This window comes from Bradyrhizobium sp. 33ap4 (assembly GCF_032654765.1).
GTDB lineage: Bacteria > Pseudomonadota > Alphaproteobacteria > Rhizobiales > Xanthobacteraceae > Bradyrhizobium > Bradyrhizobium australafricanum.
Window position 1 is genome coordinate 40,513 of sequence record NZ_JAUMTJ010000019.1, and the last position, 105,149, is coordinate 145,661.

Consider the following 105,149-nt stretch of genomic DNA (forward strand, 5'->3'; position numbering starts at 1 on the left):
CCGTCAGGTTGGTCTCGTCCAGCGTCAGCTGACCTGCAACCGCTGCCGTCGGCGTTCCCAGCGTCGGACCGTCGTCGTGGATCGCAAACACCCCGCTGCCGAGGTCGATGCCCTTGGTGACGTGATCGCCGTCGGCGTCGGTCACCGTCTGGTTCAGCAGCAGCGTGTTCGCCGCCGTCGTCAGGCTCGCCAGCTCGTCATTGTTGCCGGTGTTGCTGTGCCAGATGTTCTTGTCCTGGGTGAACGTCACGTCGCCGTTCGCCGCCACGCTGATCGTGAAGTACAGCGTGCCGCCGCTGCCGTCCGCCGCCGCGCCGACCTTGCCGGCGATCGAGCCGTCCGCAAGCTGGTACAGCAGGATCTGGCTGCCCTGCCCGATGCCGTCGCCGTCGCCCGCCGTGACGTCGGCCGGATCCAGCGCATACAGCCCCGAGCCGGTGCCGTTGGCCGACAGCGCCAGCGCATAGTCGACATGCCCCGGACCGTCGGTGCCGTAATGCGGCGTGCCGCCGTCGAAGTTGCCGGCAAAGTTGGCGCTGGTGCTGATCGGCGCTCCCGTCAGGTTGGTCTCGTCCAGCGTCAGCTGACCTGCAACCGCTGCCGTCGGCGTTCCCAGCGTCGGACCGTCGTCGTGGAACGACAGCGCCTGGCCGATGTTGATGCTGGCCGAGCCCGAAGTCGTGTCACCGTCGCGATCCGTGATGGTGTCGGTCCGCGTCAGCGTGATCAGGTCGGTTGCCGACAGCGTCACCACGTCGTCCGGATTGGCCGCGTTGGGATGCTGCAGCGCGTGCACCTGATCCAACGTCACAACGCCGGCCGCGCTCACGCTCACCGTGAAGTCGATCACGCCCGCCGGATCCGCAGCCCCGCCGGCGCCAACCCGACCCTCGACCACGTTGCCGTTGACATACAGATAGACATGCTGGCCGGTCGCAACGTCGATCAGCCCGGAGTCCACGCCCGCCGACTTGATGCCGAGCGTGTAGGCCGACGCCGTCGTGCCCGCACCGTCCGCGCCATAGCTGCTGGTCACCGTGAAGTTGTCGGCAAAGTTCGCCGACGCGTTGATCGCCAGGTTGGTCTCGTCAACCACCAGCGCATCCGCCGGCGCCGTTGCCGTCATCGTGATCGCCGGACCATCGTCAAGGATCGTCAGATGCGAGCCGACATCGACGCTCGCGCTTGCCGACTGATTGTTGTTGTCAGTCACGGTGGCGGTCAGCGTGATCAGACCCGATGCCAGCGTGATCCCTTCATTGAAGTTGCCCGGTGTTGCCTCATGAACCGCGCGCAGATCGGTCAGCGTCACATGACCCGCGGTGTCAACGGAGACCGTGAGGACCAGATCGCCACTGATCGCCGTGCGCCCTTCCACGACGCCGGCCGCGTTGACCGTCAGCAGAACGTGCTGACCGGTCGCCGAATCGATCAGACCGGAATCTTCGTTCGGGGTCGTGACCGACAGCGCATAGGTCAGCGACTGCTGGCCGCCCGGTACCGTGACGTTGAACGACACCTGCACAGACGCGACCGTTGCCCCTGCGGGTCCGAGCCCCGAACCGGCGACACCATGGTTGGTGGCCGCGGTCAGGAAGCTCTCGTCGACAATCAGCGCCGACAGGGGGTTGCCGGAAATGGTCGGAGGCGGAGCAATGCCCAGCACGAAGCCGGTCGGCGGCACAGGGGTCACGAGGTTCGGCAACTCTTCCTGCGGCGCCAACACGTTGGTCGGCACAGGAGCTAACGGATCAATCGCGAACGGACTGAAATTCGCGCCGCTCGCCTGCGCGTTGCCGTTCGAGTTGCCGCCATTGTCGGCCGCCGGCAACACGGAGGCGTCCGTGCTGATCGGAAAAAGGGTCGCGAACTCCTGGACCGAGACCTCGCGCCCCGGCGCCATCTCGATCGTGACATTCTTCAGTCCATCCGCACGGGAGTCGAAGAACGGCTCAACCGTGACGGTCGACTGGTTGTCGAACAGGATGATCAGCTTTTCGCCGACGTGAACCAGCGTGATCTTTTCATTGGCGATCGACGAAAAGTCGACCTTCACCTTCTGGTCGTATCCAAGATTGACGACCACCGCCTGATCGGTCAGCGGCTTGGTCAGCTTGTAAATTCGTACGGGAGCCGAATTGGTGGAATTGCCGGTGCCGGTTGCCTGAGCGACCTGAAACGAACCCTGCATTATCAACTCCGCAAAATGCGATTAGAGGAAAAGTTGTAGAAAAATTTAGTTTTAGGCTATTGTTAACCCTCCCCGCGGTCAAGAAATGTATTTGGTTAATCAATGCTTTCCGTGGAAGTGTGGTAAAGATCGGACAGGTCGAAGCTGAAAGAACAACGGCTTAGCCGGATTAACTTGGCCAAAGGCAGTATTTCCCCGGCCCCGTTCGTCCTTCCCGGCGATTTGGAGCAGCAGTCGATGCGGGTGATTCTTCAGGCGTGTGCCGCTGTCCTGATTTGGGGATGTTTCGGCGCGGCGGCCGCGCAAGCCCCCGCACAACCTGTCCCCCAGGAGACCACGATCGAGCGCCAGGTTCGCGCCCTGGCCAACCGGGACACCCAGATTGGCCTCTATCTCAACGTGTTACCTGATTGCACGTCGGGCCCGCTGCCGACCATCCGCCTGGTCGCCGCGCCGGCTGCCGGAAAGGTTGTGGTGAAGTCGGCGAAGGCGAAGGCCACCAATTACAAGGCCTGTTTGGCGCTCGAGGTGCCGGCCTATGTCGCCTTCTACAAGGCGCCGCCGGAATTTCTCGGCGATGACGCGCTGACCATCGAGGTCAAGTACCAGGGCGGTCGAACCGAAATTCAGAAGATCACCGTCAAGGTGAGTGCACCAGGCGGGCAGCAGAAGATCTGATGGGTGTTGCCGGCGATCTGAGGCCCGCGCGCCGACCAATCGCCTTACAGCGGCTCGCCCTCGGCTTCGTCCAGCTGCAACGACACCTCGCTCGGTGCGGAGGCCGGCTGCCTGAGCGAAGCTCTATCCTCGTGGCAATCGCTGATTCGGCGGGCAACCACCCGGTCGGTCCGCGGCGCCTGACCAACATTGGTCTTGTTGACCTCGGTATAGGCCTCGTCGCTGAGAACCGTGATGACGGTGCTGACCGGCCCGAGATAGTCGCAGCGGTTGGAGAAGACGTATTTGTTGTTGATCTTCTCAGGCCGCGAAGAGTGGCAATTTCCAACGGACGGAGATGAGAAGGTCGCCTTCATCGCCTGGGTTGGATCGACACAGCGCGTCATTTCGCGCTCGAGCAGCGTTTGCCGGACGTTCGAGGACGTGGCGATTTCCAGCGTCCGCACGAAGCGCCACATTCCCTTTCGGAAGGTCGGCCCGCTGAATCCCTCCTCCGCCATGGCGCTCGGGGAGGCGAGCACGAACACGGAAAGCGCGGTCACGACGCCAAGCGCGGATGCGAAGATCTTCGACGGGGCGAAGCCCTCACGCGATGTCATTTATTGAATCCCTAACCGGCCGAATGACGCGGATCGCGTGACTTCGCTTGAAGCACGTCCAACCTCACATCATTCAGGAGCATTTCGTGTTAAGACCCCGTAAATGCTTGGCCTTTCCTCGACGCTCTCACGAGCTCTTGCGCCAAACACGGTGAATGCCCGGTTGCTTCAGGCCGAGGCAGCTTCGGCGCGAAAGGAAGCGCAGCGCTGCGTCGTCGGGGACAAATGGACGCCTCGTCCGCCGCCACTGCCGTTTGATTGCCAGCTAGTGCTGCAAAGCCGCCGCAGCGGACTTGTCAGTCTTGGCCTCGGACTTGGCCTCAATCTTGGCCGCGCTACCGTCGTCGCAGTCGCCGATCCTTGTCGCGACGACCGTGTCGGTCCGGGGATGCTCTCCGGTGCTGATCTCGTTCAGCTCGGTATAGGCCTCGTCGCTGCGCACGGTGATGACGGTGCTGACCGTCCCCATGTAATCGCAGCGGTGTCCGAAGGTGTATTGATTACCGACCTTCTCCGGCTTGTCCGAGACGCAGCTTCCGATCGATCCCGAGGCAAAGGTCGCCTTCATGGCGTGGGTCGGGTCGACGCAGCGCGTCGTCTCCGCGTTGACCATCCGATACTTGAAGTTCTTGTTGGCCGTCCTGACCACATCGAGCGTTCGCACGAAGCGCCACAGACCTTTGCGGAAGCTCGGGCCAGAAAAGGCTTGATCGCCCTGAGCCGGCTGCGCCGCCGCTGCCCGGCCGTTCGCCGGTTGAGGAGCCTGAGTCTGTGCATGAGCTGCCAGCGCAGGCAATGAGACAATCATCAGGGTCAGTAGCGAACGTGCAATGCCACCACGGAAGTCCATTCCCACCCCCGATGTCCGTCCGAATGCGTTCGTGATGCGATCCGGTCAGCGCATTGAAGCAATCTCCGGAACACGACTCAATACATCACACCACTTGCAGGGCGAATTGTGGCCAGTAAAGGCGCATTAACGCTACCGGGCAGCTTGCAGCCGAATTCAGACTTACTGCAGCAAACTTGCAACACCTGACACGCCATTCGCGATGGCGCCGGCCGATCTCCCCCGCACCGCATTGGGCAGAGAGGTTTGACCTCAGAGGTTTTTTTTGCTCATTTAGCGCGAGATATTTTCTTCAATTACTTAGCCTATCGCTGGACGAGGGGGCACTGATGCGTATTCGGTTTGGCTACACGGTCGCAGGCATTTTGGCGTTGGGTGCAACGTCGTTCGGCAGCTCCGGGCCGGCGGCGGCAGCGGACCTTGGCCTGGTCACAAAAGCACCGGTCGGCACCTGCACCGAGATCGTCTTCACCTGCGAGAACGGCCATCAATATCCGCTGTGCCCGCGCGCTGTGTCGGTCGAGGGCGAAGTGGTCACGGCCTCCCTGCTCACCGGCCGTGGCGGCATCCATGTGCGGCACGTTCCGATGGGCGTCGGCTATCGCTATGCGGGCCGCGGCGTCTGGCTGGACGGCTTCCGGGAAAACGCGCTGCTCAACTTCGGCAAGCGCCACCAGGTGGCGTGCACCATCGCGCATTCATGAGTGCGCGCTCTGCGTCGCTGCAACGGGCGCGACGCAGAGCACCTCAAGCAGCCGAACTCTCCTCACCCCTTGGTGCGGAGCACGGCGCGCGACGAGCGCGAGAACATATATGCCTTCGGATTGACGTAGACCGGGCAGTAGTCCTGCCACTGGTACAGCTGCCAATTCCATTTCCAGCAGCCCGATACGATCTGGGGCTCTTGCACGTAGTCCAGCCGGTACGGCGGATCGCCAAACGGATAGTAGTCGCCGCATCGCGCCGCCGTCGAAGACAGAACGACGATTGAAGCGGCCGCGGCAATGATCACGGAAAATGACTTGTTCATAACGCCCCTCGATCGAATGACGTGACCGCGCGAGAGTGCCAAATCCGCCGGTCGTTATCAAGGTGGCGGCCGCCTGCCCCGAGACGCCAACCGGCCGCCTACACCGCGCGATTCTGCGTCGGCGCGCGGCCGCCGCCATCGGCGACCAGCACCGCGCCGGTCACGAAGGACGCCTCGTCGGAGGCCAGGAACAGGCAGCACGCGGCGATCTCGGCGGGCTTGGCCATCCGTCCCAGGGCAATGCGTCGTTCGACGCCGCGAATCTCGGCATCGACAGTGGTGCCGTTCTGGTCCGCAAGCAGCTGCATTTCATGGGCGCTCATCGGCGTGCGCACCCAGCCCGGCGCCACCGCATTGGCGCGGATGCCGTCGGCGCCGTGCGCGTAGGCCAGCGAGCGCGTATAGGCGACGACGGCCGCCTTGCTGGCGGCGTAGCTTGCGCTGTCCGGGCTGGCATTGAACGCGGCAACCGAGGCGACGTTCACGATCGCGCCGCCGCGCTGCCGGAGCAGCGGCAGCGATGCCCGGCAGACCCGCATGGTCCCCGTGAGGTTGACATCGAGCGTCCTGACCCAGACCTCGTCGGAGACGCTGGCGGGCTGATCCGGCACGATCAGACCTGCGGCGTTGACCACGATGTCGAGCCACGCCCCGCAGGCGGCGACGGCGTTGGCGATGTCGTCCGGACGCGTGACGTCGCCATGGACCGCCTGCCCTCCGCACTCCGCCGCGGCGGTCTGGAGCTCTGCCTCACCGAGCCCGAACAGCACGACGCGCGCGCCGCTCAACGCCAGCAGGGCCGCAGTCGCCCGGCCGATTCCCGTGGCTGCGCCGGTCACCATCGCCGTCTTTCCGTCGAGCCGCGGCATCAGGGGATGATCCGGAAGAGTGGAAACCGGTTTTCCGAGAAGATCATGCTCATCTAGACTCCCCATTGCCGTTCGACGGCGAATCCGGTCTCCGGCAGCGTCGAGCCGCCGTCGACGACGATGGTCTGCCCGGTGACGTATTTGGCCTCGGTAGAGGCGAGATAGAGCATCGCGCAGGCGATGTCGTCGGCGCGGCCCATGTGCCCCATCGGAATGAAGCGCTCGAGCTTCGCCTTGTTCTCCGGCGCGCTCATGGTGCCGCGGCCGGGCTTTTCGATGAAGCCGGCCTCGACGCCGTTGACCGTGATGCCGTCGCGCGCGAGCTCGAAGGCGGCGCCGCGGATGAATGCGTTGGCGCCGGCTTTCGCCGCCGAGTAATGCGCGCCGCCGCCCATCGCGACGCGCGCGGAGACCGAGGACGTCACGAGGATGCGCCCGAACCTGACGGCACGCATGTGCGGAATTGCGGCCTGCGCGAGCCAGATGCTGGCGTTGAGGTTAAGCGCCAGCGTGTCCTCAAGTTTGGCTTCGTCAAGCTCTTCAAGCGATGACCACGGACAGCCGCCGGCATTGTGCACGACGATATCGAGCCGGCCATATTGAGCAGCGACGCGATCGACCGTCGCGCGCAAGCTACTGCGGTCCAGCCGGTCGAACGGGACGCAATAGGCCGCCCGTCCATCGGCCGTCAATTCGCGCGCCAACGCCTCGGCCACATCAAGCGTCCGGTTGGCGATCACCACGGTCGCGCCGGCCTCCGCGAGCCGTCTCACGATGGCGGCGCCGATCCCCCTGCCCCCGCCGGTGACGATGGCGATGCGGCCGTCAAGATTGAACGGAGGCACCTGCATCAGATCGCTCCTGCGCCGCGCAGCAAGTCGATGAACCGCGCCAACACCGCCGTGTGTGTGTCGACGTCGCGCGCGGACGTCGCCGGACACATCAGCAGCATGGTGTGGAACGGGGTCACCAGAATGCCCTCGTTGATGTAGAACGCATGCAGCAGGGTCTCGAGATCGGGTTGCCGGCCAGCAATGACGTCGGCGCCGCTGCGTGGCGGCTGCGGCATGAACATGATCTCGGCGCGCGCGCCGATCTGCGTGACGTGCCAGGGCAGACCGGCCGCCGCGATCAGCCGGCGCGCTTCCTGCGCAAGCCAGGTCGCGGTTCCGATCATCCGCTCGTAATTCGCAGAGGTCAGCACCTTCTCCAGCACCGCGCGCATGGTCGCGACCGTCAGCGCGTTGCCGGCAAGCGTGCCGCCGAATCCAAGATGCGCCGACTGCCGCTCGCGCGGATTGACGTGGGGAACGAGTTTCCAGAGCCGCTCGGCGATCTCCTGGCTGAGACCGAATACGCCGGCAGGGATGCCGCCCGCGATCGCCTTGCCCGCGACGAAGATGTCGGGCTCGAGTCCATGGCTCTTCGTGTAGCCACCCGGCCCGCAGGACAGCGTGTGGGTCTCGTCGATAATGAGGACGGTGCCGGCGCGGCGCGTCAGCTCCCGCAACGCTTGGTGAAAACCGGGATCGACCGGGATCATGCCGAAATTTGTCATCAGCGGCTCGGTCAGCACGCAGGCGACGTCGCCATGGGCAAGTGCCGCCTCAAGGCCCGCGACATCGTTGAACTCGACGACCCTGCTCACCGCATCATGATCGATGCCGTTGGGATGGATCATGTTGCGCAGGCCGACCCGGCCGTCGCGGATCTCGATATGCGCCTCCTCGACGCCGCCATGATAGCAGCCGGAGAACACCAGCACCTTGCGCCGGCCGGTGATCATACGCGAGATGCGGATCGCGGCACGGTTGGCGTCGGTCGCCGACGTCGTCAGCGTCCAGTATTTCGGGCCGAAGCGCCGCGACAGCTCAGCGCCGACCCAGATACTGTCTTCCGTCGGCAGCATCATGGTCGCGCCACGCTTGAGCTGAGCGAGCGCCGCCTCGGTCACCGCCTCGGGCGCGTGCCCACACATGCCGCCGGTGTCGCCAAGGCAGAAATCGATGTAGTCGCGGCCGTCGATGTCCCGGATATGCGCGCCCTGCGCCTCCTCGGCATAAACCGGGAAGCCGCCGGCCCAGCGCCGCATCCAGTGCGACGGGCCGCCATAAAGATAATGCTGCCTTCCCTCCTGCCAGGCCGCGGCCGAGCGCGGGTGCAGCGCGCGAAAGCGCTCCTGCTCGGCATCGAGCAATCGGTTCAGAACGCCCGTGCGTTCGGCAGTTGCAGCTGTCATAGCGCGATCCAGGCGGTCTTGAGGTCGGTATAGGCGTCGAGGGCGTGCAGCGACTTGTCGCGTCCGAAGCCGGATTGCTTGAAGCCGCCGAGCGGCACCGTGATGTCGGCGCCGCCATAGGCGTTGACGTGCACGACGCCGGCCTTGATGGCGCGCACCATACGATGCGCCGTCGACAGACTTGCGGTCCACACCGCCGACGCAAGTCCATAGGGGGTCGCATTGGCGAGCGCTGTGGCATCTTCCTCGCCCTCGAACCGCGTCACTGCCAGCACCGGGCCGAACACCTCATCGCGCCAGACCTGCATCGACGGCGTCACGTCGGTGAGGATCGCGGGCGCCATGAAATTGCCGCCGCTCTCGACGCGGATCTGCTCGCCGCCGATCAGCCGCGTCGCGCCCTGCGCTTCCGCGCGGGCAACGGCATCCAGGTTCTTGCGCAACTGCGCCTTGCTCGCGATGGCGCCGATATCCGAGGTCAGTTCGAGGGGATCACCGACCGTTAGTTTTGTGGTGGCGTCGCGCAGCTCGGCCATGAAGCGATCATAGATCGAGGACTGCACCAAGAGCCGCGATCCGGCCACGCAGACCTGGCCGGAGTTTCGGAAGATCCCGCTCGCGGAGACCTTGGCCGCATGCTTGATGTCGGGCACATCGGCGAACACGACGTTGGGCGACTTGCCGCCAAGCTCGAGATGAACGCGCTTCAAGTTCGATCGCGCCGAGCATTCCAGGAGACGCCGGCCCACCGCACCCGAGCCGGTGAAGGCAAGCACATCGACATCCATGTGCAGCGCGAGCGCTTCGCCGGCCGTTGCGCCGCGGCCGGTGACGACGTTGAGCACGCCGTCCGGCAACCCCGCCTCGGTCGCGAGCTCGGCAAGCCGCAGCAGCGTCAGCGACGCCAGCTCCGGCGGCTTGACCACGACCGAATTTCCGGCGGCGAGCGCCGGGCCGATCTTCCACGCTCCGATCATCAGCGGGAAATTCCACGGCACGATCACGCCGACGACACCAAGCGGCTCGCGATGCACGAGCCCGAGCACATCGCCTGAGGTCGGCGCGATCTCGCCATAGACCTTGTCGATCGCCTCGGCGTAGTACCGGATGGTGCCGGCGGCCGAGAGCGGCTCGGCCTTGTAGGCCATGCTGATCTCGGTGCCGTTGTCGCGCACGCCGAGCACCGCAATCTCGAGCGCGTGCCGCTCGATGAGATCGGCGAACCGCAGCAACACCTTCTTGCGCTGCGCCGGCGCCGCGCGCGACCAGCTGCCCTGCTCGAAGGCCTGCCGCGCATGTCTGACCGCGGCGTCGACATCGGCCACGTCGCCGTCAGCTATGCTGGTCAATACCTTGCCGTCGATCGGCGACACGACATCAAGCCGCGCCTCGCTGATCGCCGGCGCCGGCCGGCCGCCGATGAAGAGCTGCTGAGCCGGAATGACGGCCACGCGTAGTCGATCGATCTGGGCTTGCTGCATGCGAGACAATTATGATGATGACAAAGGCGGCTTCCGAGCGAGACCGCTGGCACCGCGCAATCCTCGCCAAATCAAGGCTTTGGCAGCAATCAACCGATAGGTGGATGTCACGGCAAGGCGCGCCCCCATAGCGTGATCGCACGATGGCCGAGCGCTCCGCCTGCGTTATCCAAACCGGTTGTCACCATCCCTTACGCCTGCCGGCGAGCCGAAGGTCATGCCTGAGATGACGCAGCCCCGCATTCTCCTGATCGGAACGGGAGACACCAAGGCCGACGAACTGCTGTTCATGAGCGAGTGCATCGCCCGCGCCGGTGGCCGAACCATCATGATGGACATCAGCGTGCTCGGCGATCCGCCGTACCAGGCGGCACATGACAAGCACGCGGTGGCGGCCGCCGCACAGACCACGATCGAGGCGATCGCATCGAGCGGCGACGAGAATTCCGCGATCTCACTGATGGCGGTCGGCGCCGCCAATCTGGCGCGCGCGCTCGCGGAGCGCGATACCATCGACGGCGTGATCGCGATCGGTGGCACGATGGGCACCGACCTTGCGCTCGACGTCGCGCAGGCGCTGCCGCTCGGCCTGCCGAAGCTGATCGTCTCGACCGTCGCCTTCTCACATCTGATCCCGCCCGAGCGCGTCGCCGCCGATCTGATGATGATCCTGTGGGCCGGCGGTCTCTACGGCCTCAACGGCACCTGCACCGCCGTGCTGTCGCAAGCCTGCGGCGCGATCGTCGGCGCCGCCAGAAGCGCAATCAGGCCGCGCAAGGACCGGCCGGTCGTTGCGATCACCTCGCTCGGCAAGAGCTGCCTGCGCTACATGGTCGAGCTCAAGCCACAGCTCGAACGGCGCGGCTACGAGGTGGTCGTCTTCCACACCACCGGCATGGGCGGCCGCGCGATGGAATCGATCGCCGCGCAAGGTGGCTTTGTCGCGGTGCTGGACCTCAGCCTGCAGGAGGTCGCCAACCAGCTCACGGGCTCGGTGGTCAATTCCGGCGCTGACAGGCTGGAGAATGCGGGCAGAGCCGGCATTCCACAGATCGTCGCGCCCGGGGCGATCGACATGGTCGACTTCCCGGCATGGCTTGGGGTTCCGAACGAGCTGTCGGATCGTCCATTCCACGCGCATAATCGGCTGCTTGCGTCGGCAACGTCGGGATCCACCGATCGCCAACGGATCGCCCGCGCGATTGCCGGGAAACTGTCCCAGGCCAACGCTCCCGTTGCCTTCGTGCTGCCCGCCGGCGGCATCCAGCAATGGGATCGCGAAGGCGAAGCGTTGCACGATCCCGACGCCCTCGCCGCCTTCGTCGACGCCATGCGATCGGCGATCCAGGCGCCGGTCGAGCTGCACGAGATCAAGGATCACATCAACAGCGCCGCATTCAACGAAACGGTGCTCGGCATCTTCGACCGATGGGTCGCTGCCGGCATTGTCCCTCGCGGCCGCACCACGGCTGCCGCATGAGGAGGCCGCTTGCCCAGGCGCTGGTGCTCGACTTCGGCGGGGTAATCTCGAAGACATTGTTCGAGACCCACGACCTGACCGAGCGCACGCTCGGACTCGCCCCCTGCACACTGAAATGGCTCGGACCGTTCGCGCCCGACAGCGATCCGCTCTGGACGAGCATGCAGCTCGGCGAGATTTCGGAACGCGACTACTGGCTGACCCGCAGCCGCGAGGTCGGGCGCTTGGTCGGCGAGGACTGGCGCGACATGGAGACCTTTGTGAAACGCGCGCGCGGCGCCGATCCCGACACCGTGATCCGCCCCGAGGCAGCGCGCGCAATCACCCTCGCCGCCGATGCCGGGTACCGGCTCGCCATCCTCTCGAACGAGCTCGACCTGTTCTACGGCGCCGATTTCCGCAGCCGCCTCTCCATCCTCAAGCGCTTCGACACCATCGTCGATGCCACGCATACCGGAATCCTGAAACCCGACCCTCGCGCCTATCAAAGCGTGCTGGACGAACTGGCGCTGGAGGCAGACAATTGCGTCTTCGTCGACGACCAGCGCCGCAACATCGCAGGCGCCGCCGCATGCAACATGCGCACGGTGCTGTTCGATGTGCGCAATCCTGCCACGTCCTACAGCGAGGCGCTGCGGCATTTCGGGCTGCAATTCGACTAAAGCGTTTTCGAGCGAAGCGGGTACCGGTTCGCGTGAAGAAAACGCGTCAAGACCAGAATCTGGAGCTCGGTCCCGATTCCATCGGAACGAAAAAGGCTCCAACCGGACAGGGAACGATCATGCGCGACAGAAACTTCCTGGTTGAGAACAACGCCAAGCCGATCTGGCACCCGATGGCTCATCCCGCCGAGATGCGGGCGCAGCCGCCGCGGATCGTGATGAAGGGCGAAGGCGTCGAAGTCACCGATATCGACGGCAAGACCGTGATCGATGCGGTCGGTGGATTGTGGAATGTCAATCTCGGCTACAGCTGCGATCCGATCAAGCAGGCGATCGCGGACCAGCTCAGCGCGCTGCCGTATTATTCGGGCTTCCGCGGCACCTCATCCGGCCCCTCGATCGAGCTCGCCTACGAGCTCACCGAATGGTTCAAGCCGGAAGGCATGGTGCGCGCTTTCTTCACCTCGGGCGGATCGGACTCAGTCGAGACCGCGCTGCGGCTCGCGCGGCAATACTGGAAGATCAAGGGCCAGGCTGATCGCACCAAGTTCCTGGCGTTGAAGAAGGGCTATCACGGCACCCATTTCGGCGGTGCCTCCGTCAACGGCAACGCCAATTTCCGCCGCAACTACGAGCCGATGCTGCCCGGCGTGTTCCATATCCCCGCGCCGTCGACCTATCGCAATCCCTTCAACGAGACCGATCCCGCAAAACTCGCGCAGCTGTGCGGGGCGACGATGGAAGAGGAGATCGCGTTCCAGGGCGCCGACACCATCGCGGCCCTCATCATGGAGCCGGTGCTCGGGGCCGGCGGCGTGATCGTGCCGCCGGACAGCTTCATGAAGCTGGCCCGTGAGATCTGCAACCGTCACGGCATCCTGATGATCGCGGACGAGGTCGTCACCGGTTTCGGGCGCACCGGCGCATGGTCGGGTTCGCGGCTCTGGGGCGTGAAACCCGACATGATGACGATGGCCAAGGCGATCACCTCGGGCTATTTCCCACTCGGCGCGACGCTGATCGGCGAGCAGGTTGCGGAAGCTTTCGAGGCCGACACGACCACGTTCGGCTCGATCGGCCACGGCTACACCTATTCCGGCCATCCGGTCGGCTGCGCCGCGGGCCTTGCGGCGCTCGCCGAGACCCGCCGCCTCAAGCTGGACGAGAATGCCGCCGCACGCGGCGAGGACCTTGCGCGGGCACTTGCCGCGCTCAAGGCGAAGCACGCGCTGGTCGGCGACGTCAGAGGCAAGGGTTTGATGGCCGCACTCGAGCTGGTCGCCGATCGCGACAGCAAGAAGGCCGCCGACAAGAAGACGATGGCGAAGGTCGCCGATGCGGCCTACGAGGCCGGGGTGATGCTGCGCGTCTCCGGCAACAACCTGATCCTGTCCCCGCCCCTGATCCTGACGTCGGCCGACGTGCGGCGGATCGCCGAAGGAATCGACGCCGGCCTCTCAGCGGCCGGTTGACAGCACGCTGACGCAAGCCATGGCGCGCTCAAACAGCGCGCCATCCGCCTTGTCGCCGCGGTCGAGGCAATCGGCCAGCGACGCGGCCGACATACTCTGGTCGGTGCAGAAGATGCGCATGAAATCGGCCGCCAGCGCGACCTTGCGCGGCTCGGATTGGCGCTCCCAATCGTTGCTGCTCAGATAGAGCAAGGACGCATCGTCAACGCTGCTTTCAGCCGCCACGCCACGCGCGACCGGTCCGGTCGCCAATAGCGCCAGCAGCGCGCCGGCCACCGCTCCGATGCGATGCGCGCGGCCGCTCATTTCGTCTCCCTGGCATTCACCATCGGCGGCACGTCGAGCGCGGGATTGCGATCGAAGAAGTTGAACGGACGCAGCCGGAAGCCATGCCACAGGCCGGGCATAACCGGCCAATCCTCGGCGCGCGGCACGTGGCGGAAGCCGACCGTGTACCACAGCACGAGGTCGCGGTCCTCGATCGACCGCTTCGCCGCCGTCCATTTCGGCAGGCCGTCGACCTCGGGGTTTCCGTTCGGATACATGCCCGCGGCGTAGCGCTCGTCCTTGGCGTAGGCCGAGGTCCATAGCGTGTAGGCGCTGAAACCCGCGCGCAGCTGGATCGGATCGTCCTTGGCGAGCAGCGAGACGTCGGAGTGACCGGGCATCAGCTGATAGCTCGTGCGATAGCCGCGGCTGTTGGTCTTGCCTGTGCTCTCGATCCTGAACTGTGCCGCGTTCAGCGGCATGGTGATCGGCCCTTCGGTCGCAACCGGCCTGGTGTCGACCTGCCAGAGGCTCTTGCGCTGACCCTGCTCCAGCCTGCGGACATTGAAGCGATCCTCGACCAGCCGGTTCGAGGTGCCGTCGACGTCCATGTCGATCCGGAACGTCATGTAGTGATCGTGATTGACCGCGAGCAGCCGTTCGTCGACCAGCGTCCCAAAGGCGGTATCTTGCGCCGCCGTCGGGTCGCTCAGTGTCTTGCTCGCGACGCCCTTGGTCGCATCGATGCCGTAGGCACCGAGCCGCACATCGATATTGCCGGCACGGTCGAACACGTAGTCCACCAGATAGTCGTAATTGCCGACCACCGGCGCCATCCGCACCACCAGCTCGTTGTTCGGCCGCACGTCGGCGGTGTTGTTGATCAGCTCGCTGTGGCGCCAGATCGGATCGCCGGTCGGGCGCTCGAAGATGCAGACCGCGCCCTTGGAAACGACCGGCGCACCCTTGGTATCCGAGATCGTCAGGTCGAGATAATGCGCGCCTTCGGGACAATCCGCGCCGCGCTGCAATTCGCTGGAGAGCACGCCAAAGCCATACTCACCGATGTCCATATAGGCGCGGAACGACCAGGTCGGCGCCGGATCCATATAGGGCACGAACATCTCGCTCGCCGAAATCTGGTAGGCGATGTCGCGAAGCGTGCCGTGGTCGTCGTAGCGGATCAGCGACAGCACGGCGCCGACGCGCGGCTCGAGACGGACATGGAACAACCAGTTGTCCCAGTGGACCTGGCCGCCCTCCACCTTCACGTTGCTGCCTTCAGGCGCGGTGATTTCGATCGGCTTCGGTGGCTTGCGATATGTTCCGGAGTCGGCATAGGCGTGCGAGGGCGTCTGCGGCGGTGGCGGCACCACGCCGAGATCGGTCACCGACAGCACCGTTTTGCTCTTGAGATCGACCTGAGCGAACAGGTTCTCGATCGGCTTGCCCCAGAGATTGTTGGCGGCGCCCGTGGTGTCGACACAGGGAACGTTGAGCAGGCGGCGGCCTTTCAGGACCGGGTCGCTCACCGGACCGACCGTCAGCGGCAGACACATGACGTTGCGGAAATCGGTGATGCCGCGCTTGGCCATCGCGGCGATCCAGCGCGGGTCCTGCTTCGGCAGGTCGCCGGCGGAGATCAGCTCATCGATGGTCAGCGCAGCCTCGTGATCCCTGACTCCCTGCCAGCCGAGCAGGCTGCGCGCGGCGAGATCGACATGGGCCTCGTAGAGATGCGCGCCGCTCAGCAGCGTCGCGCTGGCCCGCCGCGTGAAGGGCTGTCCGGGCTTCCACGCCCGTACCTCGTCCTTGGGATCCTCCTCGACCGACATCGAGACGACCCGCGCCGAATCGTCGAGCTTGCCGGCGCCGCGCAGGATATCGGAGACCGAGCGGATTTCGTCGGTGGTGAGCCCGTCCATCGGGTGCGTTGCGGCCGCCTGCGGCCACATCCGCCGCTCGGCCTGCGCCGGCAGCGGCGCCGCCAATGTCGCGACCATCAGACTGGCCACTGCCCACACGCCATGCCTGAAAATCAGAGCCATTCCGCCCTCCACTCAAAGCCAGAACTGTCAGAATACAAGCAACGGTGGCGACGTGAAGGCCCGCTTCTTCATCCGGTAACCTGTTCCGACGCCGCCGGCAGGATCGCGGCGGCGGCCGGGCATGGCGCGGCGCGGTGTACATCGAGCAGCCGCACGCCGATGCGATCGCGCAAGGCCGGCCAGAGGCCGCGCGGCGCCACGATCATCACCACGACGGCGATGATGCCGAGCCCCACCAGATACCAGCCGCCGGATAGGCCGAGCGGTCCGGTCATCAGCTCGCGCAGGCCGAAGAAGATGATGACGCCGAGGATCGGGCCTTCCAGCGTTCCAATACCGCCGATGATCACGATAAACATCATGTAGACGGACCAGTTGACGTCGAAGGCCGCCAGCGGCGCGATGAACAGATTGCCCATGAAGCTGAGCGCGCCGGCAAGCCCACATCCCGCCGCCGAGAGCACGAAGGCGACGAAACGATTGTGCCGGACGTCAACGCCGACGCTCATCGCGGCAAGATCATTGTCGCGCACGCTCATCAGCCCGAGCCCGAAGCTCGACGTCATCATTCTGTACAGCGCCGCGATGGTCACGAGCGTCAGGCCGCCGGCGAGCCAGAACATCGTCGGCTCGAACCAGTCGAAATCGATCAGCTTGCTGGTCGCGAGCGGCACGCCCGACGTGCCGCCGACGGCCTGCGACTTCATCGTAAACGCGCCGATGATCTCGGCGAACACCCAGATCGCAATCGAGAAATAGGCGTCGCGAAGCCGAAACAGCGGAACGGCGATGATCGCTGCAACGGCGCCCGCCACCAGCGGCGCGACCGGCAGCACCCAGATCGGCGTAACCTCGAGCCAGCCCGAGGTCAGGAACAGCGCATAAGCGCCGAAGGCGATGAAGACCTGGTGGCCAAGCGAGACCAGCCCGGCATAACCCGCCAGCAGGTTCCACATCTGCGCCATCGTCAGCAAGAGCAGGCACTCGGTCGCGAGCCGCAGGAATCCCTCGTTCAGCACGAAGGGCGCGCCGGCAATCACCGCGACGAGCACGATGGCAGAGGCCGCAAGAATGGTACGTGTCGGCATCGGCATCACACCCTGCTCGACACGAGACCCGACGGGCGGATCAGCAGCATGATGAAGAACAGGAGGTGCGCATAGAGCAGCCCGGCATTCGGATCGATTTTCAGCCCGATCAATTGCGCCATGCCGAGCGCGATGCCGCCGAGCAGCGCGCCCCAGAACGAGCCGAGCCCGCCGAGCACCACGACCTCGAACGCGATCAGAAGCCGCTCGGCGCCCGAGAACGGCGTGAAGCTCGAACGCACCGCCAGCAGCACGCCGCCGATCGCGCCGAGCGCGAGCGACAGGCCCATGACATAGTTATAGACCCGGTCCGGCTTGACGCCGGACAGCCGGACGATATCGCGGCGGTCGGCGGTGGCGCGCACGATCCGGCCGAACTCGGTATGACGCAACACGAGCTGCAGCGCCATGAACAGCAGCGCGGCCAGCACCAGTGTCAGCAGCGGCATGATGCCGATATTGAGGCCCGCGATCTCGAGGCTGGCGCGCGAGAGCTCGCCGACCTGGAGGCTGCGCACGTCGGCGCCGAACACCTCGACCATCACGTTGCGCAGAATGACAGAAACGCCGAAGGTCAGCAGCAGCGGCGATAGCGGATCGGGCGAGGTCACCACCCGGTTGACGATGGCGGCCTGGTAGAGCCATCCGACCGCAAAGGACAGCGCGATCACTGGGATCAGCATCAAGAGGGGCGAGACCTGCGGAAACAGGTTGGCCAGCAGCACGGCGCAGAACGCGCTCAGCACCATGAACTCGCCATGGGCGATATTGACGACGCGCATCACGCCGAACACCAGCGCGAGCCCGATGCCGAGCAGCCCATAGAGCCCGCCGAGCAGAGCCCCGTTGATCAATGTCTCAACCCAGATCATGTCGTGCCAATCCTGGCTAGTTACCGAAATAGGCGTGCGTTAGCTGCTCCGGCTGCAACCCTTGCGCCGGGCCGGTCAGCGACACCCGCCCCTTCAACAGGCAATAGATCCGCTCCGAGGTCGCGAGCGCACGCTTGACGTCCTGCTCGACCAGCACGACCGCGGTGCCCTCGCGGCGGATGTCGGCAAAGGAGCGGTAGATCTGCTCGACCACGACCGGCGCGAGCCCGAGCGAGATCTCGTCGCACAGCAGGAGCCGCGGGTTCGACATCAGCGCGCGGCCGATCGCCGCCATTTGCTGCTGGCCGCCGGAGAGCTGGCCGGGAAACATCCGCCGCCGCTCCTCGAGAATCGGGAACAGGTCGAACACCCGCCGCAGGGTCCAGCTGCCTTTGCGCCGGTTGACGCTGCCCATCAAGAGGTTCTCCTCGATCGTCAGCGAGTCGAACAGCAGGCGGCCCTCGGGCACCATGATGAGGCCGAGCCGCGACACCTCTTCCGCCGGCATCTGCGAGATATCGATGCCGTCGAACTGCACGGCCCCGCGCCGCTCCTCGTTGAGACCGACCAGCGCCTTCAGGAACGTCGACTTGCCGGCGCCGTTGGCGCCGACCAGCGCCACCGCCTCGCCGTCCGCGACGGTGAAGTTCATGTCGAACACGGCTTGCAGATCGCCGTAGAAGATTTGCAGGCCGTTCACATCAAGCAACGCCATCGGCCTTCAATCCCATGTAGATCTCGCGCACCACGGCGCTGTCCATGACCTCGGCCGGCGGTCCCTCCAGCACCTTGCGGCCGAAGTCGAGCACCAGGATGCGATCCGACACCGCGCGCAGCGCGTGCGGAATGTGCTCGATCCAGATCGTGGCATGGTCGGCCTTCACCGACTGGATGATGGCAACGAGGCGCTCGACCTCGGGCTCCGTGAGACCGGCCGCGATCTCGTCGAGCAGGATCAGTTTCGGCTTCGAGGCCAGCGCCTTGGCGAATTCCAGCCGCTTGCGGTCGATCAGCGGCAATGCGCCGGCGAGCTTGTCCGCCTTGGCGTCGAGCCCGGTGCGCTGCAGCACCTCCATGGTCCAGCTCGATGCCGCCTCGCCGGTGAGGCCGGCGCCGTAGGATGCCGCGACCAGCGCGTTCTCATAGACCGACAGATGCGGGAACGGCTGCGGAATCTGGAACGCTCGCCCGAGCCCCATCCGCGCCCGGCGGTGCGGCGGCAGGCCTGATATCTCCCTGTCGTCGAGCATGATCGAGCCGCCGTCGGCCGTGAGCAGGCCGACGATCAGGTTGAGCAGCGAACTCTTGCCGGCGCCGTTCGGGCCGATCACGCCGAGGCACTCGCCGCGCGCCAGCGCGAAGCTGACATTGTCGGCGACCACGATCTCGCCGAAGCGCTTGGACAGCCCGCTGACGCGCAGAAGCGGTGCCATCTCAGGCCAGCTTGGAGAGCAGCTGGAGATCGGCCTGCTTCGGGATGAACGGTGCCGTTCCGTTGTGCACGATCAGGAGCTCGTATTTCGACTTGCCGCCCTTGGCCTTGCGCCATTGCCCGCCCGACAGCGAGGTCACCGCGACGTTCTTGATCGGGCTGTCCTTGAACTTGACCCGGCCGACCACGGTCTCCATGTCGAGGCCGGCGATCGCATCTCGCAATGAGTTCTTGTCCTTGGGATCGCTGTTCTGCAACGCCGCGAGCCCGACCTCCCACAGCGCATGGGCGTAGCCGATCGGCTGGGTCCACTGCTTGCCTGTCGTCTTCTCCCACTCCGCGGCGAGCTCGCCAGCGCTCTGCCCGGTCAGCGAGGACTTGAACGGATAGGCCGGCGTCCACCACACCTCGGTCGACATGCCGTCGCCGCGATCGCCGAGCGCATTCACCGCAGCCGGGAACAGGAAGGCCGCCGCCACCGTGCAGATCTGCGGCTTGAAACCGGCCTGCGCCGCCTGATTCCACAGCGTCACCCAGTGATTGCTGAAGGTGAAGCCGGAGACGATGTCGACGCCGTTGTTCTTGAACAGCGCGATCTGGTTGGTGAAGTCGTCGGTCGCGATCTGGAATTTGCCGGCCGAGAACTCCTGATAGCCCGCTCCCGAGATGCCCGCCGGCAGGCCGAGCTTCGGATCGGAGAACGCCTGGCCCGGCGGGTTGTCGATGTAGAGCGTGCCGACCTTCTTGTTGGTGTCGACCGACTGCCACATGCCCAAGAAATTTTTCGCAACGTCGTCGGCGCCCCAGAAGAAATGGTAGCTGTAGGGAAAACCCTTGTCCGGCGTCGACTTGCGCGGGAACATCCAGCCCTGCCACGGCACCATGGTCGAGATGGTGGGAATGCCGCGGGCGTCGGCGAGCTCCTGCACCGGCGGCTGGGCGTCGCCGTCCTCGATCAGGATCAGGTCGCACTTCTCACGCAGCACCAGCTCGCTCGCGATCACCGACGAGCGGTTCGGATCGGATTGATTGTCCTTGAACACCAGCTCGACCTGATAGGTCTTGCCGCCGATCTTCAGACCATCCTTCAGCCGCGCCTTGATGCGCTCATGGATCCAGGGATCGGGCTCGGCGAACTGCGCGCGGACGCCGGAGAGGCAGCCGACCCAGCCGATCTTGATGGTGTTGCCGGCAGCCCGCGCGACATTGACCAGCGGCACGTTCATCGCCGATGCCAGACCGGTGGCACCGGCCGCTTTCAAGAGCGTGCGCCGATTGAGCCGGCCGGATGCCGTATTGTTCTTTGTCTCAGTCATGTCCCTCTCCCTCCACAACCAATGAAAATGCCTGACCGCGGCTCACGCAGCAGATCGCTGGATCGCCGCACGGCTCACCGCGGCGAATTTGCACAAGGTGTTTTCGATGATCTGGCGCGGGATGCCGCGCACGATGAAGACGAGCCGCGAGCGCCGGTCCGCCGACGGCCAGCCGGCAAGCGCGATCGGCGGATGGAACACGTGCTGCACGCCGTGCACCACCATGGGCGCGTCGGGCTGCCCGGCGACATGCACGATCGCCTTGAAGCGCAGCAGGTCCTCGCCTCTAAGCGCCGCGACATAATCGAGCCAGCGCGCGAACGCCTCCCGCTGGATCGGCTCGTCGATGATCAGGCTGTAGGACGATACGCCGGTGTCGTGCGCGTGGTGACTGTGGTGGCTGCACGCCTCGCCGTCGCAATGGTGATCCCCGTGATGGTGCGGCGTGTTCGCCGCCTGCGCTGCCAGATCGAACCAGCGCACCACATCAGCGGAGCGCGCCGCCGGATCGAACAGCCCGGCATCGAGGACTTTTGCCGGATCGACGATCCCGTTCCGCACGTGTGAGCGCGTTGCGACCGGATTGATCGCCGCAAGCTGCGCATCGAGCCGCGCCAGTGCATCATCGGCGGCAAGGTCGGTCTTGGTCACGAGCAGCCGGTCGGCGACGGCGATCTGCCTGACGGCTTCGCTGTGCGCCGCAAGAGTGTGCGTACCATTAACCGCATCGACGGTCGCGACCACGCCGTCGATCCGGTAGCGGCCGACGATATCGGACGCCGTCATCAGCGTGTGCAGCACGGGCACGGGATCGGCGAGCCCGGTGGTCTCGACCAGCACCCGGTGGAATGGCGGGATCGTGCCGTCAGCGCGGCGCGATGCGAGGTCGGCCAGCGTCTCGATCAGGTCCTCGCGCACCGAGCAGCAGATGCAGCCATTGTCGAGCAGCGCCAGGCGGTCCTCGCTGCTCTCGACCAAAAGGTGATCCAACGCCACCTCGCCGAACTCGTTGATGATGGCGACGACGCCATTGAGCTCTGGCTGGCGCAGCAAATGGTTCAGCACCGTGGTCTTGCCGCTGCCGAGGAAACCGGTCAGCACCGTGACCGGGATCTGATCCGCCGTGCCCATCACGAGCCCCGCTCGTAAACCTTGCGGCCCTCGAAGAAGGTCAGCTCGACCCGCGTATCGGCCAGTTGATCCGGCGGGATGTCGAAGATCATCTGGTCGAGCACGATGAGGTCGGCGGATTTGCCGACCTCGATCGAGCCGATCGACTGGCCGAGGCCGGCCGCGCGCGCGGCGTCGATTGTGTAGATGTCGATCACGGTTTTGAGGTCGAGCGCCTGCTCCGCCCACAGCGACTTGCCCGGAAAATCTCCGGTCGGATTCTGCCGCGTCACCATGCCCTCGATGCCCTGCCAGGGGTCGGGGATCGGGATCACCGGCCAGTCCGAGCCGCCGGCCATCAGTGCGCCGGCTTCCTTCAAATCCTTGTTCGGCCAGAAGCGCTGCGCGCGCTCCTCGCCCATCGCGGCCTTGTGCGCCTCGAGGAAGATGGTCGGATACCAGATGATCGGCGACAGGTCGGCGGCGACGCCGAGCTCGGCGAAGCGCTTGACATCGTCGGGCGCGATATAGCTCGCATGCGCGATCTGATGGATCAGATGGGTCGGGCCGTTGAAGCTGCGCACGACATCGATGGCGTCGAGCGCCTGCGTCACCGCGGCGTCGCCCGCGCAATGGATCTTCGCGGCAAGGCCGAGCTTCTCGCAGCGCCCGAGCCAACGGATCAGGTCCGGCACGGTCAGCATGGTGGAGCCGCGGAAGCAGCAGCCGCGCACCGGGTCGGCCACATACGGCTCGTGAAAGGCCGCGGTCTTGGCGCCCGGCACGCCGTCGAGGAACACCTTGACATAATCGGGCTTCACATGCGCACCGCGGTAATCCTCGCGCAGCGCGAACAGCTCCTCGCCAGCCTTGCCGAACATGAAGCCCGGCTCGACCACCGGCATCGCGCACACCGCCCAGGCGGTCAGCTCGCCGCGGTCGTCGAGCCCCTTCAGCGCCGCCATGATCGGCTGCATGCTGGCAGCGTCGATGAAGGCGGTGACGCCATAGGCGTTCAGCACCGAGATCGAGCGCGCCACCGCCGCGCGGTCCATCTCGGCCGTGTAGTGGCCGGAGGCCGCGAGCGCCCGCTCGACCAGGCCGGAGGCGGCCTCGATCATGATACCGGTCAGCGTTCCGGTCTTGAGGTCGCGGCCGATTTCGCCGTCGGTCGGATCAGCCGTGTCGGCCGCAACGCCGGCCAGCCGCAGCGCCGCCGAGCTCGCCCAGCGATTATGATAGGTGTCGTCGCGCAATACGACGGGATGCCCGAGGCAGGCAGCGTCCAGCAGCGCGCAGGACTCCGCGGTGTTCATCTCGTTCAGGAGATTATTGCCGAACTGCCCGCCGACGATCCAGGCGCCCGGCGCAGCCGCTGACGCGGCCTTGTGCAGGGTTTCGGCGATCCTTGGAATGCTGTCGGCGTTGGAGAAGCGCAGCTCGTAAAGATCGGCCTGTCCACCCATCATGATGTGATTGTGGATGTCGACGATCCCCGGCATCGCCATGCGTCCGCCGAGATCGACGGTCGCCGTTTCCTCGCCGATGAGCGCCGCGACGTCGCGTTCCTCGCCCACCGCGATGAACCGGCCGGCCTTGACGGCTGCGCAGCTTGCCCAGGGCTGCCCGCGGTTCGACGTGTAGATCCGGCCGTTGCGGAAGACCGTGTCGGCGAATGTCCTGTTCATACAGATCAAACTTCTCGATTGGGAAAGCCTGGAGCGATCAGCCTCTCACCGTGCGGTGCACAAGGCTGAACCGCGCACGACGCCGGCATGATGGCCAAACGTTCGGCATGTCGGCATTTGGAACAATCCACCGTCCGGTGGATGCTCCGCCGCTTCCCCGCGAGCGCAGGGCTATTGCGTATTGCCTGCCTCCGCAGGGGCGCACTGCCAAAACATCGAAAACAACCCCATGCACAGTAGCCGGCGGCGTGCCGGCACTCGACATGGCGACTTGACATGTCGGGCAAATCAGCGTTACTATTCTATTATTCCGAAACCGCGCGACGCGCCTCAGAACCCTAGCGCCAGTCCGTCCTTGCGGTGGTCCGAAGCGCCGAACAGGACGCCGCGGGCGTGGTCGATGCGGATCGCCTGACAGCCGCCGATCGGCTCCTCCGAGAACCGCGCATCGTGGCCGCGGGCGCGAAGGTCGTCGCGTATCCCGGGAGAAACGGTCGTCTCCAGCGACAGCGCGCCGTCGAAGGCAAAGGAGCGCGGCGCCTCGGCCGCGGCCTGGATGTTCATCTTCATGTCGAAGATGTTCGACAGCAGATTGGCGTGGCCCGCGGCCTGGTAATGCCCGCCCATCACGCCGAACGACATCACGGTCTTGCCGTCCTTGCGCAGCAGGCCCGGAATGATCGTATGCATCGGCCGCTTGCGCGGCCCGAGCGAATTGAGATGTCCCGGTTTGGCGCGAAAACTCCAGCCGCGGTTGTGCAGCAGGATGCCCGATTTCGGGGCGTAGATGCCGCTGCCGAACGGATAGAACAGCGAGTTGATCAGCGATACGGCGTTGAGATCGCGGTCGACCACCGTGACATAGACGGTGTCGCGATGCTCGATATCGTCCCAGGCCACGGGCGCGGATGAGCGGCCCATGTCGATCTTGCCACGGATTCTCCCGATATAGTCGTCGGCAAGGAATGCGGCCGGATCGACCTTGCTGGTGGCGGGATCGCAAAAGAAGGCGTCGCGCGCGCGGTAGGCCGCCTTGGTGGCTTCAGCCAGCAGATGGATGCGATCGGCCTCTCCGAGCTTGCCGACATCGAAGCCTGCAAGCGTCCGCAGGATCATCAGTGCGGCCAGGCCCTGCCCGTTCGGCGGGCACTCGACCACGTCGTGGTCGTGGTAGCGCGCCGAGATCGGGTGCACATAGTCGGAGGCTTGGGCGGCGAAATCGTCGGTGCTGTGGGCGCCGCCCAGGGCACGCAAGATAGCCACCATCTCGTCGGCAGCCTCGCCCGTGTAGAACGCGTTGCGTCCGTGCTGCGCGATCCGGCGAAGGGTGCGGCCGAGCGCGGGTTGCGTACGGATGTCGCCGACCTCAGGCGCCTTGCCGCCGGGCAGGAACTGCGCCGCCGCATTGCCGTCGATCTCGATCCGGGCCCGGAAGCGGCGCCAGTCCTCCGCGACGCGGGGCGTCACGCAAAAGCCCCGCTCGGCAGCCGCGATCGCCGGTCGGAAGATCTCCTCCAGGGACCTGCTGCCATGATCGGCGACCAGCCGGCACCACGCATCGATCGCGCCGGGCACGGTGACGGCCTCGGGCGCGGTCGGCGGAATGTCGCGCGCGCCGCTCGCGGCAAATTTCTCGGCATCGGTTGCGGCCGGCGTGCGGCCCGAGCCGTTCAGCGCGATCGGCTCGCCGGCGTCAGGCGAATACAGCGCGAAGCAGTCGCCGCCGATCCCGGTCATCTGCGGCTCGACGACGCCCTGCACCGCGACCGCCGCCACCGCGGCATCGACGGCATTGCCGCCGGCCTTCAGCATCTCGACCGCGGCCAGCGTCGCCTGCGGGTGCGAGGTCGCGGCCATGCCACGCTCCGCAACCGCCACCGAACGGCCGATGGCCATGAAATCGCGCATGTCGTTTCCTTCAATGTTGTGAGCGGCCGCCGCTCGCCACATTGTCGAAAACGACACCGGTCCTCGCGGAGGACTCTCGTTTGGCCACCGGGCAGGCAGCAATCCACCCAACGGTGGATCGGTGAATACGGACGAGGGTTGTCACGCCTCTCGGACGCGGCGGATTGATCCGGCGGCAACCGGGCAAAACCTGTCAAACCTGCGCGTGAGGAATTCTTTCGGCCTATCTGAATAGTTGCGTGCTCGGCGGCAATTCTGTGGTGGGTAACTGGTTGCCAAGCCCGGAGCGCGATGGCACGCTGCCACGATCAATTTAGCTCATGTCGATTGCCAATGCCGATGTCATCTCTCAGAGAGCTTCATGGCGCCAGGCGAAGTCGGTTCGGTTGGGGGGCTGGTTGGTTACGCATTGCCTCGTCTCTGGTCTCACTGTCATGCTGCGCCGTCGTTCACGACGTGCGTGCGGCGTCGCCCAATGAGGAGTCGAGCCGACCCGTGACGGCATCCGAACCGTCGGCTCAATCCGATGCCGACGGAGGTGTCTTGCCGGATGCGGACCGAGCGTCGCCCGAGGCTCCGTCGACGACGCCAGGCGAGAAGCAACCTGAGCAGGTATCCACGGCCAACGTTGCCGGCTCGTTCAAGGTCGCCCCGGACAATATTGATACAGTTCTGGTCCTGGACGAATGCTTTGTTGCCGAGGCGTGCATCGACCGGTTCCTTGGCGCGCTCTACACGCGAGCGCCGAAGACCGACTGGATCGTCGTGTACGAAAAAAAGGACGTGATCATCAAACGGAAGCGCAAGCTGATCACGGTCACGCGCAGCATCCCGAGGCGGGTCGAAAATGACTTCGGATGGAAGGACCCCAGGGCGGCAGAAAGAGCCCGCATGCCTCTGATGGATTACGTGATCGGAGGGATGGATCGAGCCTTCAAGCAAAAGCTGTTCTATATGCTCCACGCAGCGGAGCAGGCCGGACTGGCACCCGGGATCACAAGCGGATTTCGCGACGACTACCGCCAATCGATTGCAAGCGGGCTGAAGGCCGCAAATGACAAGTCCTATCACGGCGGCAGCTCGCGTGGAGGCTATGGTCACGGGCTCGCCGCAGACGTCGTCAGCATGAATGGCGGGAGCAAGGAGGAGCGTGCAACCGAGACCAAGCGATTATGGAAATGGATCGACGAGCACGAAAAGCAGTTCGGAGTCGGACGTCCATACTTGAATGGAGACCCAGCGCATCTCGCACCGGTCGATGGTCGGGAGTATGCTGCTCATCGTACGGTATCAAGGCACACAAAGCTGGCCGGCAAGCGACATACCCGAATCGCAGCATCTTCCAGACATGGCGTGACGACGCGCGCAAAGTCAAAGGCAGCGTCGAGGGCCGCGACGACGAAACTCAGCTCGCGCCTCTGATTGGCCTACCCCTCCTGCGCTTCGTGCGCTCCGGCGCGCCCCAGCTCAGGGGGTGAGCTGGGGCTGACGGCGGCTTCGGAGGCCGTAGCGGCCAGCCTCCGTCCATGACGTTACGCCTCTCCCCGGACTCTCATCTACCAGGAACCGCGATTGCTGCGCCGCGCTACTACTTCTGCGCTGTGGAGCTTGCTTGCCGCTGAATCTGTTACTCGGGGCTAGTCCAGAATGGCAATTGCCGCGTGCGCTTGTCGATCTATCATGTCCCCAGTCGTGCGGATTGGCCGACATTTTGCCCACACCCGACCATGCACCTCGCGCGATCAGGGATCGCCGCTTCGGCCCACGGAGCGACGGTCCCGCCCAATTCCGGAAACGACAGATCAGTTCGACGGGCAACTCAGCAAATCCTGTCAATCCTTCACGCGAAGAATATTTCGCTTTGTCAGAAGCGCCACTCGATCACCCGCATGCGCATGCGCGGGTGATGACACCGAAGAAGGGTGCGCAGTAGCGGTGCGTTGTCTCGCGCGAGAAGCATCCTCATCGTCGTCCTGGCGAAGGCCGGGACCCATAACCACTGAAGATGATTGTTGTGCGACGCTGGGGCCACGGCTTTCCTCACCAACCCAGTCCTGTGGTTATGGGTCCCGGCCTTCGCCGGGACGACACGTGGAGGGAGCTGTGTGCTGGCATATTCTTCGGTGTCATCGCCCGGCTCGACCTGGCGATTCAGTGTGCCGCGGCCTCTCGATTCAAGCACAGGCATCTCTGGAATACTGGATCCCCGCATGCGCGCATTCGCGGGTGATGACACCGCGCCGCTTGACATCTTGAATTGCGATTCATCCTCATCGACGTCCCTGCGAAAGCAGGGACCCATAACCACCGATGTTTATCGTTTCACGACGCTGGAGTAACGAATCCCGTTCACAATCCGCCGCAGCGTATGAGTCCCTGCTTTCGCAGAGACGACGTGCTGGAAGAGCCGCGGGCTCTAATCGACAGCCCGCGCCTCAATGCGGCCGCGACATCATCGCCACGACGGCGGAGCGGGTCTCGACGCCGAGCTTTTCGAAGATATGGATCAGATGCGTCTTCACCGTCGCGAGGCCGATGTTCAGGCACTCGCCGATCTCGCGGTTGGTTCGGCCGCAGCACAACAGCTCGACGACTTCCATCTCGCGCGAGGTCAGGCCAAAGCGCGCCGGCTCGTCGGCATTCGACGACAGGCGACTGGTCAGGTTGAACTCGAGATAGTCGTGGATCTTCTCCGCAATGTGCATGCTGCCGTCGGGGATCGCGCAGCCCGGCGCCCACAGCACGCTCATTCCGGCGACGATGCGGTCGTTGCGGCGGAAGAAGAACTCGATCATGTCGGCGACGCCGCATTGGCCGGCGAAGGCGCGGTAGGTCGCCGCCTCCTGGATCGCGCATTGGTCGAGCGCCGTGCTCAGCCGCGCAATCGGCCGGTTGCTCGCCGAGCGCGGATGCAACGGATCGAGCCGGTTCATGCCGGCAAGATACTGGTCGTGGAAACTCGGCGGCACGTTGCTAGAGAGCACGAAGCGGTTGAGGGTCAAATTGCCGTCGACCTCGTAGAACGCGGTCGCCGACCCCTCGAGAATGCCGCGCGCGAACTGAATGGCCTGCGTGGTTGCCGGATCCGGTCGGCCCAGAAGCGCGATCATGACCTACCTCCCGATGTTTCCCGATGGCGAACGTCTGCGCGTCGCGTAACCGTCACGCTGAGGCACGCGCGAGCCATAGTCAAGCAAATTGCGGGCCAAACGCACGAAGCGCACATCCGGGGAAACGGTTACGCCGAAGTAACCCAACGGCCCCCTCCACCATCCGGTTGATTGCGAGCGACGCGAGCCATGCGGAACTTTCGCGCATCATCCGATGTCATTGCTGGATCAAGAATGAATTCGCGTCGCATCATGGCCGCCTTCCCGTCGGCGGCCGACGAACAGGTCACGCTCGCCAACTGGCGCCAACATCCCTTCAACGAGTGGGCATTCCGCAATGTCCGCGAATTGCTGCCCACCGCGAACATCGCGCGCGCCGCAGCGCCGGCGCCACTGTCCTTTGCGCCGCGCTATCTCGACGACCTCAGCTTCGCCAACCCGCGCGGCGAGCCGATCGGCGTCGGCGAGGCGCTGCGCGCCAGCCACACCGACGGCATCGTGGTGTCGCATCGCGGACAGATCGCGTTCGAATGGTATGCCCATGGCCTGACGCCCGATACCCCGCACCTGATCTTCTCCGTCAGCAAGTCGGTCGCCGGAACGCTCGGCGGCATCCTCGCCGATCAGGGCAAGCTCGACCCCGACGCGCCGGTGACGCGCTACATCCCGGAGATGGAGGGCTGGGTCTATGGCGGCGACTGCAGGGTGCGGCATCTGCTCGACATGAGCGTCGGCATCCGCTTCGACGAGGATTACATGGCGCGCGACGGCGACGTCATGAACTACCGGCGCTCGACCGGCTGGGAGCTGCCCGATCCGGCGATTCCGCCGAGCAATCTGCGCGACTATCTGCGCACGCTGCGACCGAACGGCGCACCGCATGGAGAGACCTTCCACTACGTATCGACCAACACCGATGTGCTCGGCTGGGTTTATGAGCGCGCCTGCGGCATGTCCTACGCAAAGATCCTCTCCCACTATCTGTGGCAGCCGATGGGCGCCGAGCACGACGCCTACATCACGGTCGATTCACGCGGTGCCGGCCGCGTCGCCGGCGGCATCTGCGCGACACTGCGGGATCTCACCCGGTTCGGCGAGATGATGCGCAATCACGGCATCAGCAACGGACGACAGGTCGTCCCCGGCTGGTGGATCGACGACATCAGGCAGAACGGCAATGCCGAGGCCTGGTCGCGCGGCGACCTGACGAAAGTGTTTCCAAACGGCAATTACCGCAACAAGTGGTACACGCTCGATCGACGTGAAACACCGTTTGCCGCGGTCGGCATTCATGGCCAGTGGATCTACATCGATCCGGCCAATGAGACCGTGATCGCACGCGTCTCCTCGCAGCCGCTGCCGATGGATCTCAATCTCGATCACATGTGGATGCGCGGCTATCGCGCAATCGCGGCCAGGCTTGCCGGCAAGAGCTGACCGATTGCGACAGGGGGACACCATGGGACCACCGATCAACCGCCGCCGTCTGTTGCAGATCAGTGCGGGAGCAAGCCTCGGCATTGCGATGCCGCGCATCGCGCGGGCCAGTTCGAAGACGATCACGGCCGTCATGCACGCGCCGCTGCGCGCCACCGACCCGATCATGACGACGGCGTGGACCGCGCGCAACCACGGCTACATGATCTACGACACGCTGTTCTCGACCAATTCGAAATTCGAGATCAAGCCGCAGATGGTCGAGGCCTGGGAGGTCTCCGCCGACGGCCTGACCTACACTTTCCGCCTGCGGCCCGGCCTCAAATTCCATGACGGCAGCGCGGTGACGTCGGCCGACGTCATCCCTTCGCTGCAGCGCTGGGCCAAGCGCGACACGATGGGCCAGAAACTGTTCGAATTCGTTGCCGAACTGAAGGCGGTCGACGAGCGCAGCTTCCGCATGGTGCTGAGGGAGCCATGCGGCTTCGTGCTGGCGGCGCTCGGCAAGCCAACCGCCAACGTGCCCTTCATCGTGCCGGCGCGGATCGCCGCGACGCCCGCCGACCAGGCCATATCAGATCATCTCGGCTCCGGACCGTTCCGCTTCGTGACGGCGGAATTCCAGCCCGGCGTCAAGGCCGCCTATGAGAAAAACCCGGACTACGTTTCCCGCGACGAGCCGTCCGACGGCACCGGCGGCGGCAAGGTCGTCAAGATCGGCCGCTACAAATGGATCAGCGTGCCGGATTTCCAGATCGCGACCAACGCGCTTGTCAACGACGAGATCGACTATTTCGAGGTGCCGCCGCACGACCATCATCCGATGCTTGCTCGCGCCTCCAATGTCGAGCTGACCGATTACAACACGCTCGGCTTCTCCGGCATGTGCCGGATGAACTGGCTGGTGCCGCCGTTCGACCGGCCGGAGATCCGCCAGGCCGTGCTGCACGCGGTGAACCAGAAGGACTGGCTCGACACCCAGGTCGGCAATCCCGATTACTACAAGATCACGCCGGCAATCTTCGTCGCCGGCACGCCGTTCGAAAGCGCGGTCGGATGGTCGACCAAGGCGGACACCGCGAAAGCCAGGGAGTTGCTCAAGCAGGGCGGCTACAAGGGCGAGCAGATCACGATCCTGCACGCGACCGACGCGCCGATCATCACCGCGCTCGGCACGGTCACCGCCGAGGCGCTGCGTTCGATCGGCATGAACGTCAACCTGCTGGCGATGGATTGGGGTTCGGTGGTGGCGCGGCGCGCCAAGCAGTCGATGCCGGCCGAGGGCGGCTGGTCGCTCTACCATTCGACCTGGGCCAGCGCCGACCTTGTCAATCCGATCGGCAACGCCTGCGTTAACGGCAAGGGCAAGAACGGCGGCTTCTTCGGCTGGGTCGAGGACGCCGAGCTCGAGCGGCTGCGCGACAGCTTTGCCCGCACCGCGGCGCCGCCGGACCAGAAGGCGCTGGCCGACAAGATCCAGGCACGCGCCTACGAGGTGGTCACCCACGTCCCGACCGGGCAGTACAATCAACCGGCCGCGACGCGCAAGGCGCTGAAGGACATCGTCCGGGCGCCGGTGCCGCTGTTCTGGAATGTCGACAAGACAGGCTAGCGGTGCCTATTCGATCGGCGGCCGCCGCGCATGCCAGTCCGTCACCGACTGGAACGCGGCGCCGGCGCGGACCAGCACGTCTTCGGACAGATGTGGGCCGACCAATTGCATGCTGAGCGGCATCTGGTCCGAGGCCATGCCCATCGGCAAGGTAATAGTCGGGCTGCCCGAGAAATCGAACACCGCCGTGAAGCGCAGAATGCTCAGGAGGATATTGGGGTCGGCACCGTATTCGCTCATCTTGGTGAGCGTCGGAATCGGTACCGGCATCGTCGGGATCAGCAGCAGGTCGATATCTTCGAACATGGCGGCGAGGCTGCCGCTGAACTTCAACCGTTCATGATGGATCGCGGCAATATCGACGCCGCTCGTCGCCCGGCCCTGCTCGATCAGCTGCGCGAGATCGGGTCCGTATTCCGACTTGCGCGACGGGTAGGTGTCCAGATGCGCCTCAGCCGTCTCGACCGAGCACATCGCAATCCACTGGCTGACGAGCTTCTGGTAAGGCGGGAAATGCACCTCGCGGATGTCGGCGCCGAGATCGGCGAGCGTGCGCTCGGCTTGCACCAGCGCAGCGACGACCTGCCGGTCGATGCCCTCCTGGGCGTACCTGCGGTCAACACCGATCCTGAGGCCCCTGATGCTGTCGCCCGCTCCAGCCAGATAGTTCGGCACCGGAGCCCGCAAGGCGGTCGGGTCGTTGATATCAGCGCCCGCGATGACGCCGAGCATCGCCGCGGCATCCGCAGCGCTGCGGCACATCGGCCCGACGTGATCGAGCGAGTCGGCCAGCGGGAAGACGCCGTGCCGGCTGACCCGCCCCCAGGTCGGCTTGATCCCGGTCAACCCGCAGGTCGCCGACGGAAAGCGGATCGAGCCGCCGGTGTCGCTGCCGATCGAGCCGTAGCAGAGCCCCGCTGAGGTCGCGACGCCCGATCCGGTCGAGGAGGAGCCGACCCAGTAGTTCACATTCCACGGGTTGAGCGGCGCCTGGATTGCAGGATGGTGGCTGGTATAGGCCCCCTCCGTCATCTTCAGCTTGCCGAGCGTCACCGCGCCGGCGACTTCGAGCCGGTCCACGATCGTGGCATTGAAGGACGGTACGAATTTAGCGTGAATCGTGGTGCCGCCCGCGGTCGGTGCAAACGAGGTGTAGCAGAGGTCCTTCAGCCCGATCGGAACGCCATGCAGCGGGCCACGCCAGACACCCTTGGCGATCTCCGCGTCGTACTGCTTGGCCTGGGCCATCGCTCGCTCCGCTAGGACCAGCGCATAGCCGTGAAACTGTCCATCCAGCTTCGCAATCCGGCCCAGCATTGCCTCGGTGATCTCCGACGGCTTCGCCTCCTTGCGGCGAATGAGCTCGGAGATTTCGGTGATGGATTTGTAGTGCAATGAATCCGCTGACATCTGATGCCCTGCTGTTATCGGAATATGCCTGTCCGGACCGCCGCCGCGGGCGGCGATCTCGCGGCTCTGCTGACGGCGCGCCCCGCCTAGAACTGGACGCCGCGCGTCAACGCGCCGTCCACCACGAGGTTGGTCCCGGTGATGAAGCTCGCCGCCTTGCTGGCCAGGAACACAGCGGCGTTCGCCATCTCCTGCGGCGTGCCCATGCGGCCGGTCGGGTTGAGCGCCAGTGCGGTCTTGTACAGTTCGGGATTGCCGTCCTTGATCATGTTCCAGACACCACCCTCGAAGTAGGTGTTGCCCGGTGATACCGAATTGGCCCGGATGCCCTTGGCCGCGAGCTGGTAGGCAAGGCCCTGCGTGTAGTGGATGATCGCCGCCTTGAACGTACCGTAGGGACCGCTGGCAAAATCGACCTCGCGTCCCGACACGCTCGAGATGGTGACGATCGCGGCGGCGCCGCTCTTCTCCAGATACGGCATCGCCGCGTTGACGAGGCGCACCGTCCCCATCATGTCGGTGGAGAATTCCTTCTCCCAGCTCTCCTCGTCCTGCCCGATCGACAGCGCGCTGACATTCGCGACCACGACATCGATGCCGCCGAGCTTGGACGCCATGTCGGCGACCCAGGCCTTCAGGGCCGGCCCGTTAGAGACGTCGACGGCACTACCGAACGCCGAAACGCCCTTGGCCTTGAGCGCTGTGACCGCAGCGTCGACGTCGCCCTGGTTGCGCGCACAGATGCCGACGTTGGCGCCCTCGGCGGCGAACGTGCCGGCGATCGCCCTGCCGATGCCCTTGGTGCTGCCGGTAACGAGAACCTTTGCTCCCTTGAGTCCGAGATCCATGTCCATTCCCTCCATTATTATCAATTATGCAACGCACTGATCTTCACCGCATCGCGCGGTCGATCACAGTAACAGCTGCGCGCGAACGTTGTCCGCGTTGACCTCCTCACCGGCCAGCGATCGCGTGATCTTGCCCTTCTCCATGATGTAGCAGCGCTGCGCGATCTCCAGGATGGTGTCGAGGTTCTGCTCCACGAACACGATCGTGGTCCCGAGCTCCGCTCGGAACGATTTCAGCGCCTCGCAAATATGCTGCACGATCGACGGCTGGATGCCCTCCGACGGCTCGTCGAGGATCATCAGCGCCGGATTGCCGATCAGCGCGCGGCCGATCGCAAGCTGCTGCTGCTCGCCGCCCGACATGGTGCCCGCGATCTGGCGCCGGCGCTCCCTCAGGCGTGGAAAATACTCGTAGACGAGCTCGGGCAGCTTCTTGCCTTCGGGCCCGCCGATCAACTCGCCGACCTGCAAATTCTCCTCGACGCTCATTTGCGGAAACACGTCGCGACCCTGCGGGATGTAGCCGAAGCCGGCGCGCGCCCGCGCATCGGCCTCGAGCTGCGTGACATCCTGATCCATGAAGCTGATGGTGCCGCGCCAGGTCTGCAGCAGACCGATCAGGCACCGCATCAGGGTCGACTTGCCGACGCCGTTGCGGCCGATCACGCCGACGATCTCGCCGCGCGAGACCGACATGCTGACGCCTTGCAGGATCGGCGTCGCGCCGTAGCCCGCCCAAAGCCCCGACACCTCCAGGATGCGATCAGTGGGCATGAGTCTTACCCAGATAGATTTCCGCGACCTTCTCGTCTTCCAAAATCGCCTCCAAGCTGCCGCGCGCGAAGATCTTGCCAAGATGCAGAACGGTAACGCGCTGGGCGACCTGACGCACGAACGCCATGTCGTGCTCGACGACCAGGACGGTCATGCCCTCGGCATTGAACGACTTGATCAGCTCGCCGGTCTTGAAAGTCTCTTCCGGCGACATGCCGGCGGTCGGCTCGTCCAGCAGCAGCAGCTGCGGCTGCAGCGCCAGCGCCATCCCGATCTCCAGCCATTGCTGCTGGCCGTGCGAAAGCGCACCGGCGAGCTTGCCGCTATCGTCAGCCAGATTGAGCAATGCGAGCAGCCGCTCCTCTTCAGCACGGCATTCCGCGCCCGAAATGCGTTCCTGCAGCGCGATCTGGATGTTCTGCCGCACCGGCAGCTCCTTGAACACGCTCGGCGCCTGCATCTTGATGCTCATGCCGCGCTGCACCCGCGCGTAGGGCCGCTCGGCGGTGATATCGATCGAGTCGAAGAAGATGCTGCCCGTGGTCGGCGGATAGAGCCCGACGATCAATTTGAACAGCGTGCTCTTCCCGGCCCCGTTGGGCCCGATCAGGCAGTGCACCTCGCCGGCATTGACCGTCAGGTCGACGTCGGAGACGGCGGTCAAACCACCGAAACGCTTGGAGACACCTTTCACATCGACCAGCGCCATGATTCAGGTCTCATCCGATTGCAGGCGGGCGGTGTCGGCCAGCGCCGGGGCTTCGTCGCGGCGCCGACGCCTGGTCCACCAATCGACGACGAGCTTGCCGATGCCGAGCACGAAGCCCTGCGGCGCCAGCATCACGGTGGCGAGCAGCAGCACGCCCATCAGCACCAGCGCCGCTTGCTGGCTGTAGACCGTGATGGTCTGAAAGCCGAACAGCAGCAGGAACGATCCGACCAAGGTCGCGGTCAGATCGTTGCGTCCGGAGAACGCCACCCACACGATCGGCATCGCCGCCGCCGGCAGGCCGATGCTGGATGGCGTGATGAACTGCCCCCACGACGTGTACAGTGCGCCGCTCAACCCTGCGAGGCCGCTGCCGATCACGAAGGTCAAAAGCTGATACTTGCGGACGTCATAGCCGAGCATCTCGGCGCGCTGCGGATTTTCCCGCGTCGCCACGATCACGTTGCCGACGCTCGAGTTCACCAGCATGCGCAGCGCGATGTAGACGATGACGATCAGCGCGATCATGACGTAATAGAGCGCCGAGCCCTCGATGTCGAAGTCGCCGACCGTGAGCGGGTCCATTCCCTTCATGCCGTTGAAGCCGTTCAGCCGAGCCGGACCGATATGCCATTCGGGTCCCGCGGTCTGCCCGAGGAAGAAGGCAAGCACCAGTGTTGCCGACAGCGTCACGATGCCGAAAAAAATCCCGCTGATGCCGCCCCAGATCATGAAGTAACCGAGGATCCCGGCCGCGATCATCGCGATGACCACGGAGAGAACCAGCGCGGCGATCGTGGTCGTTCCCCCGCCCATATTGATGGCGAGCACGCCATAGCCGTAGCCGGCGATGCCGAAGAAGAAGGTCTGGCCGAACGACAGCATGCCGCCGTATCCCCACATCAGGCAGAGGCCGAGCGCCATGAAGATCCAGATCAGGAAGTAGGCGAAATTGCCGACATCATAGGAATCGGCGAACAGCGGATAGATCAGCGCCCCGGCCAGCACGGCGAGGAAGCAGGACCAGAAGATCTTCCCGCGTCCGAGCGTCTGCGGGCCCTCGAGCAGCTTCAACATCAGAAATTCCCGTCTAGCGCCCACGACGAACCAGCACGCTGGATAGTCCCTCGGGCAGCACACGTATGATCAGGATGACAGCGAACAGCATGCCGATCTGGCCGATGATCTGCCCGTAGCTGGCATTCAATGCCATTCGGATCATCGCCAGGAACACCGCGGCCGGCGCGGTTCCAAGCAGGACATTGGCGCCGCCGATCACCACGGTGACGAAGCTCTCGACCACAAAGGTCGCGCCCATGGTCGGGATCAGCGTCATGGTCGGCGCGTAGAGCGCGCCGCAGAGCCCCGCGAGCGCGGTGCCGATGCCGAAGCTGATGGAATAGATCCGCCCGGTGCGCGCGCCGAGCGCCTTGGCCATCGCCGCATTCTGCATCGTGGCGCGCGCGATCACGCCAAAGCGCGTCTTCATGAAGATGATGTAGAGGCCCGCCAGCACCGCTACCGCACAGGCAAACAGCACCAGCCGGTAGGTCGAAAACGTGTAGCCCCCGATCGCGAAGCTTCCTTCCGGCGTGCCAATACCCCGCACCGCGGAGCCAACGATCAGCAGCATCGACTGCGTCACGATCAGACTGAGGCCCCAGGTCGCGAGCAGCGAGTCGAGCGGTCGCTTGTAGAAGCGCCGCACGACGAGGTACTCGACGATCATGCCGATGATCCCCGCCGTCAGGGCGGCCAGGATCTGCGCGATCGGAAGCGGCACGCCGAGATTCACGAGCCCTACGGTGACGTAGGCACCGCACATGATGAACTCGCCATGCGCCATGTTGATGACGCCCATCATGCCAAACACGATGGCCAGGCCCGCCGCCGACAGGATGAGGAACGCGAAGACATCGGCGAACTGATAGAATACCGAGAAGAGTTCAGCCGACATTCCGGTCTCCCTGATCGCGGCGCCGCATCATTGCGGCGCCGGCTCGCCTCAAAGCCGCGGTGCAAACACGAGCAAGATTCGTGCCTGCGCGCATCACGACTTGCTGGGAAGATGACTCGGCGTGTACTGATCCTTGTCGTTCTTCTTGGTGAGGTCGCAGCCGATCTCGCCAAGCCAGTATGGCTGGATCGTGCCGTAGTCCTTCTCTACCGTCACCTCATGCTTGGGCCCGACCGAGATCAGGCGCATGCGGTGCGACGTATGCTGGCTCTTCGGGTCGATGCAGACCTTGCCCTCGGGAGCCTCGATGCAGGCATCCCCCGTTGCGATCACCTTGCGCATGTCCTCGAGCTTGGTCGACTTGGCCTTCTCGACCAGCGCCTTGTACATGTAGAGCGCGTTATAGGCGTTGTAGCCCATGTCGTTGATGTAAAGCTCGTCGGGGAATTTTGCGTGCCAGCGCTTCTTGAAGTCGTTGGCTTCGGGGGTATCGATCTCCTCGAACCAGTTCGCGGTCGCATGCATGTTGTTGAGCGCCGGCGGCTTGAACCGCTTGTGCTCGAAGCCGAGCATGATCTTGATCGACGAACCCATCGGCAGGTTGAGGTTGGCCGCGGCTGCCTGTTCGAAGAACGAGTCCTGCGCCGCGCCGACATTGATCGTCAGCAGCCAGTCCGGCTTGGCCTTCTGGATGTTCTGGATCGTCTGCGCGAACTGCGACACGCCGAGCGGGATGAATTCCTCGCCCACGACCTCGCCGCCGAGGTCCTTCATGATCTTGCGGTTCCACTCCGCGGAGATCTGGCCGAAATTGTAGTCGGCTGCGATGACGTAGACCTTCTTGCCGAACTTCTGGACCATCCAGGGGATCAGGGTCGAGAACTGCTGCTCCGGCACCGCGCCCATGCTGATCATGCTGGCGTCGCAGACACCGCCTTCATACTGGTTCGTATAGAAGTACGGCGTGGTGGTGCGATCGACGATCGGACGCAGCGCCTCGCGCGATGCCGAGGTGATGCCGCCGATCAGCACGTCGACCTTGTCGCGATTGAGCAGCCGTCGGCCGAACTCCTGATAGCGGGCATTGTCACCCTGGGGATCGAGATGGATCAACTCGATCTGCCGGCCGAGAATGCCGCCGCTCTTGTTGATCTCCTCGACCGCGAGCTGCGAGCCGTGCAGCTTCGGCATGCCCATGAAGGCAAGATCGCCGGAGACGTCCTCCAGCAAGCCGACCTTCAGCGGCGGCTCCGCCGCCTGGGCGACACCTATTGCCGCGGTCCCGAGCATTGCACCAAGCAAAGCCATTCCGACTATACGCCCCGAATACATCGCGATGTCCTCTGTCGTTGAAGGATGTTTGAAGTCACGCCTTGAGGTAATTCTTCAGGATCGACGCCCCCATCGTGTATTTGGGATCGACCATGTTGCCGAGCCGCATGCGGCCGGCCTGGCTGAGCAGCATGTAGGCGTCGATCTCGTCGAAGCCGTAATCGGCGCTCATCCAGCGCACGAGCTCGCGATAGGCGATGCGCGCCGCGTCCTCGAGCGGGCGCGCGCTGCCGATCGTCATGATGAAGTCGCGCGTCTCGAGCCGCGGCCAGGCGAAGCTCCAGTTCTTGATCAGATCGATCTGCAGCGTCACCGTCGCGCGCTGCTCCAGCGCGACGCCCGAGAGTTCGCCGTCGCCCTGCGTGGCGTGGCAGTCGCCGACATAGAGCAGCCCGCCTTCGGCATGCACCGGCAGATAGATAATCGCGCCCGGTGCAACGTCGGGCAGGTCCATGTTGCCGCCGTGATAATCGGGCTGCAGCGAGGAAATCGCCTCGATCTCGGGCGATACGCCGATCGTGCCGATGAACGGCTCATAGGGCAGCGTGATCTTGTCGTTCCAGCGCACGCCGTTGCGGTCGACATGCAGCTTCCTGACGCGTTCCGGCAGCGGCGGATTGAGCAGCGCCGTGGATGCGGTCCCGACCAGGCCGCCGAACTCCGGAATGATGCAGGTCGTTCCGGCCGGCTGCGCGCCGCGGGTCTCGACGTCGCGGATATAGACGGCGAGGCAATCGCCCTTCTTGGCGCCCTTGACCGCGATCGGCCCGCATTGCGGGTTCAGATAGGGGAAGTTCAGCTTCGCCGTAGGGCTGTCGCTTTCGCTGGTGAGCACGCCGCCGAAAGCGTCTTCGGTTTCGACAACGACGACCCCGCCCGGATCGATCGACAGGGTCGGCTTGGCATAGGGTCCATAGACGTAATGAAAGCCGCCCTGCTGCTCGATCGTCAGGCTATGGGTCGTACCGGTCGCGCCCTTGGCAAGGGCGCGCTTGGCCATGATGGAACTCTTCAACCAATCTTCGGTCATGCGGTCGGCTCCTCAATTCAGATCGCGGGATGGCGCTTGTGCCAGTCGGTGACGCGCTGGAAGGCATCGCCCGCGCGAACGAGGCTTGCTTCGTCGAAGTGGCCGCCGACGAACTGGAAGGCGATCGGCCCGCCGTTCGGCGCGAAGCCGCCGGGAAGCGTCACGGTCGGGCTGCCGGTCATGTCGAACGGACAGGTGAAGCGCAGCAGCCCGGTAATCAGCGACGGATCCTCACCCAGCGCCGCCATCTTGGCCAATGTCGGCGCAGCGAACGCCTGGGCCGGAACGGCGATCAGATCGACCGTCTCGAACAACAGCCGCACCGCGCCGCGGAACGCTTCGCGCCGCAGCACGATCTTCTGGTAATTCATGCCGGATTGCGCCCGGCCGAGATCGAGCAGGCCGGCGAGCGCCGGACCATATTCGTCCTTGCGTGCGGGATAGGTCTCTTCGTGCGCGACCGCCACTTCGATGCCGCACAAGGGGAACCAGTCCTCGATGACGGCCTTGGGATCAGGAAACGTGATGTCCTTGATCTTCGCGCCCAGATCGGCAGCAACGCGCAGCCCTTCGCTGAGCACCCTGCCGGCAGCCTCGTCGGTGCCTTCGATGGTCCAGCGCCGATCAACCCCGATCGTCACGCCGCGCAAATCGCCGGACAGGCCGGCGAGATAGTTCGGCACAGGCAGCGGCACGGAGGTGGTGTCCTTGGGATCCTGGCCGGCAATCACGGCGAGGATCGCGCCGCAATCGGCCGCGCTGCGCGCCATCGGCCCGATGTGATCGAGCGTTGCCGCGAGTTCGAACGCGCCATGACGGCTCACGCGTCCCCAGGTCGGCTTCAGCCCGGTGATGCCGTTGGCGGCCGATGGAAAACGGATCGAGCCGCCCGTATCGGTGCCAAGCGAGCCGAAGCAAAGCCCCGCGGCGGTGGCGACGCCGGAACCGCTCGACGATGCGCCCGACCACAAATCCGCATTCCACGGATTCTTCGGCGGATCGATCTTCGGGTGATGGTCGGCATAGGCGCCCTCGGTCTGCTGCAGCTTGCCGAGGATGACAGCGCCGGCATCCTTCAATCTCGCGACGACCGTGGCATCCTCGCTCGGCCGGAAGTCCCGGTGAATGGTCATGCCATGCGCGGCCGGAGCGCCCTTGGCCCAGCACAAATCCTTGACGGCGATCGGCACGCCGTGGAGCGGTCCCTTGATCTTGCCGGATGCGATGTCCTTCTCGGCTGCGGCCGCTTCGGCCAGCGCCGCCTCGCCCATCACATAGGCGTAGCTCTTGAGCTTGCCGTCGAGCTGCTCGATCCGCCCGAGCATCGCCTTCGTCACCTCGACCGGCGAGAGCTTTTTGACCTGGATTTGCTGCCCGATCTCAATGAGCCCGAGATAGTGAAGATCCGTCGTCGGCATCGTTTCTCATCCCCGCACTTGACATGACGCAAGCGCAGGCACTGCCCATCACCGCGCATGCGCCTCCGGCTTGGCGGCACGGACGTGTCGCCCATTTGTTTAGCGGCAAAAGCAAAAAACCACCCGCCCCTCCGAAACGAAGGTGACGAATGGCCCAAATGCCGCGGCTATGAACTATCGCATGGGTCCGGAGTCGAACGGAGCACTCTGCGCGGCGATCGGGACGTCATCGGCCAGATCGACGCACGCAAGGTTCGACAGGAAGCCCTGTAGGAGAAAATTCTAAGGAGGTGTGCAGCGCGTTGTCAACGAGGCTGGCTGCACAAATTTCGCGAGGTGCATGCGCAGCAAATCGGCATGACCTCTTGCACCGACCTCTGCGAAGATGATTTCCTTGATGCGTTGCGCGGCCGAAAGTACTCAATGACCAAGCCCTCCATTCCAGTCGGCATCATCTGCTCGCAGCACGGGCCCTATCAGGCCATGGGACGCGAGATCCTGAAGAGCGCCATGATGGCGGTCGACGAAATCAACAATCAGGACGAATTCGACTTCGCGATATCGGCGCATGTCCGCGATCCCCGCGGAATCATTTCGGAGTACCACACGGTCTGCGACGACCTCATTCGCAACGTCGGCGTCGAGCATATCATCGGCTGCTACACCTCGGCCTCGCGCAAGCAGGTGCTGCCGATCGTCGAGCGTACCGACCGCCTGCTCTGGTATCCGGCGCGCTACGAGGGGTTCGAATGCTCCGACAATGTCATCTATGTAGGCGCCTCACCCAATCACAACGTACTGCCGCTGGTGCGTTACGTGCTCGATAATCTGTCGCGCGAGATCTTCTGTGTCGGCTCCAACTACGTCTGGACCTGGGAAACCAATCGCGTCACCCGCGAGCTGGTGACGGCGGCCAAAGGACGCATTCTCGCCGAACGCCTGCTCGAACTTGGTGAAAGCGCGGTCACGCACATCGTGGACGAGATCGTGCGGCGCCGGCCGCCGGTCGTCTTCAACACCTTGGTCGGCAGTTCGAGTTACGACTTCATCCGCGCCTTTCATGCGGCGACCGCCGCGGCTGGCCTCGAGATCCCGATGCTGAGCTGCAGCCTGTGCGAGCCCGAGCTCAAGATCGCGGGTCCTGCATCGGCCGGATGCATCACATCGTCGGCCTATTTCGAGAGCATTCGCCTGCCCGAGAACCGGGCCTTCGTGGCGCGCTGGAAGGCGCGCCACGGCGAGCACAGCAGCCCGTCCGTCGACGGGCAATCCGCCTATGTCGCGGTCTATCTGCTGGCCCGGGCGCTGCAGCGCGCGGGCACATCCGATATCGGCGAGGTGCGGCGCGCCGCGGCCGGCCATCGCTACAATTCGCCGCAAGGTCCGGTCTGGATCGACGGCAGCAACAACCACTGCGTCCTGACGCCGCGGCTGGCCGTCTCGAACGCCGAAGGACAGTTTGACATCTTCTGGGAAGCTGAAGCGCCGGTTAGACCGGATCCCTATCTGACGCAGCTCGACATCGCCGCCAGCCCGGCAAGGGATGGAACGTTGCCGAATGCGCCGCATTTGCGGGTTGTGAAATGAGCAAACCGTCTTCATTTTCGCTGCGGGGCCGCAAGGCGCTCGTCGCCATCAAGGATGAGCGCGATGCCTCGATCGTCAGGCGGCAGTTCGAGCGCCTCGGGATCGAGATCGTCATATGGGAGCCCGGTGCCAGTATCGACTGCCGTCCCGACGTGACGCTGATCGATGACGAGTTCCTGCCGCTCACCTCGCCGGCACAGCGGACGTCGCTTGGACGAAGCCCGGTCATCGCCCTGCTCGGCACCGAGACGCCAAGCCGTCTGAAGCTGGTGCTCGACCTCGATCCGGCGTCATTCCTGGTGAAGCCGCTGCGATCGGCCGGCATCTATGCCGCGCTCGTCCTGGCTTTCGAGCGAAGCGAGCGCACCAGCGAGCTCAAGCAGCAAGTGCTCAAGCTGGAGCAGCGGCTGCGATCCCGCCGCGTCGTGCTTGCCGCAGTCCTTCAGGTCATGCACAGCCATGCGCTGGCCGAGCCGGCGGCCTTTGCGCTGATCCGCCGCGCCGCCATGGAGCAGCGCAAGACGATCGAGGAACTCTCGGCGGAGATCACCGCAAAGGGCTCCCTGCCCCGGGCAACGGGTTAGAGCGGTCGTCTATTTCTTCAGTTCCGCGTAGAGCTGCATCACCCGTTGCGGCAACACCTCGATGCGCGGCACCCGGAGCGCATAGCGCTCGCCGAAAATCCGATCGAGCTGGGGAAATCTGTGCTCACCGATACCGAAGGCAAAGATATCGGTGCCGCGCCGCCGCAGCTGCTGCGCGGCCCGGCGGGCGTCCTCGACGAGATATTGCGCATCCGGCACGTCGACGTCGGACGGCTCGCCGTCGGTCAGAACCAGCAGCACTTTCCGGAACGCGCGTCGTTCCGCGAGGTAGCCCCCGGCATGGCGCAATGCCGCGCCCAGCCGCGTGGAATGGCTGCTGCCAAGACCCGCGAGACGTGAACGAACCACGGCATCCATCGGCTCCGCAAAGCCCTTGATGCGCAGATAGCGCACGCGCTCGCGGCCGTCGGAGCTGAAACCATGCACCGCGATCGCATCATTGGCGGCCTCGACCGCCGCCGCCATGATCGCAGCCGCCTTGCGTTCGACGTCGAGGACCGTCCGGCCGCGGCGGTCACGGTCGGCGGTCGATTGCGACAGGTCCAAGAGCAGCAGGATGGCGAGATCGCGCGGTCCGGGTGCATCGCGCTGGTAGACCCTGGGTTCGCTGATATTGCCGGTTCGCCGCTCGATCGTCAGGGCGATCGCCGCGTCGATGTCGAGTGCGTCGCCGTCGCGCTGGCCCTTGTGTCTGATCCGGCGGCCAATCGACGCGTCGCGGGTCAACTCCGTGATCCAGCGCATCGCCTCGGCGTCCGTCGAGGAATCGAAGGGCTGCGCGGAAACGGCGGCGTCGGCTTCCAGAATCGTGGTCCAGTCCGGCCGCTCGGTACGCGCCGCATAGTCCCATTCCGGGTAGGTCGCGACCGGAAACCCGTCCAGCAGCGTTACCGCGCTGGCCTTCGCGCGCAGCGTCTCGTCCGGCTTGGCGTTGTCGTCGGTCGATTGGCCAACCGCATCGTCGCGCCGCTCGATCCGGACGGAATCGACGGCAAGTTCGATCGTCTCGGCCGGACTGTCCCGCTGGTCGCCGAAATCCCACAGCGCCAGATTGTCGTCGCGATAGGCAGGTTCGACGACGTAGCTCTTGGCGTTGAACTGCAGCCGCATCTGCCCGATGTCGTTGCCGAGCAAACCACCGATCTCGCGGCTGATGGCGGGATCGGTCCAGCGGCCGGCGGCAGCGGCAAACAGCGTCCGCCCCTTGGTCACCCACGCATCCGGATCCTGATAATCGGGATCGATCAGCGCCCGCGCCAGCCGCATCATCAGTCCGGCTGCGGTTGCCTGGCCGGCTGGCGTCGCGCTGTGAAATGGCAGCCACAGCCGGCGCAGCCCCGGCATCCGGTGGAGCGCCAGCGCCTCGACCCGGGCATCCTCGATCAGCGAGACCAGCGCGATCTGCAGCGCCTTCAGTCGCCTCACCGGAAAGCGGAAGGTGGAATGCACCAGATGCGCGCCGGCATGCGCGACCGCCGCGAGATAGACGGCGTCGGCCGCCTCGCCCTCGAAGCCGGGAAAGGTCTGCGGAAGACCGACGAGGCCGGCGGCGAGCGAGGTCCGCCGCGGCACCGGCGTCGGTGCAACGGCAAGTTTGCGGAAACGCGGCTTTCTGTTCCACAACGCGATCGTGGTTGCAGCGAGGCGCTTCTCCAGCCGCGCGAAATCATCCCCGCTCCGACCGGCTGCGAACAGCTGCGCCGAAAGCTGATCGTCGAGCGCGAAATAGGCGCGGCGGCGCGATGCGCGACTGCCACTGGCGCGCAAGCCAGCGGAGACCCACGCTGCAAACTCCTCGCCGCCGGCATGCGTCAGAAACTGCCCCAGCCGGCCGATCGCGAGCCCCGCCGACTCCGGCCCGGTGGCTGCGAGTTCGTCGAGCGCGGCGAGAACCGCGGTGAGTTCTCCTGCACCCGCAAGCCGGGGCAGCACCTTGGACAATTCGGTCAGCAAGGCATGGGCGACGCGGCTTCCGGCACCGCAGCCGATGTCCCTGACCGCGCGGCCGATCGCGATCAGATCATCGGCCGATCGCTGCGCCGGCCATTGCTCCGATAGACGCAGAAAACCCTGCACCACGGCTTGACCGAGATTGGCCTCGAACAGGGCGTGCACGGCCTCGTCCCAGACCGCCAGGTGATCGAACCAACCAGTTCGCTGCAGAGCGGTACGCGCTGTCTGCACCGCCGCAGCTACATCGTCATGGCCGCGCAAGAGTGCCGCAAGCCGACGTCCGGACCGGAAGCTATCGAGCGAACTGATTTGCGCGACCGCCACCTGCAATCTTCCACTTACCCACAGGCCGAGATCACGTCGCGCAACGTGTTCCTGGTGTCCGCATCATCGGTCAGGGGAACGACGATCGTGGTCTCGCAGGCCTTTTCGAGGCTGATGCCGCATCCGATCAGTCGGCCGGCATTGACCAGCATCCGGGTCGAGGCACCTTCGTCGAGCCCCTGGCCTTTCAGGTTGCGGCTGTGCTGGGCGATCTTCACCAGGAGATCGGCGAGGTTCGGCTCGATACCGGCTTCGCGCGACACCACCTCGGTTTCGGCCGGCCGATCAGGATAGCCGAAATCCAGCGCCGCGAAGCGCTGCTTGGTGGATTCCTTGAGGTCCTTGATCGCGCTCTGGTAGCCCGGATTGTAGGAAATCACGAGCTGGAAGTCGGAATGGGCGTGGATCAATTCACCGCGCTTTTCCAGCGGCAGCACACGACGATCGTCGGTCAAGGGATGGATCACGACCGTGGTGTCCTGGCGCGCCTCGACGATCTCGTCGAGGTAACAGATCGCGCCAAGGCGCACCGCTGTGGTGAGCGGCCCGTCGCTCCACACCGTGCCCTCTGCGTCGAGCAGCCAGCGCCCCACCAGATCCGCCGCCGTCATGTCCTCGTGGCAGGCGACCGTAATCAGCGGGCGGCCGAGCCGCCACGCCATATATTCGATGAAGCGGGTCTTGCCGCAGCCGGTGGGCCCTTTCAGCATCACCGGCATGCGGTTGGCATAGGCCGCACCGAACAGTTCGACCTCATCCTTGAGCGGCCGGTAATACGGCTCTTCCCGGATGCGGTACTGATCAAGCAGCAAAGCGGGATTGGACAAGCTCACGCCTCCCATGATCGCGCAGGCAGCCGTTCGCAACCGGTCGATATCACGATGCGAGCAGCTCCTTGAGCTTGCTGTCGATGAAGTCGACATCGACCGGATTGGTCCCCGGCCCGCCGGCGAAGTGGCCCCAGATCGACGGTACCGGCACGAACTTGGCGTTCGGCATGTTCTCGACCTCGAACTCGCTATCCTCCGGCGGGAAATAGAGATCGGTCTGACCCGGCATGACATAGGCCTTGGCCTTGATCGCCCGCAGCGCGGCCTTGAAGTCGCCGTTGTAGATTTCGTTGTCGCTGATGTCGCCGTGCTGCCAGGTCCACAGCATGGTCAGCAGGTTGTTGGGATCCTTGGGCAGGAAGAAGCCTTCCCAGAACGCCACCAGGAAATCCTCCAGCGACGAATAGCCCAGCGTCTTGATGTCGAGTTGCTCGCGATAGAAGGCCTGTGAAAAGCCCCAGCCGGCATAGACACGCGCGGCGGCGCGCAGGCCGCGGGCCGGCTTGTCGGTGTACCAGCCCTCCTTCCACGCAGCATCCGCGGTGAGTGCCGCCTTGACGCCTTCGAGAAACACGAAGTTGTGCCGCGAGCATTTGGCCGAGCCGCAGAACGGCGCCAGGAGATCCATCATATCGGGATAGAGCGCGCCCCAATGGAACGTCTGCAGCGCGCCCATCGACCAGCCGACCACCAGACGGATGTGCTTGATGCCGAATTTCTCGGTCACCAGCCGGTGCTGGGCGCGCACATTGTCATAGGCCGTCACCTGCGGAAAACGCGGTCCATTATACGGTTCCGGCGTGTTGCTCGGCGACGACGACAGCCCGTTGCCGAGCATGTTCGGGATGATGATGAAGTACTTTGCCGGGTCGAGCGCCCTGCCCGGTCCGATCAGCCATTCATTGTCGTAGTGCTGGCCGGAGTACCAGGTCGGATAGACGATGACGTTGTCCTTGGCTGCGTTGAGCTGGCCATAGGTCTTGTAGGCGAGCTTGCAGTCGCGAATGGTCGCGCCGCGCTGCAAGGTCAAATTGCCGAGATCATGGATCTGATAGTCGACGCTCATTGATGTACCCTTCTTGCTTGATCGAGCTGATCGCTTACGCCGGACGCGCCACCTTTTCAGTCGGAGACTCCACCCGTGCGATCGCACCGTACACGATGCCTGCGACCACCGCGGCGGAGATCGCAGTGGACAGTCCCGGCATCAGGTTTTCAACCGCAAAGGCAAACAGCGACCCGATGCCCCAGGCGATGAACGGCTTCGCACGCCAGTCGACGTCCGCACGCGCCTCGGCCCGTAGCAGATACTGATCGACCAGAATGATCGCACCGATCGGCGGCACGAGGATGCCGAGCAGCGACAGCCACTGTATGAAGAACGCCCAGACATTGCCGGCAGCAACCAGGATGCCAAGCGCGCCGAGCACCACCGCCATCAGCCGCATATTGGTCCCGAGGATGCGCGACCAGCCGGTGGCCGCGTTGTACAGGCAATGCGAGCAGACCGAGCCGAGATTGGCATAGAGGAAGATGAATGCGAGGATGCTGAGCCAGGTGAGCTGCTTGCCGTTCATGTAGCCGAACATGTTGTCGACACCGAACGGGTTGGCGTTCGGCACGGCGAGCGCCGCCGTCATCACGCCGCCGACCAGCATCGCGACCAGATTGGCGAACGGAAACGCGCTGAACGTGGCAAACAGCGAGGACCGCGTGTTCGGCGCCCAGCGATTGAAGTCCGCCGTCACCGTGCCTGCGTCGATGAACAGCGCGAGCACCACGGTAAGCCCGACGCCCATCGACATGCTGGCGACTCCATTGTTGCCGGCATAGCCGAAGATCGCCGCCGACGTCGTGGTCGAGGCGGCATCGGCCGCGACCCAGAGGCCAAGCACGACAAACAGCGGCACCGACGCCAGCCCGATCCAGTGCAATCCCTTCACGCCGACGAAGGTGATCCCGATATAGAGCACGCCGGCGACGATGGTCATCGCCACATAGTTGAGGCCGTAGGTCGAGGAGATCAATGCGCCGGTGATGCCGGTCTGCACCGCATACCAGCCGAGCAGCAGGGTCGACAGCAGGCCCGACGCCAGCACGTAGCCCTTCTTTCCGAACACGATGCTGGCGATCAGCGCGAAGTTCATGCCGCGCCGGGTGCCGATCAGGCCGAGCGCGCCCACATAGGCGAACATGATCAAATTGCCGACGATCATCGCCACCAGTGCATTCTTGAACCCCATGCCCAGCACCAACAGCGATCCGGTCATCGCGCCGGTGATGATCATCGGAAAGCCCAGCCACACCATCGTGACCGAGAAGGCGCTGCGCCGGGCGCTCATCGGCACCGGCTCGTGCTCGAATTCATGGCCGAGAAGGTCGTCGATCTGCCCTTCGGTCTGCTGAACCAGCCCGCTATTCGATTGACCGCTCATGATGTCCCCCCTGTTTCCTCCGCGAGGAAGTGTCCGCCGTTGCATCGAACCACGCCGGCGCGAAACATCGCGCCGGCGCCGATCATCGATGTCACTCAACGATGTGCGACTTTCTGGTTCGGAATGCCCTCGATCGGGCATTCGTCGGTTCCGACGGTCGGACGGGTCATGGCCTCGACCATTTCCCGGGTGCCCTCGGGGTCCGTGATCCAGTTCTTGTAGAAGGTGTAGGGGCAGACCGCGTGCCCCCGATCGCCGTCGCCGGAGTTGATCAGGCCGGTATAGCCGCGGTGCATCAGCTTGAAGAGATGGTTCTGCGACTGCATGTTGCGGCGGGCGTCGCGGATCAGCGACACCGAGAGCTGCGCGTACTGGATGCCGTTCTCCTCCGTGCCGCACTCGCCGAGCGTCCTTCCGTCGAAACCGATGAGCGCGGAATGGCCGAAATAGGAATAGACGCCGTCGAAGCCAGAGGCGTTGGCGACCGCGACGTAGCAGTTGTTGGCCCAGGCCATCGACTTCGATATCTGGATCTGCTGCTCCTTGGCCGGATACATGTAGCCCTGGCAGCGCACGATCAGCTCGGCACCGCGCATCGCGCAGTCACGCCAGATCTCCGGATAGTTGCCGTCGTCGCAGATGATCAGGCTGATCTTCAGCCCCTTCGGCCCGTCCGAGACGTAGGTGCAATCGCCGGGATACCAGCCCTCGATCGGTACCCACGGCATGATCTTGCGGTACTTCTGGACGATCTCGCCCTTGTCGTTCATCAGGATCAGGGTGTTGTACGGCGCCTTGTTGGGATGCTCCTCGTGGCGCTCGCCGGTCAGCGAGAACACACCCCAGACCTTCGCTTTGCGGCAGGCGTCCGCGAAGATGCGGGTCTCCTCGCCCGGCACGGACGACGCCGTCTCGTACATCTCCTTGGAGTCGTACATGATGCCGTGGGTCGAGTATTCCGGGAAGATCACGAGGTCCATGCCCGGAAGGCCGAGTTTCATGCCCTCGACCATCTTGGCGATGTTGCGCGCGTTATCCAGCACCTCGGCCTTGGTGTGCAGGCGCGGCATCTTGTAGTTCACCACGGCAACGCCGACCGTGTCCTTGCTGCTCGATATGTCTCCATGCAACATGTCTCGACTCCCTTTCCTGAGCGATAATTCCCGCTACACGGCCATGTGCAGCTGGATGAGATCATCGGTGAGCTCACCGATCGCGCCCTTGGCGACGACGCGTCCCTTTTCGAGCAGCGCGAAGCGGTGAGACGCGCGCCGCGCGAACGCGACATTCTGTTCGACCAGCACGACCGTGATGCCGCGCTCGCGATTGAGACTGACGATCACGTCCTCGATCTGCTCGACGATGTTCGGCTGGATGCCCTCGGTCGGCTCGTCCAGCAGGATGACCTTGGGCTTGGCCAGTAGCGCCCGCGCGATCGCAAGCTGCTGCTGCTGGCCGCCGGAGAGATTGCCGCCATAGCGATTGAGAAAGTCCTTGAGTACCGGAAACAGCTCGAGCACCCACTCCTCGATGCCGTTGGCAGATCTCGCGGCAAAGGTCCCGAGCGTCAGGTTTTCCCGCACAGTGAACTTCGGCAAAATCCCGCGGCCCTGCGGCACGTAGGCAATACCGGCCTTGGCGCGCTGATAGGTCCGCAGCGGCGAGATGTCGGCACCGTCGAGCGATAGCCGTCCGGTGCACCGGTCCATCAGGCCGAGGATGCTGCGCATCAGCGTGGTCTTGCCGACGCCGTTGCGGCCGAGCACCGAGAGGAATTCGCCATTGCCAACCATCAGGTTGATGCCCTGCAGGGCGCGGCTGTTGCCGTAGAAGGCGTCGACGTCGGTCAACTCAAGCATGGCTGATGCCTCCCGATCCGAGATAGGCGCGGCGCACTTCCGGATGCGCCTCCACTTCCGCCGCGGTGCCCTCGGCCAGCATCTGGCCCATATGCATCACGGAGATGATGTCGCCGATCGCCTTGACGAAGCCCATGTCGTGCTCGACCACGATCAGCGTGTGCTTGCCCTTCAGCCGTGCGAACAGTTCGGCGGTCTTGCGGGTTTCCTGCGCCGTCATGCCCGCGGTAGGCTCGTCCATCAGGATCAGCTCGGCGTCCTGGGCGACCAGCATGCCGATCTCCAGCCACTGGGTCTGACCGTGCGACAGATAGGCGGCCGGCCGGTCGAGCTGCTCGGTGAGCCCGACCAGCTCGGCCAGACGCTCGACATGCTCGCGTCCTGAATTGCCGATGTTCCAGCGCAAATTGCCAAGCACGGAGGTGCGACGCGCCCGCGCCACTTCGAGGTTCTCGGAGACCGACAGCTCGCGGAACACGCTCGGCACCTGGAATTTGCGGCCGACGCCGGCGCGGGCGATTTCGTATTCCTCAAGATCCTGCAGCGCGGTGCCATCGAAGCTCACCGTGCCGGCGCTCGGCTTGACCTTGCCGCAGATGATGTCCAGCGCGGTGGTCTTGCCCGCGCCGTTCGGCCCGATCAGGCAGCGCAGCTCGCCCTTGCGCACGCTCATGTTGAGTGAATTGAGCGCCTTGAAACCGTTGAAGCTGACCGACACGTCGCGGAGATCGAGATGGGAGCTCATGTGCTGCCCTCCGTCTGGCCGACGCCTTGCGCCACCCCGCCCGCGGCCGCATGGCGGCGCTGCACGATCCAGCGCAGCACGACCTGCGCAAGGCCGGCGAGCCCCTTCGGCAAAAACAGCACCACGAGCACGAACAGCGCGCCCATCACCAGCGTCCAGGTTTCCAGGAACGCCGCTGACTCCGACAGCGCGCCCTGCATGCCCGCCACCAGCACTGCGCCAAGGAACGCACCGACCAGGCTCTGCCGGCCGCCGACCGCGCACCACACCACCACCGAAAGAGAGAGCTGCACGCCGAGGAAGGTCGGCGAGGCAAACTCCATCACCACCGTGTAGAGCATGCCGGCAAGGCCCGCGATCGCCGCCGACAGCGCGAACACGAAGATCTGGTAGAGCGCGACGTCGTAGCCGAAGTAGCGCACCCTGCTCTCATGGTCGCGGATCGCCTGCACGATCAGTCCGGCCTTGGTTCTCGTGAAGGCAAAGGCGACAAGCAGGCTGAGCAGGACACAGCTGGCCACGAGATAATAGGTAGCCCGGCCATAGGCATCGAACGCGACGCCGAAGATCTCGAGCTGGGCGAGATCGGTGATGCCGTTGAAGCCGCCGGTGTAGCTCTGCTGGTCGATGATCACGAGATTGATCACCACCATGGTGGCGAGCGTGATGATCGAGACATAGACGCCGGTGACGCGGCCCCGGAACATGAACCAGCCGAGCGCCGCCGCAACCAGCGCCGGCACGATCAGGCCCGCGGCGATCGCGAAGGTCAGCGAGCGGAACGGCTCCCAGAACCACGGCAAATGCTGGACATTATTCCAGACCATGAAGTCCGGCAGTCCGCTCGCTCCGGTATGCACCGGCACGGTCTTGAGCTTGAGCGCCATTGCCATGGCGTAGGAGCCGAGCCCGAAGCTCATCGCCTGGCCGAGATTCAGGATGCCGCCGAATCCCCAGGACAGCCCGAGCGACACCGTGAGGATGCCCAGCACCAGATAACGCGCGACCTTGTTGAGCAGGAAGTCGTTGTTGAGCATCACCGGCAGCGCGAACACCACGGCGCAGACGATCAGCAGAGGCGCAAGCTGCGCGATCAGGCGCTGCAATCCGCTGGAGTTAGAAACATGCGACGGCATAGATGAGCGATCTGTCTCAGGCCCGCACGCGTGCGGTGAAAAGCCCCTCGGGGCGGAAACGGATGAGCACGACGATGGCGAGCAGCACGATTGCCTTGGCCACCGTGTCGTTCTGCAGGAAGGCAATGCCGCCGGAGAGCTCGCCGAGGATGAAGGCGCTCGCCACGGTGCCGGCGAGGCTCTGCACGCCGCCGAGCACCACCACCATGAAGGCATCGACCACATAGCCGGTGCCCATATCGGGCGACACGCTCTTCAGCGGCGACACCAGCGCGCCAGCCAGTCCCGCAAGGCCCGCACCGTAGGCGAAGGTCAGCGCATAGACCCGTTTGGCGTTGATTCCGAACGAGGCAGCGACGGAACGGTCCTGGATGATCGCGCGTAGCTTCATTCCGACCGTGGTGCGGTTCATCAGCAACCAGGTCGCCACGAACAGTGCGATCGACACCACGAACAGGAACACCCGATAGGACGATACCGAGATGCCGAACACGTCCATGCTGTCGGACAGCGCCGGCGGCAGCTGCACGTAGCGCAGTTCGCTGCCGACCATCAGCCGCACCGCCTGCTGCAGCATGATGCCGACGCCCCAGGTCGCAAGGATCGTGTCCAGCGGCCGGTTGTTGAGCAGGCTCAGGACGTAACGCTCAATGACCCAGCCGAACGCGGCGACCACGAAGAAGATCGGCACCAGGCTCGCGAGCAGGCCGAGCCCGAGATAGGTATGGAACACCCAGGCCGCGTAAGCGCCCAGCATCACGAACTCGCCATGGGCGAGATTGATGATGCCCATCGAGCCGTAGATGATCGACAGGCCCAGCGCGACCAGCAGCAGGATCGATCCGATGCTGAGGCCGGTGACGATTTGTTCGATGAATTGGTCCACGTCGGGATCCGCTTTCGATGTTCGCGTTGTGCGCCCTGCCCCTCGCCCCCGTTCGTGCGAGAGGCAGCATTCGTTTCGGGACGCTGGCCGCCGGCGCCGCACGCCGACGGCCTTCGTCAGCCCCCGTCGTCAGCTCTTCTCGACCAAGCCCTTCTCGGTGCATGACTGTCCGGGATAGGCCGCGTAAGGCACCGGCTTCAGCCACTCCTTGGCCTCGACGAGAATCTCGAACTGTCCGTTCGACTTCGCCTGCGCGATCTTGGGCCACAGCCAGGTGTGCAGGTTCTCCGGCTCGATCCGGACCTTGCCCTGCGGTGCAATCACTTCCTGGCCCTTGACCGCGTCGCGGATGTTCGGCGGCGTGAGATCGCTGGTCGCGAGCTTCTCGACCGCCTGCTTGAACAGGTAGGTCTGGAAGTAGCAGGCCTCCGACACGAAATGCGTCACCTTGTCGGCGCCCCAACGCTTCTTGTAAGCCTCGACGAACTTCTCGTTCTCCGGCGACTTGTGCACCATGAAGTAAGGCGCCGAGGTGAAGTGACCGGCGGCCGCCTCGCCGCCCATCGCAGCGACTTCGTTCTCGGAGGTCGTGAGACTCGCCATCGGCATCTTCTCGGGATCGAGGCCGGCCGCCTTGTACTGACGATGCAGCGCGACCACGGAATCGCCGACCACGGTGGAAAAGATCACGTTCGGCTGAGTCGAGCGGATCTTGTTGATGACGGAAGAGAATTCGGAATGGCCGAGCGGCACATATTCTTCCGCCACGACCTCGCCGCCGAGTTTCTCAAGCAGCTTCTTGCAGTAGTTGTTCTCTTCCTTCGGATAGATGTAGTTGGAGCCGATCAGGTAGAACTTCTTGCCGAACTTCTTGACCAGCCAGGGCACGAACTCGTCCTGCTGCTGGTTCGGCACCGCGCCGGTGTAGATGACGTTCTTCGAGCACTCCCGGCCTTCATAGAGCGTCGGATACCAATAGAGATTGTTCTGCCGCTCGAACACCGGGAGCACCGCCTTGCGGCTTGCCGAGGTGTAGGAACCGAACACACTGACGCATTTGTCGCCGACGACGAGCTTGCGAGCCTTCTCCGAGAAGGTCGCCGGATCGGACGCGGGGTCCTCGACGATCGGGACGATCTTGCTGCCCTTGATGCCGCCTGCGGCGTTGATCTCCTCGATGGCGAGCAGCGTCGCCTTGTTGAGCGATTCCTCGATGATCGCGGTCGTTCCCGTCAGCGAGAACAGCACGCCGACCTTGATCTCGCCGCCGGCGGCGTAAGCGAGGTCGGCGTTCTTGATCCAGATGTGCGGCAGTCCGGCGCCGGCAAACGCGCCCAGCGCCGCGGTATTCCTCAGCAAAGTCCGCCGTGAAATGCTCATCCCTAGCTCCCTTCAGGACTGAAAAAACAAAAAGCCCTCCCGATGCGCGCTTACGCGAGCATTGGGAGGGCTTTGTTGCCGGTTGTGTCGAAGGCGGCGCTGTCGCCGCCAGCCCCGCTATTGGGGCTTACTGTTGATGATCGTAGCCAAGCAGTTCGAACGAGTCAACAATCGCCGCGGCGACTGCACTTGCCGACACGCGACGATCCATCGCCTGTCGTCTGATGAAGCCATAGGCTTCGGTTTCCGGCATCTGCCGCGTCGCCATCAGGATCGCCTTGGCGCGCTCCACCGTGCGCATCGAGCGCAGATTGTCATCGAGCTTTTCGATCTTGCTGCGAAGCCGCCGTTCATAACCAAATTGACTGCGCGCCAGCACGAGACTGGACAGCACGGCATTCTGCGTGAACGGCCGCGGCAGCACGGCGTTCGGCGTCGCATGACACAGCGCATCGGCGTGAACGGTTTCCGTCGCCGGCAGGATCACAACCAGCGCCGAGCGCGCGTCGCCGGGAATCCATGGCAGGCGCCGCGCCAGGTCAGGGGAATATTCGCAGTACACCACGTCGGCATCGGCGGGCACGCTCTCCGGCATCGGCCAGACCTGCCGCACCCGCATCCGGAACCGCTGCAACTCGCGCAGCAACATGCCGACCTGATCGTCGACCGGCGCGACCACCACCGCCGACAGATCGGCAAGTTCCTGAACCATGGTCTTGCGTCCGCCGACGTCTCGGCTCAGCGACGGCTTACGCGACATTTCGTTCATTGGACGCTTCCTGTTTGCGTTGCACGACCATATCCGATCAGGAACGGATCCGCATGCACCGGCTCCTTCGACTGGCTGACGACATCGAACTGCCCCTGGCGGTTGGCGCGCCCGATGCGGGTCCAGAGGTCGGTATGACCCGACATCGGGTTGACGGTGACGGCACCTTGCGGTGCATCAAAGCTGGTGCCGAACACCATCGAGCGGAGCACTTCGGTGTCGAGTGAATTGACCTGCTCGAGCGCCTTCGCGAACAGATGCAGCTGGAAATAGGATGCCTCGGCGCACATGTTGGTCGAGATATCGGCGCCGAACCGCTTCTTGAAGCGCTGCACAAACGCATTGTTGGCGCTGCCCTCGACACCCTGGAAATACGATGCGGCCGTGACGTGTCCCTCGCCGACGTCGAAGCCCATGGCGGCGATTTCCGCTTCCGTCGTGGTCAGGCTGGCGATCGGCACCTGCTTTGGATCGAGCCCGACATTGGCATAGGCCTGATAGAGGAACACCGTGCCCTCGCCGACGACGGTCGAGAAGATCACGTCGGGCCTGACACGCTTGATGTCCTGGATGATCGGCACAAAATCCTGCCAGCGCGCGTAAACATTGACATAGCGCTCGCCAACGACCGAGCCGCCGTTGCTCTTGAGCAGCTCCCGCATCACCCGGTTGGACTCGCGCGGATAGATGTAGTCCGACCCCACGAAATAGAACCGCGTTCCGAACGTATCCATCAAATAGCGGCACAGCGCGAGGCTGTTCTGGTTCGGCGAGGCGCCGGTGTAGATGACGTTGGGCGACGCCTCGAACCCTTCGTAAAGCGTCGGATACCAGAGCAGACCGTTCAGCCGTTCGACTACCGGCAGCACCGCCTTGCGGCTCGACGAGGTGTAGCAGCCGAAGATCGTGCTGACCTGATCCTCGATCATCAGCCGCTTGGCGTAATGACCATAGGCGGCCGAGTCCGATCCGGGGTCATAGGCAACGGGAACCAGCTCGCGGCCGCAGACGCCGCCCGCTTCATTCACCTCTTCGATCGCGAGTTGCGTGCCCTGATACTGGGTCTCCTCGATGACCGACATGAAGCCGGTTCGCGAGAACAGCACTCCTATCCGCCACGGAGCGGATGTCGTTTGGGTAAGGTTCGACATGATCAGGCCCTCGACAGAATTGGAGGGACGAGAGGGATTATTGTTCTTGTTGCTCTCGAACAGCATTGCCGGCTGCGGAAGATTGCATGCCATCTGCCGCGAGACAAGGACCCTGGCCGCTCATCCTGTCAGCGAAGCTGACGCGAAAGCAGGCAGACTAATGTGTCACCCGCGACGGGTCACAGGCGCAGCGCTCCACGGACCACCTATCTCCGGTAGCTGCACCGCCGATTTCCCGTATCAAGGCATGTCCGGCCGGTCACCTCGCGTACATCAACCGGAAGGTTGAGAGCTGCAACGGGATTGCTCGTTAAGCTGCGCCCCGGTCGGGAGATGCCGCAACTCCCGATCGAGGAGGTCCCATCAGCGCAGGCTAGGCAGATCGAGCCGGTTGGCGCGCGCGCATTCGACCGCCGTGTCATAGCCGGCATCGGCGTGGCGCATCACGCCTGTCGCCGGGTCGTTCCATAGCACACGCTCGAGCCGGCGCGCGGCCTCCGGCGTGCCGTCAGCGACGATCACCATGCCGGCGTGCTGCGAATAGCCGATGCCGACGCCGCCGCCGTGATGCAGCGACACCCAGGTGGCGCCGCTCGCGCAGTTGAGCAGTGCATTGAGCAGCGGCCAGTCGGACACCGCGTCGGAGCCGTCGCGCATCGCCTCGGTCTCGCGGTTCGGGCTCGCCACCGAGCCGCTGTCGAGATGATCGCGGCCGATCACGATCGGCGCCTTGAGCTCGCCGCGCGCCACCATCTCGTTGAAGGCAAGGCCAAGCCGATGGCGGTCGCCGAGCCCGACCCAGCAAATTCGCGCAGGCAGTCCCTGAAACTTGATGCGCGCCTTGGCCATGTCGAGCCAGTTGTGCAGGTGGCTGTCGTTGGGCATCAGCTCCTTGACCTTTGCATCGGTCTTGAAGATGTCCTCGGGATCGCCCGACAGCGCCGCCCAGCGGAACGGCCCGACGCCGCGGCAGAACAGCGGACGGATATAGGCCGGAACGAAGCCTGGAAAATCGAACGCCTGCTTCAGGCCCATGTCCTTGGCCATCTGGCGGATGTTGTTGCCGTAATCGAGCGTCGGGATTCCCTGCGCGTGAAAATCCAGCATGGCCTGGACGTGATCGACCATCGAGGTCTTGGCTGCCGTCTCAACGGCCTTCGGGTCGCCCGCGCGTTTGGTTTCCCAATCGGCGAGTGTCCATCCCTTCGGCAAATAACCGTTGATCGGATCATGCGCGCTGGTCTGGTCGGTGACGATGTCCGGGCGCACGCCGCGGTGCACCAGTTCGGGAAAGATCTCGGCCGCATTGCCGAGCAGGCCGACCGACACCGGCTTCTGGCTCTTGACCGCCTCAGCAATGATCGCGAGCGCGTCATCGAGCGTCGCCGCCTGGCGGTCGAGGTAGCCCGTCCGCAGCCGCATCTCGATGCGGCTCGGCTGGCATTCGACCGCGAGCATCGAGGCGCCGGCCATCGTCGCGGCCAGCGGCTGGGCACCGCCCATGCCGCCGAGGCCCGCCGTCAGGATCCATTTGCCGGCGAGACTGCCGCCATAATGCCGGCGGCCGACCTCGACGAACGTCTCATAGGTCCCCTGCACGATGCCCTGGCTGCCGATATAGATCCATGAGCCTGCCGTCATCTGGCCGAACATCATCAGGCCCTGCCGGTCGAGCTCGTTGAAATGATCGAGCGTTGCCCAATGCGGCACCAGGTTGGAATTCGCGATCAGTACGCGCGGCGCGTCGGCATGGGTCCGGAAAATGCCGACCGGCTTGCCGGACTGCACCAGCAGGGTCTGGTCGCCTTCGAGCTTGCGCAAGGACGCGGCAATCCGATCAAAGCTCTCCCAGTCGCGCGCCGCACGGCCGATGCCGCCATAAACCACGAGCTCGCTCGGGCGCTCGGCGACATCAGGGTCCAGATTGTTCATCAGCATGCGCAGCGGTGCTTCCGTCAGCCAGCTCTTGGCGCTGATGTCGGTGCCGCGGGGAGCACGGATGATGCGTTCGTTATCCAGTCGGCGGTTCATGACGGATGTTCCTGCTAAGCAAGTCTTCTAAGTCAGTCTTGGAAATGGATCGGTCGGAAGCACCGCGATCGCAGCGGCGGGCAGCGCGTCGGCTTCGATCAGAGCGGCCGCCCTGGCGAGATCGTCAGCCATGTAGCGGTCGGCGGCGAGCGCCGGAACCTGCTCTCGGAGCGCGGCAATGACCGCAGCGAGCGGCGCGCTCGTTGAATGCGGCGCGCGCAGCGTGATGCCCTGCGCCGCGACCAGCAGCTCGATGCCGAGGATGGCGGCGAGATTGTCGGCCATGTCGGACAGCCGGCGCGCAGCATGCGCGGCCATCGAGACGTGATCCTCCTGATTGGCGCTGGTCGGCGTGGAATCGATCGAGCACGGCAAGGCGCGCTGCTTGTTCTCGGCATAAAGAGCCGCCGCCGTCACCTCGGCGATCATGAAGCCGGAATTGATGCCGGGTTCGGGCGTCAGGAACGGCGGCAGGCCGAAGTTCAGGGCGGGATCGACGAGGGTCGCGATCCGCCGCTCGCTGGTCGCCCCGATCTCCGAAAGCGCGAGCGCAATCTGGTCGGCGGCGAACGCCACCGGCTCGGCGTGGAAATTGCCGCCTGACACGATTTCGCCGGTCTCTACCAGGACGAGTGGATTGTCGGTGACGGCATTGGCCTCAACGGTCAGCCCGCGGGCGGCTTGCGCGAGCAGGTCGAGCACAGCACCCGCGACCTGCGGCTGGCAGCGCAGGCAATAGGGATCCTGCACGCGCTCGTCGCCTTCGAGATGCGATTGCCTGATGTCGCTGCCGTCAAGCAGCGCGGTCAGGGCGGCGGCCGCAGCGATCTGCCCGTCATGGCCACGCAAAGATTGAATCTCGGGACGAAACGGCACCGTCGACGCCATCGCCGCATCGACCGACAGCGCACCGGTCACCAGCGCGGCGCACGCCAGGCGATGCGCTCGCAGCAGACCGGAGATGGCGTAGGCGGAGGAAAACTGCGTGCCGTTGATCAGCGCGAGCCCCTCCTTCGGGCCGAGCGTCAACGGCGCGAGGCCGGCAACCGCAAGCGCTTCGCGACCCGGCACGACTTTGCCATCAAGGATTGCCTGCCCCTCCCCGATCATGACCGCGGTCATGTGAGCGAGCGGCGCGAGATCGCCGGAGGCACCGACCGAGCCCTGCTGCGGCACCAGCGGATAAACGCCGCGCGCCAGCATGCCCTGCAACTGCTCGATCACCTCGCGGCGCACGCCGGATGCGCCGCGACCGAGCGAAATCACTTTCAACGCCATCATCAAACGCACGATCGGCTCGGGCGTGTTCGGACCGACTCCACAGCAGTGCGACAAGATGAGGTTGCGCTGAAGCAGCGCGGTTTGATCGGGCGCAATGCGCGTCGATGCCAGCTTCCCGAAACCGGTATTGATGCCGTAGACGGGAACGTCGATATGCGCCGCCTTCGCCACGATCTCCGCGGCCGCCTCGACGCGCGGCCAGCACGATGGATCGAGCATGATGGGCGCGCCCGCGAGCACGCGCACCAGGACGTCGAGGCCGACGGTTCCGGGCGTCACGACGACAGGCGCATCCCGATCGCTCATTGCCCCCTCCACACCCGGCTGTGCAGCGGGTTGAAGCCGATGCGGTAGACCAGTTCGGCCGGACGCTCGATGTCCCAGATCGCCAGATCGCACCACTTGCCGGCCTCTAACGTACCGGTCTCGGCGAGCATGCCGAGCGCGCGCGCCCCTTCCCGCGTCACCCCTGTGAGGCATTCGGCGACCGTCATCCGGAACAGCGTTGCGCCCATGTTCATCGCCAGCAGGAGCGAGGTGAGCGGCGAGCTGCCAGGATTGCAATCGGTCGCCAGCGCCATGTTCACACCGTGGCTACGGAACAGCTCGACCGGCGGCTTGTGCGTTTCACGAATGAAATAGAACGCGCCGGGCAGCAGGACCGCGACGGTGCCGGCCTTCGCCATCGCCACCGCGCCGGCTTCGTCGGTGTGCTCGAGATGATCGGCCGAGAGCGCCGAGAATTTCGCGGCCAGCGCCGCGCCGCCGAGATTGGACAGCTGATCCGCATGCAGCTTGACCGGCAGTCCGAGCGCACGCGCCGCCTCGAACACCCGTGCCGTCTGCTCTCCGGAAAACGCGATCCCCTCCATGAAGCCGTCGACGGCATCGGCGAGGCCGGCCTTGGCCACGGCCGGCAGCATCTCGTTGCAGACCAGATCGATGTAACCGTCCTTGTCGCCATTGGCCTCCAGCGGCAGCGCATGCGCTCCGAGGAAAGAGGTGCGGATCGCGACCTGCCGCAGGCGGGCGAGGCTGCGTGCCGCCGCAAGCTGTCGCATCTCGGTCTCGGCATTGAGGCCATAGCCGGACTTGATCTCGACGGTGGTTGCGCCCTCGCCGATCAGCGCGTCGAGCCGCGGCAGCGCGCCGGCGACGAGCTCCGCCTCGGTCGCCTTGCGCGTCGCCGCAACGGTCGAGACGATGCCGCCGCCGGCGCGCGCGATCTCCTCATAGCTCGCGCCCTTCAGGCGCAGCTCGAACTCGTGCGCGCGGTCGCCGCCGAAGACGAGATGGGTGTGGCAATCGACGAGCCCAGGCGTGATCCAGCGGCCGGCACAATCGATCCGATCAACGGCGTCCGCATCCACAGGAAAGTCCGACTGCACGCCGGCATAGACGATGCGGCCGTCGCGCGCCGCGATCAGGCCCCGCTCGATCTCGCCGAGATCAGTGCGGTCGCTGCGCATCGTGGCGAGCCGGGCGTTGTGCCAGATACGGTCGAAGCGCTCTGCCATGCGATCGTCCCCTCGAGGTGGGATGCTTGACTTATATGTCTAGACATATAATCGTGTCCGGGTTCTGTCCAGCCGGCGTGGAAAAATGACACGACTGCATTTCGCATTCGCGCTGCTGCCTTCGGGCTGGGCCAATGACGTGCAGGTCGTCGTTGTCGATGGCGCGATCGCCTCGGTGACGGCGGGCGTTGCGCCTGGCGCCGGCGACGAACGTCACCAAATGGCGGTTCCGGGATTGGCGAGCCTGCACAGCCACGCCTTTCAGCGCGGCATGGCCGGCCTTGCCGAACTGCGCGGCGACACGACCGATACGTTCTGGACCTGGCGTGAGACGATGTATCGCTTCACGCTGACCATGACGCCGGACGACGTCACAGCCGTCGCGACCCTGCTCTATGTCGAGATGCTCGAGCGCGGCTTTACCCGTGTCGGCGAGTTTCACTATCTGCATCATGATCGAGGCGGCGCGCCCTACGCCAATCTCGCCGAGATGGCCATACGCATCGCAGAGGCCGCCGACGCCTCCGGCATCGGGCTCACGCTGCTGCCAAGTTTCTATGCTCACAGCACGTTCGGCGGCGCCGCACCGCATGCCGGGCAACGTCGCTTCATCTGCTCGGTCGATCAGTTCGCCGCGCTGATGGCCGCCTCGCGCGAGGCAATCCGAAAACTTCCCGGCGCCAACATCGGAATCGCTCCGCATAGCCTGCGCGCCGTGGCGCCGGATGAGCTGGCGGCGATCATCCCGCTTGCCGGGGCGGACCCGATCCACATCCACGCCGCCGAACAGGTGCGCGAGGTGGAGGATTGCCTTGCCTGGTCAGGACAGCGGCCGGTGCAATGGCTGCTCGAACATGCGCCCGTCGATCAGCGCTGGTGCCTCATTCACGCGACCCACATGACGGAGCAGGAAGTCAATGCACTCGCCGGCAGCGGCGCGATTGCCGGCCTTTGCCCCGTCACCGAAGCAAGTCTCGGCGACGGCATCTTCTCGGCGCGCGAATTCCTCGCCGCGGGCGGCCGGTTCGGCATCGGCACCGATTCCAATGTGCTGGTCGGCGTCGCCGACGAGCTGCGCCAGCTCGAATACGGTCAGCGGCTGAAACACCGCGAGCGCAATGTGCTCTCGGGGCGTCCCGGCACATCCACCGGCCGCGCCCTGTTCGACCAGGCGCTCGCGGGCGGCGCGCAGGCTCTGGCACAGACCAAGGCCGGGCTTGCGCCCGGCGCGCGCGCCGACATCGTCAGCCTCGACACCGCGCATCCGTCCCTCGCGGGACGGTCGGGCGATGCTGTTCTCGACGGCTGGCTGTTTGCAACCGGCAGCGACGCGATCGACTGCGTCTGGGCCCGCGGCGACAAGGTGGTCACAGGCGGACGGCACCGGCTGCGTGACAAGGCGCGCGAGCAGTTCAATGCAAGCGTGCGGAGGCTCGTCGCATGAGCCTCGCCTCCGACCAGGCCAAGCCCGGCGCGGCGAACAAGCCGACACTCTACAAGCGCATCCGGCTCGACATCGAGACGCGGATCCTGACCGGCGAATGGCCGCCCGGGCATCGCATCCCGTTCGAGCACCAGCTGATGGCGCGCTATCGCTGCTCGCGCATGACGGTGAACAAGGCGTTGTCGGAACTGGCGCAGGCCGACCTGATCGAGCGGCGGCGCCGTGCCGGCACCTTCGTGCGCCGTCCGCAGCATCTGTCGGCGGTGCTCAAGATCGCCGACATCCGCGCCGAGATCACCGCGCTCGGCCGCAGCTACGGCTATCAGCTGATCGAATGCCGGCGCCGTACCGCGACATCGGCCGATCGCGCCCGGCTCGGCGTCAGCACGGCCGGCAAGATAGTCGCGATCGCCTGCCGGCACAGCGCCGACAATGTGCCGTTCGCCGTCGAGGACAGGCTGATCGATCTCTCCACGGTCCCGGAAGCTGCAACCGCGGACTTCGCCCGCGAACCGCCGGGATCATGGCTGCTGCACCATGTGCCGTGGACCGAAGCCGAGCATACCATCAGCGCCGTCGTCGCCGACGACCGCACGGCAAAGGCGCTCGACATCGCGGTCGGCGCGCCCTGCCTCGTGATCGACCGCTACACCTGGCGCAGCGCACGCACGGTGACGGCGGTGCGGCTGCATTATCCAGGCGAGACGCATCGGCTGGTGGCCCGCTTCAAGGGAGGCTGAGGACAGCTTGCGCGGCATATTTCATGCAATGCATCATGGGCCATCGTCCGCCGACATGCTTCATGCGGCAATCCGCCGCGACTGAAGAGATCAGTGACGTGAAGACATCAACTGGGTTCAATCCATCGTTCAAGGGGTCGACAATCATGCGTTCCTTCAAGCTATTGCCCGCAATCGCAGTGTTGCTCGCGTCCACGGGCGCGTTCGCGGATGACGTCAAGGTCGGCGTCGGCATCTCCGGATGGACCGGCTTCGCGCCGCTGACGCTCGCCAAGGAGGCCGGCATCTTCAAGAAGAACGGCCTCGACGTGACCCTGAAGAAGATTCCGCAGAAGGACCGCCATCTCGCGATCGCCTCGGGCGACATCCAGTGCGCGGCCACCACGGTCGAGACCTGGATCTCCTGGAACGCCAATGGCGTCGCGACCAAGCAAATCTTCCAACTCGACAAGAGCTATGGCGCCGACGGCATGGCCGTGCGCAACGACATCGCCGCGATCAAGGACCTCAAGGGCAAGACCGTCGCGGCGTCGGCGCCCGGCACCTCTCCGTATTTCGCGCTGGCCTGGATGCTGAAGAAGAACGGCCTCACGGTGAAAGACGTCACCGTGGTGAATCTGGAGCCGGCCGCCGCAGCGCAGGCCTTCGTCTCCGGCCAGAACGATGCCGCGATGACCTACGAGCCTTATCTGTCGACGGTGCGCGCCGCTCCCGACAAGGGCAAGATCATCGCGACCACGCTCGACTACCCGATCGTGATGGATACGTTCGGCTGCACGCCGAAATTCCTGACCGACAATCCGAAGGCGGCGCAGGCGCTTGCCAACAGCTATTTCGAGGCGCTCGACATGATCGCCAAGGACCAGGCCAAGTCCTACGAGATCATGGGCGCTGACGTGAAGCAGACCGGCGAGCAGTTCGGCAACTCGGCAAAGTACCTGCGCTGGCAGGACAAGGCCGCCAACCAGAAATTCTTCGCCGGCGACTTCCTGACCTTCAATAAGGACGCTGCCGAGCTCCTGCTCGAGGTCGGCATCATCAAGGCCGCGCCGAAGGTCGAAGACATCTACGACGCAAGCTTCATCAAGTAACGCAGCAACCATTTGGACCGGTCCCACCTCGCGACACAGCGGGCGGGACCGGCGCATAAGCTACTTCCGGATCATTTGATGCGTCCTCTCGAGCCCACGACATCGAAGCAGCGCGTGGCCTATGGCCTCGCCTTCTTCGTGCTATTCGTCGCCCTCTGGTCCTGGGCAACGTTCGGCGGCCATGTGTCGAGGACCTTCCTCGCCAACCCGCTGACCATGGTGCAGGAGGGCTATGAGCTGCTCGCAAAGCAGGGCTTTCTGTTCGACATCGGGATGACGATCTGGCGCGTGATCGGCGGGTTTGTGCTTGCTGCTGTCATCGCGGTGCCGCTCGGCGTTCTGATGGGCGCTTACAAGCCGATCGAGGCCTTTCTCGAGCCCTTTGTGTCCTTTGCGCGCTATCTGCCGGCATCCGCCTTCATCCCGCTGCTGATCCTGTGGGCGGGCATCGGTGAGTTGCAGAAGCTGCTTGTGATCTTCATCGGCGCAGTATTTCAGATCATCCTGATGGTCGCCGTCACCGTCGGTGCCACACGGCGCGACCTGGTGGAGGCCGCCTACACGCTCGGCGCCCGCGACCGCGGCATCATCCGCCGCGTGCTGCTGCCCTCCGCCGCGCCCGAGATTGCCGAAATCCTTCGGCTGGTGCTGGGCTGGGCCTGGACCTACGTCATCGTGGCCGAATTGATCGGCTCATCATCCGGCATCGGACACATGATCACCGACAGCCAGGCGCTGCTCAACACGGGCCAGATCATCTTCGGCATCATCGTGATCGGGCTGATCGGCCTGATCTCCGATTTCCTGTTCAAGGCCTTCAACGCCTGGCTGTTCCCGTGGAAGCTCGCATGACCGCGCTCAGGATCGATCAGGTCTCGCGAACCTTCCCCGCCCGCGCCGGCAACGCGCCGACGAGAGCGCTCGAGCCGACCACGCTCGACGTCGGCAACAACGACTTCGTCACCATCCTCGGCCCCTCCGGATGCGGAAAGTCCACTTTGCTCCGGATCATCGCCGGGCTCGACCGGCCGACCAGCGGACGGGTCACGCTCGACGGGCGCGAAATCACCGGCCCCGGCGCCGATCGCGGCATGGTGTTTCAGTCCTACACATTGTTTCCGTGGCTGACGGTGCGGGAGAATATCGCCTTCGGCCTGCGCGAGCGCGGCGTGTCGCAAGCGGAGCGCCACGAGATCGCCGATGCGTTCATTCGCCGGGTCGGGCTATCGGGCTTCGAAAATCACTGGCCCAAGCAGCTGTCGGGCGGCATGCAGCAGCGCACCGCGATTGCCCGTGCGCTGGCCAACGATCCGAAGATTCTGCTGCTCGACGAGCCGTTCGGCGCGCTGGACAACCAGACGCGCGCGCTGATGCAGGAGATGCTGCTGGGGATCTGGGAGCGCGACCAGAAAACGGTGCTGTTCGTCACCCACGACATCGAGGAAGCGATCTTCCTCGGCAGCCGCGTCATCGTCATGAGCGCGCGTCCGGGCCGCATCAAGGCCGAGATCGCAGTCGACCTGCCGCATCCCCGGTCCTACAAGATCAAGACCACGCCCGAATTCGTCGCCCTGAAGGAGCGGCTGGTGGAAGAGATCCGCACCGAGGCCCTGAAGGTCGCCGAACAGGCCTGAGAGCCTGTTTCTCCGTCATGCCCGGCCTTGTGCCGGGCATCCACGTCTTTGCTTCAATCGGACAAGAAAGACGTGGATGGCCGGGACAAGCCCGGCCATGACGAAGCAGCGCCAGTTGAGGAAAGCCGACGATTGGCTGCGCTGTCAGTGGCTGATCATCCAGGGACGCGCGGTGGGAAACCCCTTGGCGCCGCTCTTGGTCTTGGTCATCAGCCGTGCCGGCTTCTTCCTTCCCGTCGAGCAGCAGCCGCAGCCCGGGCCGTGCGCAGCCTTATATTGATCGAGCGTCTTCGGCGCGTGCCGGCTCTGCTCATTGGTGGCGTGCGCCTTGCGCTTGTCGGAGGGCATGCAGAAGAACGCCGGCGCGGTGAGGATCACGCGCGGCGACGTCGCCTCGCATTGCGGGCAGTCCTGCGGCAGGTCGCATTCCGCCATCGGCCGCATGTCGGTGAACGGGCCGCAGTCGTTGCAGAGATATTCGTAGATCGGCATTTCCTTAATCCTTGCGCAGTCGTGCGTGACATTCGGCGATGGATGCGGGGCGGCCGATACGCAGCCGTCCCGCCCCCTTCGCGCAGGGATCACCTAAAGGATCACTTGTCCGGTGAGATCGGCATCTGCACGTCGCCCTTGATGTGCTTGATCGGTCCCGCCGACGACGGCATGACGTCGAAGTCGAAGATCTCCGTCGGCAGCCACAGCGTGGCGCAGGCATTCGGCACGTCGACGACGCCGGAGATGTGACCCTGGCACGGCGCGGTGCCGAGGATCGAATAGGCCTGGGCGCCGGAGTAGCCGAACTTCTTCAGATACTCGATCGCGTTCAGGCAGGCCTGGCGATAGGCGATGTGGACGTCGAGATAATGCTGCTTGCCGGCCTCGTCGACCGAGATGCCCTCGAAAATCAGGTAATCCTTGTAGTTCGGCGTGATCGGCGACGGCTTGAACACAGGGTTCTTGATGCCGTATTTCGAGACGCCGTCCTTGATGACGTCGACCTTGATATGCAGCCAGCCGGCCATTTCGATCGCGCCGCAGAAGGTGATCTCGCCGTCGCCCTGGCTGAAATGCAGATCGCCCATCGAGAGGCCGCCGCCCGGCACATAGACCGGGAAGTAGATCTTCGAGCCGCGCGACAGATCCTTGATGTCGCAATTGCCGCCGTGCTCGCGCGGCGGCACGGTGCGGGCGCCCTCGAGGCCGATCTTGGCCTTGACGTCACCCTTGGCCTGGCCGGCATGCGCGGTCGGCGCGAACGGCGGATTGGCAAGGCCCGGCACCCGGGTCGGGTTGGTCGCGATCAGCTCGGCCTCGCGCTTGTTCCAGGCCGCCAGCATCTTGGCATCGGGCAGACAGCCGATCAGGCCGGGATGGATCAGGCCGGCGAAGTTGACGCCGGGCACGTGGCGCGACGAGGTGTAGAGGCCCTTGATGTCCCAGATCGACTTCTGCGCCAGCGGGAAATGGTCGGTAAGGAAGCCGCCGCCATTCTGCTTGGAGAAGAAGCCGTTGAAGCCCCACAGGCTCTCCTTCAACGGACCAACGTCGAGCAAGTCGACGACGAGGAGATCGCCGGGCTCGGCTCCCTTGACGCCGATCGGGCCGGACAGGAAGTGCACGATCGACAGATCGATATCGCGGACGTCGTCGGCCGAATCGTTGTTCTTGATGAAGCCACCAGTCCAGTCGACGGTCTCGATGATGAAGTCGTCGCCGGGGCTGACCCACTCGACGATCGGAACCTCGGGATGCCAGCGATTGTGAATCTTGTCGTTTTCATAGGCCGATTTGCTGAGGTCGACCTTGATCAGTGTATCTGGCATCGCATTGCTCCCCTTGGGTTACTGATAGTTAGACGGACAAGTACTTGGAAATCTGCGCGGCATCGACGCTGGCGCGCGGATCGTCGCGGACGATCTCGCCATTCTCGATGACGAGCACCCGGTCGGCGATGTCGAGCGCGAAGCTCAGGACCTGTTCGGAGACCACAATCGACAGCCCGCGCTCGTCGCGGATCCGCTTCAGGGTGCGCGCCATGTCCTTGATGATCGACGGCTGGATGCCTTCGGTCGGCTCGTCCAGCAGCAGCACCTTCGGCTTGGTCGCCAGAGCGCGGGCGATCGCGAGCTGCTGCTGCTGTCCACCCGAGAGATTGCCGCCGCGGCGGCCCTTCATCTCGAGCAGCACCGGAAACAGCTCATAGATGTCGCCCGGTACCTCGGAGCCCCCTGACACCACGAGCCCGGTCTCGATGTTCTCCTTCACCGTCATCGTGGAGAAGATCATGCGACCCTGCGGCACATAGGCGAGCCCCTTCGCGACCCGCTCGTAGCTCTTCATCGCGCCGAGCTCGGTGCCGTCCATGGTCACCTTGCCGCTCTTGGCCGGCAGGATGCCCATCAGCGACTTCATCAGCGTGGTCTTGCCCATGCCGTTGCGGCCCATGATCGCCACGATCTCGTTGGGCGCGACCGAGACGTTGAGGCCGTGCAACACTTCGCTCTGGCCGTAGGCGACGTGAAGATCATTGATTGCCAGCATCGTCCCGGTTCCTCAGTGGCCCAAATACACTTCGATGACTTTCGGATCGTTTTTGACGTGCTCCATCGTTCCCTCGGACAGGATCTGTCCCTGGTGCAGCACGGTGACCTTGTGCGCGATGTCCTCGACGAACTTCATGTCGTGCTCGATCACCAGCACCGAACGGTCCTTGATGATGCGGTTGAGCAGCTCGGCCGTCTTGGCGCGCTCGGACACGCTCATGCCGGCGACCGGCTCGTCGAGCATCAAGAGGTCCGGATCCTGGATCAGCAGCATGCCGATCTCGAGCCACTGCTTCTGGCCATGGCTCAACTGGTCGGCATAGGTGTTGAGCTTGTCCTTCAGGAAGATCATCTCGGCGACCTCCTCGACCCGCTGCCTGACGGTGTCGTCGCGCTGGAAGGTCAACGAGCCGAACACCGTGCGGCCGCGCGGGAAGGAAATCTCGAGGTTCTCGAACACGGTGAGATCCTCGAACACCGACGGCGTCTGGAACTTGCGGCCCACCCCGGCCTGCACGATCTCGTTCTCGCGCAATCTGGTCAGCTCCTGGCCGCGGAACTGGATCGAGCCTGACGTCGCCCTGGTCTTGCCGCAGATCAGGTCGAGCACTGTGGTCTTGCCGGCGCCGTTCGGGCCGATGATGACGCGGATCTCGTTCTCCTCAACATAGAAGGAGAGATCGTTCACGGCCTTGAAGCCATCGAACGACACAGTGAGACCGGAGACCGCGAGCAGGAAGTCCTTGGGCTGATGGCCGACGAGCATGATGATCCCTCCTCACTCGGCCGGTGCGCCGTCGGCGATCAGGCCGGCCGCCGATTTCGATTTGCGTGATGCCAGCAGGCGATCGATGCGCGGCTGGACGTGGTCCGCCCAGATGCCGGAGAGCCCGTTCGGGAAGGCGAGCACGACCGCGATGAACAGCGCGCCGAGGCCGAACAGCCAGAGCTGCGGGAAGGACTCCGAGAGGCTGGTCTTGGCGAAATTGACCAGGAGCGCGCCCCAGACTGCGCCGAAGATCGACATCCGGCCGCCGACCGCGGTGTAGATCACCATCTCGATCGACGGCACGATGCCGACGAAGGACGGCGACATGAAGCCGACCTCGAGCGTGAACATGGCGCCGCCGATCGCAGCGAACACCGCCGCGGCGCAGAACGCGAAGATCTTGAAGTTGGCGACGCTGTAACCGGAGAAGCGCACGCGATCCTCCTGCTCCCGCATTGCTACCAGGATGCGCCCGAGTTTTGTCAGGCGGATGAACTGCGCGACGCAGATGCAGCCGAACAGCAGCACAACCTCGACGAAATACAGAATGAACTTGGCGTGATCGCTGCGGATGTCCCAGCCGTGCAGCGTGCGTAAGTCGGTAATGCCGTTGATGCCACCGGTGTAGCCTTGCTGCCCGACAATCAGAATAGTGAGGATCGCGGCGATCGCTTGCGTGATGATGGCAAAGTACACGCCGCCGACCCGACGCTTGAACATCGCGGCACCGATGATCAGCGCGAAGACCGCGGGAACCAGCAAGATCGCAAGCAGCGTGACCGGGAAGCTGTGGAACGGCTTCCAGAAGAAAGGCAGCGAGGTGAGCTGGTTCCAGTCCATGAAGTCGGGGATGCCCGGTGTCGACTGGATCTTGGTGTTCGCGACCGACGACGCCTCGAGCTTGAGGTACATCGCCATGCAGTAGCCGCCGAGGCCGAAGAACACGCCCTGCCCCAGGCTCAGGATGCCGCCATAGCCCCAGCACAGCACGAGGCCGATCCCGACGAAGGCGTAGGTCAAATATTTGGCGACGAGGTTGAGGCGGAAGATATCGAGCGACAGCGGCAGGACGAGAAACAACAGCACCGCGAGCGCAAGGAAGCCGAGCAGTTCGGAGCGATTGAAAAAGCGCGAGTTGATGATCATGACCAGCCTGCTTGTTCTTATTTGCGGACCTTGAGCGCGAAGAGCCCCTGCGGACGCACCATCAGGATCGCGACGATCGTCAGCAGCGTGATCACCTTGGCCATCGATCCCGACAGGAAGAATTCCAGCGTCGATTGGGTCTGCGAGATCGAGAAGGCGGAGGCGATGGTGCCGAACAGCGAGGCGGCGCCGCCGAACACAACCACCAGGAAGGTGTCGACGATGTAAAGCTGGCCGGCGGTCGGCCCGGTCGAGCCGATCATGGTGAAGGCCGAGCCGGCGATCCCGGCGATGCCGCAACCCAGGCCAAAGGTGTAACGATCGACCTTCTCGGTGTTGATGCCGACGGCGCCCGCCATCACGCGGTTCTGCACCACGGCGCGCACCTGCTTGCCCCAGCTTGACCAGAACAGCACATAGGCGACCGCGATCGTGATCAGGATGGTCAGCGCCATCACGAACATGCCGTTGATCGGTATCTGGATGGAGTCGGTCGCTTGCCAGGAGCCCATCATCCATTCCGGCAGTTCGACGCCGACCTCGCGCGCGCCGAAGACCGAACGATAGGCCTGTTGCAGGATCAGGCTGAGGCCCCAGGTCGCCAGCAGCGTGTCGAGCGGACGCTTGTAGAGATGGCGTATCAGCGCCCACTCGACCAGCATGCCGAGCGCGCCTGACGCAGTGAACGCGAGGATCATTGCGATGAAGAAGTAACCGGGGAACAGCCAGGGCGCGACGTGCTGCACGGCGTTCGACGTCATCCAGGTGACGTACGCCCCCAAGATCATGAACTCGCCGTGGGCCATGTTGATGACGCCCATCTGGCCGAAGATGATGGCAAGGCCCAGCGCCATCAGCACATAGACGGAGAACAGGATGAGCCCGGCAAATCCCTGCATCGCAAGGATGGCGCCGAGATCGCTGATCGAATAGTCGCCGAACATCTGGTCCTCCGTCATTCCAAGGGGCACGCGCCGCCGGTCAAGCGACGCTCGTTCCGTAGCGTGGACGATGACGTCCACGCCACGATGCGTTGGGGAGCTTCGTAGCCCGGGTGAGCGGGTGCGATACCCGGGACGGTCCCGCATATCGCCCCGCTCATGCGGGCTACTGGCTCACTGGTAGCCCTTGGGGAACGGATCCGGCTCGACGAGATCGGCGGTCTCGTAGATCAGCTCGTACTGGCCGTCGGCCTTGGCGCGTCCGACGCGGGTCTTCGACCAGAGGTGATGATTCTCGTGGATCCGGACGTAACCTTCCGGCGCGCCCTTGAACTCGACGCCGGGCGACGCGGCCGCCACCTTGTCGATGTCGAAGGAGCCGGCCTTCTCCACCGTCAACTTCCACAGCCACGGACCGAGATAGGCAGCCTGGGTGACGTCTCCGATCACGGTCTTCTCGCCCCACATCTTCTTGAAGGCGGGCACGAAGGCCTTGTTGTTCGGATTGTCGAGCGACTGGAAGTATTTCATGCAGGCATAGGCGCCGGCGATGTTCTCGCCGCCGATGCCGTCGATCTCGTCCTCGGTGACCGAGATCGTGAGCAGCGTCTGCTTGGACAAGTCGATGCCGGCCGCCTTGAGCTGCTTGTAGAATGCGACGTTGGAGCCGCCGACGATGATCGCGTAGATCACGTCCGGCTTGGTCAGCTTGATCTTGTTGATGACCGAGTTGAACTGGGTCGAGCCGAGCGGGAAGTATTCCTCGCCGACCACCTTGCAGCCCTGCAGATGGTTCTCGATGTGCTTGCGCGCGATCTTGTTCGAGGTGCGTGGCCAGATGTAGTCCGAGCCGAGCAGGTAGAAGCTCTTGGCGCCCTTGGTCTTGTTGACCCAGTCGAGGCCGGCGATGATCTGCTGGGTCGCCTCCTGCCCGGTGTAGATCACGTTCTTGGACTGCTCGAGGCCTTCATAGAAGGTCGGGTAGTACAGCATGCCGTTGTACTGCTCGAACACCGGCAGCACCGCCTTGCGCGAGGCCGAGGTCCAGCAGCCCATTACGGCCGCGCATTTGTCGTTGACCAGCAGCTTCTTGGCCTTTTCCGCGAAGGTCGGCCAGTCGCTGGCGCCGTCTTCCTGGATGAACTTGATCTTGCGGCCGAGCACGCCGCCGGCGGCATTGATCTGCTCGATCGCGAGCTTCTCGGCCTCGACCGACCCGGTCTCGGAGATCGCCATGGTGCCGGTGACGGAATGCAGGATGCCGACCGTGACTTCGCTATCGGTGACTGCAAGACCCGTGGTATTGACCGCAGAGGTTGCAGGAACGTCGGCAAATGCCGGACGGCCCAGCATCGAAACGGCCGGCAATGCCGCCATTCCCATCAAGAGCTTGCGTCGGAGCGGAGACTTCAGGCCTGGTTTTGGTTCGTCTGACATGAGCACCCCATCTGGTTCGAGAACGCTTATTGATCAGGCGAGGATTGCTCACTTTTGTGCAGCGCACTGATACGTGAGATCGCGTATACTGCACCGCAAAATAGCGACGTAGGTTTTTGGTACGGGATTTGCCCGCGATCAGCGCATCGTGGACCAGGAGTTCAAACGAGTGGCAGGGCGGCAGCGGATAGACCGCGTCAGGCGCCAGTACAATCAATGGGTCGCCAACCAGACGCTGGAAGACTACGCGCTGCGCTTCACCGCCAAGAGCGCGCGGCGCTGGTCCGCCGCCCGCGTCGCCAACACCGCGCTCGGCGCGATCTCCTTCCTTGCGCTGGAGGCGATCGGCGGCACCATCACCCTGAACTATGGCGCGATGAACGCCTCCGCCGCGATCCTGGTCGTCAGCGTCATCATCTTCCTCTGCGGACTGCCGATCGCCTACCATGCCGCGAAAAGCGGCATCGACATCGACCTGCTGACCCGCGGCGCCGGCTTCGGCTATATCGGCTCGACCATCACCTCGCTGATCTACGCCTCCTTCACCTTCATTTTCTTCGCGATCGAGGCGGTGATCCTGGCCAGCGCGCTCGACATGTGCTTCGGCATCCCGCGACCGATCGGCTATTTGATCAGCGCAGTCGTGATCATTCCGCTGGTCATCTACGGCATCACGCTGATCAGCCGCTTCCAGCTCTGGACCCAGCCGCTGTGGATCATCCTCCACATCATGCCGTTCGCGGCGATCGCCTGGGCCAATCCGCATTCCTTCACCGAGTGGCGCAAATTCGCCGGCGATCACGGCGATCCCGCAGGGACTCTCGACCTGCTGCTGTTCGGCACCGCCGCCTCCGTCGTGTTCGCGCTGGTGGCGCAGATCGGCGAGCAGGTCGACTTCCTGCGCTTTCTGCCGCGCGACCGCCGCACCTCGCGCAAGGCCTGGTGGATCGCGCTGCTGAGCGCCGGTCCCGGCTGGATCGTGCTCGGCGCGCTCAAACTGCTGGCCGGTTCGTTCCTGGCCTTCTTCGCGCTCAGCCACGGCGTCTCGGCCGAGCACGCGGCCGAGCCGGCCAACATGTATCTCGAAGCCTTCCGCTACGTGCTGTCGCAGCCGGATCTGGCAATGGCGCTGACCGGGACATTTGTGATCCTGTCGCAGGTCAAGATCAACGTCACCAACGCCTATGCCGGCTCGATCGCCTGGTCGAACTTCTTCTCCCGCCTCACCCACTCGCATCCGGGCCGCGTGGTGTGGCTGGTGTTCAATGTCGTCGTCGCGCTGCTGCTGATGGAGATCGGTGTCTACAAGGCGCTGGAGCAGACGCTCGCGCTCTACTCCAACGTCGCGATCGCCTGGGTCGGCGCGCTGGTGGCCGATCTCGTCGTCAACAAGCCGCTCGGCCTGCGGCCGCAGCACATCGAGTTCAAGCGCGCCCATCTCTGCGATATCAATCCGGTCGGCGTCGGCGCGATGACGATCGCCACCGTGGTCTCGATCAGCGCGTTCTACGGCCTGTTCGGCCCGACCGCGAAGGCGCTGTCGGCCTTCGTTGCGCTTGCGGTCGCGTTCGTCACGGCTCCCCTGATCGCCTGGGCCACCGACGGCAAGTACTACATCGCCCGCAAGCCGAAGCGGAGCTGGCAGAACATTGAATCGATCCAGTGCTGCATCTGCGAGCATGCGTTCGAGCCCGAGGACATGGCTTCCTGCCCGGCCTATGCAGGCCCGATCTGCTCACTGTGCTGCTCGCTCGACGCACGCTGCCATGACCTCTGCAAGCCGCATGGCCGGATCGGCGCACAGGTCTCGGACGCGCTGGGCAAGGTGATGCCGCAGCCGATCTACGCCCGCATCAATTCACAGCTCGGGCATTACCTCGGCGTGTTCGCCGTCTCAGCCGGCCTCGTGGCGCTGGTGCTCGGCCTGATCTACCTGCAGACCACGGCGGCCGTGCATGCCAATGAATTGCTGGCCGACGTGCTCTGGAAGGTGTTCTTTGCGCTGACCCTCATCATCGGCGTGGTCGCCTGGCTGTTCGTACTGGCGCAACAAAGCCGGCGCGCCGCGGAAGCGGAAACACGCCGCCAGACCACGCTGCTGATCCAGGAGATCGACGCCCACAAGCGCACCGACGCCGAACTGCAGCGCGCCAAGGAAGTCGCCGAGTCAGCCAATCTCGCCAAAAGCCGCTACGTCGTGGGCCTCAGCCACGAGCTTCGCTCGCCGCTGAATGCGATCTCCGGCTACGCGCAATTGCTGGAGCAGGACGACAGCCTGCAGGTGCGGCCGCGCGAGCAGGTGCGCGTCGTCCGCCGCAGCGCCGATCATCTGTCTGGGCTGATCGACGGCATCCTCGATATCTCCAAGATCGAGGCCGGCCGGCTCTACCTGTCGCGCGACGAAGTGCGGCTGAACGATTTCCTCGAGCAGCTGGTCGGCATGTTCCGCCTGCAAGCCGCAGCAAAAGGCATCGACTTCGTGTTCAAACGGCCGGCCGTGCTGCCCGTCGTGGTCTATGCCGACGAGAAGCGGCTGCGTCAGATCCTGATCAACCTGCTGTCGAACGCGATCAAGTTCACGCAATCCGGCCAGGTCCAGTTCGTGGTGCATTACCGCAGCCCGGTCGCAGAGTTCGAGGTGATCGATACCGGGCCGGGCATCCAGCCCGACGACCTCGAGCGGATCTTCGCGCCGTTCGAGCGCGGTGCGCTCGGCGTCACCCAGCCGCAGACCGGCACCGGGCTTGGCCTGACCATCAGCCGCCTGCTCGCGGGCGTGATGGGCGGCGACATCAAGGTCCTGAGCACGGTCGGCACCGGCAGCACCTTCCGCGTCAAGCTGCTGCTGTCGGAGGTCACCAATCCGCGGCGCGATGCACCGGTCGATGCTCCCGTGTACGGCTATCACGGTCCGCGCAAGACCATCCTGATCACCGACGACGACCCGACCCACCGCGACCTGTTGCGCGAGATCCTGACGCCGCTCGGCTTCATCCTGCTCAGCGCGCCGGACGGACCGGGCTGCCTTGCCCTCGCACAGCATTGCCGGCCGGACTTATTTCTGCTCGACATCTCGATGGCGGGCATGGACGGCTGGACGGTCGCCGAAACCCTGCGCTCCGAAGGCCATCACCAGGCGCGGATCCTGATGATCTCGGCCAGCGCGCTCGAGGCTCATGGCGCGCCGCTGGCGCAGCCATTCCATGACGGCTACCTGATGAAGCCGATCGACATCCCGCGGCTGCTCGAGACCATCCGCCAGTTGCTCAAGATCGAGTGGCAGTATGAGGCCGAGCCGGCCCCGCCTCCGCAATGGAAGCCCGAGAGTAGTTCGCGGCCGCCGGTGAAATATGTCGAAGAGCTGATCAGCCTCGGCCAGCTCGGCTATGTCAGGGCGATCCAGCTCAAGCTCGACGAGATCGGCAATGAGTGTCCCGAACATGCCGATTTCGTCGGCCAGATGCGCACGCTGATCGACCGGTTCGATCTCGATCAATATATGGCGACGTTGAAGACATTGCACAGCTATGACCATTGAACAGAAGAAGCGCGACGTCGCGCTCGTCGTCGACGACTCACCCGAGACGTTGCGTCTCTTGACCGATGCGCTCGACGGCGCTGGCATGACCGTGATGGTCGCGCTCGACGGCGCCTCGGCGATGCGCATCGTCGAACAGATCACGCCCGATATCGTGTTGCTCGATGCCGTGATGCCCGGCATGGACGGTTTCGAGACCTGCCGGCGGCTGAAGCGCGACGCAGGGCTCGACGGCGTGCCGATCATCTTCATGACGGGCCTCGCCGAGACCGAGCATATCGTGCGCGGGCTGGAGGCCGGCGGCGTCGACTATGTCACGAAGCCGATCGTGGTCGAGGAGATGCTCGCGCGCATCCGGGTCCATCTCGCCAATGCGCGGATGACGCAAAGCGCCCGCGCGGCGCTCGACGTCTCCGGCCGCTATCTGCTCGCCGTGAACAGCGCCGGCGCGCTGCTGTGGGCGACGCCGCAGGCACAGCGACTGCTGTCGGATACGCTCGCCGACGCCGCCGACAATTTCGCGCTGCCGGACCCGATGCCGCAATGGCTCGAGCAGGCGCAGAAGGGCGGCACGGGAAAGAAGACAGCGACCGTGGCGTCGTTCCCCGGCAACGAACAGCTTCGGCTGCAATATATGGGCAAGCTCGGGCCCAACGAATTCCTGCTGCGGCTCGCCAAGGACACCAGCGGCGACATGCCAGCCGAGTTCTCCAGCGAGCTCGGCCTGACCACCCGCGAGGGCGAGGTGCTGTCCTGGCTCTCCAAGGGCAAGACCAACCGCGACATCGCGCAGATCCTCGGCCTCAGCCCGCGTACCGTCGACAAGCACCTCGAGCAGATCTACGCCAAGCTCGGCGTCGAGAACCGCACCGCCGCCGCCGCGATCGCGGTCAACGCGAGGCATCGCAAGTCTTGATCAAGCGCACTCTGCGCCTCGCGCATCGAAACGTACGCGAGGCACGGGGACGCTACGCATCCACAGTCGGCGAACTGCCTTTCCGATCAGCTGGCACCGCAGATTCCAACGACACGTCGTGTTCCGGCGGCTGCGTCTTTCGCCACTGCGCCGGCGTCACGCCCATGTGGCTCTTGAAGGCGCGCTGAAAGGCAGCCTCCGATTGATACCCGACCATCTCTGCCACGGCGCCCGTCGAAAGCGATGATCCCTTCAACTCGTTCGCCGCAAGTGTCATCCTGATATCGGTGAGCAGATCGCTGGCCGATCGCCCGAGCTTGTCCTGGAACTGCCGCGCCAGCGTCGCGCGCGACATGTTGCAAAGCCGTGCGAGCTCCGGCAGCGACCACGCATGCGCGGGCTCCTTGAACATGGCGGCCACGGCCGGTGCGAGCCTGGGATCGCCGACCAGGGCGAGAAGTCCCCGTGACGTTGCATCGGTCTCGCTGGCAAGCCGCAGCACAAGCGCGAACATTGCCGTGGACAGCGCATTCAGCATGGCGTGGCCGCCCAGATGATCGTCGGCCGTTTCGCTGCGCATCAGCGACACGAGCCCGGCGAGCTGCGCAGCCGTTCCCTTTCCCGCACGCGTGCCGGCGTGCACGACAAGGCGCGGCGGAAGATAACCGCGCAACAGACGGTCGTGTGGCGGTGCAATCGCGAAGTGCCCGCACAACAGGTCAAGCCGTTCGTCCGATCCGAGGTTTTCGCTGATCGTGAAATTCTCCGCCGCCCGGTTGCGCGCCGGCAGCGGTGTCGCCCCGCTGCCATCGTGCATCACGTGTCGCGGGTTGCCGGGAAGCAGGAGGATGTCGCCGGCCTTCAGCAGCAACGGCCGTCCGCCCGCGGCGTCGTCCAGGATCGCCGAGCCGGCAAGCACCGCATGATAGGGGATCTCGCTGGTTACACCCGGGCCCTGCTCGATACGCCAGGGCACGCTGTAGCTGCAGCGCAGGTCGAGCCGCCCGCGCACCGGCATCATCTCGAACAGCCGGCTCAGCCAATCCATAGCCATTCCCCCCGAAGCAGTTCATGAGACGATGGAGCATATAAACGAGCAATATGAACATTCAATGTCTCAAATCTCGATCCTATTGTCACTCCGCAATCGTTCACCACCCCAAACAAGGAGTGCCACCATGTCTCGTCTCTCAACCCCCAATCTCGAAACCGATACCGGCCCGTCCGGCCAGATCTACGCCCAGATCAAGAAGGCGATCGGCGCCGTCCCGAACACCTACGCGGCGATTGCCGCCCACGGTCCGGCCGCGCTCAAATCGATCCTCGCGGCCGATGCCGTCCTGACTGGCGGCAGCCTGCCCCGGCGCGACCTGGAGATCGTCAAGCTCGTGATCAGCGCTGCCAGCGGCTGCGATTATTGTGTCGCCGCGCACTCGCATCTCGCCAGGCTCGCCGGCGTGAATGCCGATGTGCTCAAGCAGATCCGCGACGGCGCGCCGACCGGTGACACCAAGCGCGATGCACTCGTGCATTTCGTGCGCAAGCTCGCGCAGTCGAGCGGCACCGTCAGCGATCAGGATTTCGCCGCGATCAAGTCCGCCGGCTACAGCGACGGGCAGCTGGTCGAGATCAGCCTGGCGTTTGCGACCACGGTCTTCACCAACGTCTTCAACCGCATCAACGACACCGACATCGACTTCCCGGCAGTCGCGTGAAGCGACCGGGCGATGTCATGCGAAAAGGATCACGACCATGACCACGCTTGCCAACACCACACAAAATCCGCTTGTCCGCGCGCTTCATAGGTCCGGCCTGCTCGCGGAAGATCTCGACTATCACGTCGTCCGGGCCGCGATGGTGATCATGTTCCTGTTCTTCGGTTACCAGAAGTGGTTTCCGTACGAGTTCGAACGGCTGGTCCCGTTCATCAGCAACGGGCCGCTGATCTGGTGGCTGTATCCAGCGTTCGGCCACGCCGGCGCCAGCTACTTCCTTGGCGCCTCTGAGTGGACGTTCGGTTCGCTGCTGCTCGCGGGCTTCTGGGACAAGCGGCTCGGCGTGCTCGGCGCCCTCGGCTCGACCGGAACCTTCATCGCGACGGTCACCATCATTCCGTTCATGCCTGATGGCTGGGACGTTGCCGCCGGTGGCTTCCCCGCGATGACCGGCAACGTGCCGTTCCTGGTGAAGGACGTCGTTCTGCTCGCCGTCTCGTTCTACCTGCTGCGACAGGACGTGGTTCGTCTGATCAGGCAATAGCTGATCGCGATTGATCGCCGGTGGGCCTTGGGCGTGCCGGCGATCGCGCGTGGTATTGAGCAGACGCAGCATTTCTCTCGAACACAACGACATGGCAGTCACTATTGCTGCACGGTCCAGCGCCCCATGCTCTTTAAGAGCCGAGCCATAACCCATTGCCGAACTTGCATAACGCGTTGAAAATCGGCTCCGCGCGATCGGCTGCGCTGTCGCCCGCTCGACGACGCACCGCCGCTTCCATGCACGAATGATCCGGTAGCTCTCCGGCCATGAACATAGTTCCGCCGCGCGGTCTGGGCTAAAAGGAGCGCCGGTGTTGTTCTGGGGTGAGTTGATGAAGAAGGACGACGTCACATGCCCGCGTTGCGGGGCTGGATTCCGACGCCTTGAGCTGGCATCCAGGTCAGCAGGAAGCGAGGGCGAGTATCGCTGCCCGGTTTGCGAGACGACCCTCGAGCAGTTCGATGGCGACAAGCTTGTCGCTTACCGCCTGACCATCCAGCCCTCGATTCGCGGGTTGAAGACCTAGCGGCCCCGCTGGATGGAATGCCGCCGGAGCAAAATCTGGATCACGATCTCCGCTTCAGGACATAGCTGTCCATGATCCAGCCGTGCCGCTCACGTGCCTCTCGTCGCGCGGCGACGATGCGAGGGCCCACCTCTGCCAGTTCCCCCGCCATGATGATCTGATCGGGCATGCCGAGATAGGCGCCCCACCAGATTTGCAGCCCCGCAGGATCCAGCGTCTGGAAAGCGGCGCCGCCGTCGAGCATCACGACCACGGTGTCGACGCCGGGCGGCCAGCCGCCATCGCGCAGCCGCCGGCCGGTCGTCACAAGAAACGGCTCGCCGATCTCATTGAGCGGCAGCGCATGCGCCGCGCACAGCGCCTGGATCGACGTGATGCCGGGGATCACCTCGATCGATGGCAACGGATCGAGCCGTCGCGCAATCCGCAGGCTCGAATCGTAGAGCGAGGGATCGCCCCAGATCAGCAGGGCGACGCGTCCCTCCCCGCCGAGATGGCGCGCGATTTCCTTCGACCACGTCGCGGCGATCGCATCGTGCCAATCGTCCACGCCCTTGCGATAGTCCTCCTCACCGGCGTCACGCACCGGCAGGTCGAACTCGGCAATGCGTGTGCGGTCGTTGCTCAACGCTTCCGCGCAGATAGTGCGACGCAACTCGGCGAGATCCGACTTCGCCGTCCCCTTGCGCGGGATCAGGATCAGGTCGGCGGCATTGATCGCGGCGGTCGCAGCGAAAGTGAGCTGCCGGGGATCACCACAACCGATGCCGATCAGAGACAGCGTCAACATAGCCGCGTCACCCTCGTTCCGGCGCCAGCGCACCGAACAGGATAACGGCAGCCGCCGTGGCCGCGCCAGCCTGCGTGAGCTGTTCGGCCAGCGCTGCGATCGTGGTGCGAAGCAGCCGCTCGTCGGCGTGGCCGAGCGATTCCGCCAGCAGTGCGGGAGTGTCGGGCGCGAGGCCGTGCGCGATCAGCCTTGCGGCCAATGCCGGGAAGGTCCGCCGCCCCATATAGACGACGGTGGTCGCTTCCGGATCGGCCAGCGCCGCCCAGTTCAGGTCCGCAGGCAATTCGCCCGTCACATCGGCGCCGGTGACGAACTGGACCCGGCGCGAGGTCAACCGGCGCGTCAGCGGAATGCCGGCCTGCGCGGCGGCAACCGACGCCGAGGTCACGCCGGGAATGATCTCGTAGCCGATGCCGGCCACGCGCAGCGCTTCGATCTCCTCCTCGAGCCGTCCAAAAATACCGGCGTCGCCGGATTTCAGCCGCACGACCCGCACGCCGGCGGTGGCATAATCGACCAGCAGCCGGCTGACATGGTGCTGCTTCGCCGACAGGCGGCCGGCGCGCTTGCCGACCGCGACGAGATTGGCGCCGGAGCGCGCGAGATCGAGGATCGCGCCCGAAGCAAGATCGTCATAGAGCACCACATCGGCCTCGCGCAGCCGCGCCGCTCCCTTCATGGTCAGGAGTTCGGGATCGCCGGGACCGGCCGAGATGAAGGAAACGAATCCGCTCACCGGTCCTCCGCAATCAGATGGAAGAATGTACCCGTCGCACAGCCGCGCCGCGATCCGGTCTCCGCAACGATCGTACCAGTCGCATCACGCACCACCGCGAGCGGCGTGTCGGGCTGCGCGATGATCGTCGAATAATGAAACTCGTGGCCGCGCAGGCGTGCGCCTGGGCCATGGCCGGGCATCGGTGCGGCGAGCTCGGCGAGCCGGTAGCCCAGATGCATGCGGCGCTTGGCATAGCTCGTCTCAAGGCCGAGCAGGCCCGCCATCTCGTGGCGCACGCCGTCGGCGTCGGTCAATGCGGCGCCCAGCACCATGTAGCCCCCGCATTCGCCATGCACCGGCCGCGTCTCGGCGAAGGCGCGGAGCCGCCCGAGAAATTGCCTGTTGGCCGCAAGCCGGCCGGCATGCAGTTCGGGATAGCCGCCGGGCAGCCAGCACACATCGGCGTCCGCGTCGGGGCCTTCGTCCGCAAGCGGCGAGAACGTTACGATCTCAGCGCCGGCCGCTCGCCAGGCTTCCAGCATGTGCGGATAGACGAACGAGAATGCGGTATCGCGCGCCAGCGCAATGCGCTGGCCGGGCGGCGTGATGTCCAGGCTGGGCACGGCGGATTGCGGCGACCAGACCTCGGCCGATTTCAGCACGGCGTCGAGATCGACATGCTCGGCGACGAAGCGTGCGGCTTCGTCGATCAGACCGTCGATTTGAGCCTGCTCTTCGGCCTGTACCAGGCCGAGGTGACGCTTCGGCAAGGCGATCTCGGCGTGGCGCGGCAGCGATCCCAATACCGGAATGCCCGCGCCCGCCATGGCGTTGCGCACCAGCGCTTCATGCCGCGCGCTCGCGACGCGATTGAGGACGACGCCCGCAAGCCGAACGCCGGCGCGAAAATCACGCAATCCCGCCGCGACCGCCGCCGCGGTCTGCGCCTGACCGGAGGGATCGATCACCAGCAACACCGGCCACTCCATCATCTCGGCGATGTCGGCGGTGGCGCCGGTCCCCGAGACGCCCCGCGCGGCGACGCCGTCGAACAGTCCCATCGAGCCTTCCGCCAGCACGAGATCGGCATCCGCGCCGCGGCCTGCCAAATGCGCGATCGCTTCGCGCGCCATCGCCCAGCTATCGATGTTGACCGACGGGTGTCCCGTGGCGACCGCGTGAAAGGCGGGATCGATGTAATCAGGCCCGCTCTTGAGGCATTGTACCTTGAGACCACGATTGCGATAGGCGCGCGCCAACGCCAGGGTCAGCGTCGTCTTGCCGACACCGGATGCCGGCGCAGAGATGACGAGCGCCGCGGTCATTGCGATGATTCCGGCGACGATTCCGGAAAACGCGGCGCCGCCCCGACCGGACGGTAGCGACGGTCATAGTCAGCTGCATAGAGACGGCTCTCGGCGAATTCGTCCGCGCCGAGCGTCTTGCCGACCAGAATGAGCGCAGTGCGTTCGAGCTCGGGGCCGACGGCGGTATCGAGCGTCGCGAGCGTGCCGCGCACGATGCGCTGGTCCGGCCAGCTCGCGCGCCAGACGATCGCAACCGGGCAATCCGCGCCGTAGTGCGGCGTGAGCTCGGCCATGACCTTGTCGAGCAGATGGATCGAAAGATGGATCGCCAGCACCGCGCCGGTCGCGGCAAAGGCTGCGAGCGTCTCGCCATCCGGCATCGCGCTCGCTCGGCCCGGCGTGCGCGTCAGCACCACCGATTGCGCAAGGCCCGGCAGCGTCAGCTCGGCCTCCAGCGCCGCCGCAGCCGCCGAGAAGGCTGGCACCCCGGGCGTGACCGAATACGGAATCTGCAACGCGCGCAGCCGGCGCAGCTGCTCGCCCATCGCCGACCAGACCGAGAGATCGCCCGAATGCAGCCGCGCAACGTCCTTGCCCTCCGCATCCGCGGCAGCGATCTCGGCAATGATTTGGTCGAGCGACAGCGACGCGGTGTTGACGATGCGCGCATCCGGCGGACAATGCGCCAGAACATCCGGTGGCACCAGCGATCCGGCATAGAGACAAACCGGGCACGAGGCGATGAGATCGCGCCCGCGCAGGGTCAGCAAATCGGCAGCGCCAGGCCCTGCGCCGATGAAATGCACCGTCATTCGCCGTCTCCTTCCGCGATCGCCGCGATGGCCATCCGATCCCGTGACGCGGCCCTGACCGAGATCAGGCGCGCACCGCGCCCTGCTGCAGCGATCGCCGCAGCCTCGGCGACCGAGCCCGTTCCGAACCTCGCTTTGATAAGCTCAGATTGCGTTGCAGTCTTTATTTCAGCCAGGACCCCGGCGGGAATACTCCGGACCGGCAGCCCCAATTCCCGCGCCAAGTCCCTCAATGCCGCCGCATCGGCCTTGTCACTCACCGTTGCAATTGCCGCAAGGCCTTTGGGCCCGCCGGCCGCGTCGAGGGCGCCGCGCAAGGACGCGACACTGGCATTGCGCCTGAATCCGAGACCAGCGACCTTCATCGGAGCGCGCTCCATTGCACGATCGGCCGCGCGGCCTTCCAGCCGCGATAGCGGCCCAATGGCTCGGCCTGCGCGATCTCGAGGCGCATCAACTCGCCGCCATGACGCCGGTGCAGATCGCAGAGCAGCGCCTCTGTCTCCAGGGTCACCGCATGCGCGACCAGCCGCGTGCACGGCGCGATCTGCGACCAGATCGCATCGAACATATCAGCGTCGAGGCCGCCGCCGATGAACACCGCATCGGGCGCCGCGAGGTCCGATAAAGCGCCGGGCGCCTCGCCCTCGATGACGGTGATCCGATGCGTCAAGCCGAAGCTCGCCGCATTGCTGCGGATGTTGGCGGCGCGTTCGGTGCGGGCTTCGACGGCGATCGCCGTCCCTCCACACAGCGCCCATTCGATCGAGATCGAGCCCGAGCCCGCGCCGACATCCCACAGCCGCTCAACGGGCCGCGGCGCAAGCGCCGACAGCGCAAGCGCGCGGACCGGCCGCTTTGTCAGTTGCCCGTCATGCACAAAGAGCGCATCGGCAAGACCTGAGCTGCGTGCGATTCCCTGCGCTCCCCGCGCCTCCAGCGCGATCGCGACCAGGCTCTCGCCTGAATCACCCGCATACGAGTCGGCGCGATGCTGCGTGATGCATTCACGCGGTCCGCCAAGCGCCGCAAGCGTCCATATTGCCGACGCCCCCCAACCACGCTCCGTCAGCCAGCGCGCAAGGTCGGAAGCTGCCTTGCCGTCACGCAGCAGGCAGATGATCCGCGCATCGCGCACGAGATGCGGCAACAGCCGCTCGAACGGCGCGGCATGAAGACCGAGACAGACAGCATTCTCGATACGCCAGCCCAAACGAGCCGCCGCCAGTGAGAACGTCGACGGCGCGGAGTGCGCGACCCACTCACCGGCCTGCAGCTTCTCGACAAGGCTTCCGCCGACGCCATGCCAGAACGGATCGCCCGACGCGAGCACCGCCGTCGGACGGCCGCGACAGCTCAGCACGATGTTCGCATCGAACGGCACCGGCCAGGCACGGCCGCGGTCGGTGATGCCGACGAGCGCGAGGTGCCGTTGGGCGCCGAAAACTGTTTCGGCTTCACGGAGCGCCTTTCGACTTGCATCGGAGAGGCCGGCAAGGCCATCTTCGCCGATGCCGATGATGGTCAACCAGGGATTATCCATGATGCGCGCCCTGATCCTGGGCGGAACGGCCGATGCCAATCTGCTCGCCGCTGCGATCGCACGCGCGGGGATCGATGCGGTCTATTCCTATGGCGGCCGCACCCGCACGCCAGCCGACCAGCCGCTGCCGACCAGGATCGGCGGCTTCGGCGGCGTCGACGGTCTTGCCGACTATCTCCACCGCGAAGCCATCACGCATGTGGTCGATGCGACGCATCCCTTCGCCGCCGAGATGAGCCGCAACGCCATCGCGGCCTGCGCGCAAACCGCAACGCCCCTGCTCGCGCTTGAGCGCGCGCCTTGGGACAAAGCCGCGGGCGATCGCTGGATCGAAGTCGCGGACGTCGTCTCCGCGGCCGCGGCCTTGCCGGACAGCCGCGCCAGCGTGTTCCTCGCGATCGGCCGCCAGCACGTCGCGCCGTTCGGCGCCCGGCCGCAGCATGCCTATACGTTGCGGTTCGTCGACCCGCCCGAGCAAGCGCTTCCATTGCCCGATGCCGACGTCATTATGTCGCGCGGCCCCTTCACGCTCGAGGGTGAGCTCGCGATGATGCGCACGCGTCGCATCGAGTGGATCGTCGCCCGCAACTCCGGCGGAACCGGCGCGCGCGCCAAGATCGACGCCGCCCGCGTGCTCGGCCTTCCCGTCATCATGATCACGCGGCCACTGCTGCCCGAGAGGCCGCGGGTGGAAAGCGTGAGCGAGGCGATGCAATGGCTCGGTCATCGGACCTGCCTCGGCGCATAGACCCAGCGGCCGACCCGCCGTGTCGCCGAATTGCCGACGATCACGAGCGTCCGCATGTCGGCCATGTCTGGCCTTGCGTCGCGCAGTTCGACCGTCTCGATCCGCTGCTCGGGCGTGCTGACGGAGCGCGCGAACACCACGATCCGCTCGTCACAGCCGGCCTCGCGCAAGATCTCGAGCGCGCGCCCAAAACCTTCCGGCCGGCTGGCCGAGCGCGGATTGTACATCGCGATCGCGAAATCCGCTTCGGCCGCAAGCCGCAGGCGTTTCTCGATCAGCGGCCAGGGCTTGAGATTGTCGGAGAGATTGATCGCGCAGAAATCATGACCGAGCGGCGCGCCGGCGCTTGCCGCCGCCGCCAGCATCGCCGTCACGCCGGGCAGAACGCGAATCGGCAGGTCGTGCCATTGCGGCGCGTCCTCCAGCGCTTCGAACACGGCCGATGCCATCGCAAACACGCCGGGATCGCCTGAGGAAACCACGACGACGTGGCCTCCTTCCGACGCGAGCCGCAGCGCGTCAGCGGCGCGCTGCGACTCCACGCGATTGTCCGAGGGATGCAGCGTGAGCCCGGCGCGCGGCGGCACGCGCGTCACATAGGGCGCATAGCCGACGATGTCGGTCGCGGCCGCGAGCGCAGCAGCGACCTCCGGCGTGATCAGCGCCTCGGCGCCCGGTCCGAGCCCCGCGATGGTCAGCGTGCCGGTCATTGCGCGACCTCCCTGCGCCGCCCCTGCCCGTGCACCAGCACGATCGCAAAATACGGACAATCGGCCTCGCCGACATCTGCAAGCCGTGCGACGCGCTGATCCGGCATGGTGCCGCGTTCGACCAGCCACGCATCATCGAGGCGCCCCGCGGACGCCAGCGCGCGGCGAATCTTCGGAAGATTGCGACCGGTCTTCATGACGACCAGCGCGTCGGAGCTGCGCATCCGCTCGGCGAGCTCCGCCTCCGGCAGCGTCCCCATCAGAACGGTCGTCACATCGTCGGCCAGCGCAATCGGCTGACCCACCGAATTCCAGCAGCCGACCATGCCGGGAATGCCGGCGATCACCTCGATCTCGACACGCCCCTGCAGCCGTGCATGCAGATGCATAAATGAACCATAGAAATAGGGATCGCCCTCGCAGAGCACGACGATGTCGACCGCGCGCGCAAATCGCGCCAGGCGCTCGGCCCATTCGTCATAGAAGTCGGCAAGCAGCCGCGCATAGTCCGGACTGTCGAACGCGATCTCCGTGGTGACCGGATATTCCATCGGATATTCGCTGACGTCTGCGGCGAGCAAGCCTTCGACAATGCGGCGCGCCTGCCCCGGCTGGCCCTTTTTGCGAAAATAGGCGACGTGCTTCGCGGCACGCACAACGCGGTCGGCGCGCACGCTCATCAGGTCCGGATCGCCTGGGCCGAGGCCGCAGCAGATGATGCGTCCCATCGCTATTCGCTCCGGCTCGCCAGCGCATTGACGGCGGCAACCGTGATCGCCGAACCACCGAACCGTCCCTCGACCGTCAGCGCCGGCACGGGCGGCTCAGCCATCAATGCCGCCTTGGATTCCGCCGCGCCGACAAAGCCGACCGGACAGCCGATGATCGCCGCCGGCCGTGGGCAATCCGGATCCTCCAGCATGTTGAGCAGATGAAACAGCGCCGTTGGCGCGTTGCCGATCGCGACGATGGCGCCGGCCAGATGCGGCCGCCACAGCTCGAGCGCCGCCGCGGAGCGCGTGTTGCGCATCGATTGCGCGAGCGCAGGTACCTTGACATCACCGAGCGTGCAGATCACGGCATTGCCGGCCGGCAGCCGCGCGCGCGTGATTCCCTCCGACACCATGCGCGCGTCGCAGAGGATTGGCGCGCCCTCCTGCAAGGCGGCTCGCGCGCGCGCAGCCATGCCTGATGTGAAGCGCACATGCGCTTCCAAGCCCACCATACCGGCGGCATGGATCATGCGCACGACCACCGGCTCTTCGTCTGGCGTGAAGCGGGCAAGATCGGCCTCGGAGCGGATGGTGGCAAAGGACTGGCGATAGATCGCCGCGCCATCGGTCTCGTAGACGTGCGGCATCAATGGCCTCCCGTCAGCACGGTAGGATTTGCAACGAGGTACGTACTGCTCAATCCTCGGAGGACCGGCGCATCCCGCGTCGTGCCGCGGCGGATCAGATCAAAGCCCTCGTCTGTCGCAACGAGGGTAACATCCGCAGAACCGGAATGGGCGCAGCCCTTGGCGCAGCCGGAGACGTGAAGCCGCGCATCGGATGGAATATGCCGCGCGAGCGCCGATGCCAGCATACGCGTGTCCGCATGCGCATCGCCGCAGCGCGGTGCGCCGCTGCAGGCGACCACACGAAGCCTCGGATCGCCGGCATCAGTCACGAGGTCCGCCCCACCGGGCATCTCGCGCATCCCCTCCACCAGCATCATCCGCCACGGCGTCATGCGGAGAGCCCGCGCGCAGCCGGCGAGATCGTTGAGCGTCTGGTGCGGCATTTGCCCGAAGGCGACGCCAACCATCGCGCCCATTGGATAGATGCCCGGCACGGGACTCGACGATTGGCCGACTGGTTCGGCATCACCGCGAAGCGACTGCGGCAGGCTCGCGCCGCCGGCGAGATGAGCCGCCATCCGTCGCCGCTCACCCCTGGTTCCGCCGGAGGTGACAAACCATTCGGCCAGCGCCAACGCGACCTGAACGGCCTCGCTCCGCATGACCGAAAGCCCGCGCTGCGCGCCATCGGCCCGCACCAGCAGTCCCCGGCCGCGATCGCGCTCGATCCTGATATCGGCGGACGCATCCGCCAGCATCCGCGCATTGCCATCATCGATTGCGAAGCCGAACTTGGTTGGAAGATCAAACGAGGCACCGGCAAGCCCCTGCTCAAGCTCGGTCGCAAGCGAGCGCGTCTCGTCGGCGACAGTCCAGAACGGCGTCACCAGAATGTTTCGCTGCGCCTCGGTATTCGAGTCCGTGTCCAGCAACCCGAGTTCAGCGAGCCCATCGACCAGGGGCGGATAACCTTCATCGCTGACGCCGCGAATCTGGAGATTGGCGCGGCTGGTCAGGTCGATCAGGCCGTTGCCGTATCGCGCCGCCAGCCTGGCGATTCCCGCTGCCTGCGCCGCGTCCAGCCGTCCGCCGCGCGGGCGAATGCGCACCACGAGGCCATCGCCTGACTGCATCGGCCGCAGCGCGCCTGGACACCAGCCCTTGACCGCAACCGCGCTCATGAGGCCTCCTGCAGCGCAGCCGCGATCGAATTGCGCCGCGTCTGCCAGAGCGAGGCTTCATGCAATCTCGCGAAGCAGGTTTCGATCGCAGCCAGCGCCGCCGGGTTCTCGCGCGCCATGAAGCCGCGAACCTCGTCATTGCCGAGCGTCGCATCGTAGTAGAGATCGAACAGATGCGGCGGCACCGCGCCGGCAAGATGGGCGAACGCCGCCATGTGCTCCAACGTCGCTGTGATTTCGGCGGCACCACGGAAGCCATGGCGCATCATGCCCGCGATCCAGGCAGGGTTGGCCGCGCGCACTCGCACCACCCGTGAGATTTCCTCGGTCAACGCCCGGGCATGCGGCTGATCCGGCCGCGTCGCATCGAGGTGATAGAGCGATGGGGCTTTCGTGCCAAGGCGCCTCGCCGCCGCCGCGATGCCCGCCTCGTGCGCGGCGTAGTCGGCCGCCAGCAGCAGATCGGTCTCCGGCAGATCCTGGGTGTGAACAAAACTGTCCGCAGCCGCGAGCCGCGCCTCGATGCCGGCGCGATCGGGCCGCATCTCGCCGTCGGATGCGAGAGCCCACGACGATGCCGACAACCAGGCTTCGCCGGCCGCCTCGCGCGCCTCCGGTGTGAAGACGTCGGGGACCGACGAAATGCCAACGCCATAATGTCCGGGGCGAGGACCGAACACGCGCGCGATGCGCTGCCAGTAAGGATTCTCGTCCGCCTCGTCGCTGCGTTCGGACAACGCCTCCGCCGCGGCTTCGAATAACTGGGCCAGCCCTGAGAAGACGTCGCGGAACAGCCCCGACACGCGCAGCGTGACGTCGATGCGCGGCCGGCCGAGCTCTGCCGGCGCGATGATGTCGTAGCCCGACACCCGCCCCGAGCCGTGATCCCAGCGCGGCGCGATGCCCGCGAGATGCAGGGCCATCGCAAAGTCCTCGCCGGCGGTGCGCATCGTCGAGGAGCCCCAGAGGTCGACCACGAGTCCCTTCGGCCAGTCGCCGTGATCCTGCAAATGACGGCGCAGCAGCTCTTCAGCAAGCTTCACGCCTTGCGCATGCGCCGACGGCGTCGGCACCGCGCGCGGATCGACCGCAAACAGATTGCGCCCGGTCGGGAGCACGTCGCTGCGCCCGCGATAGGGCGAGCCCGACGGCCCCGGCGCAACACGCCGGCCGGCGAGCGCACCAAGCAACGCCTCCTTCTCCGCCTCACCGCAAGCGCCCTGCCCGAACACATGCAGGCCGTCGCCGAACTGGCTTTCCTTGAGGTCGCAGACGAAACGATCGATCTGCGGAATGGCCTCGGCCGCGGAGACCGACGCGGCGAGACCGAGATCGTCCTCCAGCCCGGCGATGCGCGCTTCGTCGCGGATCGCGGCGATCAGGCGCTGCCGCCGCGCCGGATCGAGACCATCGGCGGTCGAATACTCATCGAGCAAGCGCTCAAGATTGCGCAAGCCTTTGGGGACCGCGGCCTGTGCCAGTGGCGGCGGCGGATGACCGATCGTCACGGCACCGATCCGGCGCTTGGCCTGCGCCGCCTCGCCGGGATCGTTGACGATGAAGGGATAGACAACAGGCAGATCGCCGATCAGCGCCTCCGGCCAGCATGCGGGCGACAGCGCAACCGACTTGCCGGGCAGCCATTCCAGCGTTCCGTGCGCGCCGATGTGGACGACGGCATCGATGGCCTGCCGCCTGAGCCACAGATAGAACGCGACATAGGCATGGCGCGGCGTGCGCGCCAGATCGTGATAGTCGGCGTCGCGCTGTCCCACCTCACCGCGCTCCGGCTGAACGGCGATGACCGATTTGCCGCAGCAGATCGCCGCGAAATGAAATGCGCCGTCACGGCAATCGGGATCATCTTCCGGCGCGCCCCATGCGCGGCTGAGATCGCCCTGCAGCAGCTCGGGAAGGCCGGAAAGCGCCGCACGATAGTCGGCGATGTTCCACGTCAAATTCCTGCGCAAAAGAATGTCGCCCAGTGACTCCACCGGCTCAAGGTCAAATCCCGCGCCCGCGAGATCAGCCAGCATCGCCCCGACCGAGGCAAGCGCATCGAGGCCGACGGCATGCGCGATCTGATGCGGGCGGCCGGGATAGTTCGAGAGCACCAGCGCGAGCCGCTTCTCCTGTGCCGGCTTGCTGGCAAGCCGATGCCAGGCGGCCACGCGTGCGGCAACTGCAGCGACGCGCTCGGCATCCGGTCGATGCGCAAGATGCGCGAATTGCAGCTCAAGATCGCGCTCACCAGGCGATTTGAAGCTCACGACCCCTGTGAACAGGCGGCCGTCGACCTCCGGCAGCACCACATGCATCGCGAGATCGCCGGGCGAGAGCCCGCGGAGCGACAAGGCCCAATCCTCGCGCCGCGCGGTCGACAGCGCGACCTGGAACACCGGGCATGATGCAGCGTCGAACGGCGTCGTGCCGTCGTCACCGGCCGCGGAAAACGCGGTCGCATTGACGATCGCCGCTGGAGCGCATTGCGCAAACTGAGCGCGCAGCCAATCCGCCACGCCCGCCGCCTTCAGCGAGGTGACGAACACACCGTGGGCATCAAAGCCCCTCTCACGCAATGCATCGATCAATGCATCGACCGGCGCCGTATCGCCTGCCGCGAGGTAGGAACGATAGAACGTCACCAGCACGCGCGGCCGGCCGTCCGGTGCCGGCAACGCCGCGATGGCACCGCGCTGGGAATCGTAGACGCCGATCTCGGGAAGATCGATCTCGCCGACCACGGGTCCGGCATAAAGTCCGGACGCCAGCGCCAGTTGCGCGATCACGGCCTGCGCCGCAACGGGGCCGCCCTTGTCGCACAGCACCTTCAGACGGCGCAGCGTCGAGACCGGCAAGGTCGAGAACTCATCCAGCCGCAGATCGTCGCGGCCATCGGCCGGCAGCACGACCAGGGCGATGCCGCGCTCCTTCGCCAGCCGATGCACCGCGGCCAGCCCGTATGACCAATAGGGCTCGCCGCCGATCAGCCGCACCAGAATGCCGCGGGCGTGCGAGAGCGTCCGCTCGATATAGGTATCGACCGACAGCGGATGGCGCAGCTCCGCGAGATTGGCGAGCCGCAGCGACGGCAGCGCAGCACGGCCCCGCCGCCAGCCGGCCGCGAAGGCAGCAAGATCGCTGTCGGAAAACGACAACACCACGAGATCGGCCGGATCCTGGCCGAGGTCCCTTGGCGTCGCGGTCTCCTCAAGGCCGCGGCTCTCGCGGAAGACGACGTGCATCAGACACCAAGCCGTGCCCTGATCGCGGCTTCATCGATGTCGGCATGTTCGCCGATCACGACGAGCTTCGACCGCCGCGCCCGGGCACCCCAGGGCATGTCGAACTGATGCCGCACCCGCTCGCCGACCGATTGCACCAACAGCCGCATCGGCTTGCCTTCGACCGCGATGTAGCCCTTGGCGCGCAGCACGTTCTGCTCGCGCGCCAGCCCCTTGATCGAGGCGACCAGCGCGTCGACATCCGAAACTTCCGGAAGATCGATCACGACGGAATTGAAATCGTCGTGCTCGTGTTCCTCCTCGCCATCGTGATGCGACGGCCGCGCCGCGAGATCGCTTTCCGCCGCCGCCCCGAGCCCGAGGATCACGCGCGCGTCGATCGTGCCGTCGACGACGGGCAACATCGGCACCTCGCGCGGCATCTCGGCCGCGATCACCTCTTTCGCTGCCTTGATCCCCTCCGCCCCCGCGAGGTCCGCCTTGGTCAGCAGCACGATATCGGCACATGCGATCTGGTCCTCGAACACTTCCGACAGCGGCGTCTCGTGGTCGAGATTGTCGTCCGCCGCACGCTGCGCATCCACCGCGGCCGGATCAGGCGCAAAACGGCCGGCGGCGACGGCCTCGGCGTCGGCGAGCGCGATCACGCCGTCGACCGTGATCCGCGAACGGATCTCCGGCCAGTCGAACGCTTTCAGCAGCGGCTTCGGCAGCGCGAGCCCGGAAGTTTCGATCACGATGTGATCGGGCTTCACGTTCCGCGCCAGCAACTGCTCCATCGCCGGGATGAAATCATCGGCGACGGTGCAGCAGATACAGCCATTGGCGAGTTCGACGATGTTCTCGGCCGGACAATTGGCGTCGGCGCACGACTTCAGGATGTCGCCGTCGACGCCTTCGCTGCCGAATTCGTTGACCAGCACCGCGAGCTTCTTGCCGTTGGCATTGCGGATCAGATGCTGGATCAGCGTCGTCTTGCCGGAGCCGAGAAAGCCGGTCACGACGGTGACCGGAATTTTGGCGAGCGTGGTCATTCTGCGGCCTCCGGCACGACGGGAAGAGGTGGAATGCGGGCGAGCGATTGCTTGCGGAAGATTTCCGGACGGCTGCGCCACGGCACGATGCCGTCGGGCGCCGCCGCATAGGCGGAGGCACCGGCGATCACATCCGCGGCATTATCAGCGGACAGTCGGCCGTAGACATAGGACCACCGCCCCGGCGCGCTGAGCGCGACCGAGCAACCCTGGCTGCAGGCCGACAGGCATGCGACGGGAACCAGATTGACGTCATCAGGCACGCCGGCCTCGACAAGCGCGGCATGCAGGCGTGCACCGGGCGCGAGCTCACCTTCCGCCGGCGTCTGGCCGGCGCGGCAGGTGATGCAGACATGAAGTGTAACGCTCATCGCCCTTCCTGGATTGACAGCGGGAAGCGATGAGGCACACGAACCGATTTTGGACAGGTTCGTTCCCCGTCGCGGAACACCCCGTCCGCCGGTTTCACAACATGCTGCGTTGGCAGGTCTCCCGGCTTGCGGAGCAGGTTTTACCCTTCGATGCCCACCTTCCCGACTCCGTATGGAATCAGTGGCTTGGGCATCTCTCCGGTCACGGTCGCGGGGGCGGCTGCGCTTCGGGCCCGATTTAGCGGAGCCCTATCGCATTCCCTCTTCGCCTGTCGTAGGACAGGAACCGACGCGGGACCACCATTCGTCCAAGCCTCGCACTTGTCAAGCCGAAGGAATGTGATGACTTCTGATGGAAAGGGCGCTGAAGACGGCGCCGTCGGCACCGATCTTTCGCCGGATGCGCGCCACGCGGACAAGATGGCGAAAAAGAAGGCCGCCCGCGACCGCATCATGGCGACCAAGAGCGGTGAAAAGGGCCTGATCATCGTCCATACCGGCGCCGGCAAAGGAAAATCGTCCTCCGCGTTCGGCATGATTGTGCGCTGTGTGGCGCACGGCTTTCCCTGCGCCGTGGTGCAGTTCATCAAGGGCGCCTGGGATACCGGCGAGCGCCGCCTGCTCACCGGGCATTTCGGCGATCTCTGTCAATTCCACGCAATGGGCGAAGGCTTTACCTGGGAGACGCAGGATCGCGCCCGCGACATCGCGGCAGCGCAAGCCGGCTGGGAAAAGGCCAAGCAGCTGATCGCAGACCCGAGCCTGCGCATGGTCGTGCTCGACGAGATCAACATCGCGCTACGCTACGATTACCTTGCGATCGCCGATGTCGTCGACTTCCTGACCACGTCGAAGCCGCCGATGACCCATGTCGTGCTCACCGGGCGCAACGCCAAGGAGGAGCTAATCGAGATTGCCGATCTCGTCACCGAGATGACGCTGGTAAAGCATCCGTTCCGCTCCGGCATCAAGGCCCAGCCGGGCGTCGAGTTCTGACGGGCATCACGATGGCGCGCGCATTGATGATCCAGGGAGCCGGCTCGGACGTGGGCAAATCGCTCATCGTCGCCGGCCTCGCCCGCGCCGCGAGACGGCGCGGCCTGCGCGTGCTGCCGTTCAAGCCGCAGAACATGTCGAACAACGCCGCCGTGACCGTCGATGGCGGCGAGATCGGCCGCGCACAGGCGTTGCAGGCGCTCGCCGCCGGCGTCGAGCCGCACACCGACATGAACCCGGTGCTGCTGAAGCCCGAGACCGATGTCGGCGCCCAGGTCATCGTGCACGGCAAACGGATCGCCACCGCACGCGCGCGCGAATATGCCGGCATGAAACCATCGCTGACGGGCGCGGTGCTGGAGAGTTTTGCGCGCCTGAAGCAGCGCGCCGATCTGGTGCTGGTCGAGGGCGCCGGCAGTCCCGCCGAGGTCAACTTACGCAAAGCCGATATCGCCAATATGGGATTTGCGCGCAAAGCAGACGTGCCCGTGGTGCTGGTCGGCGACATCGACCGCGGCGGCGTGATCGCGCAGCTCGTCGGCATCAAGATGGTGATCGACCCTGATGATGCCGCGATGATCCAAGGCTTTGTCATCAACAAATTCCGCGGCGATCCGACATTGTTCGACGACGGCTATCGCCTGATCGAAGAACGCACGGCGTGGCGCGGCTTTGGCGTGCTGCCCTGGTTCGTCCGCGCCGGCGAACTTCCGGCCGAAGATGCGCTCGGGCTCGGCGAGGCGCGCAAGCCCGGCCAGTGCAAGATCGCGTTCCTTGCGCTGTCGCGGATTGCCAATTTCGACGACCTCGATCCGCTGAAGCTCGAGCCCGGCGTCGATCTCGTGATGGTACGTCCGGGCGAAGCCATCCCGGGTGATGCGAAGCTCGTCATCCTGCCCGGCTCGAAATCGACCCGCGGCGATCTCGCCTTCCTGCGCGCGCAGGGCTGGGACATCGACCTCCTCGCGCATCATCGCCGCGGCGGCCATGTCCTCGGCCTGTGCGGCGGATACCAGATGCTTGGACACAGCGTCGCCGACCCCGATGGGATCGAAGGTCCTGCCGGCGAAACGCGCGGGCTCGGGCTGCTCGATGTCGCAACCACCATGACCGAACAGAAGACGCTGACGCGCTCCAGCGCGGTGCATGCCGCGACCAGCCAGCCGATCAGCGCCTATGAAATCCATATCGGGCGCACCGACGGGCCGGATCGCGCGCGGCCCTTTGCATCACTCGACGGTACGGCTGAGGGCGCGGTCTCCGCAGACGGGCGCGTTCACGGCAGCTATCTGCACGGCCTGTTCGCCTCGGACGAATTTCGCAAGGCGTTCCTTGCACAGCTCGACATCCCCGCGGCGGATCAGACTTACGGCGCCAGGGTCGAGAGCGCGCTCGACGCGCTCGCCGGGCACATCGAGACCCATCTCGATGTCGAAGGCTTGCTCGCGCTGGCGCGCTAAACGGGCAGCACGGCGGAAAGGCGCGACCACTCGGGCTCACTGCCCGGCAAGCCGAGGCGCAGCCATCCCGGTTTCTGCTGGAAGACCCGCGACCAGATCTGCGCACGGGCAAGTTTCTCCTGCGCAGCCAATGCATCGCCCGTCTGGTAGAGCCGGAACAGCAACGTGCCACCGAGCAGCGTCCAACCCTGCGATCGCGCTATTGCATCGAGCCTGACGCAGTCGTCCGCGAGCCGCGCGGCCGTGGCCTTGGCCCAGTCGTGATCGAGCAACGCGCGCCGCCCGATCGCGATTGCTGCTCCCGAAACCGGCCATGGGCCCGCCCTCGCCGCAAGCGCGGCGACGTCCGCCTCGCTGCCGATCGCGAAGCCGAGCCGCAAGCCGGCAAGTCCGTAGAACTTGCCGAAGGAGCGCAGGATCAGGAGCCCCGCGCGTCCTGCTTCCGGTGCAAGGGACAGGTCAGGAACGGCGTCCGCAAAACTCTCGTCGATGACGAGCCGGCCAACGCGCGGCAGCAGTGCCAGCAACTCGCGCCGATCATGGCGTCGTCCGTCGGGATTGTTCGGATTGACGACGACGGCGATGTCCGCTCCCGCCAGCGCGGCGAGATCGGACACCTCGGCGACGTCCCAGCCGGCGGCCGACAACACCGCGGCATATTCATTGTAGGTCGGCGCCAGAATCCGCGCCCGCCCCTTGAGCGCCAGATGCGGCAGCAACTGAATCGCGGCCTGCGCACCACCCATCGCCACGATCGGCGCCTTGGTGACATAGGCCTGCCGCGCAGCGTCGTGCAGCGATTCAAGATCGGATCGCGACGGCAACGCGCTCCATTGCCTCGGCTCGACATCGACCAAGGGATACGGCACCCGATTGATCCCGGTCGACAGGTCGATCCAGTCGTCCGCGGCGCCGCCGAAGCGCTGCCGGGCGACATCAAGGTTCCCGCCGTGCTCACGCATGCGCCGCTCCTTCACGCCAGCGCCAGGACCAGGACCAGCAGCGCCCCGGCCAACAGAATCATGGCGTAACGATAGAGTTTCAGCCCGGTGAGGACGTCAGCGGCAGCCGGATCGCGCGCGCCCTCGTTCAGCCAGGGCTCATCGGCGATGTGCCCGTGATAGATGCGAGGACCGCTGAGCCGCACGCCGAGCGCGCCGGCCATCGCAGCTTCCGGCCAGCCGGCATTCGGCGAGCGATGCCGGCGCGCATCGCGCAACATGCATGACCACGCCTGCGAACGGTTCGGCGCGAGCAGCACGAACAGAACACCCGTCAACCGCGCCGGAATGAGATTGGCGAGATCGTCGATCCGGGCGGCTGCCCAGCCAAAGGCTTCGTGCCGCTCGGTGCGGTGGCCGATCATCGAGTCCAGCGTGTTGATCGCCTTGTAGCCAAGGATTCCCGGCAGGCCGAACAGCGCGCCCCAGAACACCGGCGCCACGATGCCGTCGGATGCATTCTCGGCAAGGCTCTCGATGGTGGCGCGCGCGATGCCGGCGTCGTCGAGCGTTGCCGGATCTCGCCCGACAATCTGCGCGACCGCCGAACGTGCGGCCGTGATGTCGCCGGATACCAAGGGACTTGCCACCGCGGCGACATGGTCATGCAGCGAGCGCACGGCAACCAGCGGCCACGCTAGGACGCCGACAAGGACAATGCGAACCCATCCGGATGCGAGCGCGGACTGAACGGCCCAACCGAGCGCAATCACCAGCGCGATCACCAGGATCGCAGCCGCAATGCCAGCCACGCGACGAAACGCCGGCGGGTCGGAGGCGCGGTTCCAGGCGCTATCGACAAGATTGATCAGCCGGCCGAGCCAGGTCACGGGATGGCCGATGCGGGCAAACAGCCACGCCGGCCAGCCGATCAGGGCATCCACCGCCATCGCCACCGCCATCGCTCCCGCAAAACCCACGATAATCCTCTCCGCGCCGCGGTCCCCCTGATGCGCAAGACATCGGCCGAGTGCAAGCCCTCCGTGACGGATTTCGGCTTTGTCTTTCTCCGCGATTGGTGGTTAGAGCGTTTGTGAACGACGTGCGTACCGGTCGCACAGGAGATGATATGGCCGTCATTCTGATCACGGGGGGAGCGCGGTCCGGCAAAAGCCGGCGCGCCGAACTTCGTGCGCGCAGCTTTCCGGGACAGCCGGTCTATATCGCGACCGCCGAGGCGCTCGATGCGGAAATGGATGAGCGGATCGCCAAACATCGCGCGCGGCGCGGCAGCGACTGGATCGAGCGCGAGGTGCCGCTCGATCTGGTTGAAGTGCTGTCCGGGACCGATGGCGCTGGTGCAAGGCTGGTCGATTGCCTGACGCTCTGGCTATCCAATCTGCTGCATGCCGGGCGCGACTGGTCGCAGGAAGTGACGCGGCTGGCGGATGCGCTGTCGCGCCAGCACGGCCCGGTCGTGCTGGTCACCAACGAGGTCGGCCTCGGCATCGTGCCAGACAATGCATTGGCGCGGACGTTCCGCGACGCCGCAGGAATCATGAACCAGACTATCGCCGGCATCGCAGACGAGGTCGAGTTCGTCGTTGCGGGCCTGCCGATGAAGCTTAAATGAAATCCGAGATCGATCCTGCCAAAGGCCCCGCAATGGTCTCATTCGACGATACGTTTCGCCGGCAGCTGCACGATCTGTTCGTGTGGCGGCGCGACGTGCGGCGGTTCCGAACCGATCCGCTGCCGGATGGCACGATCGAGCGGCTGATCGAGATCGCCTGCCTGTCGCCTTCGGTCGGCCTGAGCCAGCCCTGGCGGTTCGTCATTGTCGACGACAAGACACGACGCCGCGCTGTCATCGACGACTTCAAGGCCTGCAACGCCGATGCGCTGCGGTCCTATTCGGGCGAGCGCGCCACAAAATACGCCGCGTTGAAATTATCGGGCCTCGAGGAGGCGCCGGGACATCTCGCCGTGTTTGCCGAGAAGACCGACCGGATCGGCGCCGGTCTCGGCCGCGCGACGATGCCGGAGACGTCGGAATATTCCGTGGTGGCCGGGATCTGCTCGATGTGGCTTGCCGCGCGCGCCGAAGGCATCGGCATCGGCTGGGTATCGATCCTCAATCCAGAACGCATTCATGGCGTTCTGGAAATCCCGGCCTCCTGGAAATTCATCGGCTATCTCTGCATCGGTTACCCCCAGACCGAGTGCGACCGTCCGGAGCTCGAACAGGCCAAGTGGGAATCGCGGCGAGGTCCGGATGAATTCACCATCCGACGCTGACCGCCCCCCTGCTGGCGACGGCACCTTGAGCTGTGACGCGCACTGGCGCGCCGACATCGCCTCGCTGGTCTTTCCCGTGCCGGAGCACCGCGCTATCTGCGCGGTGCATCGGGGCGCCTTTCGCACGCTGCTGGGCACCGATCCGACGGTGGACGCATGTCTCGCCCATTTCAGGCGGTTTGAACCAGCCTTCAAGGCAGCCGCACGCGCCAAGATCGAGCGCAAGCGCATTCCCCTTGGAACAAATTTGCATCTTACCAGTCGCGACATCACCCGAAAGCTGCTAGAAGCCGATCAAATCGAATGTGGAGAACGACCATGAGCCAGTCCCAGACCGCGCAAACCCAGGTTACTCAAGCTCAGGTCACGCATCTGCCGATCGCCACCCGACAGGTCGGACGGCTTGCACAGTCGTTGATGGCCATGACGCTCGGCCTGTTCATCGTCGGCGTGGTCGGCTTCTCGCACATCGACGTAATCCACAACGCCGCGCATGACGTGCGCCATTCCAACGCCTTCCCCTGCCACTGATCTCCTTGGCATGAGCACGTTTCGCTCGATCGTCTTCTCGTCGGTCATTGCCGGATTCATCGTCGGCCTGATCGTCACGGCGGTCCAGCAGTTCGGCACCGTTCCCCTGATCCTCAGGGCCGAGGTCTACGAGAAGGCGGCCGCGCACAAGCACGAAGCCGCCGCGCCACCGCAGGCGATCCTCGTCCATGATCATGCGGATCATGATCATGGCGCGGAGGCCTGGGAGCCGCGCGACGGTTTGGAACGCAACGTCTATACCGCGGGGGCGAACATCCTGACCGCGATCGGCTTTGCGCTTCTGCTCTGCGGCTTCCTCGCGGTTCGCAGCGGCGCGACCGGCGAGCAAATCTCGTGGCATGAAGGCTTGATGTGGGGCCTCGCCGGTTTCGCCGTCTTCACCATCGCTCCGGGCCTCGGACTGCCGCCTGAATTGCCGGGGGTCCCCACCGCTCCATTGCTCTCGCGCCAGATCTGGTGGGTGACGGCGGTGCTGGCGACCGCAGCCGGCCTCGGCCTGATCGTGTTCCGGCGCTCGATGCCGGCCGCCATTGCCGGCGTGGTCCTGATCATGCTGCCGCATCTGATCGGCGCGCCCGAGCTGGAGCACGTCGAGACCAACGTGCCTTCATCCTTGTCGCATCAGTTCATGGTCGCCGTCACGCTGACCAGTCTGGTGTTCTGGTCGCTGCTGGGCAGCCTGACGAGCGCCGCATTCGCCTATTTCGACCAGCCAAGCTCACCCGCTCGCGGGTGACAGCCGCTGCCGGAAAAACGCCAGGATCTCATCGCGGGCCGCGATGGTCGGCTGGCCGGCCTCGTCGATCAGATGCACGGTCACGACGCTGTGCGGTGTCGTGACGAAATTCCGGAAGAACGGCGGCACATCGCGGTTCGCCGCGCTGTCGGGAAGCACCCGCCCGATGAAGCGGTCGCCGAGCGCCTCGCGATAGGCCGCAAAGCGCTGCGCCATGCAGAACTTGTCGCCCTCAAATCGATACGCCAGCACGGTCAGGTCTTCGCGTTCCAACCGCTCGCGGACCGCCTTGACCTCCTCCGGCGCGATCTCGATGCCCGCCGGATCGTTCAATGGCAATGACGGCTGCGAAAGCACCGGCGCCAGCATCGACGGCTCCAGCATCATGGTGAGCGCGAAATTGCCGGTAAAGCACATCCCGATGGCCCCGACACCGGGACCGCCGCATTCACCATGGGCAAATCGCGCCAGCGCGCGCAGCCATTGCGTCACGGGACTGGACTGGTTTGCGGCCATCGCGCGAAACTCGGCGCTGACGCAGGCGCGCTGAAACACCGCGGCGCCCTCCTCTGCGCTCGCAATAGCGCCGTCACGGCCGAACAGCGATGGCATATAGACGGTGAATCCGGCATCGCGAACCCAGCGGGCGAAGCGCGCCACATGCGGGCTGATACCCGGCATCTCCGCCATCACGATCACCGCAGGACCGCCGCCGCCAACATGGACGGTCTTGCCGGCACCATCGAGGGTGATCTGGCGGCGCTCGAAATCCTCGAGCGGATCGTCCTGGGTCATCGGCCGGTTCGGCATCGGCGGTCCTCCTGATCGAGATCGGCAGCGTCTCGGCGTCAGAGTTGCGATTTTCCGGCCCGGCAGCTAGTGTCAAAAATGACATTGATCGCGGATTTTATGACATGACCAGGATTGCGGTTGTCGAGATCGACGGCTGCCTCGCGTCAGCGGCCGCCATCACCCACGACGTGCTGGCCACCGCCAACCGGATCAGTACGTCGAAGCGCGCGCCCTTCGAGGTGACGACGCTGCGTTATGGGCCGAGGCGGCGCGCCGCCCGATTGCGCGGCGCCGACCTTGTCATCGTTCCGGGGCTCGGCTCGGCGTCGGCCGATGCACTGGAGCGGAAGCTGGCGACACCGGCATGTCGGCACGCCCGCGACATGCTGGTCACGGCGTTCGCGAGCGGCGCGATGCTCGCCGCGTCCTGCGCCAGCAGTTTCCTGCTCGCGGAGACCGGCCTGCTCGACGGCAAGCGAGCGACCACGACATGGTGGTTCGCGCCGCTGTTTCGGCAACGCTATCCGAATGTCGAGCTGATGACGGAGCGGATGGTGGTGGCCGACTGGCCGATCGCAACCGCCGGCGCGGCGATGGCGCAGATGGACCTGATGCTTGCGGTGATCACGCGTTTCGGCAGCCCGGCGCTGGCCAAGGGCTGCGCCAATTACCTGCTGCTTGGCGAGCGGCATTCGCAGGCGCCGTTCATGGCAATCAATTATCTTGCCAGCCAGGACCTCAAAATCGCCCGGGCCGAGAAATGGGTGCGCAGCAACATCGCGCGCGACTTCACGATCGGGGACGTCGCCGCCGCCGTCGCGCTGGCGCCGCGGACATTTGCCAGACGGCTCGAGTCGATCTGCGGCGTGTCGCCCATTCAATTCGTGCAACGCATCAGGATCGAGACGGCGCGGTCGTTGCTCGAGACCACGCGCCTGTCGGTCGAAGAGATCGCGGGTAAGGTCGGATACGCCGAGCCATCGACCCTCCGCCGGCTGATCCGGCGCGAAACGCGGCATTCGCCGCGGCATTTCCGCTCAGGCGGTTGATCCGCAACGACGCCACATCCGCGATGAAATCATCACGCCGACAGCCACGCGAAGGCGCGGCGCAAGAATGCCGGCGCATCCTTTTCGACTGGCGTGCCATGTGCTTCCACTCGCGAGGAACAAATGATGCAGCGAGTTGGGCGCCACGATGTGCCTGACCTGGCCGAGTGCGTCGACGCCGGCCTGCATTTGCTCGGTCAACCGGACCGGCGACCAGATGAAAAGGGCACCGTCCGCCAGCCTGACGATGGCCATCCGGGTCGGATAATGAAACCCGGCGACCGCAAGGTTCGGTCCCCCCGGCAATCCAGATGTCGTGGCCGAACTGCTGCAATACGCCATTCGCGATGAACCTTGACCGTCGGGCTCCGCATCCAACCCCGCACGCTGCCGCCGGGTTCATTTACCATGCCCGGCGTGACAGGCCGCGGACAAGGGCAATGTCGATCATCGGTTCCGATTGCGCCGCGGCCAATTGCAACGATCGGGTTTACGCAACCTTAGACGATTTGATCCAAATGTTGCGCGTGCACGACGCGATTGGGATGAAGCGGCCGATGTCGCAAAAGTCGGACCTCGAGGGACACAGGCTGCCCTTCGCTGATGACGCCGCGCGTCACCTCGCAGCGGATGACGCAGGTCGTGACGCTGTGATGCCGCGCGTGACCATCAGCCGAACCTCGAATGCGTCCGCAAGTCAGCCGCAGGCGGCAATCGCGCATTCACCGCAGTCCGGCGCGGGCGTACTGGTCTCCGCGCTGCGTGAGGCCGACTGGCTCACGGCTGACCGTGTCACCGCCTTCACCCGCGTATTTCTCGTCCTGTTCATCGCCTGCATCGCGATCATCCCATGGGCCGCGCCGACGATGGAAGTCGGCCATGATTTCGCGGCGTTCTGGACCGCGGCGAAGCTCGCGCTCCAAGGCCGCGCCGGCGACGCCTATGGCGACGCGGGCCGCGCCGCTGTAGCCGCCGTGCTCGGTCAGAACACCTACGCACCGTTCTTCTACCCGCCGACGTCGCTGCTGTTCTGGCTGCCCTTTGCACTGGTTCCCTTTGCAACGGCGGCCGTCGTCTGGATCTTCGCGACCGGCGCCGCCTATGCAGCCGCGGTGAGAGCCATGCTCGAGCGCGGCTCCGTCGTTCCAGCGCTCGCCTTTCCCGCCGCGTGGGTGTGCGCGCTATTCGGACAGAATTCGCTGTTCTCGGCGGCTCTGCTCGGCGGATCGGCCGTCACGCTGGACCGCTACCCGGTGATCGCCGGCGCGTTGCTCGGGTGCTTCAGCTACAAACCGCAGATCGCCCTGCTCGCGCCGCTGGTGCTGATCCTGACGCGGCGCTGGCGTGCGCTGGCTGCTGCGGCCGCAACGACGCTCGTGCTTGTTCTGGCGGCCACCGCCTTGTTCGGGATCGATCCGTGGATCAAATTCGTTGCCGTTCTGCCGGAGGCAAGCGCCTGGAGCCTCGGCGGCGGACCCGGTTTCGAGAAGTTCGCCAGTCCCTATGCCGCGATCAGGCTGGCCGGCGGATCCAGCAGCACGGCCTGGCTCGTCCAGGTGACCGCGGCCGCAATCGCGATCGCCGTCCTGATCCTGGTGCTGCGAAAACGTCCCGGCGGCGCCGCCGAGATCGCGCTGATGGTGGCGATGACCGGCCTGTGCGTACCATCGCTCGGCAACTATGAGGTCGTGATCCTGGCGATCCCGGGCGCGTGGCTGATCGCGCAGGCGCTTGCGCAGGGTTGGTTGCCCTATGAACGCATCGCCGTCGCGGCGCTTTATTTGACGCCATTCGCCATGGTGCCTGCGGGCGCCAACGGCCTGCAACTGGCACCGATCGCCGCTGCGGCAGTTGCCGTCCTTGTCGTGCGCCGCATCAGGCATCTGCCACTCCCGGATGCTCCGGCCGAAATCGCCAATCACTGATTTGCCCGACGTGGCAAGTCCCTTTGCGAAGACGCGAGGCGGACGGCGAAATCGTGCAGCCTGACGCCCTAAGCGAAGGTATGACCCACAAACGACGACCCATATTGGGTGTCGTCCCTGCGAAAGCACTAGGTGGTGTGGACACTAGCGCATCCATAGAACAATGGCAGCGAGAGTGACGACGGCCCGGTAATTCCGGGCCGTTT

Annotated in this window: 97 protein-coding genes and 1 riboswitch; of the genes, 29 read left to right on the top strand and 68 right to left on the bottom strand. The window is 65.1% G+C overall.

Annotated elements, in window-relative coordinates; translation table 11 throughout:
* Positions 1-2,191, bottom strand: a 2,191-nt coding sequence (locus Q2M23_RS16435) for a DUF5801 repeats-in-toxin domain-containing protein (RefSeq protein ID WP_316396142.1), incomplete at its 3' end; no start/stop codon positions are given.
* A gap of 237 nt (positions 2,192-2,428) precedes the next feature.
* On the opposite strand from Q2M23_RS16435, the gene Q2M23_RS16440 reads away from it, so the two are divergent.
* Positions 2,429-2,869: a hypothetical protein gene (locus Q2M23_RS16440; RefSeq protein WP_316396143.1), complete on the top strand. Its 441-nt coding sequence runs from the start codon at positions 2,429-2,431 to the stop codon at positions 2,867-2,869.
* A gap of 44 nt (positions 2,870-2,913) precedes the next feature.
* Here the strand turns inward: Q2M23_RS16440 and Q2M23_RS16445 are convergent, their stop codons facing one another.
* Both Q2M23_RS16445 and Q2M23_RS16450 read right to left on the bottom strand, forming a co-directional pair.
* The gene (locus tag Q2M23_RS16445; RefSeq protein WP_229190224.1) at positions 2,914-3,468 is read right to left on the bottom strand and encodes a DUF3617 domain-containing protein; all 555 of its coding nucleotides are present in this window, start codon (positions 3,466-3,468) and stop codon (positions 2,914-2,916) included.
* A 265-nt stretch (positions 3,469-3,733) separates the two neighbouring features.
* Positions 3,734-4,318: a DUF3617 family protein gene (locus Q2M23_RS16450; protein ID WP_158074169.1), complete on the bottom strand. Its 585-nt coding sequence runs from the start codon at positions 4,316-4,318 to the stop codon at positions 3,734-3,736.
* A gap of 329 nt (positions 4,319-4,647) precedes the next feature.
* On the opposite strand from Q2M23_RS16450, the gene Q2M23_RS16455 reads away from it, so the two are divergent.
* Positions 4,648-5,022 (top strand): hypothetical protein, encoded by a 375-nt coding sequence (locus tag Q2M23_RS16455; RefSeq protein WP_141339930.1) that lies wholly within the window; start codon positions 4,648-4,650, stop codon positions 5,020-5,022.
* A gap of 62 nt (positions 5,023-5,084) precedes the next feature.
* Here the strand turns inward: Q2M23_RS16455 and Q2M23_RS16460 are convergent, their stop codons facing one another.
* The 5 genes from Q2M23_RS16460 to Q2M23_RS16480 form a co-directional block, all read right to left on the bottom strand.
* A complete protein-coding gene (locus Q2M23_RS16460) occupies positions 5,085-5,348 on the bottom strand; it encodes a hypothetical protein (RefSeq protein WP_018270873.1) in 264 nt (87 codons plus the stop codon).
* Positions 5,349-5,446: 98 nt separating this feature from the next.
* Positions 5,447-6,217 carry an SDR family oxidoreductase gene (locus Q2M23_RS16465; protein WP_316396145.1) on the bottom strand — a complete coding sequence of 257 codons (771 nt, stop codon included), beginning with the start codon at positions 6,215-6,217 and terminating at the stop codon, positions 5,447-5,449.
* Between the two features lie 53 nt (positions 6,218-6,270).
* Positions 6,271-7,068, bottom strand: coding sequence for an SDR family NAD(P)-dependent oxidoreductase (locus Q2M23_RS16470; RefSeq protein WP_316396146.1), 798 nt, complete (start codon positions 7,066-7,068; stop codon positions 6,271-6,273).
* Positions 7,068-8,456, bottom strand: a complete 1,389-nt coding sequence (locus tag Q2M23_RS16475) for a transaminase (protein ID WP_316396147.1) — start codon at positions 8,454-8,456, stop codon at positions 7,068-7,070. The genes Q2M23_RS16470 and Q2M23_RS16475 overlap by 1 nt, the downstream gene beginning before the upstream one ends.
* Positions 8,453-9,937 carry an aldehyde dehydrogenase gene (locus Q2M23_RS16480; RefSeq protein ID WP_316396148.1) on the bottom strand — a complete coding sequence of 495 codons (1,485 nt, stop codon included), beginning with the start codon at positions 9,935-9,937 and terminating at the stop codon, positions 8,453-8,455. Before Q2M23_RS16480 ends, Q2M23_RS16475 begins: the two co-directional genes overlap by 4 nt.
* A 217-nt stretch (positions 9,938-10,154) precedes the next feature.
* Here Q2M23_RS16480 and Q2M23_RS16485 point away from each other — a divergent pair, with 217 nt between their 5' ends.
* From Q2M23_RS16485 to Q2M23_RS16495, 3 genes are all read left to right on the top strand, one after another.
* Positions 10,155-11,417 (top strand): Tm-1-like ATP-binding domain-containing protein, encoded by a 1,263-nt coding sequence (locus tag Q2M23_RS16485; protein WP_316396149.1) that lies wholly within the window; start codon positions 10,155-10,157, stop codon positions 11,415-11,417.
* The gene (locus tag Q2M23_RS16490) at positions 11,414-12,079 is read left to right on the top strand and encodes an HAD family hydrolase (protein WP_253624073.1); all 666 of its coding nucleotides are present in this window, start codon (positions 11,414-11,416) and stop codon (positions 12,077-12,079) included. Before Q2M23_RS16485 ends, Q2M23_RS16490 begins: the two co-directional genes overlap by 4 nt.
* Positions 12,080-12,198: 119 nt before the next feature.
* Positions 12,199-13,551, top strand: a complete 1,353-nt coding sequence (locus Q2M23_RS16495; RefSeq protein ID WP_076826168.1) for an aminotransferase class III-fold pyridoxal phosphate-dependent enzyme — start codon at positions 12,199-12,201, stop codon at positions 13,549-13,551.
* Here Q2M23_RS16495 and Q2M23_RS16500 read toward each other — a convergent pair.
* The 10 genes from Q2M23_RS16500 to Q2M23_RS16545 form a co-directional block, all read right to left on the bottom strand.
* Positions 13,537-13,857, bottom strand: coding sequence for a hypothetical protein (locus Q2M23_RS16500; RefSeq protein WP_316396150.1), 321 nt, complete (start codon positions 13,855-13,857; stop codon positions 13,537-13,539). The genes Q2M23_RS16495 and Q2M23_RS16500 overlap by 15 nt on opposite strands.
* Positions 13,854-15,866 (bottom strand): tyramine oxidase, encoded by a 2,013-nt coding sequence (locus tag Q2M23_RS16505; protein WP_316396151.1) that lies wholly within the window; start codon positions 15,864-15,866, stop codon positions 13,854-13,856. The genes Q2M23_RS16500 and Q2M23_RS16505 overlap by 4 nt, the downstream gene beginning before the upstream one ends.
* Positions 15,867-15,934: 68 nt before the next feature.
* Positions 15,935-16,954 carry a branched-chain amino acid ABC transporter permease gene (locus Q2M23_RS16510; protein ID WP_316396152.1) on the bottom strand — a complete coding sequence of 340 codons (1,020 nt, stop codon included), beginning with the start codon at positions 16,952-16,954 and terminating at the stop codon, positions 15,935-15,937.
* 5 nt (positions 16,955-16,959) lie between these two features.
* The gene (locus tag Q2M23_RS16515) at positions 16,960-17,826 is read right to left on the bottom strand and encodes a branched-chain amino acid ABC transporter permease (RefSeq protein WP_057017060.1); all 867 of its coding nucleotides are present in this window, start codon (positions 17,824-17,826) and stop codon (positions 16,960-16,962) included.
* A 16-nt stretch (positions 17,827-17,842) separates the two neighbouring features.
* Complete coding sequence (locus Q2M23_RS16520; protein ID WP_028331396.1) at positions 17,843-18,541, bottom strand: ABC transporter ATP-binding protein; 699 nt, start codon at positions 18,539-18,541, stop codon at positions 17,843-17,845.
* On the bottom strand, positions 18,528-19,259 hold the full coding sequence (locus Q2M23_RS16525; RefSeq protein ID WP_076826160.1) for an ABC transporter ATP-binding protein: 732 nt from the start codon (positions 19,257-19,259) through the stop codon (positions 18,528-18,530). The genes Q2M23_RS16520 and Q2M23_RS16525 overlap by 14 nt, the downstream gene beginning before the upstream one ends.
* Position 19,260: 1 nt before the next feature.
* Positions 19,261-20,574 (bottom strand): ABC transporter substrate-binding protein, encoded by a 1,314-nt coding sequence (locus tag Q2M23_RS16530; RefSeq protein ID WP_310884971.1) that lies wholly within the window; start codon positions 20,572-20,574, stop codon positions 19,261-19,263.
* Positions 20,575-20,616: 42 nt separating this feature from the next.
* A complete protein-coding gene (locus Q2M23_RS16535; RefSeq protein WP_076826157.1) occupies positions 20,617-21,705 on the bottom strand; it encodes a CobW family GTP-binding protein in 1,089 nt (362 codons plus the stop codon).
* A complete protein-coding gene (locus Q2M23_RS16540; protein WP_076826155.1) occupies positions 21,705-23,372 on the bottom strand; it encodes an amidohydrolase in 1,668 nt (555 codons plus the stop codon). Before Q2M23_RS16540 ends, Q2M23_RS16535 begins: the two co-directional genes overlap by 1 nt.
* A 330-nt stretch (positions 23,373-23,702) precedes the next feature.
* Complete coding sequence (locus Q2M23_RS16545; RefSeq protein ID WP_316396153.1) at positions 23,703-25,280, bottom strand: gamma-glutamyltransferase family protein; 1,578 nt, start codon at positions 25,278-25,280, stop codon at positions 23,703-23,705.
* Between the two features lie 495 nt (positions 25,281-25,775).
* Between Q2M23_RS16545 and Q2M23_RS16550 the strand changes: the two genes are divergently transcribed.
* The gene (locus Q2M23_RS16550; RefSeq protein ID WP_316396154.1) at positions 25,776-26,702 is read left to right on the top strand and encodes a D-alanyl-D-alanine carboxypeptidase family protein; all 927 of its coding nucleotides are present in this window, start codon (positions 25,776-25,778) and stop codon (positions 26,700-26,702) included.
* 1,013 nt (positions 26,703-27,715) lie between these two features.
* On the opposite strand, the gene Q2M23_RS16555 is transcribed toward Q2M23_RS16550, so the two are convergent.
* Complete coding sequence (locus tag Q2M23_RS16555) at positions 27,716-28,390, bottom strand: helix-turn-helix transcriptional regulator (protein ID WP_316396155.1); 675 nt, start codon at positions 28,388-28,390, stop codon at positions 27,716-27,718.
* A 234-nt stretch (positions 28,391-28,624) separates the two neighbouring features.
* On the opposite strand from Q2M23_RS16555, the gene Q2M23_RS16560 reads away from it, so the two are divergent.
* Positions 28,625-29,827, top strand: a complete 1,203-nt coding sequence (locus tag Q2M23_RS16560; RefSeq protein WP_316396156.1) for a serine hydrolase — start codon at positions 28,625-28,627, stop codon at positions 29,825-29,827.
* A 22-nt stretch (positions 29,828-29,849) separates the two neighbouring features.
* A complete protein-coding gene (locus Q2M23_RS16565; protein WP_316396157.1) occupies positions 29,850-31,439 on the top strand; it encodes an ABC transporter substrate-binding protein in 1,590 nt (529 codons plus the stop codon).
* A gap of 6 nt (positions 31,440-31,445) precedes the next feature.
* Here Q2M23_RS16565 and Q2M23_RS16570 read toward each other — a convergent pair whose 3' ends face one another.
* The 9 genes from Q2M23_RS16570 to Q2M23_RS16610 all read right to left on the bottom strand — a co-directional run bounded on the left by Q2M23_RS16570 (position 31,446) and on the right by Q2M23_RS16610 (position 40,917).
* Positions 31,446-32,849, bottom strand: a complete 1,404-nt coding sequence (locus Q2M23_RS16570) for an amidase (protein WP_316396158.1) — start codon at positions 32,847-32,849, stop codon at positions 31,446-31,448.
* Positions 32,850-32,935: 86 nt separating this feature from the next.
* Positions 32,936-33,697, bottom strand: a complete 762-nt coding sequence (locus Q2M23_RS16575; RefSeq protein ID WP_316396159.1) for an SDR family NAD(P)-dependent oxidoreductase — start codon at positions 33,695-33,697, stop codon at positions 32,936-32,938.
* A 63-nt stretch (positions 33,698-33,760) separates the two neighbouring features.
* Complete coding sequence (locus Q2M23_RS16580) at positions 33,761-34,471, bottom strand: ABC transporter ATP-binding protein (RefSeq protein ID WP_016845725.1); 711 nt, start codon at positions 34,469-34,471, stop codon at positions 33,761-33,763.
* The gene (locus Q2M23_RS16585) at positions 34,461-35,180 is read right to left on the bottom strand and encodes an ATP-binding cassette domain-containing protein (protein WP_018270850.1); all 720 of its coding nucleotides are present in this window, start codon (positions 35,178-35,180) and stop codon (positions 34,461-34,463) included. Before Q2M23_RS16585 ends, Q2M23_RS16580 begins: the two co-directional genes overlap by 11 nt.
* Positions 35,181-35,183: 3 nt before the next feature.
* Entirely contained in the window at positions 35,184-36,257 is a 1,074-nt protein-coding gene (locus Q2M23_RS16590) for a branched-chain amino acid ABC transporter permease (RefSeq protein WP_057015931.1), read from the bottom strand.
* Between the two features lie 13 nt (positions 36,258-36,270).
* Positions 36,271-37,137, bottom strand: a complete 867-nt coding sequence (locus Q2M23_RS16595) for an ABC transporter permease subunit (protein WP_016845722.1) — start codon at positions 37,135-37,137, stop codon at positions 36,271-36,273.
* A 93-nt stretch (positions 37,138-37,230) separates the two neighbouring features.
* A complete protein-coding gene (locus tag Q2M23_RS16600) occupies positions 37,231-38,445 on the bottom strand; it encodes an urea ABC transporter substrate-binding protein (RefSeq protein ID WP_092080051.1) in 1,215 nt (404 codons plus the stop codon).
* Positions 38,446-38,503: 58 nt separating this feature from the next.
* The gene (locus Q2M23_RS16605) at positions 38,504-39,499 is read right to left on the bottom strand and encodes an acetamidase/formamidase family protein (RefSeq protein ID WP_057015930.1); all 996 of its coding nucleotides are present in this window, start codon (positions 39,497-39,499) and stop codon (positions 38,504-38,506) included.
* Between the two features lie 17 nt (positions 39,500-39,516).
* Positions 39,517-40,917, bottom strand: a complete 1,401-nt coding sequence (locus Q2M23_RS16610; protein WP_316396160.1) for an amidase — start codon at positions 40,915-40,917, stop codon at positions 39,517-39,519.
* A gap of 423 nt (positions 40,918-41,340) precedes the next feature.
* Here Q2M23_RS16610 and Q2M23_RS16615 point away from each other — a divergent pair, with 423 nt between their 5' ends.
* Positions 41,341-42,504, top strand: a complete 1,164-nt coding sequence (locus Q2M23_RS16615; RefSeq protein ID WP_057015928.1) for a transporter substrate-binding domain-containing protein — start codon at positions 41,341-41,343, stop codon at positions 42,502-42,504.
* On the top strand, positions 42,501-43,088 hold the full coding sequence (locus Q2M23_RS16620; protein ID WP_057015927.1) for an ANTAR domain-containing response regulator: 588 nt from the start codon (positions 42,501-42,503) through the stop codon (positions 43,086-43,088). Before Q2M23_RS16615 ends, Q2M23_RS16620 begins: the two co-directional genes overlap by 4 nt.
* A gap of 9 nt (positions 43,089-43,097) precedes the next feature.
* On the opposite strand, the gene Q2M23_RS16625 is transcribed toward Q2M23_RS16620, so the two are convergent.
* The 15 genes from Q2M23_RS16625 to hutI form a co-directional block, all read right to left on the bottom strand.
* Positions 43,098-45,386, bottom strand: coding sequence for a VWA domain-containing protein (locus tag Q2M23_RS16625; RefSeq protein WP_316396162.1), 2,289 nt, complete (start codon positions 45,384-45,386; stop codon positions 43,098-43,100).
* A gap of 14 nt (positions 45,387-45,400) precedes the next feature.
* Positions 45,401-46,228 (bottom strand): CbbQ/NirQ/NorQ/GpvN family protein, encoded by an 828-nt coding sequence (locus Q2M23_RS16630; protein WP_051002629.1) that lies wholly within the window; start codon positions 46,226-46,228, stop codon positions 45,401-45,403.
* Between the two features lie 34 nt (positions 46,229-46,262).
* Positions 46,263-47,282, bottom strand: a complete 1,020-nt coding sequence (locus Q2M23_RS16635; protein WP_057015925.1) for an alpha/beta fold hydrolase — start codon at positions 47,280-47,282, stop codon at positions 46,263-46,265.
* Between the two features lie 34 nt (positions 47,283-47,316).
* A complete protein-coding gene (locus Q2M23_RS16640; RefSeq protein ID WP_316396163.1) occupies positions 47,317-48,651 on the bottom strand; it encodes a purine-cytosine permease family protein in 1,335 nt (444 codons plus the stop codon).
* Between the two features lie 95 nt (positions 48,652-48,746).
* Positions 48,747-49,784 carry an aliphatic amidase gene (locus Q2M23_RS16645; protein ID WP_028331418.1) on the bottom strand — a complete coding sequence of 346 codons (1,038 nt, stop codon included), beginning with the start codon at positions 49,782-49,784 and terminating at the stop codon, positions 48,747-48,749.
* Positions 49,785-49,817: 33 nt separating this feature from the next.
* Complete coding sequence (gene urtE, locus Q2M23_RS16650; RefSeq protein WP_057015923.1) at positions 49,818-50,510, bottom strand: urea ABC transporter ATP-binding subunit UrtE; 693 nt, start codon at positions 50,508-50,510, stop codon at positions 49,818-49,820.
* Positions 50,503-51,255, bottom strand: coding sequence for an urea ABC transporter ATP-binding protein UrtD (gene urtD / locus Q2M23_RS16655; protein WP_057015922.1), 753 nt, complete (start codon positions 51,253-51,255; stop codon positions 50,503-50,505). Before urtD (Q2M23_RS16655) ends, urtE (Q2M23_RS16650) begins: the two co-directional genes overlap by 8 nt.
* Complete coding sequence (urtC, locus tag Q2M23_RS16660) at positions 51,252-52,391, bottom strand: urea ABC transporter permease subunit UrtC (RefSeq protein WP_057015921.1); 1,140 nt, start codon at positions 52,389-52,391, stop codon at positions 51,252-51,254. Before urtC (Q2M23_RS16660) ends, urtD (Q2M23_RS16655) begins: the two co-directional genes overlap by 4 nt.
* 16 nt (positions 52,392-52,407) lie before the next feature.
* Positions 52,408-53,277, bottom strand: coding sequence for an urea ABC transporter permease subunit UrtB (urtB, locus tag Q2M23_RS16665; protein ID WP_057015920.1), 870 nt, complete (start codon positions 53,275-53,277; stop codon positions 52,408-52,410).
* A gap of 129 nt (positions 53,278-53,406) precedes the next feature.
* On the bottom strand, positions 53,407-54,657 hold the full coding sequence (locus tag Q2M23_RS16670) for a transporter substrate-binding domain-containing protein (protein ID WP_057015919.1): 1,251 nt from the start codon (positions 54,655-54,657) through the stop codon (positions 53,407-53,409).
* Between the two features lie 127 nt (positions 54,658-54,784).
* Complete coding sequence (locus Q2M23_RS16675) at positions 54,785-55,426, bottom strand: ANTAR domain-containing response regulator (protein WP_016845707.1); 642 nt, start codon at positions 55,424-55,426, stop codon at positions 54,785-54,787.
* Positions 55,423-56,577 (bottom strand): transporter substrate-binding domain-containing protein, encoded by a 1,155-nt coding sequence (locus Q2M23_RS16680; protein ID WP_028331424.1) that lies wholly within the window; start codon positions 56,575-56,577, stop codon positions 55,423-55,425. The genes Q2M23_RS16675 and Q2M23_RS16680 overlap by 4 nt, the downstream gene beginning before the upstream one ends.
* A 363-nt stretch (positions 56,578-56,940) precedes the next feature.
* Positions 56,941-58,608: a urocanate hydratase gene (hutU, locus tag Q2M23_RS16685; RefSeq protein ID WP_253587282.1), complete on the bottom strand. Its 1,668-nt coding sequence runs from the start codon at positions 58,606-58,608 to the stop codon at positions 56,941-56,943.
* Between the two features lie 27 nt (positions 58,609-58,635).
* A complete protein-coding gene (gene hutH, locus Q2M23_RS16690; protein WP_316396165.1) occupies positions 58,636-60,195 on the bottom strand; it encodes a histidine ammonia-lyase in 1,560 nt (519 codons plus the stop codon).
* On the bottom strand, positions 60,192-61,406 hold the full coding sequence (gene hutI / locus Q2M23_RS16695; RefSeq protein ID WP_316396166.1) for an imidazolonepropionase: 1,215 nt from the start codon (positions 61,404-61,406) through the stop codon (positions 60,192-60,194). The genes hutH and hutI overlap by 4 nt, the downstream gene beginning before the upstream one ends.
* Positions 61,407-61,491: 85 nt before the next feature.
* Between hutI and Q2M23_RS16700 the strand changes: the two genes are divergently transcribed.
* The 5 genes from Q2M23_RS16700 to Q2M23_RS16720 all read left to right on the top strand — a co-directional run bounded on the left by Q2M23_RS16700 (position 61,492) and on the right by Q2M23_RS16720 (position 66,315).
* Complete coding sequence (locus tag Q2M23_RS16700; protein WP_316396167.1) at positions 61,492-62,850, top strand: formimidoylglutamate deiminase; 1,359 nt, start codon at positions 61,492-61,494, stop codon at positions 62,848-62,850.
* Positions 62,847-63,590, top strand: coding sequence for a histidine utilization repressor (gene hutC / locus Q2M23_RS16705; RefSeq protein ID WP_057015913.1), 744 nt, complete (start codon positions 62,847-62,849; stop codon positions 63,588-63,590). Before Q2M23_RS16700 ends, hutC begins: the two co-directional genes overlap by 4 nt.
* A 146-nt stretch (positions 63,591-63,736) precedes the next feature.
* Positions 63,737-64,681 (top strand): ABC transporter substrate-binding protein, encoded by a 945-nt coding sequence (locus Q2M23_RS16710; protein WP_057015912.1) that lies wholly within the window; start codon positions 63,737-63,739, stop codon positions 64,679-64,681.
* A 78-nt stretch (positions 64,682-64,759) separates the two neighbouring features.
* Entirely contained in the window at positions 64,760-65,533 is a 774-nt protein-coding gene (locus tag Q2M23_RS16715) for an ABC transporter permease (RefSeq protein WP_057015911.1), read from the top strand.
* Positions 65,530-66,315, top strand: a complete 786-nt coding sequence (locus Q2M23_RS16720; RefSeq protein ID WP_168857084.1) for an ABC transporter ATP-binding protein — start codon at positions 65,530-65,532, stop codon at positions 66,313-66,315. Before Q2M23_RS16715 ends, Q2M23_RS16720 begins: the two co-directional genes overlap by 4 nt.
* 144 nt (positions 66,316-66,459) lie before the next feature.
* Here the strand turns inward: Q2M23_RS16720 and Q2M23_RS16725 are convergent, their stop codons facing one another.
* The 7 genes from Q2M23_RS16725 to urtA form a co-directional block, all read right to left on the bottom strand.
* Positions 66,460-66,807 carry an FmdB family zinc ribbon protein gene (locus tag Q2M23_RS16725; RefSeq protein WP_225161589.1) on the bottom strand — a complete coding sequence of 116 codons (348 nt, stop codon included), beginning with the start codon at positions 66,805-66,807 and terminating at the stop codon, positions 66,460-66,462.
* Between the two features lie 101 nt (positions 66,808-66,908).
* On the bottom strand, positions 66,909-68,138 hold the full coding sequence (gene fmdA, locus Q2M23_RS16730) for a formamidase (protein WP_050386953.1): 1,230 nt from the start codon (positions 68,136-68,138) through the stop codon (positions 66,909-66,911).
* Positions 68,139-68,166: 28 nt separating this feature from the next.
* Positions 68,167-68,856 carry an urea ABC transporter ATP-binding subunit UrtE gene (urtE, locus tag Q2M23_RS16735; protein ID WP_050400072.1) on the bottom strand — a complete coding sequence of 230 codons (690 nt, stop codon included), beginning with the start codon at positions 68,854-68,856 and terminating at the stop codon, positions 68,167-68,169.
* Between the two features lie 12 nt (positions 68,857-68,868).
* The gene (gene urtD, locus Q2M23_RS16740; RefSeq protein ID WP_057015909.1) at positions 68,869-69,624 is read right to left on the bottom strand and encodes an urea ABC transporter ATP-binding protein UrtD; all 756 of its coding nucleotides are present in this window, start codon (positions 69,622-69,624) and stop codon (positions 68,869-68,871) included.
* A gap of 12 nt (positions 69,625-69,636) precedes the next feature.
* Positions 69,637-70,773, bottom strand: a complete 1,137-nt coding sequence (urtC, locus tag Q2M23_RS16745) for an urea ABC transporter permease subunit UrtC (protein WP_316396168.1) — start codon at positions 70,771-70,773, stop codon at positions 69,637-69,639.
* Between the two features lie 17 nt (positions 70,774-70,790).
* Positions 70,791-71,717, bottom strand: a complete 927-nt coding sequence (gene urtB / locus Q2M23_RS16750) for an urea ABC transporter permease subunit UrtB (RefSeq protein WP_057015942.1) — start codon at positions 71,715-71,717, stop codon at positions 70,791-70,793.
* 171 nt (positions 71,718-71,888) lie between these two features.
* The gene (gene urtA / locus Q2M23_RS16755) at positions 71,889-73,151 is read right to left on the bottom strand and encodes an urea ABC transporter substrate-binding protein (protein ID WP_057015907.1); all 1,263 of its coding nucleotides are present in this window, start codon (positions 73,149-73,151) and stop codon (positions 71,889-71,891) included.
* 169 nt (positions 73,152-73,320) lie between these two features.
* On the opposite strand from urtA, the gene Q2M23_RS16760 reads away from it, so the two are divergent.
* A complete protein-coding gene (locus Q2M23_RS16760; protein ID WP_316396169.1) occupies positions 73,321-76,689 on the top strand; it encodes a hybrid sensor histidine kinase/response regulator in 3,369 nt (1,122 codons plus the stop codon).
* Positions 76,679-77,605: a response regulator transcription factor gene (locus tag Q2M23_RS16765; RefSeq protein ID WP_076833513.1), complete on the top strand. Its 927-nt coding sequence runs from the start codon at positions 76,679-76,681 to the stop codon at positions 77,603-77,605. Before Q2M23_RS16760 ends, Q2M23_RS16765 begins: the two co-directional genes overlap by 11 nt.
* A 52-nt stretch (positions 77,606-77,657) precedes the next feature.
* Here the strand turns inward: Q2M23_RS16765 and Q2M23_RS16770 are convergent, their stop codons facing one another.
* Positions 77,658-78,653 carry an AraC family transcriptional regulator gene (locus Q2M23_RS16770; RefSeq protein WP_076833512.1) on the bottom strand — a complete coding sequence of 332 codons (996 nt, stop codon included), beginning with the start codon at positions 78,651-78,653 and terminating at the stop codon, positions 77,658-77,660.
* A gap of 130 nt (positions 78,654-78,783) precedes the next feature.
* On the opposite strand from Q2M23_RS16770, the gene Q2M23_RS16775 reads away from it, so the two are divergent.
* On the top strand, positions 78,784-79,320 hold the full coding sequence (locus Q2M23_RS16775; RefSeq protein WP_141339901.1) for a carboxymuconolactone decarboxylase family protein: 537 nt from the start codon (positions 78,784-78,786) through the stop codon (positions 79,318-79,320).
* A 37-nt stretch (positions 79,321-79,357) separates the two neighbouring features.
* A complete protein-coding gene (locus Q2M23_RS16780; protein WP_076833509.1) occupies positions 79,358-79,864 on the top strand; it encodes a YkgB family protein in 507 nt (168 codons plus the stop codon).
* Between the two features lie 569 nt (positions 79,865-80,433).
* Here Q2M23_RS16780 and cobF read toward each other — a convergent pair.
* The 6 genes from cobF to cbiE are packed head-to-tail and all read right to left on the bottom strand — an operon-like array spanning position 80,434 to position 85,563.
* Positions 80,434-81,183 carry a precorrin-6A synthase (deacetylating) gene (gene cobF, locus Q2M23_RS16785; RefSeq protein WP_076833507.1) on the bottom strand — a complete coding sequence of 250 codons (750 nt, stop codon included), beginning with the start codon at positions 81,181-81,183 and terminating at the stop codon, positions 80,434-80,436.
* 7 nt (positions 81,184-81,190) lie between these two features.
* Positions 81,191-81,919, bottom strand: a complete 729-nt coding sequence (cobA, locus tag Q2M23_RS16790) for a uroporphyrinogen-III C-methyltransferase (RefSeq protein ID WP_076833505.1) — start codon at positions 81,917-81,919, stop codon at positions 81,191-81,193.
* Positions 81,916-83,226, bottom strand: coding sequence for a cobyrinate a,c-diamide synthase (locus Q2M23_RS16795; protein WP_076833503.1), 1,311 nt, complete (start codon positions 83,224-83,226; stop codon positions 81,916-81,918). The genes cobA and Q2M23_RS16795 overlap by 4 nt, the downstream gene beginning before the upstream one ends.
* Positions 83,223-84,020 (bottom strand): precorrin-4 C(11)-methyltransferase, encoded by a 798-nt coding sequence (gene cobM / locus Q2M23_RS16800; RefSeq protein WP_076833501.1) that lies wholly within the window; start codon positions 84,018-84,020, stop codon positions 83,223-83,225. Before cobM ends, Q2M23_RS16795 begins: the two co-directional genes overlap by 4 nt.
* Entirely contained in the window at positions 84,017-84,385 is a 369-nt protein-coding gene (locus tag Q2M23_RS16805) for a cobalamin biosynthesis protein (protein ID WP_253624102.1), read from the bottom strand. Before Q2M23_RS16805 ends, cobM begins: the two co-directional genes overlap by 4 nt.
* Entirely contained in the window at positions 84,382-85,563 is a 1,182-nt protein-coding gene (gene cbiE / locus Q2M23_RS16810) for a precorrin-6y C5,15-methyltransferase (decarboxylating) subunit CbiE (RefSeq protein ID WP_076833500.1), read from the bottom strand. The genes Q2M23_RS16805 and cbiE overlap by 4 nt, the downstream gene beginning before the upstream one ends.
* Between cbiE and Q2M23_RS16815 the strand changes: the two genes are divergently transcribed.
* A complete protein-coding gene (locus Q2M23_RS16815) occupies positions 85,562-86,311 on the top strand; it encodes a cobalt-precorrin-6A reductase (RefSeq protein WP_076833498.1) in 750 nt (249 codons plus the stop codon). The genes cbiE and Q2M23_RS16815 overlap by 2 nt on opposite strands.
* Here Q2M23_RS16815 and cobJ read toward each other — a convergent pair.
* The 7 genes from cobJ to Q2M23_RS16850 are packed head-to-tail and all read right to left on the bottom strand — an operon-like array spanning position 86,287 to position 94,194.
* Entirely contained in the window at positions 86,287-87,021 is a 735-nt protein-coding gene (gene cobJ / locus Q2M23_RS16820) for a precorrin-3B C(17)-methyltransferase (RefSeq protein ID WP_076833496.1), read from the bottom strand. The two genes, Q2M23_RS16815 and cobJ, sit on opposite strands and share 25 nt — an antisense overlap.
* Positions 87,018-87,749 (bottom strand): precorrin-2 C(20)-methyltransferase, encoded by a 732-nt coding sequence (locus Q2M23_RS16825; protein ID WP_076833495.1) that lies wholly within the window; start codon positions 87,747-87,749, stop codon positions 87,018-87,020. The genes cobJ and Q2M23_RS16825 overlap by 4 nt, the downstream gene beginning before the upstream one ends.
* Positions 87,750-87,751: 2 nt before the next feature.
* Positions 87,752-88,381, bottom strand: a complete 630-nt coding sequence (locus Q2M23_RS16830; RefSeq protein ID WP_316396170.1) for a precorrin-8X methylmutase — start codon at positions 88,379-88,381, stop codon at positions 87,752-87,754.
* Entirely contained in the window at positions 88,381-89,544 is a 1,164-nt protein-coding gene (gene cobG / locus Q2M23_RS16835) for a precorrin-3B synthase (protein ID WP_316396171.1), read from the bottom strand. Before cobG ends, Q2M23_RS16830 begins: the two co-directional genes overlap by 1 nt.
* On the bottom strand, positions 89,541-92,789 hold the full coding sequence (cobN, locus tag Q2M23_RS16840) for a cobaltochelatase subunit CobN (protein ID WP_316396172.1): 3,249 nt from the start codon (positions 92,787-92,789) through the stop codon (positions 89,541-89,543). The genes cobG and cobN overlap by 4 nt, the downstream gene beginning before the upstream one ends.
* Positions 92,789-93,823: a cobalamin biosynthesis protein CobW gene (gene cobW / locus Q2M23_RS16845; RefSeq protein WP_076833488.1), complete on the bottom strand. Its 1,035-nt coding sequence runs from the start codon at positions 93,821-93,823 to the stop codon at positions 92,789-92,791. Before cobW ends, cobN begins: the two co-directional genes overlap by 1 nt.
* A complete protein-coding gene (locus tag Q2M23_RS16850) occupies positions 93,820-94,194 on the bottom strand; it encodes a DUF1636 family protein (protein WP_028331460.1) in 375 nt (124 codons plus the stop codon). The genes cobW and Q2M23_RS16850 overlap by 4 nt, the downstream gene beginning before the upstream one ends.
* Positions 94,195-94,287: 93 nt before the next feature.
* A riboswitch (cobalamin riboswitch) is annotated at positions 94,288-94,500 on the bottom strand.
* Positions 94,501-94,536: 36 nt separating this feature from the next.
* On the opposite strand from Q2M23_RS16850, the gene cobO reads away from it, so the two are divergent.
* Positions 94,537-95,190, top strand: a complete 654-nt coding sequence (gene cobO, locus Q2M23_RS16855; protein ID WP_076833485.1) for a cob(I)yrinic acid a,c-diamide adenosyltransferase — start codon at positions 94,537-94,539, stop codon at positions 95,188-95,190.
* 11 nt (positions 95,191-95,201) lie between these two features.
* On the top strand, positions 95,202-96,650 hold the full coding sequence (locus Q2M23_RS16860; RefSeq protein ID WP_076833483.1) for a cobyric acid synthase: 1,449 nt from the start codon (positions 95,202-95,204) through the stop codon (positions 96,648-96,650).
* Here Q2M23_RS16860 and cobD read toward each other — a convergent pair.
* Positions 96,647-97,612: a threonine-phosphate decarboxylase CobD gene (cobD, locus tag Q2M23_RS16865; RefSeq protein WP_076833481.1), complete on the bottom strand. Its 966-nt coding sequence runs from the start codon at positions 97,610-97,612 to the stop codon at positions 96,647-96,649. The genes Q2M23_RS16860 and cobD overlap by 4 nt on opposite strands.
* Before the next feature lie 11 nt (positions 97,613-97,623).
* Positions 97,624-98,571, bottom strand: a complete 948-nt coding sequence (gene cbiB / locus Q2M23_RS16870) for an adenosylcobinamide-phosphate synthase CbiB (protein WP_316396173.1) — start codon at positions 98,569-98,571, stop codon at positions 97,624-97,626.
* 149 nt (positions 98,572-98,720) lie between these two features.
* Here cbiB and cobU point away from each other — a divergent pair, with 149 nt between their 5' ends.
* The 5 genes from cobU to Q2M23_RS16895 are packed head-to-tail and all read left to right on the top strand — an operon-like array spanning position 98,721 to position 101,177.
* Positions 98,721-99,224, top strand: a complete 504-nt coding sequence (gene cobU / locus Q2M23_RS16875) for a bifunctional adenosylcobinamide kinase/adenosylcobinamide-phosphate guanylyltransferase (RefSeq protein ID WP_057015887.1) — start codon at positions 98,721-98,723, stop codon at positions 99,222-99,224.
* A gap of 32 nt (positions 99,225-99,256) precedes the next feature.
* Positions 99,257-99,889, top strand: a complete 633-nt coding sequence (bluB, locus tag Q2M23_RS16880; protein ID WP_057015939.1) for a 5,6-dimethylbenzimidazole synthase — start codon at positions 99,257-99,259, stop codon at positions 99,887-99,889.
* On the top strand, positions 99,867-100,211 hold the full coding sequence (locus tag Q2M23_RS16885; RefSeq protein WP_076833476.1) for a hypothetical protein: 345 nt from the start codon (positions 99,867-99,869) through the stop codon (positions 100,209-100,211). The genes bluB and Q2M23_RS16885 overlap by 23 nt, the downstream gene beginning before the upstream one ends.
* A complete protein-coding gene (locus tag Q2M23_RS16890) occupies positions 100,208-100,420 on the top strand; it encodes a CbtB domain-containing protein (protein WP_057015885.1) in 213 nt (70 codons plus the stop codon). Before Q2M23_RS16885 ends, Q2M23_RS16890 begins: the two co-directional genes overlap by 4 nt.
* A 10-nt stretch (positions 100,421-100,430) precedes the next feature.
* Entirely contained in the window at positions 100,431-101,177 is a 747-nt protein-coding gene (locus tag Q2M23_RS16895) for a CbtA family protein (protein WP_076833475.1), read from the top strand.
* On the opposite strand, the gene Q2M23_RS16900 is transcribed toward Q2M23_RS16895, so the two are convergent.
* A complete protein-coding gene (locus Q2M23_RS16900; RefSeq protein ID WP_076833473.1) occupies positions 101,160-101,987 on the bottom strand; it encodes a dienelactone hydrolase family protein in 828 nt (275 codons plus the stop codon). The two genes, Q2M23_RS16895 and Q2M23_RS16900, sit on opposite strands and share 18 nt — an antisense overlap.
* Before the next feature lie 104 nt (positions 101,988-102,091).
* Here Q2M23_RS16900 and Q2M23_RS16905 point away from each other — a divergent pair, with 104 nt between their 5' ends.
* Entirely contained in the window at positions 102,092-103,018 is a 927-nt protein-coding gene (locus Q2M23_RS16905; protein WP_076833471.1) for a GlxA family transcriptional regulator, read from the top strand.
* Here the strand turns inward: Q2M23_RS16905 and Q2M23_RS16910 are convergent.
* Entirely contained in the window at positions 103,007-103,273 is a 267-nt protein-coding gene (locus Q2M23_RS16910; protein WP_316396174.1) for a hypothetical protein, read from the bottom strand. The two genes, Q2M23_RS16905 and Q2M23_RS16910, sit on opposite strands and share 12 nt — an antisense overlap.
* A 302-nt stretch (positions 103,274-103,575) precedes the next feature.
* On the opposite strand from Q2M23_RS16910, the gene Q2M23_RS16915 reads away from it, so the two are divergent.
* Positions 103,576-104,943, top strand: coding sequence for a glycosyltransferase family 87 protein (locus tag Q2M23_RS16915; RefSeq protein WP_316396175.1), 1,368 nt, complete (start codon positions 103,576-103,578; stop codon positions 104,941-104,943).
* Positions 104,944-105,149 lie beyond the last annotated feature (206 nt).

Bases quoted from the DNA above. Each gene is read 5' to 3' on its own strand.
- Q2M23_RS16440 (WP_316396143.1), top strand. From the start codon at position 2,429: ATGCGGGTGATTCTTCAGGCGTGTGCCGCTGTCCTGATTTGGGGATGT.
- Q2M23_RS16445 (WP_229190224.1), bottom strand. From the start codon at position 3,468: ATGACATCGCGTGAGGGCTTCGCCCCGTCGAAGATCTTCGCATCCGCG.
- Q2M23_RS16450 (WP_158074169.1), bottom strand. From the start codon at position 4,318: ATGGACTTCCGTGGTGGCATTGCACGTTCGCTACTGACCCTGATGATT.
- Q2M23_RS16455 (WP_141339930.1), top strand. From the start codon at position 4,648: ATGCGTATTCGGTTTGGCTACACGGTCGCAGGCATTTTGGCGTTGGGT.
- Q2M23_RS16460 (WP_018270873.1), bottom strand. From the start codon at position 5,348: ATGAACAAGTCATTTTCCGTGATCATTGCCGCGGCCGCTTCAATCGTC.
- Q2M23_RS16465 (WP_316396145.1), bottom strand. From the start codon at position 6,217: ATGCCGCGGCTCGACGGAAAGACGGCGATGGTGACCGGCGCAGCCACG.
- Q2M23_RS16470 (WP_316396146.1), bottom strand. From the start codon at position 7,068: ATGCAGGTGCCTCCGTTCAATCTTGACGGCCGCATCGCCATCGTCACC.
- Q2M23_RS16475 (WP_316396147.1), bottom strand. From the start codon at position 8,456: ATGACAGCTGCAACTGCCGAACGCACGGGCGTTCTGAACCGATTGCTC.
- Q2M23_RS16480 (WP_316396148.1), bottom strand. From the start codon at position 9,937: ATGCAGCAAGCCCAGATCGATCGACTACGCGTGGCCGTCATTCCGGCT.
- Q2M23_RS16485 (WP_316396149.1), top strand. From the start codon at position 10,155: ATGCCTGAGATGACGCAGCCCCGCATTCTCCTGATCGGAACGGGAGAC.
- Q2M23_RS16490 (WP_253624073.1), top strand. From the start codon at position 11,414: ATGAGGAGGCCGCTTGCCCAGGCGCTGGTGCTCGACTTCGGCGGGGTA.
- Q2M23_RS16495 (WP_076826168.1), top strand. From the start codon at position 12,199: ATGCGCGACAGAAACTTCCTGGTTGAGAACAACGCCAAGCCGATCTGG.
- Q2M23_RS16500 (WP_316396150.1), bottom strand. From the start codon at position 13,857: ATGAGCGGCCGCGCGCATCGCATCGGAGCGGTGGCCGGCGCGCTGCTG.
- Q2M23_RS16505 (WP_316396151.1), bottom strand. From the start codon at position 15,866: ATGGCTCTGATTTTCAGGCATGGCGTGTGGGCAGTGGCCAGTCTGATG.
- Q2M23_RS16510 (WP_316396152.1), bottom strand. From the start codon at position 16,954: ATGCCGACACGTACCATTCTTGCGGCCTCTGCCATCGTGCTCGTCGCG.
- Q2M23_RS16515 (WP_057017060.1), bottom strand. From the start codon at position 17,826: ATGATCTGGGTTGAGACATTGATCAACGGGGCTCTGCTCGGCGGGCTC.
- Q2M23_RS16520 (WP_028331396.1), bottom strand. From the start codon at position 18,541: ATGGCGTTGCTTGATGTGAACGGCCTGCAAATCTTCTACGGCGATCTG.
- Q2M23_RS16525 (WP_076826160.1), bottom strand. From the start codon at position 19,259: ATGGCACCGCTTCTGCGCGTCAGCGGGCTGTCCAAGCGCTTCGGCGAG.
- Q2M23_RS16530 (WP_310884971.1), bottom strand. From the start codon at position 20,574: ATGACTGAGACAAAGAACAATACGGCATCCGGCCGGCTCAATCGGCGC.
- Q2M23_RS16535 (WP_076826157.1), bottom strand. From the start codon at position 21,705: ATGGGCACGGCGGATCAGATCCCGGTCACGGTGCTGACCGGTTTCCTC.
- Q2M23_RS16540 (WP_076826155.1), bottom strand. From the start codon at position 23,372: ATGAACAGGACATTCGCCGACACGGTCTTCCGCAACGGCCGGATCTAC.
- Q2M23_RS16545 (WP_316396153.1), bottom strand. From the start codon at position 25,280: ATGCGCGATTTCATGGCCATCGGCCGTTCGGTGGCGGTTGCGGAGCGT.
- Q2M23_RS16555 (WP_316396155.1), bottom strand. From the start codon at position 28,390: ATGATCGCGCTTCTGGGCCGACCGGATCCGGCAACCACGCAGGCCATT.
- Q2M23_RS16560 (WP_316396156.1), top strand. From the start codon at position 28,625: ATGAATTCGCGTCGCATCATGGCCGCCTTCCCGTCGGCGGCCGACGAA.
- Q2M23_RS16565 (WP_316396157.1), top strand. From the start codon at position 29,850: ATGGGACCACCGATCAACCGCCGCCGTCTGTTGCAGATCAGTGCGGGA.
- Q2M23_RS16570 (WP_316396158.1), bottom strand. From the start codon at position 32,849: ATGTCAGCGGATTCATTGCACTACAAATCCATCACCGAAATCTCCGAG.
- Q2M23_RS16575 (WP_316396159.1), bottom strand. From the start codon at position 33,697: ATGGATCTCGGACTCAAGGGAGCAAAGGTTCTCGTTACCGGCAGCACC.
- Q2M23_RS16580 (WP_016845725.1), bottom strand. From the start codon at position 34,471: ATGCCCACTGATCGCATCCTGGAGGTGTCGGGGCTTTGGGCGGGCTAC.
- Q2M23_RS16585 (WP_018270850.1), bottom strand. From the start codon at position 35,180: ATGGCGCTGGTCGATGTGAAAGGTGTCTCCAAGCGTTTCGGTGGTTTG.
- Q2M23_RS16590 (WP_057015931.1), bottom strand. From the start codon at position 36,257: ATGTTGAAGCTGCTCGAGGGCCCGCAGACGCTCGGACGCGGGAAGATC.
- Q2M23_RS16595 (WP_016845722.1), bottom strand. From the start codon at position 37,137: ATGTCGGCTGAACTCTTCTCGGTATTCTATCAGTTCGCCGATGTCTTC.
- Q2M23_RS16600 (WP_092080051.1), bottom strand. From the start codon at position 38,445: ATGGCTTTGCTTGGTGCAATGCTCGGGACCGCGGCAATAGGTGTCGCC.
- Q2M23_RS16605 (WP_057015930.1), bottom strand. From the start codon at position 39,499: ATGACCGAAGATTGGTTGAAGAGTTCCATCATGGCCAAGCGCGCCCTT.
- Q2M23_RS16610 (WP_316396160.1), bottom strand. From the start codon at position 40,917: ATGCCGACGACGGATCTTCACTATCTCGGGCTCATTGAGATCGGGCAG.
- Q2M23_RS16615 (WP_057015928.1), top strand. From the start codon at position 41,341: ATGACCAAGCCCTCCATTCCAGTCGGCATCATCTGCTCGCAGCACGGG.
- Q2M23_RS16620 (WP_057015927.1), top strand. From the start codon at position 42,501: ATGAGCAAACCGTCTTCATTTTCGCTGCGGGGCCGCAAGGCGCTCGTC.
- Q2M23_RS16630 (WP_051002629.1), bottom strand. From the start codon at position 46,228: ATGGGAGGCGTGAGCTTGTCCAATCCCGCTTTGCTGCTTGATCAGTAC.
- Q2M23_RS16635 (WP_057015925.1), bottom strand. From the start codon at position 47,282: ATGAGCGTCGACTATCAGATCCATGATCTCGGCAATTTGACCTTGCAG.
- Q2M23_RS16640 (WP_316396163.1), bottom strand. From the start codon at position 48,651: ATGAGCGGTCAATCGAATAGCGGGCTGGTTCAGCAGACCGAAGGGCAG.
- Q2M23_RS16645 (WP_028331418.1), bottom strand. From the start codon at position 49,784: ATGTTGCATGGAGACATATCGAGCAGCAAGGACACGGTCGGCGTTGCC.
- urtE (WP_057015923.1), bottom strand. From the start codon at position 50,510: ATGCTTGAGTTGACCGACGTCGACGCCTTCTACGGCAACAGCCGCGCC.
- urtD (WP_057015922.1), bottom strand. From the start codon at position 51,255: ATGAGCTCCCATCTCGATCTCCGCGACGTGTCGGTCAGCTTCAACGGT.
- urtC (WP_057015921.1), bottom strand. From the start codon at position 52,391: ATGCCGTCGCATGTTTCTAACTCCAGCGGATTGCAGCGCCTGATCGCG.
- Q2M23_RS16670 (WP_057015919.1), bottom strand. From the start codon at position 54,657: ATGAGCATTTCACGGCGGACTTTGCTGAGGAATACCGCGGCGCTGGGC.
- Q2M23_RS16675 (WP_016845707.1), bottom strand. From the start codon at position 55,426: ATGAACGAAATGTCGCGTAAGCCGTCGCTGAGCCGAGACGTCGGCGGA.
- Q2M23_RS16680 (WP_028331424.1), bottom strand. From the start codon at position 56,577: ATGTCGAACCTTACCCAAACGACATCCGCTCCGTGGCGGATAGGAGTG.
- hutU (WP_253587282.1), bottom strand. From the start codon at position 58,608: ATGAACCGCCGACTGGATAACGAACGCATCATCCGTGCTCCCCGCGGC.
- hutH (WP_316396165.1), bottom strand. From the start codon at position 60,195: ATGAGCGATCGGGATGCGCCTGTCGTCGTGACGCCCGGAACCGTCGGC.
- hutI (WP_316396166.1), bottom strand. From the start codon at position 61,406: ATGGCAGAGCGCTTCGACCGTATCTGGCACAACGCCCGGCTCGCCACG.
- Q2M23_RS16700 (WP_316396167.1), top strand. From the start codon at position 61,492: ATGACACGACTGCATTTCGCATTCGCGCTGCTGCCTTCGGGCTGGGCC.
- hutC (WP_057015913.1), top strand. From the start codon at position 62,847: ATGAGCCTCGCCTCCGACCAGGCCAAGCCCGGCGCGGCGAACAAGCCG.
- Q2M23_RS16710 (WP_057015912.1), top strand. From the start codon at position 63,737: ATGCGTTCCTTCAAGCTATTGCCCGCAATCGCAGTGTTGCTCGCGTCC.
- Q2M23_RS16715 (WP_057015911.1), top strand. From the start codon at position 64,760: ATGCGTCCTCTCGAGCCCACGACATCGAAGCAGCGCGTGGCCTATGGC.
- Q2M23_RS16720 (WP_168857084.1), top strand. From the start codon at position 65,530: ATGACCGCGCTCAGGATCGATCAGGTCTCGCGAACCTTCCCCGCCCGC.
- Q2M23_RS16725 (WP_225161589.1), bottom strand. From the start codon at position 66,807: ATGCCGATCTACGAATATCTCTGCAACGACTGCGGCCCGTTCACCGAC.
- fmdA (WP_050386953.1), bottom strand. From the start codon at position 68,138: ATGCCAGATACACTGATCAAGGTCGACCTCAGCAAATCGGCCTATGAA.
- urtE (WP_050400072.1), bottom strand. From the start codon at position 68,856: ATGCTGGCAATCAATGATCTTCACGTCGCCTACGGCCAGAGCGAAGTG.
- urtD (WP_057015909.1), bottom strand. From the start codon at position 69,624: ATGCTCGTCGGCCATCAGCCCAAGGACTTCCTGCTCGCGGTCTCCGGT.
- urtC (WP_316396168.1), bottom strand. From the start codon at position 70,773: ATGATCATCAACTCGCGCTTTTTCAATCGCTCCGAACTGCTCGGCTTC.
- urtB (WP_057015942.1), bottom strand. From the start codon at position 71,717: ATGTTCGGCGACTATTCGATCAGCGATCTCGGCGCCATCCTTGCGATG.
- urtA (WP_057015907.1), bottom strand. From the start codon at position 73,151: ATGTCAGACGAACCAAAACCAGGCCTGAAGTCTCCGCTCCGACGCAAG.
- Q2M23_RS16765 (WP_076833513.1), top strand. From the start codon at position 76,679: ATGACCATTGAACAGAAGAAGCGCGACGTCGCGCTCGTCGTCGACGAC.
- Q2M23_RS16770 (WP_076833512.1), bottom strand. From the start codon at position 78,653: ATGGATTGGCTGAGCCGGCTGTTCGAGATGATGCCGGTGCGCGGGCGG.
- Q2M23_RS16775 (WP_141339901.1), top strand. From the start codon at position 78,784: ATGTCTCGTCTCTCAACCCCCAATCTCGAAACCGATACCGGCCCGTCC.
- Q2M23_RS16780 (WP_076833509.1), top strand. From the start codon at position 79,358: ATGACCACGCTTGCCAACACCACACAAAATCCGCTTGTCCGCGCGCTT.
- cobF (WP_076833507.1), bottom strand. From the start codon at position 81,183: ATGTTGACGCTGTCTCTGATCGGCATCGGTTGTGGTGATCCCCGGCAG.
- Q2M23_RS16795 (WP_076833503.1), bottom strand. From the start codon at position 83,226: ATGACCGCGGCGCTCGTCATCTCTGCGCCGGCATCCGGTGTCGGCAAG.
- cobM (WP_076833501.1), bottom strand. From the start codon at position 84,020: ATGACGGTGCATTTCATCGGCGCAGGGCCTGGCGCTGCCGATTTGCTG.
- Q2M23_RS16805 (WP_253624102.1), bottom strand. From the start codon at position 84,385: ATGAAGGTCGCTGGTCTCGGATTCAGGCGCAATGCCAGTGTCGCGTCC.
- Q2M23_RS16815 (WP_076833498.1), top strand. From the start codon at position 85,562: ATGATGCGCGCCCTGATCCTGGGCGGAACGGCCGATGCCAATCTGCTC.
- cbiE (WP_076833500.1), bottom strand. From the start codon at position 85,563: ATGGATAATCCCTGGTTGACCATCATCGGCATCGGCGAAGATGGCCTT.
- cobJ (WP_076833496.1), bottom strand. From the start codon at position 87,021: ATGACCGGCACGCTGACCATCGCGGGGCTCGGACCGGGCGCCGAGGCG.
- Q2M23_RS16825 (WP_076833495.1), bottom strand. From the start codon at position 87,749: ATGGGACGCATCATCTGCTGCGGCCTCGGCCCAGGCGATCCGGACCTG.
- Q2M23_RS16830 (WP_316396170.1), bottom strand. From the start codon at position 88,381: ATGCCGCACGTCTACGAGACCGATGGCGCGGCGATCTATCGCCAGTCC.
- cobG (WP_316396171.1), bottom strand. From the start codon at position 89,544: ATGAGCGCGGTTGCGGTCAAGGGCTGGTGTCCAGGCGCGCTGCGGCCG.
- cobN (WP_316396172.1), bottom strand. From the start codon at position 92,789: ATGCACGTCGTCTTCCGCGAGAGCCGCGGCCTTGAGGAGACCGCGACG.
- cobW (WP_076833488.1), bottom strand. From the start codon at position 93,823: ATGACCACGCTCGCCAAAATTCCGGTCACCGTCGTGACCGGCTTTCTC.
- Q2M23_RS16850 (WP_028331460.1), bottom strand. From the start codon at position 94,194: ATGAGCGTTACACTTCATGTCTGCATCACCTGCCGCGCCGGCCAGACG.
- cobO (WP_076833485.1), top strand. From the start codon at position 94,537: ATGACTTCTGATGGAAAGGGCGCTGAAGACGGCGCCGTCGGCACCGAT.
- Q2M23_RS16860 (WP_076833483.1), top strand. From the start codon at position 95,202: ATGGCGCGCGCATTGATGATCCAGGGAGCCGGCTCGGACGTGGGCAAA.
- cobD (WP_076833481.1), bottom strand. From the start codon at position 97,612: ATGCGTGAGCACGGCGGGAACCTTGATGTCGCCCGGCAGCGCTTCGGC.
- cobU (WP_057015887.1), top strand. From the start codon at position 98,721: ATGGCCGTCATTCTGATCACGGGGGGAGCGCGGTCCGGCAAAAGCCGG.
- bluB (WP_057015939.1), top strand. From the start codon at position 99,257: ATGGTCTCATTCGACGATACGTTTCGCCGGCAGCTGCACGATCTGTTC.
- Q2M23_RS16885 (WP_076833476.1), top strand. From the start codon at position 99,867: ATGAATTCACCATCCGACGCTGACCGCCCCCCTGCTGGCGACGGCACC.
- Q2M23_RS16890 (WP_057015885.1), top strand. From the start codon at position 100,208: ATGAGCCAGTCCCAGACCGCGCAAACCCAGGTTACTCAAGCTCAGGTC.
- Q2M23_RS16895 (WP_076833475.1), top strand. From the start codon at position 100,431: ATGAGCACGTTTCGCTCGATCGTCTTCTCGTCGGTCATTGCCGGATTC.
- Q2M23_RS16900 (WP_076833473.1), bottom strand. From the start codon at position 101,987: ATGCCGAACCGGCCGATGACCCAGGACGATCCGCTCGAGGATTTCGAG.
- Q2M23_RS16905 (WP_076833471.1), top strand. From the start codon at position 102,092: ATGACCAGGATTGCGGTTGTCGAGATCGACGGCTGCCTCGCGTCAGCG.
- Q2M23_RS16910 (WP_316396174.1), bottom strand. From the start codon at position 103,273: ATGGCCATCGTCAGGCTGGCGGACGGTGCCCTTTTCATCTGGTCGCCG.
- Q2M23_RS16915 (WP_316396175.1), top strand. From the start codon at position 103,576: ATGTCGCAAAAGTCGGACCTCGAGGGACACAGGCTGCCCTTCGCTGAT.